Consider the following 91,030-nt stretch of genomic DNA (forward strand, 5'->3'; position numbering starts at 1 on the left):
GCCCTCCCCACACCCCACCGGCCCCCCTTTTTCAACAATTGGGGGGGAGACCCCCCTGGACCATCGTCAATGGCGTGGGTTCCAAGGGCCCCCAAATCTTCAAGGAGGGGGCCCTTGGCATGGGGGTCGGGGGGAACAGCGTTCCCCCCGAATCTCAGGCGCCCAGCACCGGCGCGCAGACCATCCTGTCTCCCAGCCGCCCCACCACCGCCGCCACCCCATAGACCGCCGCCAGTCGCTCCGCCGTCACCATCGCCGCCGGCTCCCCCGGCCCCTCCAGCCCGCCGCCATGCAGCAGCGCCACCCGGTCCGCCACCAGGAAGGCATGGTCCGGATGATGCGTCGTCATCAGCACCGCGTGCCCCTCCGCCGCCAGGCGCCGCGCTTCCCGCAGCAGCAGCGCCTGGTTCCCGAAATCGAGGCTCGCCGCCGGCTCATCCATCACCACCACGGCCGCTTCCTGCGCCAGCGCGCGGGCGATCAGCACCTTCTGCCGCTCGCCGCCCGAAAGCTCCGTCACGCGCCGCTCGGCGAATCCTTCCATGCCCAGCCGCGCCAGCGCCGCCCGTGCCGCGTCGAAATCCTTCGCGCCGGGTTGGGCGAAGAAGGGCAGATGCGCCGCGCGCCCCATCGCGACGACATCCAGCACCCGATAGGCGAAGCCCCCCGGCGCCGCCTGCGGCACATAGGCCAGCCTGCGCGCCACCGCCTGCCGCGCCATCCCGCGCAGATCCTCGCCCGACACCGTCACCCGCCCCGCCAGCGGCGGGATCAGGCCCAGCAGCGTGCGCAGCAGCGTGGTCTTGCCCCCGCCATTCGGCCCCAGCAGCACCGTCACGGTGCCCGCTTCCAGCGCGAAGCCGATGCCGGAAGCCACCACCCGCCTGCCATGCCCGATGGACAGCCCCTCGCATGCCAGCAGGCTCATGCCGCCCGCCTGCGCGCGAGGAGGTACAGGAACAGCGGCGTGCCCAGCGCGGCGGTCAGGATGCCGAGCGGCACCTCCGTCCGCGCCGCCCCGCGCGCCAGCGTATCGACGCCGAGCAGGAAGGCCGCGCCGAGTGCCATGGACAACGGGATCAGCCGCGCCGTCTCCGGCCCGCCCAGCAGCCGCGCGGCATGCGGCACCACCAGCCCGATCCACCCCACCGCCCCGGCCAGCGCGGTGACGGCGGCGGTCGCCAGCGTCGCCCCCGCGATGGCCGCCGCGCGCAGCCTGGCCGTCGGCACGCCCAGCGCCCGTGCCTCATCCTCCCCGAGTGTGAGCAGGTTGATCCGCCAGCGCAGCAGCACCAGCACCAGCAGCCCGAGCAGGGCAGGGGGCGCCGCCGCCATCAGGTCCCCCGCATTCACGCCGGACAGCGTCCCCAGCAGCCAGAAGGTGATGGCCGGCAACTGGTTGTAGGGATCGGCAAAGACCTTCAGGAGGGAGATGACGGCCCCCACGAGCGCCCCCAGCGCCACCCCCGCCAGCACCAGCACCAGCAGCGGATCGCCGCCCTCATCCCTGACGGCCCGCGCCAGCGCCCCCACCCCCGCCACCGCGGCGATCCCCCCCGCGAAGGCCGCCCCCTGCACCCCCGCGATCGGCAGCCCGAGGAAGATGCCCGCCACGGCGCCAAGCGAGGCCCCAGCCGAAACCCCCAGCAGATCCGGCGAGGCGAGCGGGTTGCGGAACATCGCCTGGAACGCCGCCCCCGCCCCCGCCAGCGCCGCGCCGACCAGCATGGCGGACAGCACGCGCGGCCCGCGGATGTTCCAGAACACCGCCGCCGCGGCGGGATTCACGGCATCGCCCCGCCCCGTCACCAGCAGCCAGAACTCCGTGGCCGAGATCGGGAAGCGCCCCACGGACAGCGCGCCGAGCACGGCGGCGACCAGGGTGGCCAGCGCCACGCCCCAGGCAAGACCGGCTCTCACGCCGGGCGCCCATCACCCCCACCCCAACCCTCCCCCGCAAGCGCGGGGGAGGGGGCAACGGCGCGCCCGGACTCCCTCCCCCGCGCTTGCGGGGGAGGGTCGGGGTGGGGGTCTGCCGCCCACCACAACCCGTCCAGCCATCCCCTCATCCCCGCCCCATCGCCGGCGCCAGCAACCCCTTCAGCAGCGCCCGGTCGGGGTCCCGGTGGTAGAACAGCCGGTGGAATTCGGCGACGTGATCCTCCAGCCCATCAGTGGGGGCCAGGCCGAACAGGATGGGCAGCCAGACGAGACCCAGCAGCCGATTCACCGCGGGCGGGAAATCCACCCAGCCGAAGGGCGTGTTCGGCACCTGCACCAGCCGCCCCTGCCGCACGGCCCGCAGGCTCCGCCACAGCGGGTCCTGCCGCGCCATGGCGATGAAGGCGGGGTCGAGGGACATCACGTAGTCCGGGTCCCAGGCCAGCACCTGCTCGACACTCACCTGCGCCAGGCCCCGCGCGCCGGGCGGGCCGACCGCGACATTCTCCGCCCCCGCGAATTCGATGATCTCGGCATTGATGGACCCGCGCAGCGCGGTCTCCTGCCCGCGCGGCCCGCGGGCATAGAACACGCGCGGCCGGCCCCGCTGCGCCAGCAGCGCGCTGGCGTCGCGCGCCTCCGCGATGATCTGGCTGGCGGCCGCGGCGCGGCGCGCGGCATCGGGGCGGCGGTCCAGCATCACGCCCAGCAGCTCATAGGTCTCGGGGATCTTCGCCAGCGACCCGTCCAGCAGCAGCGTGGGCAGGCCGGTCTGCGCCTGCACGCGTTCCGCCAGCTGCACGAAGACCGGCGCCACCGATCCGTAGTCCAGCACCAGGTCGGGCCTGGCGGCCAGCACGGCTTCCAGATTGGCCGTGTTGTCCCGGCCGGTCAGGCGGCCCACTTCGGGCAGCGCCGCCGCGGTGGGGTCCATGAAGGCGGCCTCATGCGGCCGGGGCGGCCGCGCCGGCCATCCCGCCAGCAGCTCCGGCGCCAGCGTGTAGAGCAGGATCGCCGCCGGCGGCCCCGCCGGGAAGACGCGCGTGATGCGCCCCGGCACGGTCACGCGCCGCCCCGTCGCATCCGCCACCTCCCGCGCCGCCACGGGGGGCGCGGCCAGCAGGAAGGGCGCGGCGAGGAGGGGGCGGCGGCGGATCATCAGGGAAGCGGCTCCCGCGGCTGGGTCGGCGCCTCGAACCCCAGCCGCGCCAGAACCGCCTGCCCGGCGGGGGACAGGATGAACAGGCCAAGCCGGGAGGCCGCCGGCCCATCACCTAGCACGGCCAGGCCGTAATCCGCAGCGACGGACAACGCCTCCGGCAGCGCGACGATCCGCCCGCCCGGCACCTGGCGCACCGCGATGGCGGCGTTGGTGCAGTAGGTCAGGAAGATGTCGGCGCGGCCTTCCGCCACATGCCAGGCATAGCCATCGATCCCGGCCGGCGGCGCGGCGCTGGCCGCACCTCCCGTCAGGGTCAGCGCCTTTGCCTCCAGCGCCGCTTGCGCGCCGGGCCGCAGCGCCTCCGCCCGCGCGAAGGCAGCGAAGGCGTAGTCGCCGGCGGGATCGGCGCGCGGCGTGGAGGTGCCGAGCTTCACGGCGGGGTCGAGCATCCGGTCCAGCAGCGTCTCGCTCTCCACATCCACGCCGCGCCCGACCAGCGCGCAAAGCCGGTTGCGCGCGAACAGCACCACGTCCCGCCCACGGGCCCGCGCCAGCGCCAGCGGATGCGTCATGTTGGCCGCGGCGAAGACATCCGTGGCCTCGCCCCCCGCGATCCTCTCCCGCAGCAGGCCCGACGGCCCGAAGCTGGTGCGCACCGTGCCGCCACCGGCGGCCTGGAAGGCGGTGGCCACCTCCGTCAGCGCCGCGCGCAACGAACCCGCCGCGTGCAGCCGCACCTCCTGCGCCTGCGCCGTGCCGCCCATCAGGAAAAGCGCCGCCAACAGCCAGCGCATCTCAAGCGCCCCCCTCATGCCCCGGGCCGGTTGGCGTTGGGGAAGAACAGCTGCTCCCCGTTGATCTTGTAGCCCGCGATCGCTTCCTGCCCGGCCGGCGAGACCAGCCAGTCGATGAAGCGCTGCCCGGCTTCCGCCTTCACATGCGCGTGCCGCTGCGGGTTCACCAGCATGACGCCATACTGGTTGAACAGCCGCTCATCGCCCTCCGTCACGATCCGCAGATCCTGGCGGTTCCGGAAGGCGAGCCAGGTGCCGCGATCGGCCAGGATATAGGCGTTCTGCGCGGCCGCCGTGTTCAGCGCCGGCCCCATCCCCTGGCCCACTTCCCGGTACCAGGCACCGCGGCCGGTCGCGACATCGATCCCCGCCTGCTGCCACAGGCGCAATTCCGCCGCATGGGTGCCGCTGCGGTCGCCGCGGCTGATGAAGGGTGCCCGCGCCGCCGCGATGCGCCGCAGCGCCTCCACACTGTCGCGCAGCCCGTTCACCCGCGCGGGGTCGCCGGCCGGCCCGATGATGACGAAGTCGTTGAACATCACCGGGCGGCGCGGCCCTCCATGGCCTTCCGCCACGAAGCGTTCCTCCGCGTCCCGGTCATGCACGAAGACGACATCCGCATCGCCCCGCCGCCCCACATCCAGCGCCTGGCCGGTGCCGAGTGCCACCACCCGCACGCCGATCCCCGTGGCCTGGGTGAAGATCGGCAGGATGTGGCCGAACAGGCCGGATTGCTCGGTCGATGTCGTGGACGACACCGTGATGGACTGCGTCTGCGCGGCCACCGTCACCGGCAGCGCGGCGGCGAGCGTGAGGCCGAGGCCGAGGAACAACCGTCGAAACATGCGTCTTCTCCCTTGCTTCACCACAGCAGGTCGCCGCGCAGGAAGGCCGCGGCCTCCCCGGTCGGCGGCCGCTCGAAGAACTCCGTCGCCGACGCGGCCGCATTCACCCGGCCCGCCACCAGCAGCACCACCTCCTCCGCCAGGCGCCGGGCCTGGCCGAGGTCATGCGTCGTCATCACGACCTTCGTCCCCTGTTCGGCGATGGCGGCGATGATCGCCTCCACCTGGCGAGTCGCCGCGGGGTCGAGGCTCGCGGTCGGCTCGTCCAGGAACAGCACCTCCGGCCCCATCGCCCAGGCCCGCGCCAGCGCCAGCCGCTGCTGTTCCCCGCCGGAGAGTTTCCGCGCCGGCCGCGCCGCCAACCCCGCCAGGCCCACGCGTTCCAGCGCCGCCATCGCCCGCGCGCGATCGAGCCCCGCGAGCTTCAGGGGATATTCCGCATTGGCCAGCACCGATCGCCGCAGCATCACCGGCCGCTGGAACACCATCGCCTGCCGCTTCCGCGCATCCCCCGCCGCCCAGCGCACCACCCCCGCGCCCGGCGCCAGCAGCCCGTGCAGCAGCCGCAGCAGCACGGATTTCCCCGCGCCATTCGGCCCCACCACCAGCGTCGGCCCGCCCGCCCGCAGTTCCAGGTCGATGCCGCGGATGATCTCCACGCCGCCGGCCGAAAAGCGCAGCCCTTCCGCCACCATCGGCAGGATCATGCGCCGCGCCTCGCCGCCAGGTCGCGCAGCCCCTGCGCCAGCGCGTTCACCCCCAGCACGATCGCCATCAGCACCACGCCGAGCGCCAGCGCCAGCGGCAGGTCGCCCTTCGAGGTCTCGAGCGCGATGGCGGTGGTCATCACCCGCGTGAAACCCTCGATATTGCCGCCCACCACCATGACGGCGCCGACCTCGGCACTCGCCCGGCCGAAGCCCGCCAGCAGCACGGTCAGCAGCAGGAAGCGGCCGTCCCACAGCAGCGTCGGCACCGCGCGCCAACTGCCCGCGCCGAAGCTGCGCAGCTGCTCGGCGTATTCGTCCCACATCGATTCCAGCACCTGCCGGCTCAGCGCCGCCAGGATCGGCGCGATCAGCACGGCCTGGGCGATCACCATGGCCGTCGGCGTGAACAGCAGGCCGAGCGACCCGAAGGGCCCGCTGCGCGACAAGGCCAGGTAGATCAGCAGCCCCGCCACCACCGGCGGCAGCCCCATCAGCGCGTTCAGCGCCACCACCAGCCCCTGCCGCCCCGGGAAGCGCGCCACTGCCAGCAGCGCCCCCAGCGGCAGCCCCACCAGCGCCGCGATCGCGACCGCGGTCAGGGAGACGCGCAGCGACAGCCCGACGATCCGCGCCAGCCCGTCATCGCCCGACAGGATCAGCCCGAGGGCGAGCGAGAAGGCGGAGCCGATATCCTGCATGACGGGGAGTTAAGGCCGGCATCTGGCGGCGTCCATCGCTGGACGCTACGATAGCGCAACACCACCTGCCGCTATCTGCCGGAATCTGCCAATGCCGAGCCCGCCCGAGATCATGACCCTCAAGGAAGCCGCCGCCTGGCTGCGCCTGTCGGAACGCGCGCTCTACGACCTCGCCCGCCAGCGCCGCCTTCCCGCGGCGCAGATCGGCGGCAAATGGCTGTTCCCCCGTACCGCGCTGGGCCTCTGGCTGGGTCGCCAGGCGGAGGCGCCGGACCACCGCATCACCCCGCCCCCCATCCTGGCCGGCAGCCATGACCCGCTGCTGGACTGGGCCGTCCGCCAATCCGGCTGCGGCCTGGCGCAGCGGGCGGGCGGGAGCCTCGACGGGCTGATGGCGTTGGCGCGGCATGAGGCCTGCGCCGCCGCCGTGCATGTCCCGGACCCCGATACCGGTGGCTTCAACGAAACCGCGACCCGTGCCGAGGTCCCGGGCGATTCCGTCGTCGGCCTCGTCTGGGCCTGGCGCGAACAGGGCCTCATCCTGCCCCCCGGCAACCCCGGCGGCCTCACCACCATCGCCGACCTCGCCGGCCCCGGCATCACCGTCGCCGGCCGCCAGGCCCGCGCCGGCAGCCATTTGCTGCTGGTCCACCTGCTGAGCGAGGCGGGGCTGCGCCTCGATGCCCTGACATTCCTCCCCGCCCCCTCCGCGACCGAGGACGAGGTCGCCGCCGCGGTGGCGGAAGGCCGCGCCGCCGCCGGCTTCGGCATCCGGGCGGAGGCGCTGCTCCGCGGCCTGCATTTCATCCCCCTGGTGCGGGAACGCGTCGACCTGGTCGCCCGTCCACGGGACTGGTTCGACCCGCCGCTCCAGCGGCTGATGGATTTCGCCCGCGGCGCGGCCTTCCGGGACCGCGCCGCGCGCCTCGGCGGCTATGAGGTGGAGGCCACCGGCAGCGTCGGCTTCGCGCTGTAGCGGCGCGCGCGCCGGGCTCGGTCCCGCCGCGCCGCGCGACATCGCGCGCGCGTCACAGCCAAGCGGGCTTGCGGCCCGCGGCGGGCGGTGCGTAACCTTCACGCCGCAACCAGGCAGGCCGGGTTCACCGGCCGCATCAGGGCAGGAGGAACGTATGGACCAGGGGTTCACCCGGCGCGACATGCTGCGCGCCGGTGCCGGCGCCGCCATAGTCGCCGGCGGCACGACACTCACCGCACCCGCGGTGCACGCGCAGGCGACGACGACGCTGCGCTGTGGCTTCTGGGACCATTGGGTCCCGGCCGGCAACGGCATCATGCGCGAGCTTTGCGCGGAATGGGGCCGCAACAACCGCGTCGACGTGCAGGTGGATTTCATCACCTCCGTCGGCAACCAGAACCTGCTGACCATCGCCGCCCAGGCCCAGGCCCGCAGCGGCCATGACATCCTGAGCTTCCCGACCTGGGAGCCATCGGCCCATGCGCGGCTGCTGGAACCCGTGGACGACATCGTCGGCCGCCTGATCGCCAAATACGGCCCCATCAACCCGACGGCCGAATACCTGGCCAAGCGCGAGGGCGCCTGGCGCGCCATCCCCGCTGTCTCGGGCTCCCAGCACAAGCCGTCGCTGGCGCGCTTCGACCTGCTGCAGCAGCATGCCGGCCTCGATGTCCGCGCCATGTATCCGGCGGAGGACCGCGTGGGCCCCGGCGTGGACCAGTGGAACTGGGCCACCTTCCTGACGGCGGCCGAGAAATGCGCCGCCGCCGGCGTCCATTTCGGCCTGCCGATGGGCAGCTTCACCGATGCGGTGGACTGGGTCGGCGCCTTCTTCCGCAGCCACAACGCCAAGTTCATCGATGAGAACGGCCAGGTCACGGTGCGCCGCGACCCCGGCGTGCGCGCGGGCCTCGAATACCTGGTGCGCCTGGCGCGCTTCCTGCCGAACGATGTCTGGGCCTGGGACGATGCCAGCAACAACCGCGCGCTGATCAGCGGGCGTTCCGCGCTGATCTTCAACCCGCCCTCCACCTGGGCGGTGGCGAAGCGCGACGCGCCGGCGGTGGCGGAGAAGTGCTGGACCTTCCCGATGCCGGCGGGCCCGGCGGGCCGCTTCACGCCCTACCTGCCGTATTTCTGGGGCATCTGGTCCTTCAGCCGGAACAAGGGCCCGGCCAAGGGCCTGCTGGAATTCCTGTCCGACCGCACCAGCGCGGACCGGCAGACCACCACCAGCAGCGGCTACGACATCCCGCCCTTCGGCACCATGTCCAACTTCGACATCTGGCGCACCGAAGGCCCGCCCACCGGCGTGGTCTACAACTACCCGCTGAAGCCCCACCACCAGGCGCAGCAGAGCATCGCCTTCGCCCCGGCCCCGGCGGAGATCGCCGTCCAGGCCTACAACCAGGCGATCAACACCAAGCTCGTCGCCCGCGTGGCGCAGGGCGGTGAGACGATCGACCAGGCGCTGACCTGGGCGGAGCGCGAGTTGCGCAACTTCGCGCGCGGCTGACGCCGGCAGGGCAGGGGCGGGGGCCGCAGGGCACCCCGCCCTTTGCATATCCACCGCGGGACAGGGGATCATCGGCATGTCGGCCAGCGGCACGACCATGAGGGCAGGGCGCACGGAGGGTGTCACCTCCCTCCAGCGCTTCACGCGACGGCGTTCGACCATCGCCTTCCTGATGACGCTGCCGCTGATCGCGGTCATCGGCGGCCTTGTCGTCTATCCCGCGGGCTATGCGATGTACCTCTCCACCCTGAACCGGCGCATGACCGAGTTCATCGGGCTGGAGCAGTTCGCCATCCTGCTGGATACCGACACCTTCTGGATGGTGATCGCGCAGTCCTGCATCTTCGCCGTCTCCGCCGTCTTCCTGAAGGCGGCGATCGGCTTCTGGCTGGCCCATATGCTGCACGACATCCCCAGCAAGGGTCAGCGCAAATGGCGCGGCATGCTGCTGGTGCCCTGGGTCATCCCGCCGGCGCTCTCCACGCTGGGCTGGTGGTGGATGTTCGACCCCAGCTATTCCTCCATCAACTACCTGCTGAACGTCTTCGCCGTGCCGTCGGTGCCGTGGCTGGGGGAGCCCTGGTGGGCGCGCACCTCCGTCATCATCGTCAATGTCTGGTACGGCGCGCCCTTCTTCATGATCATGTACCTGGCCGCGCTGAAATCCGTGCCGGAACAGCTGTATGAGGCCGCCGCCATCGATGGCGCGACGGGTTTCCAGCGCCTGCGCTACGTGACCCTGCCGATGATGCGCAACATCATCAGCATCACCATCCTCTTCAGCCTCATCGTCACCTTCGCGAATTACGACATCGTCCGGGTGCTCACGAATGGCGGGCCGCGGGACCTGACGCATGTCTTCGCCACCTACGCCTTCCAGGTCGGCATCCTGTCCGGCAACGTGCCGCGCGGCGCCGCCGTCTCCCTCTTCATGTTCCCGCTGCTGGCGATCTTCGCCTATTTCGTGCTGCGCGGCGTGACGCGCCGGAACAAGGATGAATCGTGAGATGACCACATCCGGTGCCACGCGCGATCTTCCCGGCATCTACGCCAAGGCCGGCAGCCTGTCCTCGGAGCGCCGCTGGGCGCTCTGGGTCGCCTACATCTCCCTCATCTTCGCCGCCATCATCTTCCTGGCGCCACCCGTCTACATGTTCATCACCAGCCTGAAGACGAGTGCGGAGGTCGCCAACCTGCAGGGCAATCCCTGGCTGGTCCGCAACCCGACGCTGGAGAACTACACGGCGATCCTCACCAATCCGACCTTCCTGATGTTCTTCTGGAACAGCGCGAAGATCACGGTGATGGTGGTGGCGATCACCATGGTGATCTCCACCCTCGCCGCCTTCGCACTCGCCCGGATGCGCTTCTGGGGCAGCCAGGCGCTCGCCACCGGCGTGTTCCTCACCTACCTGATCCCGGAGACGCTGCTCTTCATCCCGCTCTACCAGATCGTCGGCGGATTGGGGCTGCTCAACTCCTCCTGGGGCCTGGTGGTGGTGTACCCGACGCTCACCGTGCCCTTCTGCACCTGGATCATGATCGGCTACTTCGCCTCCATCCCGAAGGAACTGGACGAGGCCGCGCTGATCGATGGCGCAAGCTGGTCGCAGATGCTGCTGAAGATCTTCATCCCCGTGGCGATGCCCGGCATCATCGCGGCGACCATCTTCGCCTTCACCGTCAGCTGGGCCGCCTTCGTCTATCCGACCGCCTTCGTGACCACGCCGGATGAGATGCCACTCACCATCGGCGTCGTCTCCCAGCTCGTGCGGGCGGATACCTTCGCCTGGGGGCAGATCATGGCGGGCGCGCTGCTGGCGGCGCTGCCGCCGGTGATCGTCTATGCGTTCCTGATGGATTACTACATCGCCGGCCTCACCGCCGGCGCGACAAAGGGTTGACGCCGTCCGATCGCCGTAGCGCCGCATGGCGCGAAGGCGTGAATCGGCCGGCTCTGAAAGAGGACTTACGATGGCACAGGTTTCCATCCGCAAGGTCGTGAAGGCCTATGACGGCGGCGTGCAGGCGGTGAAGGGCATCGACCTGGAGATCGCCGACCATGAATTCGTCGTCCTCGTCGGCCCGTCGGGCTGCGGCAAATCCACCACGCTGCGCATGATCGCGGGGCTGGAGGAGATCACGGGCGGCGAGATCGCCATCGGCGGCACCGTCGTCAACGACATCCCGCCCCGCGACCGCGACATCGCCATGGTGTTCCAGAACTACGCGCTGTACCCGCACATGTCGGTCTACGAGAACATGGCCTTCGGCCTGACGCTCCGTAAATTCCCGAAGGAGGAGATCGCGAAGCGCGTCAACAACGCCGCCCGCATCCTCGACATCACGCCGCTGCTGGACCGCAAGCCGAAGGCGCTGTCGGGCGGCCAGCGCCAGCGCGTCGCCATGGGCCGCGCCATCGTGCGCGACCCGAAGGTCTTCCTGTTCGACGAACCGCTCTCCAACCTCGACGCCAAGCTGCGCGTGCAGATGCGGACCGAGATCAAGAAGGTCCACCAGACCGTCAAGACCACCACCGTCTACGTCACCCATGACCAGGTGGAGGCGATGACGCTGGCGGATCGCGTCGTCGTCATGAACCACGGCATCATCGAACAGGTCGGGCCCCCGCAGGAGCTGTATCACCACCCGAAGACGCGCTTCGTCGCCGGCTTCATCGGCAGCCCCGCGATGAACTTCATCCCCGCGCGGGTGGAGAACGCATCGGGCGCGCTCCGCGTGACGCTCCCCAACGGCATCACCGTCCCCGTCCCGGAATCCCGCACCGCCCGCTACCAGGGCGCCGCCGGCCGCGACATGCTGTTCGGCATCCGCCCCGAACACCTGACCGAGGTGAAGAACCTCGACCGCGACAACATCGCCGTCTTCGAACTGACGCCCGAGGTGATCGAGCCCATGGGCATGGAGACCCTGGTGCATCTCTGGCTGCAAGGCGCCGAGGTCTGCTGCCGCATCGACCCCACGACGCCGGCGGAGCCCGGCCGCCCCATGCAATTCGCCGTGGACCTCAACCACATGCACCTGATCGATCCCGAATCCGGGAAGGTGCTGTAGGGGCGGATCCTACGCCACCTGGTCCACCGCCACGCCATCCGCGGTGATGGTGAAGCGCATCAAATCCTCGCCGAAGACCAGGGGCCCATCATAGGCGGTGCGCGTCTCCACCTCGATCGCCTCCAGCGTCACGGGCGGCACACCGGGCGCCGCGATCTGCACGATGTGGGTGTAGGCGGCGAGCCTTGGCCGCGTGGCGGCGAAGATCGCGCCGGCTTCCGCCGGTGATGTGTGATGGTCCGCGATCGCCTGCTGCACCGGCCGCCCGGCCAGCGCGGCGGGCAGGGCGCAGACCTCATGCACCAGCAGGTCCACCCCCGCACCGTGCAGGCGCACATTCGGATGCGGCTTCGTGTCGCCGGACAGCAGCACGGACCGCCCTTCATGGTCGATCCTGAAGCCGACGGCGGGCCGGATATGCTGGCCGTGATCGACCTCGAAGGCCGTGACGCGCACGCCCGATTCCTCGAACACCACGCCGCCCGAGGCGGGAAAATCGATCGCCGCGATCCGCGTCGCCTCCTCCGGCACCGCCTCATCCGCCATGCGGATGCGGATGTCGTCGGCGAAGGCTTCCCGCAGATGGTGCGCCATGCGCGCCGTGCCGGGCGGGCCGAACAGGCGCAGCGCGCGGCGCCGCCCGCCCCAGGCCGGCGGGATGTAGGAACTCATCCACACATCGGCCAACCCGTTCACATGGTCGGAGTGGAAATGCGTGAGGAACACCGCGGCCACGCGGCCCAGCGGCACGCCGCATTGCGCCAGGCGGATCGGGCAGCCCCGCCCCGCATCGAACAGCAGGTCGAGCCCGCCCGCCTGCACCAGCGTCGCCGGGCCGAAGCGGCGCGGATTGGGGTTGGGCGTGCCGGAACCCAGCAGCGTCACGACCAGGCGGCCGTCACCGGTATTCATGGACATGTCCTGTCAATCGGGCTTGATGCCGGCCTGGGCGATGATGGCGGCGTAGCGGGCCGTATCCTCCCGCAGCAGCGCCCCCAGCGCCGCGCTGTCCAGCGGCGCGGGTTCCTGGCTGATCCGGCCGAGGCCCTCCGCCGCTTCCGGCGTGGCGAGCCAGCCCCGCACCTCCGCATCCAGCCGGTCCACGATCTCCCCCGGCGTCGCGGCCGGCGCGAAAAGCCCGAACCACACGCTGCCATCCAGCGCCGGCAGCCCGACTTCCGGCAGCGCGGGCACATCCGGCAGGAAGCGCGACCGGGTGGCGGCGATCGCGGCCAGCGCCCGCAACTGCCCGCCCGCCAGTGCCGCTCCGAACACCGTCAAATCCGCCAGCGCCAGGGAGACGCGGCCCGCGATCAGGTCGCCCATGGCGGCGGGAAAGGCCCGGTAGGGGACGTGGAGAAGATCGATGCCCGCCGCCCGCCGCAGCTGCTCCGTGGTGATATGCCCGACCGTGCCGTTCCCGTTGGTCGCATAGGTCAGCGGCTCCCGCGCCGTCCGTGCCAGCGCCAGCAGCGAAGGCAGGTCCCGCGCCGGGGAGGCGGCGGGCACGAAGAGGAAGAAGGGCAGCCGCGCGATGCGCGCCACCGGCCTGAAGTCGCGCAGCGGCGCATAGCTCAGCCGGTCGCCGAACAGCGCGGGGTTGATCGCCATCACGGAATTGGAGGCCAGCAGCAGCGTATGCCCATCCGGCGCCGACCGCGCCGCTGCCTCCGCCGCCACGGCACCGCTGGCGCCCGGCCGGTTTTCCACGATGAAGGGCTGGCCGAAGGCCTGGCTCAACTGCGGCAGTAACAGCCGGATCGCGACATCCGGCGCGCCGCCGGCCGCGAAGGGCGCCAGGATGCGCACGGGGCGCTGCGGCCAGGCCGTGACGCCCTGGGCGTGCAGGGCCGGCACGCCGGCGAGGCTGGCCGCCGCCGCACCCAGCGCGCCGCGCCGTGTCAGCTTCCCGATGGTTCCGTTCATGATGGAGCCTCCCCCCTTGCTTGCAACGATGGCGTTCGTGACGCCGCCTGCGCCCTTCGGCGTCAGGCCTTCCCTCACCTGGGCATCCGGCAAGGCCCTTCCAATGCCGGGCCGGAATGAAGGCTCAGGCGCTCCAGGCCGCCATCGTCGCCCGCGCGCATTCATGCATCACGGTCAGCGCCCGCTGCGTCGCGGCGGCGCCGATGACGAAGGGGTTGGCGGCGCCTGGCCGCATCCGCCCCAGCTTCTCCACCGCCTCGTCATAGACATTGTGGTTGGAGAGGAAGACCTCGACATTCTGCCGCGCCGCGATCTCCCGCGCGCGGGCCGTCGCGTCGATGTAGCCCTGCAGGCGCGGGATGCGGTCGGCCCGCGCACCGAAGTTGAAGGCGGTGCCGCCCCACATCATGGCGCGATGCGTCCGCCCGCCCTGGCGCACATCGAACAGCAGCGTCACGGTGCCCATGGTGTGCCCGGGCGTGATCATCACCTCCAGCGCCGTGTCGCCCAGCCGGATCATGTCGCCGTCCCGCACGGCAAGGTCGCGCCGCGGCGGGCGGCCCCAATCCGGCCGGTCGAACTCCAGGCCGGTTTCCATCATCGTCCAATCCGCCTCGCTGCACACCACGCGGCTGCCGTAGCGGCGCACGAAGTGCCCCGCGCCGCCGTAATGGTCGCCATGCCCGTGGCTGACCACCAGCGTGCGGATCTGCGCGGGGTCCAGGCCCAGCTGCCGCATGCCCGCATCGGGGATGCGCTCGGCATCGGCATCATTGTCCATGGCATCCACCAGGATGATCCCGTCCGAGGTCGTGATCGCCCAGGCGGTCACCCAGCGGCTGCCGACGAAAGCCAGATTGTCGAAGGCCCGGCCCGGCGGAGGCGTCGCCATCGCGCGCAACTCGGCGGGCGAGGCACTGCGCAGCCCCGGTGTCGGCGCCGCCACCTCCCCCAGCCGGAGATAGGCCCGCAGATCATCGCCCGCCGCGGCCCGGGCAGCCGCCAGGTGCTGCTGCACCAGCGGGGATTGCGCCGCGGCCGGGTTCGGCGCCAGCGCCATCGCCGCGCAGCAGGCACAGCCCAGCGCCAGCAACTGCCGCCGTCCGGCGCGGAAGGCTTCCTCGCCCACTGCCTCGGCACGCAGGGGGGGGCGGGCACGCGGCTTGAAGAATGGCATCGGGCGCTTCTCCTCCGGCGGGCCCGTCTTCGTGGTCCGGGCGCGCCCAACAGCATCATGCAGCATTTAAAAAGTCAATCATCTGACCTATTGACTGAAGACGCCTTCGCCACCGCGCCCCGGGCTGGACGGTCCCCCGCGCCGCGTGCAGGTTTCCCCCACAACGAGGAAACCGCAGCCATGGCCGACTACATCCACATCCCCGCCGAGAAGGTGGAGCATTTCGTCACCCGCATCTTCGCCGCCGCCGGCTGCGACCAGGCGGAGGCGCATCGCATCTCCACCCATCTCCTCGATGCCAACCTCGCAGGCCATGACAGCCACGGCGTCGCCCGCGTGCCGCGCTATGTCGAATGGCTCCAGGCCGGCTTCGTGCTCAAGGGCCAGTCCGTCCAGACCATCACCGATGGCGGCAGTTTCCTGCTGCTCGATGGCCTCTTCGGCTTCGGCCAGACCGTCGCCCCCCAGGCCGTCCGCATGGGGATCGAGCGTGCGCAACAGCACGGCATCGCCGTCGTCGGCCTGCGCAACGCCGGCCATATCGGCCGCGTCGGCGCCTATTCCGAAATGGCGATCGAGGCCGGCCTCCTCTCCGTCCACTTCGTCAACGTCGCGGGCTCCGTCCTCGTCGCCCCCTTCGGCGGGACGGAGCGCCGCTTCTCCACCGCCCCCATCAGCATCGGCGTCCCCCTGCCGGGCCGCCCCCTCATCCTCGACTTCGCCACCTCCCTGGTCGCGGAGGGCAAGGTCCTCGTCGCCTCCAACGGCGGCAAGGCGCTGCCCGCCGATGCCCTGATCGAGCCCGACGGCACCCTCTCCGGCGACCCCCACACCCTCTATGGCCACTACGACACCATCGGCCCCCGCAACCCCTCCAACGGAAGCGGCGCCATCCGCGCCTTCGGGGAACACAAGGGCAGCGGCCTCGCCTTCATGTGCGAGATGCTGGCCGGCGCGCTGACCGGCGGCGGCACCTCCGGCCCCGTCTCCGCCCGCGGCCGCATCGCCAACGGCATGCTGTCCTTCTACATCTCCCCGAAACACTTCGGCACCCAGGCCGAGTTCGAGGAAGCCGGCCGCGCCTATGTGGACTGGGTCGTCTCCACCACCCCCGCGGAGGCCGGCAGCCCCGTCCTCGCCCCCGGCGACAAGGAAGCCACCACCAAGGCCGACCGCCTGGCCAATGGCGTCCCCCTCCAGCCCGACACCTGGGACAGCATCCTCGACACCGCCCGCCGCCTCGGCATCAACGATCCCGCCTGACGCACGCCCCGGGGTCCATGGCATAAGCCCGCCATGGACCCGATGACCCGCCTGCTCATCCGCCTCGCCGAATGGTTCCGCAACCCGCCATCCCCGGCGCGGATCAAGCTCATCCTCGCCGTCGTGGCGCTTTGCCTGATCCTTGTCGGCATCGAGAAATTCGTGGGCTGGCCGGAATGGGCGACGGCGCAGCGCGTGCCGATCCACCGCTGACCCTTGCGCGCGCCACGCACCCGCGCGACCTTTCCCGTAACAACACGGGAGGATCCATCACCATGCTCCGCCGCACCCTGCTCGGCCTGGCGCTGACGGCAACCATGACAGCCCCCTGGGCCACCCCCGCGCTCGCCTATCCCGACCGCACCATCACGCTGGCGGTCGGCTTCGCCCCCGGCGGCTCCACCGACGTCACCTCCCGCCTCCTGGCCGACCGCCTGGGCCCGGCGCTGGGCCCCAACGGCCGCGTGGTGGTGGAGAACCGCCCCGGCGCCGCCGGCCTCATCGCCTCCGACTGGCTGCGCCGCCAGACGCCGGATGGCCATATGCTGATGCTGGTGGAGGCCTCCTCCCACGCCCTCGCCCCCAATGCCGTGCAGGGCGGCACGCGCTACGACCCGATCGGCGACTTCACGCACATCGCCGTCGTCGGCACCGGCCCGATGATCGTCGTCGCACCCCCCAGCTTCCAGGCCCGCACCCCGCAGGAGGCCATCGCCCGCCTCCGCGAAGGGGGCGAGGCCCTGCCCTTCGCCTCCTCCGGCGTCGCCTCCATGCCGCATCTGTCGGCGGAGATGGTGGCCAGCGTGATGAACATGGGCGGCCGCTTCCCCCACATTCCCTACCGCTCCGGCGGCCTCATGGTCGAAAGCATCGCGCGCGGGGAGACCCAATGGGGCGTCGCCGTCCTCGCCTCCGCCGCCGGCCAGGTGAGGGACGGGCGCGTCCGCGGCATCGCCGTCACGGGCCTCGAACGCTTCCCCTCCTTCCCCGATATCCCCACCCTCGCCGAATCCGCGCTGCCCGGCTTCGACCTGGAGAACTGGTTCGCCGTCATCGGTCCCAAGGGCATGCCGCCCGCCGTGGTCGAGTCCCTGAACCGCGCCATCCGCGCCTCTATCGCCGAACCGCAGCTCCGCGAACGCCTCCTCATCGCCGGGGTGAACCCCTGGTCCCGCCCCAACGCGCCGTCCGATGCCGAGGCCTTCTTCCGCGCCGAACTCGCCAAATTCGCCCAGGTCGTGCAGCGGACCGGCGTGAAGCTGGAGCCATGACAGCCGACGTCATCGTCATCGGCGGCGGCTCCGCCGGCTGCGTCGTCGCCGCCCGCCTCTCGGAGGATTCCTCATGTCGGGTCCTCCTGCTGGAGGCAGGCCCGCCCGACAAGGATCCGTGGATCAGCCTCCCCGCCGGCTACGCCAAGCTCTACGGCAGCGGGAAATACGACCCGCGCTTCATGACCGAACCCGAGCCCCAGCTCGGCAACCGCCAGATCCACTGGCCCCGCGGCCGGGTCCTCGGCGGTTCCGGCTCCGTCAACGGCCTGGTCTTCCTGCGTGGCAGCCCGCACGATTATGACCGCTGGTCCCAGGCCGGCGCCCGCGGCTGGAGCTACGAGGACGTCGCCCCCTTCTTCCGCCGCATGGAAAGCTGGGCCGGCCCGCCCAGCGATTCCCGCGGCAGCGACGGCCCCATCCAGGTCGGCGAGCCCCGCCGCCTGGCCGAGGCCCCCCGCGCCTTCATCGAAAGCTGCATCGCCGCCGGCCTGCCCCGCCACACCGACGTCAACAACGGCGGCAGCATCGAAGGCGCCGGCCCCATCCAGCTCAACGTCGATGGCCGCTGGCGATCCTCCTCCGCCCGCACCTACCTCCGCCCCGCCATGTCCCGCCCCAATCTGGAAGTCCGCACCGGCATCCAGGCCCACCGCCTGGTCTTCGAGCAGGGCAGGGCGGTCGCGGTGGAGACCGCGCAAGGCACCTTTCGCGCCGCCCGATCCATCGTCGTCTCGGCGGGCGCGATCGAGACCCCGAAGCTCCTCATGCTCTCCGGCATCGGGGACGGCGCCGCGCTGCAGGCGATGGGCATCCCCGTCGTCGCCCACAGCCCCGATGTCGGCCGCAACCTGCAGGACCATTTGATCGCGAAGTTCATCTTCCGCACCAGGCCCTGCGGCACCCTGAACGAGATCCTGCAAAGCAATTTGAAAAAGGCCGCCATGGGCCTGGACTGGCTGCTGCGCCAATCCGGCCCGCTGTCCATCGGCGCCGGGGAGGCCACGGCCTTCGCCCGCATCACCCCCGGCGCCGAGGAAGCCGAGGCCCAGCTCCTCTTCGTCAACTTCTCGACCTTCGACTACTCGAAGGGCCTGCACGCCCAGCCCGGCGTGATGCTGAACTACGGCCCCTGCCGCCCCGACAGCCGCGGCACCCTGACCCTCCGCAGCCCCGACCCCGCCGACCACCCGGTGATCCACGCCAACTACCTGGACCACCCCAATGACTGGCGCGTGATGCTCGGCGCCGCCGCCCTCTGCCGGAAGATTTCGTCTGTCGGCCCGCTGCGCGATCTGATCGAGGAGGAGTTGCGCCCCGGCCCCGCCGCCACCACCGACGAAGCCTACGCCGAGAGCATCCGCGCCACCGCCAGCACCGTCTTCCACCCCTGCGGCACCGCCCGCATGGGCAGCGACGACCGCGCCGTGCTGGACCCGGAACTGCGCGTGCGGGGCGTGGACGGACTGCGCGTGGCGGATGCGAGCGCCTTCCCGCTAATCCCCTCGCCCAACATCCAGCCGGCGGCGCTGATGGTGGGGGAACGGTGCGCGGCGTTTCTCAAATCGGCGGCGTAACCCATCCCCTTACCGATCAGCGATGAGCTACGAAACGGCAGTGCCTCCCTCCCCCGCGCTTACGGGGGAGGGTTGGGGTGGGGGATTGCGCAGCCGCGCTATCGACCAACGCGCATCGGTGAAGGCTCCGCCTTCCCCGAACCCCATCCGCCAGGCCCGTGACGGGCCTGGACCGTCGTCAAGTCACGGTATCTGTGTTGTTAGCCAAATACCCATCGCAGTTCGCAAAAGAATGCACGCAGCGTCGTGCATCTCGCGTCGCTGGAGTTTGTATAAACCGCGGTGGAGGCCCTCGTTTCGTATCGCCCATGTTAAACGCGCGTCTCGTGCAATCCATTCTGCCTGTGATGAAGGGGGGTGTGTCAGAATGACGTTCACCTTGTCTTGAAAAGATGCCGTTGGCGGGAATGCGTACTGCATGAATGCGGTATCAATCGGCCTGCAAGAGGGTTTTGTCCAACAACCTTTCAGCTTGGGGTGTAGCGTATTGCCGCCCGTCCAATTGGGTCCCAACGCTTCATTGCAAACGTGCTCGACCCAAGCCGCAAGGCTAGACACGTGGACAGCAACGCCGACCTCAGCATCGGTATCAGCCCTGCGGCCGAAGCCTTCGATGGCGGACACCGACATGTGCGCTGCAAACAAGCCGCCGGCCTCAAGCCAGTCAAGAAACTGAACTGTGTGAGAGTCGGTGAATACAGGTAGGCATTGCGCTGGGAACTGAAGAAAGTCAGGTGCGAGGCCGCTTACCCAGACGTGTAACTCTGATCGCACGCGATCACGCCAGACCGGAAAGTAGCGTTTCACCAGGTCTTGGCCGTCGTCCATACGCTTCAGGGTGTCATCCAATGTGTGGCCTAAAGAAATATTCAGCTCGATCGCTTCGCGCATAAGTAGAGCGTACGCGCGAGCAACTTTGTGGTGTCCGCTTTCATCTTTCCACCGCGCGCGCCAGCCGAGCCAACTTGCTGCTGCAAGCAGTGCGTCCGCATCAACTGCATAGCGCCGTAAGGCTTCTTTCGCTACCTCCTCTTCGGCAAAAATCAATGCGGTGCGGTCAGCGCCACGGATAATGAATTCACCATTCTGATCCTTGCCGCGGCCTAGGCCCTGGAACAAGCCGAGATCTGGATTAGCTTTTTTTGCTAGTACGAGAGCCCGCTGTCTGTATGCTGCGTTCCACGATAAAGCCTCAAGTGCCGCCAAATGTTTGTCGAAACCTGATAAATTCGCGTCATTCCCCCATTCGTCTTTCCCATCGACGAGACTTGGCCATTTATTTTTGAGTTCCTGGCGTCGTAGTCCCCCCAAAGTTCGAGGGCCCGCTAACGCCAGTTCCACCAGCGCTAGGGCTTGCCATTGTCTGAAAAGCGGAATGCAATTTTGGTGATCGTATGTAATGTTTTCGGCATCTTTTCTTTTGATCGGTGCGGGGGCGTATATGTCTGGGCACCATGGTGCCTGAGATGGAATTTCAATAAAATTCTCTATGCCGTCTTTGGGGTCGTCTAGTGGGTGAAGGGAATCGGCTGGCGTGCTCTCCCAGCTCCATGCAGATTTGGCGTAGTGAAATTTGCCAAGCGTTGCCAGATCGCTGCTAACTGAAGCATTAGTGGGTGTGCCTCGAGGGCTGTTCCTGTCGTGTCGATCCCAGAGTGACTGGAGAAGGTTCGTAGGGACCCGCCAGCGTAACATGGGTATGATCGCGCCATGGCCCTCGATCAAATCGATCCAGTTCCGCCATTCGTCTTTGTAAGGCAGCAGGCGTTTAAGCTCGGGAAGGAGTTGGGCGGCTTCGTGAATGAGTCGCGCAGGTCCTATGAAGCGACCCTGGGCTAAAGATTCATCGATCGTTAGAAAATGTACAACCATTTGGCCTCCGACGGCATCTGTTGTGGATCACGCTTAAGAATAGGCGCGCGTCATTTTTCCGTTGAGTTCATCGGGATTATCTTGAGGCTTTTTGTGCCATTTATTTTGATTGCTGTGGCGGCTTATGCATAATGTTATCATATCGCAATAAAAACAACAATGCTTCTCTATCCGGCTGCCAGAAACAGGACCATTGTTGATTCGTCGATCGTGAGAGACGGCCCAAGCCAATGACCCCCACCACCTTCCCCATCGTCCTCTCCCTATCCCTCTGCCATCTCCTCAACGACATGATGCAGTCGCTCATGCCGGCCCTCTATCCCATCCTGAAGACCAACTACGCGCTGGATTTCGGCCAGATCGGCCTCATCACCCTGGCCTTCCAGTGCACCGCCTCCCTCCTGCAGCCCCTGATCGGCGCATGGAGTGACCGGCGCCCGATGCCCTATTCCCTGCCTATCGGCATGGGCTCCACGCTCATCGGGTTGCTCGTCCTCTCCCAGGCCGCCAGCTACCCCATCATCCTGCTCGCCGCGGCGATGATCGGCATGGGATCGGCGGTCTTCCATCCGGAGGCGTCGCGCGTCGCGCGCCTCGCTTCCGGTGGCCGCTATGGCCTGGCGCAGTCGCTCTTCCAGGTCGGCGGCAATTGCGGCTCCGCCATCGGCCCCTTGCTCGCCGCCTTCATCATCGCGCCGAGGGGCCAGGGCGCCATCATCTGGTTCTCCGCCGCGGCGCTGCTTGGCATGGTGCTCCTCACCGTCGTGGGGCGGTGGTACGCCGCGCGCCTCGGCCAGCGCGCGAAGAAGGCTGCCGCGGCCAGCACCGCGCAGCCGCTCTCCCGCAACCGGGTGATCTTCGCCTTCGGGGTGCTGGTGGTGCTGCTGTTCTCGAAGACGATCTATTCGGGCAGCCTGACCAGCTACTACACCTTCTACCTGATCCAGCATTTCGGCACTTCGGTGCAGGAAGCGCAGGTTTACCTCTTCATATTCCTCTGCTCGATCGTCTGCGGCACGGTCGCCGGCGGCGCGGTGGGGGATCGCTTCGGCCGCATCCCCGTCATCTGGTTTTCGGTGCTGGGCGTGCTGCCCTTCACCCTGGCGCTGCCGCATGTCGGCCTGACGGCGACGGTGGTGCTCACCATCATCATCGGCATCATCGCCTCTTCCGCCTTCTCCGCGATCCTGGTCTATGCGCAGGAACTGCTGCCCGGCCGCGTCGGCCTGGTCTCGGGCATGTTCTTCGGTTTCTCCTTCGGCCTGGGGGGCCTTGGCGCCGCGGCGCTGGGCGAACTCGCCGACCGCATCGGGATCGAGGCCGTCTACGCCCTGGTCGCCTGGCTGCCCGCGCTCGGCATCATGACGGCCCTGCTCCCCCGCCGCCGCCCCATTTCCCTGGACCCGGCGCCCCGCCCCGCGGTATAGGAACATATGCCTCGCGCCACCGAGCCCGAGGCCGCTCCTTGAACCCGCGAATCAGGCCGCCCTTTTGTCCAAAAGCGCCCCGCTGAATCGGTGCTAAAGGTGCTAATTCGGCTAAAAGCCCTAAAAAATCCGCCTGTAACCCCTTGATCCCGCGCGCAACCCATTGTTCCCGCAGGCCGCGCGTCCAGGGCCCTCTCAAATCTAAACGCCCTCAACCCGCTAAATCGTTGTGTATCAACCCCTTAAAGACGGTCCAGGGGCGCCACGCCCCTGGTGGGTGGGGCAGGGACCGGTTGATGGCACCGGCGGGTCGGTGCCGCGGTGCTTTTCCGGCCCCGGTGCGTTGCCGGCCTTGCCGATGCAACCAGCATCGGCGGCGCCCGGCGCCTTCCGGGACCGAAAAATCCCTCGCGGCCCCTCAGCCGCCGGCACCCTCAACCGGTCCCCGGGGAGGGCACCGCCCTCCCCATGCACTACGCCCCCACGAACTCCCCCCCCCGCATCAGCGGTTCCACGCTGCCCGTCTTCGTCACCCCATCGATGTCGATCTCGCCGCTCCCGATCATCCAGTCGATATGGATCAGCGACGCGTTCGCCCCCCGCTTCGCCAACTCGTCCATGGGCACGCCGGCGCTGTCCCGCAGGCAGGTCGTGTAGGCCTGGCCGAGGGCGATGTGGCTGGCCGCGTTCTCGTCGAACAGCGTGTTGCGGAACAGCAGGCCCGAGGCACTGATGGGGGAGGAATGCGGCACCAGCGCCACTTCGCCGAGCCGCGCCGCCCCTTCATCCGTCTCCAGCACGCGTCGCAGCACGTCTTCGCCGCGGGAGGCATGGGCTTCGACGATCCGCCCTTCCTCGAACCGCACCTGGATGTCGTCGATCAGCGTGCCCTGATAGGCCAGGGGCTTGGTGGATCGCACCGTGCCGCTCACGCGCAGCTTGTGTGGCGTGGTGAAGACTTCCTCGGTCGGGATGTTGGGGTTGCAGATGATCCCGTTCTTCGCGGGTTCCGCGCCGCCGGCCCACAGGTGCCCGTCCGCCAGCCCGATCACCAGGTCCGTGCCCGGACCGCGATAGCGCAGCTCGGCGTAGTCTTTCCCGTTCAGGAACTTCGTCCGTGCATGCAGCGTCGCGTTATGCGCGGCCCAGCCCGCGACGGGGTCCGCCTGGTCCACCCGGCAGGCCATGAAGATCGCGTCCCACAGCCGCGCCACCGCCTCGGATTCGGGCACGCCCGGGAAGACCTCCCGCGCCCAGCCCGGCGTCGCGGCGGGCACCAGGTTCCAGTTGATGGCGAAGCTGGTGATGAGTTCCAGCGCCGGGCGATAGGCGATGCTCCGCGCGCGGTTGGCGCGGGCCACCTTGGCCGGGTCCTGCCCCGCCAGCAGGGTCGGGTCCTCCCCGACAACCGCGAGGCGCGCCGCACCGCCGCGGAAGGCCGCGGCCATGCCCTCGAACAGCCATCCCGGCGCGGTGTCGAAGGCGTCGTCGTTGGCGTGGCGGTAGCGGGCCAGCGCCACCTCGTCATCGCCGATCAGCGGCGTCACCAGGGTCGCGCCCGCCTGGTAGGCATGGGCGGCGATGCGCCGCACCAGCGGCAGCGCCTCCACCGGCGCCGTCATCACCACTTCCTGCCCGGGTTGCAGGTTCAGCCCGACGCGCACGGCCAGCGCCGCCAGCTTGTCGAGCTTCTGGTCGAACATCGTGGGCACCGCGGCGTCGTCAGGCATGGGAATCGGTTCCGATCGAGCTTCGAATGGTGGGCTCCGGCGTGCGCGTCAGCCGCCGGATCACGGCGACGACCTCCGGCTGGTCCCAGGCGGCTTCGCCCACCAGGCGCCCGACCTCAAGCCCCCGCCGGTCGAGGATGAGGGTCGTCGGCAGCACCCGCACCTCCAGCGCCCGTCCCGTCGCACCGCGGGGGTCGAGCCAGATGCCGAGGCGCCGGAGCCCCGTGCGCTGGTAGAAGGGCTCCACCTGCGCCCGCCCGCCGCGGTCGTTCGACAGGGCCAGCACCTCGATCCCGTCGCGGGCGACCATGCCATGCAGCCGGTCCAGCGCCGGCATCTCCGCCACGCAGGGCGGGCACCAGGTGGCCCAGAAGTTGACGACCAACGCCTTGCCGCGAAACGCGGAAAAATCGGTGACGCGGCCCTCGGCGTCCGTGAAGGTCAGCCCCTCCGGCAGCGGGCGGCCCTCCGGCGTCTCCCGCAGGCGGGACAGGCCATGGTCCGCGCCCGCGACCGGTGTTAGGGAGGGTCCAGCCCCCGCTTGGCGGCCCAGCCCTGCCGCGAGTAGGGTCGGCACCCCGGCCAGGATGGCCCGGCGGCCCCGCACAAACCTCTGCACTGAAAGACCTCCTCCGTGACCGAACCGCGCGCCAGCAATGATCTCTGGGGTGGCCGCTACGCCGAGGGCCCCTCCGCCATCATGCGGGAGATCAATGCCAGCATCGGCTTCGACCGCAAGATGTGGCGCCAGGACATTTCGGGCAGCCTCGCCCACGCCAAGATGCTCGCCCATGTAGGGATCATCAGCGCGGAAGACGAGGCCGCGATCCGCGCCGGCCTGGCCGGGATCGCGCAGGAGATCGAGGAAGGCCGCTTTCCCTTCAGCGAGGCCCTCGAAGACATCCATATGAACATCGAGGCCCGGCTGACGGAACGGATCGGGGAGGCCGGCAAGCGCCTCCACACCGGCCGCAGCCGGAACGACCAGGTGGCGCTCGATGTCCGCCTCTGGGTCCGCGACGCCATCGATGGGCTGGACGCCCAGATCGCCGCCGTGATGCGGGAGATGGTGGCAAGGGCCGCCGAACATGCCGCGACCGTGATGCCCGGCTTCACCCACCTCCAGCCCGCCCAGCCCACCACCTTCGGCCACCATCTGCTGGCCTATGTGGAGATGCTGTCCCGGGACCGCGGCCGGCTGGCGGATTGCCGCCGGCGCCTGAACGAAAGCCCCCTCGGCGCCGCGGCCCTTTGCGGCACCGGCTTCCCGATCGACCGGCACATGACGGCCGCCGAACTCGGCTTCGATGGCCCGACGCGCAACAGCCTGGACAGCGTGGCCAGCCGCGACTTCGCCGCCGAATTCCTCTTCGCCTGCGCCATGTGCGCCACGCATCTGTCTCGCCTGGCCGAGGAGATCGTGATCTGGACCAACCCCTATTTCGGCTTCATCAAGCTGTCGGACGCCTTCACCACCGGCAGCTCCATCATGCCGCAGAAGCGCAACCCGGATGCGGCGGAGCTCGTTCGCGGCAAGACCGGGCGCGTCATCGGGTCGCTCGTCGGCCTGCTGACCGTGATGAAGGGCCTCGCGCTGACCTATTTCAAGGACATGCAGGAAGACAAGGAAGGCATCTTCGACGCGGCGGAGAGCCTGACGCTCGGCCTGGCCGCCATCGGCGGGATGGTGCGGGACATGAAGCCGCAGGTCGAACGCCTGGCCGATGCCGCCGGCGCCGGCTTCTCCACCGCTACGGACCTGGCGGATTGGCTGGTGCGCGAACTCCGCTTCCCCTTCCGGGATGCCCACCATGTCACGGGCCGGCTGGTCGCGCTGGCGGAAGGGAAGGGCGTGGACCTCGCCGGCCTGACGCTGGCGGAGATGCAGTCGGTGGAGCCGCGCATCCATGACGGCGTCTTCGGCGTTCTGACGGTGCAGGCCTCCGTCGCGTCCCGCACCAGCTTTGGCGGCACGGCGCCGGCGAATGTCGCCCGCATGGCGGCGGAATGGCAGGAGAGACTGGGATGAGGCGTTTCGCCGGCTGCCTTGCGGTCCTGCTGCTGGCCCTGTCGCTCGGGGCCTGCGGCCGGGCCGGGTCCATCCGCCCGCCCGGCCCCGCCGACCAGGTGACGCACCCCCGCGGCTATCCGAGCCGGTGATTTGGCGTTACTAAGTAACTCTCCATGTCATCGAACAACACATTGCCGGGTGCCGGGCCCGGTGCCGGATCGGACCTCGCCGCGAGGCGGGGCTACCACCACGGCAACCTGAAGGAATCGCTGCTGGAAGCCGCGCGTCGCCTGGTGGCGGAGCGCGGGCCGAACGGCTTCACTTTGGCGGAGGCCGCGCGCCTGGCGGGCGTCTCCCCCTCCGCGCCCTATCGCCACTTCAAGGATAAGGAAGCGCTGCTGTCGGAACTGGCGCAGCGCGGCTACGCCGAATTCGGCGCCCGGATGCGGGAAGCCGGGCAGCAGGGCGGGCTGGCCGCCATGGGCCCCACCTACCTCCGCTTCGCGCGGGAAGAACCGGGCTATTACAGCGCGATGTTCGCCTGGCGCCTGCCGAAGGAAGGGGAGATGGACACCAACAACAGCTTCACCGCCCTGGTCTCCGCCATCGCCCGCGCCGTGCCGGAAGGGGCGGGCAGGGACTATTCGCGCCTCCTCGGCCTCCAGGTCTGGGCGATGTCCCACGGGGTGGCGGGGCTGGAGCGCGCGGGCTGGCCGCCGCCGTCATCGGGGGTGCCGACGCCGGAGAAGGTGCTCGGCATGGCGGTCGAGGCCCTGATCCGCCCGCGCTGACGCGCCGCTGCCGCTTGGCGGAATGGCCGGCGGACCCAATAATCAGGGCATGGCCGCCCTCCCCGCATCCGCCCCCACAGGCGAAGACCCGACTTTTGCCGAATTGCTGGCCTTGCGCCCGCATCTCACCATGGACCCCGTCGCGGGGCTGATGATGGATGGCGTGCCGCTCGCCGCCATCGCCCGCGCCCATGGCACCCCCAGCTGGGTCTATTCCGCCGGCACGTTGCGCCGCCGCCTGGGTCTTCTCCAGGGCGCGCTGGATGAAGCCCGCGCCAACGCGCAGGTGCATTTCGCGGTCAAGGCGAACCCCAATTTGGCCGTGCTTCGCACCCTGGCGGAGGCCGGGGCCGGCGCCGATGTGGTGAGCGAGGGCGAACTGCGCCTAGCCCGCGCCGCAGGCATCCCCGCCGACCACATCGTCTTCTCCGGCGTCGGCAAGACACTCGCGGAAATCCGCTATGCCCTGGCGGAGGGCATCCAGCAGATCAACGCCGAATCGGCGGAGGAGGTGGAGATGATCTCCGCCATCGCCACCGCCATGGGCGTGGAAGCGCCCGTCGCCCTGCGCGTGAACCCCGACGTGGACGCCAAGACCCACGCCAAGATCACGACGGGCAAGTCGGAGAACAAGTTCGGCATCGCGATCGGCGACGCCCCCGCCCTCTATGCCCGCATGGTCGCGCTGCCCGGCATCCGGCCCGTGGGCGTCGCCGTGCATATCGGCAGCCAGATCACCGCGGGCGTCTCCGCCTACCGCATCGCCTATGGCCACCTGGCCGACCTGGTTCGGTCGCTGCGCGCCCAGGGCCTGCCGGTGGAGCGGGTGGATTGCGGCGGCGGCCTTGGCATCCCCTATCGGGACGAACCGCCGCCCGCGCCCGCGGCGCTGGCCGGCGCCATCGCCTCCACCCTCGGCAATCTCGGCGTGGAACTGATGGTGGAGCCCGGCCGCTGGATCTGCGGCCCCGCCGGCGTGCTGCTGGCCTCGGTCATCCTCCAGAAGACGGGGGCGGAGCGGCGCTTCGTCGTGGTCGATGCCGCGATGAACGATCTGGTGCGCCCGGCCATGTACGATGCCTGGCACGGCATCGTGCCGGTCTCCCCCGCCGACTACGTCGCCGCCATCGCGCCCTGCGACGTGGTGGGCCCGATCTGCGAGACCGGCGACACCTTCACCAGAAATCGTGGCCTTCCGAGCCTGGATCCGGGTAGCCTTGTCGCGTTCCTGGATGCGGGGGCCTACGGCGCTTCGATGAGCAGCACCTACAACAGCCGGCCCCTGGCGGCCGAGATTCTGGTGGATGGCGATCGCTTCGCCGTGGTGCGCGAACGCCAGACGCAGGAAGCCCTGCTGGCGGGCCAGAAGCTGCCCTCCTGGATGACAGGCGGGCTGGCGTGACGGGGCGGGACCCGCTCGCCACGCTCCCCCGTCGCCGCGCTTTGGCGCGGCTGGCCCTGGCCTGGGAAAGGCTCTGGCCCGCGCTCTGGCCGCCGCTCGGCGTGCTGGGGCTGTTCGTCACGCTCTCGCTGCTCGGCCTGCCGCTGCTGCTGCCGAACTGGGCGCGGCCCATCCTGGCCGGCGCCTTCGCCCTCGCGCTCGCCTACGCCGCCTGGCGCGGCTTCCGGGGCTGGGCGCTGCCGGCGGAGGAGGAGGCGGATCGCCGCCTCGAACGCGCCTCCGGGCTGCCGCACCGGCCGCTGGCCGCCCTGGCCGACAAGCCCGCGGGGGGGGACGCGCTCTCCCTCGCGGTCTGGGAAGCCCATCGCAAGCGCGCGAGCGCCTCCATCCGCGCGCTGCGGGTCGGCATCCCCCGCCCTGGCCTTGCGGCGCGCGACCCGATCGCGCTGCGCTGCGGCCTTGGCCTGGCGCTGCTCGCCTCCCTCTTCATCGCGGGGCCGGAAGCGCCGGAGAGGCTGCGCCGCGCCGTGGTGCCAGGCTTTGCCGTCTCCGCCGCGCCGCCCGCGCTGCGGGTGGAGGCCTGGGTCACGCCGCCCGCCTATACCGGCGCCGCGCCGCTGTTCCTGGACCCCGCCGGTGGGCCCGTGACGGTGCCGCAGGGCAGCCGGTTGCAGGTCGCGCTGTCCGGCGGCAGCGGCGGCGCGCCGGAACTGCAGCTCGGCACCGATTCCACGCCCTTCCGCGCCCTCGATGGCCGGTCCTGGGGCGCGGAGGCGCAGCTCGACCACGGCGCCCGCCTGGTGATCCGGCGGGAGGGGTTCGAGGTCGCGGGCTGGACCCTGACCGTGCAGGCGGACCAGCCCCCCACCGCCAGCTTCGCCGAAGCCCCCGCCCGCGCCGCCCGGGGCCTGGCGCTACGCCTGTCCTGGCGTACGGATGATGATTGGGGCGTGGCGTCTCTGAACACCGAGATCCGCCTGAAGCCCCGCCCCCAGGCCGCGCCCCATGTGATCGAGATCGGCCTTCCCGGCGGCCAGCCCCGCAGCGCCCGCGGCATCGCCGGCCCCGACCTTTCCGCCCATCCCTGGGCGGGGCTCGATGTCGATGTCGTGCTGGTCGCCCGCGACGGCGCCGGCCAGGAGGGGCGGTCAGAGGTCGCGACGCTGACCCTGCCGGAGCGCAGCTTCACCCACCCCGTCGCCCAGGCGCTGATCGCGCTGCGCAAGTCGCTGAGCCTCGACCCCAGCAAGCGCGTGGAGGCCCGGCAGGAGCTGGACCGCATCGCCGCCGCGCCGGAAGCCTTCGAGCACGACACCACCACCTACCTCGCCATCCGCAGCGCCCGCCACCGCCTGGTGCGGGACCGCCGCCCCGATGCGGTGGGGGAGGCGCAGGAGATCATGTGGGAAACCGCGCTGGCGCTGGAGGAAGGCCGCGCGGAACGCACCGCCCGCGCGCTGGAACAGGCCCGCGCCGCGCTGCGGGAGGCGCTGGAACAGGCCACCCGCGAACAGCAGGAAAACCGGGAACAGAATCCCGAGCAGCGGGCGGAGACGGAACGCCGCATCCAGGAACTCCGCGACGCCATCCGCCGCCACCTGGAGGCGCTGGCGGAACGCCTCCAGCGGGAGAATGCGGAGGCGATGCCCTTCGACCCGCAGAACCGCATGATGGACCGCCGCGAGCTCGACCGCCGCATGGAACGGATGCGGGAAGCGAACCGGGAGAACCGCCCCCAGGACGCGCAGCGCGAATTGGCGGAGCTCGAGGAACAGCTCCGCGCGCTGGAGGAAGGCCGCACGCCGCGCAATGAGGCCGAGCAGCGCCAGCGCCAGCAGCGCGAACGCGGCCAGCAGCAGATGGGCGTGGTGCAGGACATGGTCCGCCGCCAGACGGAAATGATGGATAGCGGCCACCGCCGCGCCGAATCCGACACCCAGCGGCGGGAGGCCGAGCGCCGCGCCCAGCAGCTGCAGAACCGCGCCCCCTGGTCCCGCCCCAACCCCCAGCAGGAACAGCAGGCCCAGCAGCAGCGCGCCGAGGCCGATGAGGCCGCCCGCGCCGAGGCCAACCGGGAAGCCCGCACCCAGCGCGCCCTGCGCCGGGCCCTTGGCGAGGTGATGCAGCAATTCGGCGACCTGACCGGAGAGGTGCCGGCCCCGCTCGGCCGCGCCGACCAGGCGATGCGCGACGCGCAGGAAGCCCTCACCGAGGGCCGCGACGCCCGCACGCCCCAGCAGACCGCCATCCGCGAACTCCAGGAAGGCAGCCGCCAGATGGCGCAGCAGATGCAGCGCCAGTTCGGCCAGGGCCAGGAAGGGGAGGAGGAAGGCGAAGGCGAGGGCGAGATGATGGGCGAAGGGCAGGGCGAGGGTCAGGGCCAGGACCAGGCGCAGGACCAGGGCCCGGGCCGCGATCCCCTCGGCCGGCGCACCCGCGAAGCCCCCGGCGCCCAGGACAATGGCAGCGACACCCGCGTGCCGGATGAGGCCGAGCTGCTGCGCACCCGCCGCATCCAGGAGGAGCTCCGCAAGCGCGGCGCCGAACGCGGCCGGCCGCAGGAGGAGCTGGACTACATCGACCGCCTGCTGAAGCGCTTCTGATGCGCGTCGTCTGCGTCGCGCGCGACGGAACCCACCGCTTCAGCAAGCAGCCCGTCCCCGCCATCACGCTGCTGGGGGGCCTCGGCGTGGAAGGCGATGCCCATGCGGGCGTCACGGTGAAGCACCGCTCCCGCGTCGCGCGGGACCCGACGGTGCCCAACCTCCGCCAGCTTCACCTCATCCACGCCGAACTCTTCGACGAACTGGCCGAGGCCGGGTTCAGCGTCGCCCCTGCCGAGATGGGGGAGAACGTCACCACGCGGGGGATCGACCTGCTGGCCCTGCCGACCGGCGCGCGGCTTCGCCTCGGCCCGACGGCGCTGGTGGAGGTGACGGGCCTGCGTAACCCCTGCCACCAGATCGATGCCTTCCAGCCCGGCCTGATGAAGGCGGTGCTCGGCCGCGCCGCGGATGGGTCGCTGATCCGCAAATCCGGCGTGATGGCGGTGGTGCTGGAAGGCGGGATCGTGGCGCCGGGCGATGCCGTCACGGTCGAATGGCAACCGGCGGTGTTCCACCCTCTCGCACCCGTGTAGCCCGCCGGGCCGAAGCGGCCCGGTTCCATCGCAGCCGTGATCGCCCGCGCCCTCCCTTCATGGCAGGGCGCCGCGCAGGATGCAGCCTCGGTGGATGCCCCTCCCGGCCCCCGCCGCGGGAGTGGTGCATGAGCGACGTGCGTGACGACCCCGAGAGCGGGGAGGAGGATCCCCCCCGCATCTCCACCGGCAGCGCGGGGCTGGACGATATCCTGGGCGGCGGCTTCGACCCCGATCGCCTCTACCTCGTCGAGGGTCGCCCCGGCGCGGGCAAGACGACGCTCGCGCTGCAATTCCTGCTGGAAGGCGCGCGGCTGGGGGAGGCGACGCTCTACATCTCCCTCTCGGAGACGGAACGCGAATTGCGCCTGGTCGCCAAGCGCCATGGCTGGTCGCTGCGCGGCATCACGGTCTTCGAACTGGTGCCGCCGGAAGCCAGCCTCGACCCCGATCGCGAACTCACGGTCTTCCACCCCGCGGAGGTCGAACTCGGCGAGACGACGCGCCTGATCTTCGAGAGGGTGGCAGCGATCAACCCGAAGCGCGTGGTCTTCGACAGCCTGTCGGAACTGCGGCTGCTGGCGCAGAATTCGCTGCGCTACCGCCGGCAGATCCTGGCGGTGAAGCATTTCTTCGCGTCGCGCGCCTGCACCGTGCTGATGCTGGATGATCTGTCGTCGCAGCGGGACGATCTGCAACTGCATTCCATCGCGCATGGCGTCGTCATGCTGGACCAGGCGGCGGTGGATTACGGGGGCGACCGCAGGCGGCTGCGCGTGGTGAAGATGCGCGGCATCCCCTTCCGCGGCGGCTTCCACGACTTCACCATCCGCCGGGGCGGGCTGGCGATCCACCCGCGCCTGGTGGCGGCAGAACACCACGCCACCTTCAGCAGCGAAGCCACGCCATCCGGCGTTCCTGTGCTGGACCGGATGCTGGGGGGCGGGCTGGAACGCGGCACCAACGCGCTGCTGCTGGGCGCCGCGGGGGTGGGGAAATCCTCCCTCGCCATCGTCTATGCCGTGTCGGCGGCGCTGCGCGGCGAACGCGCGGTGTTCTACGCCTTCGATGAGGGCGCGGGCACCATCATGGCACGCGCCAGCGCGCTCGGCCTGCCGCTGCGCGCCTGCGTGGACCAGGGGCTGGTGCGCATCCAGCAGATCGACCCGGCGGAACTGGCACCCGGCGAATTCGCCAGCCTGGTGCGCCAGGCGGTGGAGGTGGAGCACGCGCGCATCATCGTGATCGACAGCCTGAACGGCTACCTCAGCGCCATGCCGGATGAGCGCTTCCTGATCCTGCAGATGCATGAATTGCTGACCTACCTCGCGCAGCTCGGCGTGCTGACGATCCTGGTGCTGGCGCAGCACGGGCTGGTCGGGCCCATGCACAGCCCGGTGGACCTCAGCTACCTCGCGGATTCGGTGCTGCTGCTGCGCTATTTCGAACACCAGGGTTCGGTGCGCCGCGCCCTGTCGGTCGTGAAGAAGCGCAGCAGCGCGCATGAGACCTCGATCCGCGAATTCCGCCTGGGCGCGCGGGGCATCAGCATCGGCCCGCCGCTGCGCGATTTCAGCGGCGTCTTCACCGGCGTGCCCACCTATGTCGGCACCGCGGAGCCGCTGCTGCGCGACGATGACCCCGGGCTCTGACGCCCGTCCCTGGACGGTGCTGGTGCTCGCACCCACGGGGCGGGACGGCGCGGCATCGGCGGAGCTGTTCCGCCGCGCCGGGCTGCGCGCGCGCGAATGCGCCGACCTGCCCGGCCTGGTGCTGGGGCTGGAGGAAGGGGCGGATGCCGCCTTCGTGGCGGAGGAAGCGCTGTTCAACGCGCCCACGGATGCGCTCGTCGCCTGGGTGCGCCGCCAGCCGCCCTGGTCCGACCTGCCCTTCGTGGTGCTGACCAGCCACCGGGAAGGGCCCGCTGTCGTCGCCGGCCGCGCCCGGCTGGTGGCGGCGCTGCGCAACGTGTCGCTGCTGGAACGCCCTGTGCAGGCCATCACGCTGACCAGCACCATCCAGGCCGCGCTGCGCGCCCGCCGGCGCCAATATGAGCTGCGCGCCCATTTGGCCGAACAGGCCCGCGCCGCCCGCGAACTGGAAGGCCTGATCGCCGCCCGGACGCGGGAGCTGGAACAGGCGAATGCCGCGCTCCGCCACCAGATCGCGGAACGCGAACGCATCGCGGAATCGCTGCGCCACGCCCAGAAGATCGAGGCGATGGGCCAGCTGACCGGCGGCGTCGCGCATGACTTCAACAACCTGCTGATGGTCATCACCGGCGGGCTCGACATGCTGGACCGCCAGGCGGACCCGAACCGCCGGCGCCTGCTGATGGATGGCATGCGCCAGGCCGCGATGCGCGGCGCGGGGCTGACGCGCCAGCTCCTCGCCTTCTCCCGCCGCCAGGCGCTGCAGCCGGAGCCCGTGGATCTGCGGCGCCATATCGGCGGCATGCGGGAATTGCTGGACCGCAGCCTGCGCGGCGACGTGCATGTCGCGCTCGATTTCCCGCCCAGCCTCTGGCCCGTGGAGATCGACCCGGGGGAGCTGGAGCTGTCGATCCTCAATTTGTCGGTCAATGCGCGGGACGCCATGCCCGCCGGCGGCACCATCACCATCCGGGCGGAGAATGTGGCGGGGCTGGAGGAGCCGGAACTGCGCGGCGACGTGGTGAAGCTGTCCGTCATCGACAGCGGAACGGGCATGGCGCCGGAGGTGGTGGCGCGGGTCTTCGAGCCGTTCTTCACCACCAAGGACATCGGCAAGGGATCGGGTCTCGGCCTCGCGCAGGTCTATGGCTTCGCGCGGCAATCCGGCGGCACGGTCAGGATCGAGACGGCGCTGGGCCAGGGTTCCGCCATCGCGCTGCTGCTGCCGCGGTCGCATCGCCAGCCCGCCGAGGATGACACCGCCGCGGCGGTGGAAGTGCCGGCCGGGGGCCTCGCGGGGCATGTCCTGCTGGTGGAGGATGATGACGAGGTCGCGGCCCTGGTGCAGGAGATGCTGTCACAGATCGGCTTCACCGTGACCCGCGCCGCCAGCGCCGCCGCGGCGCTGGGCGCGCTGGCGGATCACCGCCCGGTGGACCTCGTGTTCAGCGACGTGATGATGCCCGGCGGGATGAATGGCGTGGAACTGGCGCGGGAGGTACGCCGCCGCCGCCCCCGATTGCCGGTGCTGCTGACCACCGCCTATGCCGCCGCCGCCAAGCGGGATGCGGAGACGGAAGGCATCGCGCTGCTGCCCAAGCCCTACCGGATCGAGGCCCTGGCCGCCGCGACGCGGGCGGTGCTGGGGGAGGAAGGCGGCCGGCGGGCGGCGGTGGGGGGGTAGGGATGCTCAGTGGCGCGCCTGGCGCAGCAGGGCGCCGGCCAGCATCTCCCCCAGGCAGCTTTCGCCCAGCGCGGCACCCGGCGTGGGGCCCTGGCGGCCCCAGGCCTCCATGATGGCGTAGCGGCGGAACACCGGTACCGCCATGCCGCGGACGGCGGTGCCCAGCGCCTCCACATAGCGGCGATAGGTGGGCTCCTGCGGTGATCCGGCGTGGTAGGCCAGGTCCACCAGCACCAGGTCCGATTGCTGGGCCGCCACCCATTCCGCCACCCGGCGGATGGTCAGGCCGAATTTCGCGGGGTCCGTCATGGCCAGGGCATCGGCCATGCCGGTGCGCCAGACCACCAGCGCCGGCTCCGTCTCCGTCGTCGCGCGGCGCACGCGTTCCGCCGCGTCCTTGGCCAGCATCCCGGCGGTGGGGATGATCTGCACCCGCACTTCCCGCCCCGGCAGGCGGTGCTGCAGGGCCTGGGACAGGCTGAGGGCGAAGGGGCCCTCCAGGCTTCCGGCCCGGGCGCCGCCCAGCCCGACCAGCAGGATGTCGACCGGCCCGGATGCGGCCAGCGCCCCGGCCAGCCGCGGCAGCCCGGCGCCGAGATCGGCTTCCGGCACCGGCCCGGGGCAGCCCCCGGCGCGAGCCGGGGCGGGCGCCGCCAGCAGCGCGAGGAGCAGGAGGGACAGCAGCAGCTTCATCGTCACGTCCCTTCCGTTGCCGCGCGGGCCGTGGTTGCACGGGCCGGCACTGTGTTGGCAGCCGGGGTGTTGGCAGCCGGGCGGCCGCGCCCCCGGTCCATCCAGGCCAGGGTCGCCGCCAGCCCGAGCTGGATGGCCAGGCCGCCCAGCACCAGCACCAGTTCGAGCGCGACCCCCGCCTCCAGCATGAAGCGCGCGACCTGCGCGCCGATCGCGAGCACGGAGCCCGCGCAGAACACGGGCAGCGCATGCCGGCCGAGCATGACCAGCACGCCCCGCCGGTCGAGCATGGCCAGCGCCTCCGCCACCGGCAGCCGCGCCAGGACCAGCGCCAGCGCCAAGGCGTGCAGCAGGCGGGGCAGGGTCAGCCAGGTCTTGTCGAGCCCGTAGAGGAACCAGGGCAGCGGCAGCGTCGGCCAGACCAGCGTCTCGTCCAGGCTGAGGAGGAGACAGGCCAGCAGATAGGCGATGGCCGCGCCCAGCAGCGCGTTGGACCGAGGCACCACGGGCAGGCCGCGCGCCATGCGGGTGCCGATCACCAGGCCGATGACGAACAGGAACTGCCAGGCCAGCGGGTTGAAGAACCAGCCATCCTCGTTCGGGTAGTGCGGCAGGTTCAGGTTCCAGTGGTTGGCCACGGCCCAGACCAGGGCGGATGCCGCCAGCAGCGCCCGCGGCCGCGCCGCCGCCAGCGGCAGCAGCGCCGGCAGCAGCAGCAGGAACACCACATACATCGGCAGGATGTTGAGGTAGCCGGGCTGGTGGCCCAGCAGCACCACACCCACCAGTGCCGCCGCCGTATCATCGAAGACGGGGCCGAGGTTGATCCAGCCCAGCAGCCGGGGGTCGCCCTGGGTGCCGGCGGCATGGGCGACGATGGCGCAGGCCAGCAGCACGGTCAGGAGATGCGCGGCATAGAGGTCGAAGGCCCGGCGCCATGCCCGGGCCGACACCTCCGCCACCCCGCCCGATTCCAGGCGCTTCAGGAAAACCAGCCCGGCGGCGATCCCGGCCAGCAGCACGAAGCCTTCCGCCGCGTCCGAGAAGCCGTAGGCCGCCGTGGTGAAGGCAGCCAGCGGGTTGTCCGGGATGTGGTTGACGAAGATCATCACCAGGGCGAGGCCCCGGAACAGGTCGATCCGCCACTCGCGCTGCATGCTTCCACCTGCTGGCCGTTCTGGGAGAGCCGGTTCGAAGAGCTGGTTCGGGGGGAGGCGCTTCGTCGCCGCCGCAGTAGATGGATGATTGGTAATGTGAATTCAAGAAGGGCCGCCCGGCGGCCACCCACGAAAAAAGGGGGAGCCTTTCGGCCCCCCCTCTTCCGATCTTCGCGGCGAGCCGCGATCAGCCGGTCTGCTGGATCGCCGACAGGCGCCAGGCCTCGCCGGCGAAGCGGACGAAGGTCCAGAGCTCGGTCGAGGTGCTGCGGTTCGTGGGGTGGCCCTCCACCACCGAGCCATCCGCCGCGCGGGTGACGTCGATGAGGGAGAAACGCATCGCGACCGTCGCATAGTGCTGGCCGTTCTCTTCCCAGGCCTCGCTCAGGTCGCCGGCTTCCAGGCGCACGTCGCTAGTGGTGTTGGTCCAGCCACGGGCGCGGAGGTCAGACAGATCCTGCGCGAAGTAGTTCGTCATCTCCGGGGTGGAGAGACGGCGGAGCGCTTCCAGGTCCTGGCGGGACCAGGCGGCGTTCACATCGACCAGCGTCTGGCCAAAGGTCTCGAAATCCGCCGGCACGACCTGGATCGGCTTGGTGGCGACGGCTGCGGCGGCACCGCCGGCCATCGCCCCCATGCCCATGCCGCCCATCGCGCCACCCATCGGAGGGCGGCCGTCATTGCCGCCATTCATGTCGCGGGCATAGCCGGCCGGGCCGGCGGCCACGGCCGGGCGGCGCGCGCCGCGGATCAGGCGCATCACCAGGAAGACCAGGCCACCGATCAGCGCGACCTGCAGCAGCAGGCCGAGGATGCTGGCGAAGCCCGCCATGCCGCCGAACAGGCCGGAGCCGGAGAGCAGGCCGAACAGGCCGGCGCCGAGCAACCCGCCCATCAGCCCCGCCATCATCGGGTTGCGGCTGAGGAAGCTGCCCTGCGCGGCGGCGGGCACACCCGGGCGCGCGGCGCTGGTGGCCGGCGCGGTCGCGGGCGCCTGCTGGGTGCGCTGCATCTGCTGCGCGCCACCGGGCGCGGTCTGGGTGGTCGGCGGCGCCACCTGGGTGCGGCTGCCCCGGCTGCCGGAGGAGGTATTGCCGCCAGGCTTCGCCTCGGCCAGGGCCGGGCCGAGGGCAAGGGCCACCACGGCGAGGGCGGTCATGACACGTGCGGTGCGTCGCATGGGGGGGTCGTATCCTCCGGTCTGGGTTTCCGAACGGTAATATAGGGACGATCCTGCCGAATTGCGAATGCCCCTTTTCTCGCGAGTTGTCGCGCGCCACCCTGTCGGCCTCGTAAGGAAGGGGATCCTCGATGGCGCGACGGACATGGATGCTGGGGGTGGCGGCCGCCGCCCTGCTCTCGGGGCAGCCTCTTGGGCAGGCCCTGGCCCAGACGGCGACGACCCCGCAGGCGCGGGTCTTCCGCATGGCCACCAGCGTGGACGCCGCGACGCTCGACCCCCACGCCACCAATGCGCTCTTCACCTTCCTGGTGGTCCACCAGGTCTATGAGGGCCTGACCCACCGGGGCGACGACCTCAAGGTCCAGCCCGGCCTGGCATCCCGCTGGGAACAGGTGGAGCCCAATCGCTGGCGCTTCCACCTGCGGGACGGCGTGCGCTTCGCGGGCGGCGAGGCCTTCGAATCGGATGACGTCGTCTTCAGCATCCAGCGCTCGCTCGCACCCACCTCCAACTACGGCATCTTCGTCGATACGGTGGCGGAGGCCGTGGCGGTGGACCGCCTCACGGTCGATATCGTGACCCGCGTCCCCGACCCCGTCATCCCCGACAAGATGACCCGCGTGATGATGATGGACCGCGGCTGGGCGGAGGCGAACCGCGCCACCGTGCCGCAGAATTTCGCGCAGCGGGAGGAGACCTTCACCGTCCGCAACGCCAACGGCACCGGCCCCTTCGTCATCCGGTCGCGGGAGGCCGAGCAGCGCACGGTGATGGTCCGCAACCCCAATTGGTGGGGCGCCGCCGCCGGGGTCGCGCCGCGCGGCAACGTCACGGAATACCACCACATCACCCTGACTTCCGATTCCACCCGCATGGCCGCGCTGCTGTCGGGGGAGGTCGACATGGTGCATGTCGTCCCCGTGCAGGACGTGGCCCGCATCCAGCGCGACCCGCGCCTGCGGATCCTGGAGGGGCAGGAGAACCGGACCGTCTGGCTCGGCCTGCGGCAGGATGTGGATGAACTGGCCGGCAGCGATGTGCGCGGCCGAAACCCCTTCAAGGACCTTCGCGTCCGCCAGGCCATCGCCCATGCGCTCGACCTCGATGCGATGCGCCGTACCACGCTGCGCGGCCAGGGCGTGCCGACGGGCAGCATGTGGACGCAGTTCGTCAATGGCTGGTCGCAGGAAGGCGACCGCCGCACGCCCTACGACCCCGCGCGGTCCCGCGCCTTGTTGGCGGAGGCGGGCTACCCGAACGGCTTCTCCGTGCCCTTCGAATGTCCCACCGGCACCTATGACGAGGCCTGTCAGGCCGTGGCCGGCATGCTGGCCCGCGTGGGCATCCGCGCGCAGCTGACCATCCAGCCCAATGCGGTGTTCAGCCAGCGCATCAGGCGGCAGGAGCCGATGATGTTCGCCCTGTCCTGGGGCGTGCCGACCTTCGATGCCAGCTACACGCTGCGCGCCATCATGGCGTCCCGCAGCGTGGGCGGCGCCGCCACCTGGAATGCCGGCGGCTACAGCAATGCGGAGTTCGACGCGCTGCTGCCGCGCATCGACGGGGAGGGCAATCCGGAAGCCCGCCGCGCCCTGATCCGCCAGGCCCATGCCATCCATAATGCGGATCTCGGCCACATCCCGATGTATCACATGATGATCCCCTGGGCGCATCGCGCGGGCGTCGCGATCACGCATCGCGCCGACAACCAGGTGCAGGTGCGGGAAATCCGGGTGGATTGATTGAAGACGGTCCAGGGGGGTCTCCCCCCTGGCGGATGGGGTCCGGGGAAGGCAGCGCCTTCCCCGAATTCACCCCGCGCAAGGCGCTCGCGCCTATCCCCCCGCCCCGAACAGCAGCGTCACCCGTTCCGGCAGCCCCATCCCATCCCATCGCGCCGCCGTGTCGCGCGGCAGCCTGCGCCCGACGCGCGCCTGCTGTGCCGGCGTGAGTTCGGACCAGAAGCGTGTCACCCAGGGCTGTTGCCGCAGCAGGGCCTGGGTGCGCAGCGCGGGATCGGGCGCGTGTGCCGGTTCGGCTTCCGGTTCAGGGAACCAGGGCGCGGCTGGGCCGGGATCGGGTGCCTGGATGGCGATGGGCGCCGGGTCAGGAACGGGCACCGTCACCGAGTCTGGCGCCGGTGCCGGCCGGAAGCGCTCCGGCTCGAACACCCGGTCCAGCAGGTCGATCTGCCGCAGCCGCGCATCGATGCCCTGCGCCGCCTCGCAGGCCGGCAGCAGCGCCAGGATCACCAGGGGCCATCGTCGCATGCCCCCGCAACGGCCACGCACCCGAACGGATGCGCGGCGTAGCGCAGGCGTGACTACGCGCCGGCCAGGGTCAGCCCCTCGATCCGCAGCGTCGGCGCATCCGTGCCCCGGCGGAACACCAGGTCATTCGCCGCGGTCAAATTGAGGAAAATGTCCTTCAGATTGCCCGCGATGGTGATCTCGCTCACCGCCTCCGCCAGCGCGCCGTCGCGGATCATGAAGCCGGCGGCGCCGCGGCTGTAGTCGCCCGTCACGCCATTCACGCCCATGCCGATGAGGTCGGTGACGTAGAGCCCTTCCTTGATGTCGGCCATCAGCGCCTGGGGCGTCAGCGTGCCCGCCTCCAGCCACAGGTTGCTCGCCGCCGGCCCCGGCGGCCCGCCCGTGCCGCGGCTGGCATGCCCGGTGGAGGCCATGCCGAGCTGCCGCGCGCTGCGCCAATCCAGGATGAAGGTGGTCAGCACCCCGTCCTCGACGATCGATCGCGGCGTGCCCGCCATGCCTTCCCCGTCGAAGGGCCGGGACCGCAGCCCGCGCCGCCGCAGAGGGTCGTCCTTCACCGTCAGCCCCTTCGCCAGCACCTGCGTGCCGACGCGCCCGGCCAGGAAACTCGTCCCCCGCGCCACGGAGGCCCCGTTGATGGCCCCCAGCAGGTGCCCGAGGATGGAGGACGACACGCGCGGATCGAACACCACGGGGATGCGCGCCGTCTTCGCCCGCACCGGGTTCAGCCTGGCCAGCGCGCGTTCCGCCGCCCTGCGCCCGATGGCGACCGGATCATCCAGGTCTTCCAGGTGCACGACCGAGGAAAAATCGTAGTCCCGCTCCATCCCCGTGCCGCTGCCGACCAGCGCGGTGCAGGAGATGCCGTGGGAGGATCGCGAATAGGCCGCGGCGAAGCCCGCGCTGGTGGCCAGCGCCACCCGCACCCGGCCCCAGGATGCATCGGCCCCCTCGCTGTTCGTCACGCCGGGGACGGCCAGCGCCGTCTCCTCCGCCGCCGCCGCGCGGGCGATCAACTCCTCCGCCGTCGGCTCGCTGGGATCATCGAGGTTGAGCGGCCCGGCATCGCGCGGCGCGTCGAAATGGTCCGCCAGGCCGCCGAAGGGATCCTCCGGCACAACCCGCGCCATCGCGACGGCCCGTTCCGCCAGCGCCGCGAAGCCTTTCGGGTCCGCCACGGTGGTGGAGACGATCGCCTGCCGCTTGCCGACGAAGACGCGCAGGCCGAGGTCGAAGCCCTCCGACCGTTCCAGCTGTTCGATCTTGCCGAGACGGCGAGACACGGAAAGCGAGGCGTTCTGTACATGCAGCGCATCCGCGCTGTCCGCACCCGCCCGCTTTGCCGCGGCAACTAGGTCCGCCAGGACGTCGAGATTGTTCATGCGGCAAGCCTTTGCGCGATCTCCGCCAGCCCCGGCACCTTGGTCGCCGGGCCGAGTGCCGTCAGCGTCGGCGCCGCGCGGAACATGCGCGCGGCCGCTTCCTGCACCTGCGCGACGGTGACGCCGGCGATGCGCGCCTTCGTCTCCTCCACCGGGATGATGCGGCCATGCACCTGCAGCTGCCGCGCCAGCTGTTCGCAGCGGCTGCCCGTGGATTCCAGCGACATCAGGAGCGATGCGCGAAGCTGCGCCTTGGCGCGGTTCAGCTCATCCTCCGTCACGTCGGTCTGCACCTTCAGCAGCTCCGACAGCGTCACCGGCACCAGCTCCTCCGCCTGGTCCTCGCCCGTGCCCGCATAGACCGCGAACAGCCCGTGGTCCTGGAAGGGGGAGGCGAAGGAGTAGATGGAATAGACGAGGCCCCGCTTCTCCCGGATCTCCTGGAACAGGCGGGACGACATGCCGCCGCCCAGCAGGGTGGAGAGAAGCTGCGTCGCCGTGTGCAGCGGATCGGTGGAGGAGACGCTGGGGAAGCCCAGCACCAGATGCACCTGGTCGAGGTCCCGTTCCTCCCGGAACTCGCCGCCGGTGTAGCGGGAAGGCTCCATCGCCGCCTCGGCGGCCGTCGGCAGGTCCGCGAAATGCGTCTGCACGAGGTCCAGCAGCGCCTCATGCTCCAGCGCGCCGGCGGCGGCCACCACCATGCGGCTCGGCCCGTAGTGCCGGCGCATATAGCCGGTCAGGGCATCGCGCGTCATGGCGGAGACCGTCTCCTCCGACCCCAGCACCGGCCGCCCCATCGCCTGCTCGGCATAGGCGGTGGACTGGAAATGGTCGAAGACGATGTCGTCCGGCGTGTCGTTCGCCTGGCCGATCTCCTGCAGAATCACGCCGCGCTCGCGCTCCAGCTCCTCCGGCACGAAGCTGGAATGGGTCAGGATGTCGCCGATGATGTCGGCGGCCAGGCCCACATCCTCCTTCAGCACCTTGGCGTAGTAGGCGGTGTTCTCGCGCGACGTGTAGGCGTTCAGGTGCCCGCCGACATTTTCCATGTCCCGCGCGATGGCGGCGGCGTCGCGCCGCGTCGTGCCCTTGAAGGCCATGTGCTCCAGGAAGTGGGAGACACCGTTCTCCGCCGCCGCCTCATGCCGCGTGCCGGCATTCACATAGGCGCCGAAGGAGACCGTCTCGACGCGCGGCATCCTCTCCGACACCACCGTCAGGCCGTTCGGCAGGCGGGTCAGGCGGATGGCGTCGTTCTGGGAATCGGGCATGGGTCTTGTTGTCCTTGCGCCCCCGGGGGCGCCGTGAGGCGTTGGTTCGGGGCCGCCCTCAGGCGGTGTTGCGCCGGATATGGGCCCGCACGAAGGATTCCACCTGGCCAAGATCATTCGGCAGGCGCGTGAAACGCTCCGGCCGGTCATAAAGGTCCGCCAGCCGCGGCGGCAGCGGCGCCTCCACCCCCGTCGCCTGGCGCACCGCATCCGGGAATTTCGCGGGATGCGCGGTGGCGGCGACAATGACGGGAATGGCGGGATCGCTGGGCGGAACGTGCATGGCGGCGGCGATGCCGATCGCGGTGTGCGGGTCGGCCAGGTAGCCCTGGGCGTTCAGCCGCGTGATCTCCGCCAGCGTCCCGGGATCGTCCAGCGCGAAGCCACGAAACACCTGGCAGGCGCTTTTCCAGGCCGCGTCGGGGATCGGCATCCTGCCCTCCGCCCGGAAGCGGCGCATCGCCTCCGCCGTTGCCTTCGCGTCGCGGCCCAGCATCTCGAACAGCAGGCGCTCGAAATTGGAGCTGACCTGGATGTCCATGGACGGGGAGTGCGACGGCTCGACCGCGCGGGCCGACATGTCGTTGCCCGTGATCCAGCGCACCAGGATGTCGTTGCGGTTGGACCCCACGATCAACTGCGAGATCGGCAGCCCCATCCGCCGCGCCGCCCAGGCCGCCAGCACATTGCCGAAATTGCCCGTCGGCACCGCGAAGGCCACTTCCCGGTCCGGCGCGCCGAGCGCCAGGGCGGAGGCGACGTAGTACGGGATCTGCAGCGCGATCCGCGCCCAGTTGATGGAATTCACCGCGGAAAGCCGGACCTCGCCGCGGAAATCCGCATCGGCGAACATCGCCTTCACCAGATCCTGGCAATCGTCGAAGGACCCGTCCACCGCGATATTGGCGACGTTGTCGGCCATCACCGTCGTCATCTGCCGGCGCTGCACGGCACTCGTCCGGCCCTCGGGGTGCAGGATGACGATGTCGATGGCGCTGCGATCCCGGCAGGCCTCGATGGCCGCGGACCCGGTATCGCCGGAGGTCGCGCCGACGATCGTCACACGCTCCCCCCGCCTGGTCAGCACATGGTCGAAGAGCGGGCCGAGGGCCTGCATCGCCATGTCCTTGAAGGCGAGCGTCGGGCCGTGGAACAACTCCAGCGCAAAGGTCCGGTGGTCGATCTGCACCAGCGGCGCGACGGCGGGGGTGGAGAAGCTGGCATAGGCCTTCTCCAGCATCGGCCGCAGCGTCGCCTCATCCGGCTGGCCGCCGGTGAACAGCGACAGGATGCGGGCTGCCAGCTGGGGGTAGGACAGGCCACGCAACGCGCGCCATTCGGCGCTGGTCAGCACCGGCCAGGTTTCGGGGACGAAAAGCCCGCCATCCTCGGCCAGGCCGGCCAGGAGCACGCCTTCGAAATCGCGGGGCGGCGCATCGCCGCGGGTGGAGATGTAGCGCATGGGCCGCAACCTAGTGCGGCAGGGGGCTGCGGGCGAGGGGAGGCGCCGGGGATTCCGGGGAAGGCGCTGCCTTCCCCGGGCCCCATCCGCCAGGGCCGAACCGGCCCTGGACCGTCATCAGATTGGAATCGCTCGGGAAACCGGGCGGAACCGCCCCGATGCGCGCGCTGCCAGCCGCTTGCCGGCGGCGGCGCGGGTGCGGCAGAACTGACCGCGCTTCAGCGCCACCGCGCCAGCCAGCGACGCCAACGCGGCCAGGGCGGGGCCATCGGATCCCCGGGATCGCAATCCTCGCGATGCTGGGTCCGCGCATGGTGGGCGGCCGCCCGCGCGGCCAGGCGGGCGCCCAGGCCGGGCGGTGCCGGCGCCCAATCCGCGGCGCGCGGCACCAGAACACAAGCCGCTGGCCGGCCGAACCCCGCCGCCACATCATCCGCCCAGCGGGGATAGCGACCTGCTTCCAGGAAACGCAGCGTCTCCGCCAGGTCCCGCACCCGACCGGACCGCGCGATCCAGCGGATGTCGAGCCCGGCCTGGTCCAGGAAGCGGAACAGGGCCAGCATCTCGTTGAACAGCCAGGTGTCGTAGTTCACGGCCTCATCCAGATGGATCGCCGTGCCGGGGCCGATCAGCGGCGCCAGCGCGACAAGGCCCTGATGGGCGGACAGGTAGATGTCGCAATCCAGGTTCAGCAGCGCGACAGGCGATGTGGCGCCGGCGGCGAAGGGCGGGAGCGTCTGGTCGAAGAAACCGGCATGGAAGGTGCAATTGCCCGGCAGGGTCGGCGGCGAGGCAACGGCGAAATCCTGCTGCCAGTCCGGCCGCCCATCCTCCGGAAAGCCGGTCAGGCTGTCGAAGCCATGGAAGTGCCGCCAGGGTTGGCGGCGGGCCGATCGGCGCAGGCTGCGACCGCGCCAGACCCCGAGTTCGACGCCAACCCCCGCCCGCGGTGCCGCGTCCAGCGCCGCATCGAGGCACCCGTACCGCCCGCGCCGCAGCGGCGCGGCGGCAAGAAGGGGCAGGCTGGCCATGAGGAAGGCTGCGTAGCGCTCCTCATCCCGCTCGGCACGCGCACCATCCAATCCGGCAGCCCCCAGCCCATCGTCATGATCAAGGACGATGAGCACCGCCGGTGGCGTCTCCGCGCCGGGTCCCGAAACCCCTCAATCAGCGCGGTGGTAACGTGGTTCGATCCTGGGGCGCAATGGGTGACGGTGTGATCACGCCGTCCCTGGCAGGACTTTGCGGGCATCCGAATTGGGTGTTATTTCCCATTTCCGCAGCGGGGCGGCACGGTATCGGTGGTTCGCCGAGTTGGATGGAAGTCTTCGTGACAAGCTGGAAGCGCCGAATCGCCAACGCGATCGAACGGGTATCGGGTGCCTTGGTCATTCCGCCGCACGAGGTGCATCTGGGCCCCGAGCGGATGCACCTGCGCCGGTTCTTCAAGCATTTTGGTGTCGACTGCGTCTTCGATATCGGCGCCAACGCCGGGCAGTATGCCGGGATGCTGCGAGAGGCGGTCGGCTATCGCGGCCCGATCATCTCCTATGAGCCGATTCCAGAGTTGGCCGCTCAACTGCGACAACGCGCCGCCGCGGATCCGGGCTGGCACGTGGAGGCGCTGGCGCTCGATCGGGAGGCCGGGCCGGCCTTGTTCAACGTGATGGCGGATTCGCAGTTCAGCAGCCTGCGCCAGCCTTCCGGCGACCAGCCCGAGATCTTTCGCGCCGACAATCATGTGGCCAGGCAGGTCCCGGTGCTGCGGACGACGCTGGCTCGGGAGTTGGCCCGGTGGCAGGACCGGCTGCACTTCAGGCGACCGTTCTTGAAGATGGACACCCAGGGGAACGACCTGGCGGTGGTTGAGGGTGCCGGAGACGCCTTGCAGTCCTTCGTAGGCCTGCAGAGCGAACTGGCCATTCGCCGGCTTTATGAGGGTGCTGCAGGCTATGCCGATACGATCGCCGGCTACGAGGCCCGTGGCTTCGAGCTCAGCGCGCTCGTGCCGAACAACGCCGGGCATTTCCCGCTACTGGTCGAGATCGACTGCCTGATGTACCGCCGGGATGCCGCACAATTGGGATGACACCCGGCCGGTGCCGCAGGGCGCGCGGAGCGTCCATGCCGCGCCACGCCCGACATGCAACGGCTGTGGACGCTGGAAGAGTGTGACGCCGGGTCGGTCAGGCTGCCTCATCCAGAATGTCGCCCCGATGCCCGACCGCGAGCAGGTCCGACGTGAAGGGGTGCTGGATGCGGTTGCGGTGCTCCTCGGCCCGATTGGCAAACCCAGGCGTCCTGTCCCCGGAAGTGCCTGCAACCCGCGTTCCGGCTTCGCGGACGTCGCAAGCCGCCGTTGCATTTCTCGCCGGGCACCGTTCGTCATCCGCGCCGCGATTCTGGCGTGAGCAGCCCCGCTCGCGCCCGGTTTTGCATCCGTACAGTCCATCCAGGCCCCGGGGCCAAGGCGCATGCCGTGGCCCGCGGCGAGATGTCAGTTGCCGCCGCCCCCAGAACCCCCGAGCAACGGTGCGACATGCGCCAAATCGGCCCAGGCACTCAGCGGCATTCGGGGAACACCCTCACGCCGTCCAGGCCACCATCGTCGCCCGCGCGCATTCATGCATCACCGTCAGCGCCCGCTGCGTCGTCGCAGTCCCGTTGACGAACAGATTCTCCCCCCCGCCCCGCATCCGATCCAGCTTGTTGATCGCCTGGTCGAAATGGCTGTGGTTGGACAGGAAGACGTCGATATTCCGCTGCCCCGCCACGTCCCGCGCCCGCGCCGTGCCGTCGATGTAGCTTTGCAGCCGGGGGATGCGGTCGGGCTGCCGGCCGAAATTGAAGGAGGTCCCGCCCCACAGCATCGCCCGGTGCGTGGACGCGCCCTGCTTCAGGTCGAAGATCAGGCTGATGGTGCCCCGCGTGTGCCCCGGCGTGGACAACACATCCACCACCGTATCCCCCAGCCTGACCTGGCTGCCGTCCTGCACGGAAATGTCGCGCCGCGGCGGGCGGCCGAGTTCCGGGCGGTCGAACTCCAGCCGGCCGGATTCCATCATCTGCCAGTCCACCTCGCTCGCCACCACGCGGGTGCCGTAGCGGCGGCTGAAATGGCCGCAGCCGCCGTAATGGTCGGCATGGCCATGCGTCACGATCACCAGCTTCACCTGGGCGGGGTCTAGGCCCACCCGCCGCAGCCCGCCATCGATGTCCCGCTCCGCCATGGCGTCATTGTCCATGCCGTCGATCAGGATGATGCCGTCGCTGGTCAGCAGCGCCCAGGCGGAGACCCAGTGATTGCCGAGGAAGACGAGGTTGTCGAAGGCCCGCGCCGGCGGGGGCGTCGGCATGGCGCGCAGATCATTGGGGGAGGGCAGGCGCAGACCCGGGGTGGGGGCCGCTTCCTCGCCGAGGCGCAGCAGGTGCCGTAGGTCCTCCCCCGCCGCCTGGCGCGCTGCCTCCAGGTGCCGCTGCACCCCGGCGGATTGGGCCACGGCCTCGCTGATCGGCAGGCCGGAGGCGACGCAGCAGGCGCAGCCCATGGCGAGCAGCTGCCGGCGGCTCGGTGTCACGGCCTCGGCCCGGAACGCCCCGGCGGGGCGCTTCCTGAAGATGGACATGGTGGTTCCTCCGTCCCTTGCCGCCATGCTGCGCCCGCCCGGCGCGGCCTGCCAACGACAAAACGCCTCCCCTCGTGACGCGGCCGGACCTTCCCAAGGACCGCCCTTCTGCCCTACCCATCGGGGAAACCAACAGGCCGGGAACGACGATGGACGAGGTCGAGTGCGTGGTGGTGGGCGCGGGCGTGGTCGGCATCGCCGTCGCGCGCGCCCTGGCGCTGCAGGGGCGGGAAGTCCTGGTGCTGGATGCGGCCGAGGGCATCGGCACCGAGACATCGTCCCGCAACAGTGAGGTCATCCACGCCGGCATCTACTACAAGGCCGGCAGCCTGATGGCGAAGACCTGTGTCGCCGGCAAGAAGAAGCTCTATGCCTATTGCGCCGAACGCGGCGTGCCCCACAGCAATTGCGGCAAGCTGATCGTCGCCACCAGTCAGGCCGAGGCCGAGCAGCTGGAGGGCATCCGCCAGCGCGCCGCGGTGAATGGCGTGAACGACCTTCGCCTCATCTCGGGCACCGAGGCACGGACGATCGAGCCGATGCTGACCTGCACCGCGGCCCTCGTCTCCCACACCACTGGCATCGTGGACAGCCACGCCTTCATGCTGGCGATGCAGGGGGATGTGGAGCATGCCGGCGGCATGTTCGTCTTCCATGCGCCGGTGGAGGGTGTGACCGTCACCAATTCAGGCTTCGCGCTCCAGGTGGGCGGGGCGGAGCCGATGCAGCTGCATACGCGGATGCTGGTGAATGCCGCGGGGCTGCATGCGCCGGCGCTGGGGCGGAAGATCGCGGGCCTGCCGCCGGAACACGTGCCGCCGGCCTATTTCGCCAAGGGCAACTACTTCACCCTGGCGATGAAATCCCCCTTCAGCCGGCTGATCTATCCCGTGCCGGTGCCGGGGGGGTTGGGGACGCACCTCACCATCGACCTCGGCGGCCAGGCGCGGTTCGGGCCGGATGTCGAGTGGATCGACAGTATCGAGTACAGCGTCGATCCGAAGCGCGGCGACAGCTTCTACGAATCCATCCGCCGCTGGTGGCCGGAGCTGCCGGATGGCGTGCTGGCGCCGGGCTATTGCGGCATCCGTCCCAAGACCGTGCCGAAGGGTGCGCCCGGCCAGGATTTCGTCGTGCAGGGCCCGTCGGTTCACGGCGTCCCTGGCCTGGTCAACATGTTCGGCATCGAGAGCCCCGGCCTGACGGCCTCGATGGCCCTGGCTGACGAGGTCTTGCTGGCGTTCGGCTAGACTCGAAAAGCCCTCTCCCCTTGCAGGGGAGAGGGTTGGGTGAGGGGAGATCCCTTACACCGTGAAGGGCACGCCGATCTCCGGCACCAGCACCTTCGCCTTCGCGCCCTGCATCGCACTGACGAAGGCGTCCGGCGTCGCCGCCAGCATCCCGAAGGTGCCGAAGTGGCAGGGGATGGCCGTCGTCACGCTCGGCAGGAAGCGGTTCACCGCCAGCGCGCCGCGCTTGCCGTCCATGGTGAAGCGGTCGCCGACCGGCACAAAGGCGACGGAGGGCTTATGCAGTTCGTCGATCAGCGCCATGTCGGAGAACACGTCCGTGTCGCCCATGTGGTAGATCGTGGGCTCGCCCGCGATCTTCGGTGTCACCACCAGGCCGCCCGGCAGGCCGAGGTCCTGCGTCACCCCATTCTCGTCCATGACGGCGGAGGAGTGGAAGGCGATGGTCATGGTGGTCGTGAACTCACCCTGGTCGGTCGTGCCGCCGGTGTTCATCGGGTCCATGGCCTTGAGGCCCTTGCGGGCCAGGAACATGCAGATCTCGAAATTCGCGACCACGGCCGCGCCGGTGCGTTCATGGATGGCGAGCGCGTCGCCGACATGGTCGCTGTGCCCATGGGTGATCAGGACATGCGTGGCGCCGGCGGCGGCCGCGACGGGGTCGCCCTTGAAGACCGGGTTGCCGGTCAGGAAGGGGTCGATCATCACGACCGACTTGCCGAATTCAAGGCGATAGGCCGAATGGCCGAACCAGGTGACCTTCATCTGTCTTCTCTCCCGAAGCGTATGGCGCCTGTCTAGCAAAGGCGTGGGGCGGGCGCAGCCCGGGTCAGCTCCTCGGGCGCAGCCCGGGTTCAGCCTTTCGGCGACAGCACCTTCCATATCCCGCTGGCCGCCAGCACGGGCTTGCCGCCCTGGGTCAGCATCCCGCGGATGAAGACGATGCTGCGCGTCTGCCGCGTGATGTCGCCGCGCACCTCCACGAACAGGTCCATGCTGCCGGGCGCGAGGTAGTGGAGGTCGAGCTGGATGGTCGCGATCGGCACGCGCCCCACCGCCTCCCGCACCGTGCGGCCCAGCGAATGGTCCATGTAGGTCGCCAGGATGCCGCCATGGATCACGCCGCGGCCGTTGTTCAGCGCCGCGTTGGGCTGGAAGCCCAGCGAGAAGCCAGTGGTGTCCGGCCGTAGCCACATCGGGCGGAGGAATTCGGGCAGGCCCCAGGCCTCGGTCTGCTCCCAGCCTTCGGTCGCGGGGTCGAAGCTCATGCCGTCGGGGTCTCGTCCTGTGTCGCGCGCACCATGTCGCGGTGGCGCGCCGAAGGCCAGGGGAGGGGTCTCAGCGGCGCCCGGCGCGGGTGGTGCCGGCCCCCCGGGGCGGCCGGGCGGCGGGCTGGCGTGGGACCTTGCCAGGGGCCTTGGACGCGGGCCTGGCCTGCGCCATGGCGAGCACCAGCGTCGCCATCTCCTCTGCCAGCGCCTCCACCGAAAGGCGCCCCTGCGGCCGGTACCAGACATAGGCCCAGCCCACCATGCCGCCGATGGCGAGGGCCGCGAGCCGCGGATCGGCGATCCGGAACTCCCCGGTCGTGGTGCCTTCGGTCAGCAACCCGGCCAGCTTGCGGTCGAAGTCGCGCCGCATCTGGCTGATGCGCTCATAGTCGCGCGGCAGCAGGTTCTTCTCCTCCCGCGTGAAGATGGCGATGTATTTCTGGCTGTGCAGCACGGCGGTGACGAAGCGCCGGCCGAGTGCGCCCAGCTTCTCCGTCGGCGTCGCGCCCACCATCGCCAGGGCGCCTTCCATGGCCTGCAGGGCGGCCGCGACGCCACGGGCGCAGATCTCCGCCAGCAATTCGCTCTTCGCGCTGAAATGCGCGTAGATGAAGGGCTTCGTGACGCCGAGGCGCTCCGCCACGGCGTCCAGCGTCGTGTTCTCATAGCCCCGTTCGTAGAAGAGCTCGACGGCGGCGGTGAGGATGCGCTCGCGCTTCAGCGCGGCGACCTCATCCCTGATGCCCATGGCGGGCGCGGGGGTGGATGTCGACATGAGGGGGAGGGGCAGCCTTCGTGCAGTCGAGTCTCGCCATCGTCTGTATAGACCATACAGGTTGAAGGCCAGCGCGAAGCCCGGCTTGCGCAAGGCCTTGATTGCGTTTCACAGGCTGTTCCGCGCAGCATGACGCGGTCTTCCACCCATGCCGGGACAAGCCGATGCAAAGCCTCACGCGCCGCCTGGTCCTGCCCGCCATCCCCGCGCTGCTGGCGCCCACGCTGCTGGGTCCGGCGGCGCTGGCCCAGCCGGCCTTCCCGGCCCGACCCGTGCGCCTGGTGTCCGGCTTCGCGCCGGGCGGTGCCACGGATGTCCTGGCGCGCAGCATGGCGGACCGGCTGACGGGGCTGTGGCGGCAATCCGTGGTGGTGGAGAACCGGCCCGGCGCCGGCGGCAACATCGCCGCTGAATACGTCGCCCGCGCCGCACCCGATGGCCATGTGCTGCTGCTCGGCACCTCCGCGCAGGTGCAGGCGGCGGGGCTGTTCGCGCGCCTGCCCTACCACCCGCTGCGGGACTTCACGCCGCTGCTGCTGATGGCGGGCTACCCGGTGGCGCTTGTGGTGCATCCCGGCCTGCCGGTGCGCACGCTGGCCGACTTCGTTGCCCTGGCCCGCGCACGGCCCGGGGAGGTGACGCTCGCTTCCTCCGGCATCGGCAACACGCCGCACCTGGCGGCGCTGCTGCTGGCGCAGATGGCGGGGGTGGAGTTCACCGTGGTGCAATACACCGGCGCCGCGCTCGGCCAGGCGGCAGTGCTGAACGGGGAGGTGAATGGCGCCTTCCAATCCATGCTGCTGGCCAAGCCCGCGGTGGAATCGGGGCGGGAACGCGCGCTGGGCACCACCGGGGCCGCGCGCTGGCCGGAGATGGCCGATGTGCCGACCATCGCCGAACAGGGCTATCCGGGCTTCGAGGCCGGCAGCTGGTTTGGCATCCAGGGCCCGCCCGGCATGGCGCCCGGCCTGGTGGCGCGGCTGCATGGCGACCTGGCCACGGCCTTCGCCGACCCGGCGCTGCGGACGCGCCTGGCATCCGCCGGCTTCGGCCTGCGGGAAGCAGGCCCTGCCGCCTTCGCCGTGGTGATGGAGGAGGAATTCACGCGCTGGGCGCGGGTGCTGCGCGAAGCCGGAATCCGGCCGGATTGACGATCGCGCGCTGTCATGCGCGGGCGGAGAGCACGGATTGGAAGCGGCGGTTCCAGGGCATCTGGCGCAGCAGTTGCACGACGCCGACCTGGCCCGTGAGGCCGCCGAAGACGAGGAAGGCGCCGGCCGCCACCACCACCAGGTGGAACCAGGGTGAGACGAAGAAGCCCAGCGCCTCGGTCGCCACCAGCAGGCTGCCGACGGCGATCTGCCCCTGCCGCGCCAGGTCGATCGGCCTGCCCTCCGCCTCCACCACCGGAAGCCCGGCGGCGCGCCAGCCATCCACCCCGCCTTCGACGATGCAGACATGGCAGCCCGGCACACGCGCCAGCAGCCGGGCGCCATTGACCTCGGTCCGCGCACCCGTGCGGCAATGGAAGATCACGGTGGTACCCGGTGTCACCGCCAGCGCCACCTGGTCCAGCCGCGACAGCGGCAGGTTGCGGGCCCCGGGGATGCGCAGCAGCGCATGTTCGTCCGACTCCCTCACATCGACGAGGACAGCGCCCTCGTCATGCATCAGGCGGGCGGCTTCGGACGGAACGATGATGCGCGGCATGGACATCCAACCCCGGATCGTCGCGACGGTAGCGTTGCGGCCCCTGTCTGTCTCATGATCGACGTCAGGTCCAGCATAAACACGATTTCCGAGATTCTTTCCGACCGCGGACGCGTCCAGTCGATCAGAATATGGGATGCAATCTCTCCTTTCGGCATCGGTCACGATAATGAAGAGAGTGCCCCGCGCCCCTCCCGGCGTGGCGCGGGGCTGCGCCTCAACCGCAGCGCACCGACATCCCGCCATCCACAACCAGTTCCGTGCCCGTGATGAAGCGCGCCTCATCGGAGGCGAGGAACAGCACGGCATTCGCGGTGTCACGGCCATCGCCGGCAAATCCCAGGGGAATTCGCGCGATGCGGGATTTGAGCAGCGCCTCCACATCGCCGCCGGCGCGCTGGCCGGCCAGGCGCGTTTCCACCATCGGCGTGTGCATCTGGCCCGGCACCACGGTGTTCACGCGGATGCCCTTCGTCGCGTACTGGATCGCGACGACCTTCGACATCTGGATGACACCGGCCTTGGATGCCGCATAGGCGACCTGCGCCGCGCCCGTCCAGCGGATGCCGCTGGTGGAGGCCAGGTTGACGATGGCGCCGCCGCCCTGGTCCACCATCACCGGCAGAACATGCTTGCAGCCCAGGAAAACGCTTTTCAGATTGTGGTCGATCTGCGCGTCCCAGACTTCCTCCGCCATCTCCACCGGCCCGCCGGCGGCCGATCCGCCGACATTGTTGACCAGCACATCGATCCTTTTGTGTTCCGCCACGATATCGCGGATGATGGCAGCGACGGAATCGTTCTCGGTCACGTTGCCGGTGAGGGGGATGAAGCGGCCGCCCGCTTCCGCCGCCTTCGCCGCCGTCTCCTCCATCGCCGCAGCGTTGCGGTCCACGCCGATGACGGTCGCACCTTCCCGCGCGAAGCCCACCGCGATGGCCCGCCCATTGCCCCAGCCCGGCCCCACCGATCCCGCGCCGGTCACGAGCACGACCTTCCCGGCGAATCTCTGAGTCATTCGTCTGTTCCTCAATCGAGCACGATGTTCGCGGCCTGCGCCACGCGCCGCCAGCGTGCGATCTCCGCCCGCTGGAAGGCGCCATAGGCCGCGGGCGCATTGGCCACCACGGTGTAGCCGCCCGCTTCCAGCGTGGCGGCGTTGGCGGGATCCTTCAGCACGGCGGCGATCTCCGCGCTGATCGTCTCCAGCAGCGCCGGCGGAATCCCCGCCGGGCCCATCACCGCCTGCCAGGAGGAGACGTTGAAATCAGCCAGCCCGGCCTCCGCTGCCGTCGGTACCTCCGGCAGCAGGGGGCTGCGTTCGGCGGCGGTGACGAGCAGCGCGCGCAGCCTGCCTTCGCGGACGGGTCCGATGATGCTGCCGAGCCCCTGGAAGCTGACCTGCACCGTGCCCGCCAGCTGGTCCATCACCGCCGTGGCGCCACCGCGGGAGGGGACATGCGTCGCCTCCGTCCCCGTCAGCTGCGTGAACAATTCCATCGTCAGGTGAGGCGAGGATCCGATGCCGCTGGTGGCATGGAACACCTGGCCGGGCCGCGCCTTCATCCAGGCGACGAGTTCCGGCAAATTGCGCACCGGCGCGACCGTGGGGTTCACCACCAGCACGTTCGGCGTCGTCACCGCCAGCGTGACGGGCGCGAAATCCACCACGGGATCGTAGCCGGGATTGCGGTACAGCACGGCATTCAGCGCGAAGGCACCGATGGAGCCCACCATCAGCGTGTGCCCGTCCGGCGCTGCGCGCATCAGCAGCCGCGCCGCGAGCTGCCCATTGGCGCCAGGCCGGTTCTCCACCACCACCGGCTGGCCGCGCCGTTCCGACAGCCTGGTGTTGATCGCCCGCGCCGCGATGTCGGAGGCGCCGCCCGGCGCGAAGGGCACCAGCAGCGTCACGGGCCTGGTCGGCCAGGTGCCCTGTGCCAGCGATGGCGTGGCCATCAGCCCCGCGACCAGCCCCATGCCCTGCCGGCGGGTGATCCCTGCCATGCGCTTCCTCCTGCTTCTTCTGGCGCGCAGGGTTACGGCGCTTCGGCCCCCCCGGCAACCGCTTGCCAGAAGCGCCGCGCGCTCTACCCTTCGCGGCCAAGAAATCCCCGAGGAAGCGCATGAGCCGCAACACCCAGCACTACATCCCCGTGCGCGCCGACTGGCTGGCCCTGGGACGAGAGGAGGCGCTGGACCCCGCGCAGCCCATCGTCGATCCGCATCATCACCTCTGGGATCGGCCGGGCTGGCGCTACCTGCTGGATGACATCCTGGCCGATATCCGCAGCGGGCACGATGTGCGCGCCACCGTGATGGTCCAGGCCCGCGCCATGCATCGCGCCGAGGGACCGGAGGCGATGAAGCCCGTGGGCGAGACGGAATTCGCCAATGGCGTCGCCGCCATGTGCGCCAGCGGCATCTATGGCGATGTGCGCGTCTGCGCCGGGATCGTCGGCTTCGCGGACCTCACGCTGGGCGATGCCGTGCGCCCGGTGCTGGATGCGCATGTCGCCGCGGGCGGCGGGCGCTTCCGCGGCATCCGCCACATCGCCACCTGGGACCCCGACCCCGCTTTGCTCAACCCCGCCTACACCCCGGCGGAGGACATGATGGCGTCGGACGCCTTCCGCGCGGGTTTCGCGCAACTCGCCGCGCTGGGCCTCGGCTTCGATGCCTGGATCTACTTTCATCAGATTCCGCGCCTTGCGGCCCTGGCACGGGCGTTTCCGCAGGTGCCGATCGTGCTGGACCATTGCGGCGGCATCCTCGGCATCGGGCGGTATGAGGGCCGGCGCGATGCTGTGCATGCGGAATGGCTCGGCCATATGCGGGACCTCGCCACCTGTCCGAATGTGATGGTGAAGCTCGGCGGTCTTGGCATGCGCCTGCCCGGCTTCGGCTTCGAGGATGGGCCGAGGCCGCCGGACAGCGCGACGCTCGCTAGCGCCTGGAAGCCCTGGATGGAGCCGGTGATCGAGCTGTTCGGCACCGGCCGCTGCATGTTCGAGAGCAACTTCCCCGTTGACAAGGGCAGCTACGGCTATGGCGAGGGCTGGAACGCCTTCAAGCGCCTGGCCGCTGACGCCAGCACGGCAGAGAAGGCCGACCTGTTCTGGCGCAGCGCGACGAATTTCTACCGGCTGCCAGGTGTCGCCTAGGCTTCTCCCTCCCCCGCGCTTGCGGGGGAGGGTCGGGGTGGGGGTTTGCGCGCCCTACCAGACCGGTCTCAATCCCAGCCCCGGCCCAGTCGGCACATCGATGAAACCGTCGCGGACGTCGAGCGCATTGCCATAGGGCGGTGCGGCGAGGTCCGCGAAGTAGATCTCGATCGGCTCGGCATCAGGCACCGCCGCCAGCAGATGCAGCGTCGCCAGCAGCCCCGGGCCGAAATAGGGGGAATGCGGCACCACCGCGATGCCGGCATCCCGCGCCATGGCGGCGACATCGCGCAAGGCGGAGACGCCGCCATGCTTGGTCACGCTGGGCTGCGCGACATCGACGGCGCCGGCCGCAATAAACCGCGTGAAGTCGTGAGCGTTGGCCAGGTTCTCCCCCGCGGAGATGGAATGCCCTTCGGCGCGCAGAGTCGCCATCGCGCCGAAATCCTCGGGCGGCCAGGTCGGCTCCTCCACCCATCGGACATTCATCCCCGCCACCGCCCGGCAGAAGGCGCGTGCGTCATCCAGCCCGTCCCAGGCGCAGTTGATGTCGAGCATCAGGGGAATGTCCTCCGGCGCCGCCGCCCGCGCGGCGCGGATGCCGTCCAGCGCGACCTCATGCAGCTTGATGGCGCGATAGCCGCGCCGCACCGCTTCCGTGACGTTGTGCGCGACGGCCTCGGGATCGTCATAGCGCAGCAGGCTCGCATAGGCGGCCACGCGCGCGCGCTTCGCATCCCCCAGCAGCGCGTGCAGCGGCCTGCCTGCGCGCTGCGCGGCGATGTCCCACAGCGCGATGTCGATGGCGGAGATCGCGAAGCTGACGGGCCCGTTGCGCCCGAAATTGTGGAAGCGCCGTTCCAGCATCCGCCTCAGCGCCGGGATGTCCGATGAGGCCTGGCCGATGCAGGCGGGCGCCACCAGGCGGTCCAGCGCGTCGCGCGTGGTGTCCACCAGGGTGAAGCCGAAACCCTCCCCGAAGCCCACCAGCCCGTCCGCCGTCTCCACGCGCACCAGCAGCGTGTCCATGCTGCGCAGCTTCAGGTTGCCGCCCTGGCTGGCCGCGCCGGCGCCATAGGTGAAGGCACTGCGGTGCACGCGGCTTTGCACGGATGCGATGGTCATGGCGTTCCCCCTTATCGGGCCCCCCTTATCGGGACCGCATCCTGGCATCCATCGCGGCCTGCGTCTCCCGGTCCGTCTCTGCCAGCAGCGCCTTGACCCGTTCCGCCAGCACCGCGGCGGCGACGGGCAGGGCGCGTTCCCGCCGCGCCAGCAGCGCCAGGCGCCCGGCCTTCACCTGCGGGTCCACCACCGGCACGAAGACCAGCTCCCCCGTCGCGATTTCCGCGCGGATGCCGATGGGCGAGCGCATCGCGAGCGCGAGCCCCGCCCGCACCAGGGCCGCGACGGCGCCGGGCGAATTGGTCTCCGCCACCTCCGTCCGCTGTGCCCAGCGGCGCACCAGCCCATGCGCATCCGGCTGCGCGCCGATACCGTGCTTCAGCATCACCACCGGCTCCGTCGCCAGGTCGCTCAGCCGCAAGGTCGCGCGCTGCGCCAGCGGGTGTTCCGGGCGCATCACCGCGCCGATCGGCACCGCGGCCTCACCCAGCACCGTCACATCGGGGTGGCGCTGCGGGTGCATCGCCAGGCCCAGGTCGCATTGCCCCTCAGCCACCGCCTGCACCACATCGGGGCCCGTCATCACGTCGATCCCGAAGCTGACGCGCGGGAACTCCTGGTGGAAGGCTGCCAGCAGCGGCGGCAGCACGTCGCGGATGATGCCGTCCTCGCTCGCCAGGCCCACGCGCCCGCGCCGCAAGCCGCGGAGGTCATCCAGTTCCGACAGCGCGCGGTCCAGCAGCGCGTCGATCTCCCGCGCATGGCGGTACAGCACCTCTCCCGCGCCGGTCAGGCGCACGCCATCGGCCATGCGTTCGAACAGCTTGCATTGAAGCTGGTCCTCCAGCTTCAGGATCTGGCGATTGATGGCCGAGGGCGCGACGCGCAGCGCCTCCGCCGCCTGGCGCATCGACCCGCAGCGCACCGTCTCCCGGAAGTAGCGGAGCGCGATGAGATGGACATGCATGAAGCTCGACACGATCGCCCCCACGCCGGAGCCGCCAGCCTATGGCATTGCGGGGGAGACGGCGATGCGCGTCACGCGATGGCGGGCTGGGGGAGTGCGCGTTTCAGCAGCGGCTTCACCGCCTGCTGGATCAGCGCCATGGACCGGCGCACGGCATCGGTCCGGAGCCCCGGCACCTGCACCATGAGATCGAGGCGATCCACGCCGGTTTCCGCGACATAGTCGTTCAGCAGCGCCGCCACTTCCTCCGGCGATCCGATCAGGAAGTTCACGCCGAGGCCACGTTCCTCCAACGTGCGCGGATCCGCCGCCAGCAGGCCCTTGGCGATGGCCTCCGAATGGTAGCCCTTGCCGCCCATCTGGCCGAGATAGAGGGAAAGCGCCTCATCCGCGTCGCGCATCGCCTCCGCATGGGTTTCCGCCACGAAGACCAGCCGCACGCCGCGCACCAGGCCGGTGCCGCCGGCCGCGCGATAGGCCTGCACGATCGCGGCCTGGATCGGCGGCAGTTCCGCCTGCCCAACCACCAGGTTGATGCCGGCATCGGCGATATGCGCCAGCGTCGCCTGGTCCCGCGCCGCGGCCCAGATGCGGGCGGCGAGGTCCGGCGCCGGGGCAGGGGAGATCGGCGCGCCCTCCGCCGTGCCGGAGAGGTACGACACGATGTCGCTCAGCAGCGAACGGAACAGCGCGGCCTTCACCGCCCGCGCCGGATCGCCGGGCTTCACATCGGGGGTGGAGCCGAGGCCGACGCCGAATTCTGCGCGCCCGCCGCTCAGCAGGTCAAGCAGGCTCATCTCCTCCGCCGTCCGCTGCGGCGGCGTGGTGGAGAGGATGCGCACCCCGGTGCCGAGCGCGATGCGCGTGGTCTTCGCGGCCAGATGCGCGAGGAACATCTCGGAGGCCGGGATGCGGCCATAGAAGCGCGCGCCGGGGCGGACATTGTGGTGTTCCCCGATCCAGACGCTGTCGAAGCCGAGTTCCTCGGCCAGCAGCGTCTCCTCGATCGCGGTCGCGATGGCTTCCGCATCGCTGGTCGCGTGCGCAGCCCACATCTGGTTCATGATGCCGAGCGCGTTGCTCTTCAGCATGGCTATGGTGTCCCTGTGCTGGTGGCGGGCCGGTCGCGCCGCCACGGCATCGCCAGCCGTTCCGCGAGGCAGACCAGGCCATAGACGCAAAGGCTGGCGGCGGTGCAGAGCAGCACGGCGCACCAGACCTCCGTCATCCGGTATTGCGAACTGGCGAAGACGATGACGTAGCCAAGCCCGGTGGTGGAGGCGACCCATTCCGCGACGACGGAGGCGACGAAGCAGCCGCAGGCGGAAAGCCGCAGCGCGTTGAAGACGAAGGGCAGGGCTGCTGGCAGCCGCACCATCAGCAGCCGCTGCGTCCAATCCGCCGACAAGGTGTGCAGCAGTTCCGCCACCTGGTCATCCGCGCTGGCCAGGCCGCGCATGGCGTTCACCAGCATGGGGAAGAAGACGAGGAAGGAGGCGATGAACAGCTTCGGCTCCACGCCGTTGCCGAGCCACAGCAGCAGCGCCGGCGCGACGGCCACGATCGGCACCGCCTGCGCCATCATCGCCAGCGGCAGCGCCGTGAGGCGCGCGAGGCGGATATGCACGAACACCACCGCCAGCGCGAAGCCCAGCGTATTGCCTAGCACGAAGCCACCGAGCGCGGCCATCGAGGTCCAGCCGAGATGCGTGAACAGCCTTGGCGCGGCGGAGATGAAGGTGGCCGCGACGTCGCTCGGCGCCGGCAGGATGAGCGGTGAGACGAAGCCCGCACGCGTCACGGTCTCCCACACCGCCAGGATCGCCAGGAACAGCAGCGTGGCCGGCCCCATCTGCCGCAGCACGCGCGCCAGGCCATCGAGGCCGGGCAGGCAGATCGCGGGCAGCGTCGGCGCATCGACGGAAAGGTCGGACGGCATCAGGCCATTCCCTCCCCGCGCGCGGTCCAGCGTGCCAGCAGCCGCTCCGCCAGCATCACGCAGCCCAGCGTCACCAAGGTAAGGCCCGAGGCGACGATGATGGCGGACCACATCATGGCGAGTTTGAAGTATTCGCCAGAGATGACGATGAGGTAGCCGAGCCCCGCACTCGCCCCCACCCATTCGCCGGTGATGGCGACGATGAAGGCGATGGAGGCGCCGATCTTGAGCGAGGTGAAGAGGTAGGGCAGCGCTGCCGGCAACTCCACGATCAGCAGCCGCTGGAAGCGGTCCGCGGACAGGGAGTGGAGCAGTTCATGATACTCGACATCCGCCGATTCCAGCCCGCGCACCATGGTGATCAGGGTCGGGAAATAGACGGCGATGGAGACGACGGTGACGATGGGCACCAGCCCGCGGTCGAGCATGAGAACCAGGATCGGCGTGATCGCCACCATCGGCATTCCCCGCGTCACCAGCGCCAGCGGCATCACGCAGCGCTTGAAGGCGGGGAACCAGCCCATCAGCACCGCCACCACCACGCCCACGCTGTTGCCGATGGCGAAGCCGAGCAGCGCCTCCGTCGCGGTCAGCTTGCCGTGGCGCCATAGCGGTTCGTTGTTGGTCATGATCTCCGCCAGCACGGCGGCGGGTTTCGGCAGGAGATAGGCGGCGATCACCCCCGTCTCCGTCAGCACGCCCCAGGCCAGCAGCAGCGCCGCCAGGCCGAGCGCCGGCGGCACCACCCGTTCAACCCCGCGCCACGCCATGGCGCCGCCATCGGCCATGCTGAGGGACATCAGATCCTCGGCATCCCGGCGCGTTCCAGGATCTCGGTCGAGAGCATGGCATCCGTATCGATCACCGTGCTGGTCACGCCGGACAGCTGCAGGTTGGTCGCGGTCTCCCGGTAGATGGCGGGGTCCACCCACATCAGGCCCCGCTCCGCCGTCAGCGCGCTGCGCATATGGTTCGCCTGCCCGCGCGCGAGGAAGACCTGCTGGTCGAGGTCGAGGCCATCGATGAACTTCTGGTCGATGATCCACTTCGCCGCGGCCGCGGGGTCCTTGAAGTATTCCTGCCAGGCCTTCGCCTCGGCGCGGAGGTAGCGGACCAGCACGTCCCGCTTCGCGGGATCGGCGAAGGCGCGTTGCTGCGTGAAGTAGGAATTGGTCTGCGCATTCATCCCGTATTGCGCCAGCGGCATCAGGTTCACCGGCACGCCCGCCATCTCGATGCTTCGCGGTTCGTTGAAGGCGAAGGTGGTAATCATGGCGTGGACGCGGCCGGAGATGATGGTCGCGACGTCGGTGCGCCCGATCGGCGTCACCGTCACCTGGTCCGGCCGCAGCCCATTCTTGCGCATGAAGAGCTCGAAGAAAGTCTGGGCGGGAATCTTCACGGCGATGGGCCGCCCCGGCAGCTGTGACGGGTTCGTCAACCCGCTGTCGCGCCGGGCCGTCATGCAGACGGGGCTGCGCTGGTACTGCGCGGCGAAGATCCTGAACTTCTCCCCCCGCCCGGCGCCGGCGATGATCTGTTCCGGCCCGACGATGCCGATATCCGCGCGACCCGCCGCCACCATCTGCACCTGGTCCACCCCGGTGCTGGCGGGCACGGCGTTCACCGTCAGGCCCTCCGCCGCGAAGAACCCCGCGCGGACGGCATAGAGGGGGCCGAACATCTCCACATTCGGCGCATAGCCGAGTGCCACCGTCAGCCTGGCCGGCGACTGGGCGGAGGCGATGCGGAAGGATGGCAGGGCCAGCGTGGCGGACCCCGCCAGCAGCAGGCGGCGATTGAGGCGGATCATCGGCTGCATCTCCTCAGGCATAGGCGGGTTCGGGGGCGGGCTGGCGCTTCACGCCGGGGTCGCCATGCAGGGCGTGGCGCAACTCCGCCTCATGCGCGGCGAAGGCCGGGTCGTCGCGCATCGCCGCGCTGCGGTGGTGGCCGAAGCCGATATCGAGGCGATGCACGATCCGCCCCGGCCGCGGCGACATCACCGCCACCATGTCGGACAGGATGATCGCCTCCGAGATCGAATGCGTCACCAGCAGCAGGGTGGCGGATGTCTCCTCCAGGATGCGCAGCAGCTCGAAGTTCAGCGTGGCGCGCGTCAGCTCATCCAGCGCGCCGAAGGGCTCGTCCATCAGCAGGAAGCGCGGCCGCAAGGTCAGCGCGCGGGCGATGGCGGCGCGCTGGCGCATCCCGCCGGAGAGTTCATGCGGATAGGCGCGTTCGAAGCCCCGCAGCCCCACCAGCTCGATCGCCTCCTCTGCGCGCCGGCGGCGCTCCGCCTTGTCGGCGCGTGCCACTTCGAGGCCGAGTTCCACATTCTCCAGCATCCGCCGCCAGGGCAGCAGCACGGATTGCTGGGAGACAAGCGCGAAGCTGCGCGTGGCGCGCGCTTCCGCCGGTGTCATCCCGCCGAGCGTCGCGCTGCCGCCGCTGGGCTGCACGATATCGGCCAGGATGCGCAGCAGCGTGGATTTCCCGCAACCGGAAGCGCCGATCAGCGATGCCCATCCGCCTTCGGGAATGGTCAGCGAACAGGCGGAAAGCGCCTGCGTCACCTCCCGCCCCCGGCGATAGGTTATGGAGAGGTCGCGGATCTCGATGCCACCGCGCGGCGGCGCATCCTGCAGTCTCGCCAAGCATCGCCTCCCCAGGCCCGCGCGTGTCGGGCCGTCCAGTCGTTGCGATCGGGGTGGCTGGCGTGATGGGTGGCGGTTCGCCTCTCGCGGCGTCCGCTTTCCCGTTCCTCGATGGTAAGGCTTTCATGCGGGCTGCGGCGCGGTCAAGCGCCCGATGGGCGACGGTGCGTTGCCCATCCGGCAACGCCGGCCCCTCGCCAGACGCGTCCCGCGGTGCCTAGACTGGCCGCGGGACAAGGGGGGGACAGCGCCATGCGGATCGCGCGACTGCGCAGCTTCATGAGCCGCGACGGCGACCGGCCGCGCGTGATCGTGGCACTCGACACGCAATGCGGCATCATCGGCTGGGGCGAGTGCTACAATCACGGGCCCGACCGCGCCTTGCCGCCGCTGCTCGATTATCTCACGGACATGATCATCGGCGAGGATCCGCGGCGCGTCGAATACCTCACGCTCAAGCTGGTGCAGCAGGCGCGCTTCCCGCCAGGCGCGCTCGGCCTGGCGGCTATCGCCGCCATCGACCAGTGCCTGTGGGACATTGCCGCCAAGGCACTCGGCGTGCCCGTCTACCAGATCCTAGGCGGCGCCATGCGGGATCGCGTACGGGTCTACCAGGGCATCTACACCGCGCCCGATCCCGCCATCGCCCGCGACCGCGTGCAGGAGTTGAACGACCGCTTCGGTCTCACGGCCTTCAAGCTCAGCCCCTATCGCGTCGACATGCACGCGCATCGTTGGGGAGAGGTTGTGCGGGAAGCCGGCGACTACTTCCGCCGGCTGCGAGAGGTCGCGCCGGGCCATTTCGACTTCGCCTTCGACGCCCACGCCAAGATCTTCGAGCCCTGGCAGGCCGTGCAACTCGGCAACGCGCTGGCGCCCTACGACCCCCTGTTCTTCGAGGAGCCGATCAGGCCGGAGCATTTCCCGGCCTGGGGCGAGTTGAAGTCTCGCCTGAACTGCCCGCTCGCCACCGGTGAATCCCTCTACAGCCGCTACGAATTCCTGGCGCTGCTGAACGCGCGGGGCGTGGACATCATCCAGCCCGATGTCTGCGTCGTCGGTGGCGTGGGGGAAATGCGGCGCATCTGGACGCTGGCGGAGGCGCATTACGTCTCGCTGGCGCCGCACAACCCGATGGGCCCGCTGGCGACGGCGGTGAACCTCCACCTCTGCCTGGCCGCGCCCAACTTCAAGATCCTGGAATACCGCTTGCCGCCCGGCATCGACACCCTGCGCAAGGATGGCGACACCGGCAGCTATGTCGTCGATCCCTACCTGCCGGAGGATGGTCACGTGTTGCCCCGCCCGGACCGCCCCGGCTGGGGCGTGGAGGTGGATGAGGAGTACCTGGCGACCGACCGCTATGTGCGGTGGGAGCGGAAGATGCCGCGAAAGCCCGATGGGTCGTGGGGCTACCCGTAGAGGGTTGCGAAGACGAAACCTCGCCGTCATCGAACGTGCTTGAAGGCGCGCGTGGCGCATGCAAGCCTCGCCGCATCCGGGGCAACACCGGGCGGAGGAGGCTGCGGCCATGAAGGATCACGGGGTGGGGCGTCGTGCCCTGTTGCAGGGGGCGGCCGGCATGGCCGTGGCGATGCCCGCGGGCGCGGCGCTGGCCCAGGCGGCGGCGATGGAGGCACCGGATGTCGCGGCGGCCGTGCAGCAGGGGCGCCTGCCGCCCCTCGCGCAGCGCGTCGGCAGCGCGCCGATGGTGGTGACGCCCAACGAGCCGAATGTGCGCTACGGCGGAACGCTGCGCCGCGGCCTGCGCGGCGGGTCCGACCATAACGGCATCCTGCGCCTGATCGGCAACCAGGGCCTGACGCGCTGGAACATGGAATTCACCGATGTGCTGCCTTGCGTCGCGCAGCGCTGGGAAGTCTCCGCGGATTCGAAGGAGTTCATCTTCCACCTGCGGCCTGGCATGCGCTGGTCCGATGGCGCGCCCTTCACGGCGGATGACATCCTTTTCGCCATCAACGACTGCATCCTGAACACGGAACTCTACCGGTCCCCGCCCACGATGTGGGTGATCGATGGCCAGCCTGTGAAGTGCGAGAAGATCAGCGATACGGCGGTGAAGTTCACCTTCGCCGGTCCCTACGGCCTGTTCCTGCAGCAGATGGCCACGCCGCTCGGCCAGCATCCCACGCTGTTCGCGAAGCACTATTGCGGCCGCTTCCACCCGAAATACAACGCGGAGCTCGCGGCGACGCTGCGCCAGGCGAATGTGTCGGACTGGGCGCAACTGTTCCGCCAGCGCTGCGGCGACATCGAGATTCCCTCGCGCTGGGGCAATGCGGAAAAGCCGACGCTCGATCCCTGGGTGGTGGAGGAACCCTACCAGGGCGGTGCCACGCGTGTGACGATGCGGCGCAACCCCTTCTTCTGGCAGGTGGACACTAGCGGCCGCCAGCTGCCCTACATCGATCGCCTGAATTTCCAGGTCTACCAGGACGTGGAGAGCCTGATGCTGGACGTGATCGGCGGGCGGCTCGACCTTCAGGAACGCCACATCGACGTGCTGGCGAACAAGCCTGTGGTCGCGCAGAACATGCAGCGCGGCAACTACCGCATGTTCGACACGATCAATGCCGGCTCCACCAGCATGATGATCTACCCCAACATCACCCACAAGGATCCGAAGATCCGGGAGATGCTGGGCAACAAGGAATTCCGCCAGGCACTGTCGCTGGGCATCAACCGCCCGGAAATCGTGGACATCGTCTATCTCGGCCAGTCCGAGCCCTGGCAGACCGGCCCGCGGCCCACGCATCCCTGGTACCATGAGAAGCTGGCGCGGCAGTTCACCGAACACAACACGCGCGAAGCCAACCGCATCCTGGATCGCATCGGCTACAATCGCCGCGACGGCCAGCGTTTCCGCCTGCGTCCCGATGGCCAGCGCGTCTTCTTCGCGATCGATGTCATCACCGCGCTCTACCCCGACAACAATGACGCGTTGGAACTCATCAAGCGCCATTGGGTGGAGATCGGGATCGATGTGAAGATCAACACCATCGACCGATCTCTCTACTACACGCGCGGCGACAACAACGACCACGACATCGCGGTGTGGCCCGGGCCGGGTGGGCTGGAGCCGATGCTGGACCCCCGCGACTTCTTCGCCATGCACACGCAGGGCACCCGCTATGCCGTGCCCTGGGCCATGTGGTACGCCAGCGGCGGCCGGGACGGGCAGGAACCGCCGGAGCACCAGAAGGAACGCATGCGCCTGTATGACCAGGCGCGTTCCACCGCGGATACGCGGCGCCAGGGCGAGTTGATGAAGCGCGTCTTCGACATCTGCGCCGAGCAGTTCGAATGCATCGGCGTCAACCTGGCGCCGAACCTGTTCGGCGTGGCGCAGAACCGGCTGCGCGGCGTGCCGGGTTCCATGCCCTATAGCTGGTCCTGGCCACATCCGGGGCCGTCCCTGCCGCAGCAATTCTTCTTCACCTCGTAAGGGAAGGGGGCGGGGCCGGCGCGCAGCCGGCCCCGCATCATCCGCATGCTGGCCTATATCCTCCGCCGCCTGGTCTGGATGGTGCCGTCCCTCGTGGCGGTCAGCTTCCTGGCGTTCTTCCTGATCCAACTGCCGCCGGGCGACTACGTCACGACCTATGTCGCGACGCTGGCCGCCTCGAACGAGATCGTGGACCAGCGCACGGCGCAGGAATTGCGCGAACGCTTCGGGCTGGAACAGCCTTTCATCGTGCAGTACTGGAAATGGATCACCGGCATCCTGCTGCGCGGCGATTTCGGCCTGTCCTTCGAATGGCAGCAGCCCGTCTCCGGCCTCATCTGGGAACGCATGGGGCTGACGCTGCTGCTGACGTCATCGACGCTGGCGATGACCTGGGCGATCGCGCTGCCCATCGGCGTGCTCTCCGCCGTGCGGCAATACAGCTTCGTGGACTACTTCTTCACCTTCATCGCCTTCCTCGGCCTGGCAATACCGGGCTTCCTGCTGGCGCTGGTGCTGATGTACGTCGCCGTCGTGCATTTCGGGCAGGATGTCGGCGGATTGTTCAGTGAGGAATACCAGACCGCGCCCTGGTCCTTCGCGAAGTTCGTCGATCTGCTCATGCATCTCTGGGTGCCCGTGGTGATCCTGGCGGTGAACGGCACGGCGGGCCTGGTGCGCGTGATGCGCGCCAATATGCTGGATGAGCTGCACCGCCCCTATGTGACGACCGCGCGCGCCAAGGGACTTTCCGAGATTCGCCTGCTCATCAAGTATCCCGTGCGGCTGGCGATCAATCCGCTGATCTCCACCATCGGCTGGATGCTGCCGCAGCTGATCTCCGGCGCCACCATCGTGGCCGTGGTCATGTCGCTGCCTATCGCCGGCCCGCTGCTGCTGCAGGCGCTGCTGAGTCAGGATATGTACCTGGCCGGCGCCTTCCTGCTGCTGATGTGCACGCTGACCCTGGTGGGCATGCTGCTGTCGGACATCCTGCTGGCGCTGGTCGATCCGCGCATCCGGTACGACTGAGATGAACGTCATCCAGCCCGCCGCGCTGCCCGAGGAACGGGCCATCGACCGCACCGCGGCGGCTTCACAGTGGAAGCTGATGTGGTGGAATTTCCGCCGCCACCGGCTGGCCATGGCCGGCGGGATCATCGTCCTGCTGCTGTACGTCGTCGCGCTGGTGCCGGATTTCCTGGCGACCACTGACCCCGGCAAGCAGAATGCCCGCGCGGTCTTCCACCCGCCCCAGATGATCCAGTTGATCGAGACGACGGAGAATGGCTGGCGCATCCGCCCGCATGTCCAGGCCATGCGGCTGACGCGGGATCGCGTGACGCTGGCGCCGACCTTCACGCCCGATCCCAACCGCAAGATCTATCTCGGCTTCTTCGTCGAGGGCTACGAATACGAACTGCTCGGCCTGTTCACGACCAGCATCCACCTCTTCGGGCCGGAGAACCCGCGCGACAGTGTCTTCCTGTTCGGCGCGGATCGACTGGGGCGCGATGTCTACAGCCGGATGATGAAGGCGGCGCAGACCTCGCTGTTCATCGGCCTGATCGGCGTGTTCCTGTCGCTGGTCATCGGCCTGATCCTCGGCGGTATCTCCGGCTATTACGGTGGGCGGATCGATTTCGTCATCCAGCGCGTGATCGAATTCGTGCTGTCGCTGCCGACCATACCGATCTGGCTGGCGCTGGGTGCCGCGCTGCCTCAGGGCTGGCCGCCGGAACGCATCTACCTCTGCATCACCATCATCCTGTCGCTGGTGGGCTGGGCACAGCTGGCGCGCGTGGTGCGCGGGCGCTTCCTTTCGCTACGGACAGAGGATTTCGTCACCGCCGCGCGGCTCGATGGCGCGTCGGAGAAGCGGATCATCTTCCGCCACATGCTGCCCTCCTTCGCCTCCCACATCATCGCCTCCATCACCCTCGCAATTCCCGCGATGATCCTGGCGGAGACGGCGCTCTCCTTCCTCGGCCTGGGCCTGCAGCCACCCGTCATCTCCTGGGGCGTACTGCTGCGGGAGGCGCAGAACATCCGCTCCATCGCGACGGCGCCCTGGCTCTTCGCACCCGGCGGCGCGGTGGTGATCGCGGTGCTGGCCTTGAACTTCCTCGGCGATGGATTGCGCGACGCGGCGGACCCCTATCAGAAATGACCGAAACCGCCCCCGTGGTCGAGGTCCGCGACCTCCACGTCTCCTTCCCCACCCGCACCGGCCTGGTGCGCGCGGTGGACGGCGTTTCCTTCTCCCTCGCCAAGGGCCTCACTACCTGTGTCGTCGGCGAAAGCGGCTCCGGCAAGTCCGTCACGGCGCGCGCCATCCTGCAGATCGTCGATCCGCCGGGCCGCATCACCGGCGGGCAGATCCTGTTCCACCGCAAGGATGGATCGACCCTCGACCTCGCCGCCATGGACCCGCGCGGCCGCGCGATCCGCGATCTTCGCGGCGACGAGATCGCGATGATCTTCCAGGAGCCGATGTCCTCCCTCTCCCCCGTCCACAAGGTGGGGGACCAGGTTGGGGAGGCGGTTCGCCTGCATCTCGGCCTGTCCCGCAAGCAGGCGCGCGAACGAGCGATCGAATTGCTGGCGTCGGTCGAGATTCCCGACCCACATCGCGCGGTGGACCGCTACACCTTCGAATTCTCCGGCGGCATGCGTCAGCGCGTGATGATCGCGATGGCGCTGGCCTGCGATCCGGCCGTGCTGATCGCGGATGAACCGACCACGGCGCTGGACGTGACCACGCAGGCGGAGATCCTGGACCTCATCGGCCGCCTGCAGCAGCAGCGCGGCATGACGGTGATGTTCATCACGCACGACATGGGCGTGGTGGCGGAGATCGCGCATGATGTCGTCGTGATGGAGCGCGGGCGCGTGCGCGAAAGCGGGCCGGTGCGCAGCCTCTTCGCCTCGCCGCGGGATGCCTATACGCGCATGCTGCTGGGCAATGTCACCAAGCTCGAACGCCCTTCCGACATCCGCCTGAAGCGCGTGGAACCGGCGGTGCTGCCGCCGCCCATCCTGCGGATCGAGAACCTCTCGATGATCTTCCCCATCGTGAAGGGCGTGATGCGGAAGAAGGTAGGCGAGGTGCGCGCCGTCGATGGCGTAACGCTGGAGGTGAGGCCCGGGGAGACGCTGGGCGTCGTCGGTGAAAGCGGCTCCGGCAAGACCTCACTCGGCCGCTGCATCCTGCGCGTCACGGACCCGACAGGCGGTGCCATCCACTATCGGCGTGAGGACGGGACGGAGATCGACCTGGCGAAGGCCGAGGGCGAGACGCTGCGCGCCGCGCGGCGGGAAATCCGCATGGTCTTCCAGGACCCCTTCGCCAGCCTGAACCCCCGCATGACGGTGGCGCAGATTGTCGGCGAACCGCTGCTGGTCAACGGCCTCGCGCGTGGCGGAGAACTCCGCGATCGCGTCTCCGCCCTGCTGGAACGCGTGGGCATCGAGCCCGGCTGGGCGGAACGCTACCCCCACGCCTTCTCCGGCGGCCAGCGCCAGCGCATCTGCATCGCCCGCGCCCTCGCCCTCAAGCCCCGCGTGATCGTGGCGGATGAGGCGACGGCGGCGCTCGACGTCTCGCTACGCGCGCGGATGCTGGATCTGCTGCTGGACCTGCAGGATGAACTCAACCTCGCCTATGTCTTCATCAGCCACGATATCAGCGTCATCCGCTACATGTGCGACCGCGTGGCGGTGATGCATCGGGGCAAGGTGGTGGAGACGGGGGAGGCCGCCCAGGTCTGCGACAACCCGACGCACGCCTATACCAAGGCGCTGCTGTCGGCCGTGCCGCGGCCGGACCCGGAGGCGCGGCGCATCCACCTCCGCCACCGCTACGTCGCGGCGGCGGAGTAGAGCTCAGGCCCGCGCCGTCAGCGCCGGCAGCTTCGCCCGCCGCGCCACCGCCAGGCGTTCCAGCCCCAGATAGACGGCAGGGGTGGTGTACAGCGTCAGAAGCTGGGACAGGATCAGCCCGCCGATGATGGTGATGCCGAGTGGCTGGCGAAGCTCCGCGCCCGGTCCCGTCGCGAAGGCCAGCGGCAGCGCGCCGAACAGCGCGGCCAGCGTCGTCATCAGGATGGGGCGGAAGCGTTCGCGGCAGGCTTCCAGGATCGCGACCATGCCGCCCTCGCCACCCTCCCGCTCATGCTCCAGCGCGAAATCCACCATCATGATCGCGTTCTTCTTCACGATGCCCATCAGCAGGATCACGCCGATCAACGCGATGATGGTGAAGGGCGTGTTCGTCGCCAGCAGGGCCAGCAGCGCACCTACGCCGGCCGTCGGCAGGGTGGAGATGATGGTCAGCGGGTGGATCAGGCTTTCGTAGAGCACGCCGAGAACGATGTAGATCGCGACCAGCGCGGCCAGGATCAGCAGGGGCAGGCCGCTCTGGAAATTCTGGAAGGCGCGGGCATTGCCGGCGAATTCGCCGCGGATGGAGCCGGGCATCTGGATGTCCAGCACCGCGCGTTCCACCAGCGCCGCCGCCTGGCCGAGTGTCGCGCCCTCGCCGAGGTTGAAGCTGATGGTGGCGGCCGGGAAGAGCCCCTGATGGGTGATGGACCGCGGCGCCACCGTGCGTTCCAGTCGTACCAGCGACCCCAGCGGCACCGGCCCTGCGGCACCCGGCACGAAGATGCGGGCCAGGCTGTCCGGGCTTTCCGTCAGCACCGGATCGACTTCCAGGATGACGCGATACTGGTTGCGCGCGCGGTAGATGGTGGAGACCTGGCGCTGCGCGAAGGCGTTGTTCAGCGCGCCGCCGAGCGCGGAGACGGAAACGCCGAGCCGCGCCGCCGCATCGCGATCGATGACGAGGCGGGAGACGAGCCCCGTGCGCTGCTGGTCGGAGGACACATCCGCGACCTGCGGCACGGTGCGCAATTGCTGCACCAGCCGCTCGCTCCAGATGCCCAGTTCCTCGAGGTCCGGCGTCAGCAGCACATACTGGTAGGACCCGCTGGTCGATCGCCCGCCGATGTTGATGTCCTGTACGGGCCGCATGAAGGTCTGCAAACCGACGATGCGCGCGAGTGGTGCGCGCAGCCGCGCGATCACGCCATCCGCATTCAGCCCGCCGCGGTCCTCCTTCGGCTTCAGCGCCACCTGGATGCGGATGTTGCTGGAACTGCCGAAGAAGCCGCCGCCGCCGACGGAGGCGGATGCGCTTTCCACCGCCGGATCGGCGCGCAGCACTTCCATCAACCGCTGCTGGTAGACCACCATCTGCTGGAAGGAGGTATCCGGCTGCGCCTGCGCCGATCCCTGCAACAGGTTCGAATCCTGCGTCGGGATGAAGCCCTTGGGCACGACGGTGTAGAGCCACACCGTCAGCACGACCAGGCCGATGTTGAACAGCCAGGTCAGCACCCGGAAGCGCAGCACCACCACCAGGCTTCGCATGTAGCCGCGGATGATCCAGTCCAGCGTCGCCTCGATGGCGCGGCCGATCCGCCCTTCCGGCTTCGGCTCCGCGCGCGCCAGGTGGGCAGCCATCATCGGCGTGACGGTCAGCGACACGATGGCGGAGATGGCGACGGCGATGGACAAGGTCGCCGCGAATTCGCGGAACATGCGGCCGACGATCCCGCCCAGGAACAGCAGCGGGATGAAGACCGCGATCAGCGACAGGCTCATCGACACCACGGTGAAGCCGATCTGGCGTGCGCCCTCGATCGCCGCCCGCATCGGGCGCATGCCGCGTTCCTTCATCCGCGCCATGTTCTCGATCATCACGATGGCATCGTCCACGACGAAGCCGACGGAGATGGTGAGTGCCATGAGGGAGAGGTTGTTCAGCGAATACCCTACCATCCACATCACGCCGAGCGTGCCGAGCAGCGATAGCGGTACCGCGATGCCGGCGGCGAACAGGGCGGATGGCTTGCGCAGGAAGACCGCCACCACCAGCACCACCAGGACGATGCTGATGATCAGCGTGTGCTGCACTTCCGCGACGGAAGCGCGGATGGTCTCCGACCGGTCGCGCATGATCGTCACGTCGACGCCGGCCGGCATCCAGCGCTTCAGGTCGGGCAGCAGCGCGCGGATGCCGTCCACCACCTCCAGCACATTGGCGTCGGCCTGCTTGAAGATGGTGAGGATGACGGCGGGCTGGCCGTTGAAGGAACCGGATTGCCGGCGGTCCCGCGCACCCTGCTCGACGCGCGCGATGGAATCCAGCCGCACCATCGCGCCATTCGCCTGGCGCACGATGATGGCGCCGAATTCCGCGGCTTCCTGCAAGCGGTCGTTCACGCTGATGGCGGCGGATTGGTAGGGACCTTCCAGCATCCCCGTTGCCTGGGTCACGTTCGCCGTCGTGATGGCGGTGCGGATCTGGTCCAGCGAGACACCCGCCGCCGTCGCGGCCGCGGGATCGACGGCGACGCGGATCGCTGGCTGCTCGGCGCCCGCGATGTTCACCTGAGCCGTGCCATCCACCTGCGACAGGCGCGGCACCACCACGCTGTCCGCCGCGTCATACAACTGGCCTGGCGTCAGCGTGCTCGATGTCAGGGCCAGGATCAGCACCGGCGCGTCGCCGGGATTCAGCTTGCGGAACGTGGGCGTGTTCGTCAGGCCGGATGGCAGATCCGACATCGCCGCGTTGATCGCCGCCTGCACGTCCCGCGCGGCGGAGGCGATGGGCCGGCTGAGGTCGAACTGCACGATGACGGTCGCGCTGCCGAGGCTGGAGGTGGAGGTCAGCTCCGTCACGCCGGGGATCTCGCCCAGCCTTCGCTCCAGCGGCGCGGCGACCGAGGACGCCATGATGGCGGGATCGGCGCCGGGCTGGCTGGCGCTGACGGCGATGGTCGGGAAATCCACCCGCGGCAGCGGCGCGACGGGCAGGCTGAAATAGGCCACGAGCCCTGCCAGCGCGAGGCCGATGGCCATCAGCGTCGTGCCGATGGGCCGCGCGATGAAGGGGGCGGAGATCGACACGCGCTATTCCGCCGCCGCCGACGCCGCACCCCGGAAGCGCCGCCCGACCCAGGCGCGCAGATCCTCCAGCGCCAGGTAGATGACGGGCGTGGTGTAGAGCGTGATGACCTGGCTCAGCAGCAGCCCGCCGATGACGGAAACGCCGAGTGGCAGCCGCAACTCCGACCCCGCGCCATGGCCCAGCACCAGCGGCACTGCGCCGAGCAGCGCCGCCATCGTCGTCATCATGATGGGCCGGAACCGCAGCAGGCAGGCTTCCCGGATCGCGTCACGGGGCGACATGCCGTGGTCCCGCTGCGCCTCCAGCGCGAAGTCGATCATCATGATCGCGTTCTTCTTCACGATGCCCATCAGCAGCACGATGCCGATCAGCCCGAGCACCGACAGGTCCAGCCCGACCATCATCAGCCCCAGCAGCGCGCCGATGCCGGCGGAGGGCAGGGTGGAGAGGATGGTGATGGGGTGTACGACGCTTTCGTAGAGCACGCCGAGCACGATGTAGATGACGATGACGGCGGCCAGGATCAGCCAGCCCTGGCCGGCCAGCGAACGGTCGAATTCCGCCGCATCGCCGCCGAAGCTGCCCTGCATCGTATCCGGCATGCCCATCCTCGCCTGCATCCCGCGGATGGCGGTGACGGCCTGGCCGAGCGAGGCGCCGTGGGCCAGGTTGAAGCTGAAGGTCACGGCCGGGAACTGGTCCTGCCGCGTGATGGTCAGCGGCCCGCTGCCGCGCGTGATGGTCGCGATTTCCGCCAGCGGGACCTGCGCGGCGATGCCGTTCGTCACGGTCCCCGGCACGCGCAGCATGCCGATGGCGGCGGGGTCGTTCATCTGGCGGGGATCGGCTTCCAGCACCACGCGATACTGGTTCGCCTGGCCGTAGATGGTGGAGATCTGCCGCTGGCCCAGCGCGTCATACAGCGCGTCATCCACCGCCTGCATGGTGACACCGAGGCGCGCGGCGCGGGCGCGGTCCACCTGCACCTGGATGCGCAGCCCATCGTCGCGCTGGTCGGACGCCACGTCCCGCAGTTGCGGCAGACCGCGCAAACCCTCCAGCAGCCTTGGCGCCCAGGCGCGCAGCTCGTCCGCCGCCGTGTCGGTCAGCGTGTACTGGTATTGCGTGCTGGATGGCCGCGTGCCGATCTGGATGTCCTGCACGGGCTGGAGATAGGCGACCACGCCGGGGATCATGGCGATCTGCGGCGACAGCCGCGCGATCACGGCGGAGACATCGTCGCTGCGTTCCGCCCGCGGCCGCAGCACCGCCACCACGCGGCCGGTATTCTGCGCCGCATTCACCGTGCCCGCGCCGGCGACGGAAGCGACGGAGACGATCTCCGGGTCCCGCGCCACCACCTCCGCCACCTCCCGCTGCAACGCCGTCATGCGGGCGAAGGAGACATCCTGCGGGGCCTCCGTCGTGATGGTGATGATCCCGGTATCCTGCAGCGGCAGGAACCCCTTCGGCATCACGATGTAGAGCCACACCGTCCCGCCCAGCGTCGCGACGGCGACCGCCAGCATCAGCCCCTCTCGCGCCAGGGCCCAGTCCAGCGTGCGGGCATAGAGGCGGCGGAGCCATTCGAAGCCAGCCTCGAAGGCGCGGTTGACGATGCCGGGCTTCTCCTCCGCCTGCGGCCGCAGCAGCAGGCCGCACATCATCGGCGTCAGCGTCAGCGACACGATCATGGAGACGATGACGGAGATGGTCAGCACGATGGCGAATTCGCGGAACAGCCGCCCCACCACCCCATCCATGAACAGCAGCGGGATGAACACCGCCACCAGCGACACGGTGAGGGAGACGATGGTGAAGCCGATCTGCTTCGCGCCCTCGAACGCCGCATCCAGCGGCTTCTTGCCGCCCTCGATCAGTCGGACGATGTTCTCGATCATGACGATCGCATCATCCACCACGAAGCCCGTCGCGATGGTCAGCGCCATGAGGGAGAGGTTGTCGAGGGAATAGCCGCACAGCGCCATCACCCCGAAGGTGCCGATGATGGAAAGCGGCAGCGCCACGCCCGGCACCAGCGTCGCCCGGCCGCTGCGCAGGAACAGGTAGATCACCGCGACCACCAGCACGACTGACAGCACCAGCGTGAACTGCACCTCCTCCACCGAGGCGCGGATGGTTTCCGTGCGGTCGGAGACGATGGAAAGCTGTACGCCGGCGGGCAGGGCGCGTTCCAGATTGGCCAGCTGCGTGCGCACCAGTTCCACGGTGCGGACGATGTTGGCGCCGGGCTGGCGCTGCACGTCGATCAGCACGGCGCGCTGGCCGTTGTACCAGGCGGCCGTCAGCGTGTTCTCCAGATCCTCCACCGCCGCGCCCACGTCGCGCAGCCGCACCGGTGCTTCGTCCCGCCAGGCGATGATGAGGTCGTTGAAGGCGGCGGGTGTCGAGATCTGGTCATTCGCCATGATGGCGGAGGCCTGCTGCGGCCCGTCGATCGATCCCTTCGGCCCCGCCACATTGGCGGCGGCGACTGCAGTGCGCACCGTGGACAGGCCGATGCCATAGGCGGCCAGCCGCTGCGGATCGACCTGCAACCGCACCGCGGGCCGCATGTTGCCCTGCACCGCCACGCGCCCCACGCCCGTCACCTGCGAGAGCCGTTGCGCCAGCAGCGTGTCCACCACGTCGGACAGCCGCGCGGTCGGCAAGGTCTCCGACGTCAGGGCCAGCGTCATGATCGGCGGGTCCGCCGGGTTCACCTTCTGGTAGGTCGGCGGATAGGGAAGGTTGGAGGGCAGCGTGCCGCGCGCCGCGTTGATGGCGGATTGCACATCCTGCGCGGCATCGTCGATGTCCCGCCCCAGATTGAATTGCAGGGTGATGCGGGACACCGATGGCCCGCTGACGGACACCATTTCCGCCAGCCCCGCGATCTGCGCCAATTGCCGTTCCAGCGACGCCGTCACCAGCACCGCCACCGTATCGGGCGAGGCACCGGGCAATTGCGTCGTCACCTGGATGGTCGGGAAATCGACCTCCGGCAGGGATGACACGGGCAGGCGCAGATAGCCGTAGGCGCCGGCCAGCAGCACTGCCACCGCCAGCAGGAAGGTCGCGATGGGCCTCGCGATGAAGGGGGCGGAGATGTTCATGCGCGTGCCCCGTCAGGGCCGCGCGGGTGCTGTGGCAGGCGGGGGCGCGGGGGCCTCTGCCGGCGTGGGCGCTGGCGGCCGGCGGCGCGCCTGCGGTACGGAAGGCGGCGGCCGCACGGGTTCCGCCACCTGTACCAGGCTGCCATTCACCAACCGCAGCGCGCCCGATGTCACCGCCCGTTCGCCGACGCGCATCCCCGCCAGCACCACTGCCTGGCTGCCCGCGATGGTGCCGAGCGTGATGTTCCGCTGCTCCACGGTGTTGTCGTCCCGCACCACGAAGGCGTAGGGCCCCTGCGGCCCGCGCTGCACGGCCACCAGCGGCAGCACCGTCACGCCCCGCAGCACCGCCACCTGGATGCGCGTGTTCACGAAGGCCCCGGGCCAGAGGCGCTGGTCCTCATTCGGGAAGGTCGCCTTGACGCGGATGGTGCCCGTTGTCTGGTCCACCTGGTTGTCGATGGTGACGACCTGCCCGATCGGGTTCGGCGGCGCGGGCGTGCCATCCAGCCGCGGCGGCGCATTCTCCGCCAGCCGAGCCTCCACCGGCACCGGCCCGGCCGCCAGCGCCTGCATCACCTGCGGCAGGGTCTGCTGCGGCAGGGTGAAGTTCACCGTGATGGGCCGCAACTGCGTCACCACCACGATACCCGACGTGGTGCTGCTGGAGACGAGGTTGCCGAGGTCCACCTGCCGCAGGCCGACGCGGCCCTCGATCGGCGACCGGATCGTGGCGAAATCCAGCTGCGTGCGGGCGCTGTCGATGGTGGCCTGGTCGAACTGCACCTGCGCTTCCAGCTGCGCCACCTGGGCGCGCTGCGTATCGACAATCTGCTGGGACGTGCCGTTGCTGCGCAGCAATTGCTGGTAGCGCGTCAGGTCCAGCCGCGCATTGGCCAGCTGCGCCTCCCGCTGCGCCTTGGTGGCGATGGCCTGGTCGAGGCTGGCCTGGAGGCTGCGCGGATCGATGCGCAGCAGCACATCCCCCGCCTTGACCTCCTGCCCCTCCCGGAACGCGATTTCCGTGATGCGGCCGGATACCTGCGGCACGACGGTGATGGTGTTGTAGGCCTGCACGGTGCCCAGCGCGTCGAGCAGGATGGGCAGGTCCTCCACCGTCGCGGCGGCGGCGGTCACGGGAATGGCCGGCGCCGGCCCGCCTGCGCGGCGGACGCCGGGCTGGCCGGGCGGCGGTGGCGCCTGCACCGCCGGCGCGAAGGGCGGCAGGCCCGCCTGCCAGGCGTAGAAGGCCCCCCCGCCGATCGCGACCAGCCCCGCCAGCAGCCAGGGCCAGCGGCGCCGGCGGGGGGCGACCGGTGTGGCGAGCTTCGTTTCCGCGGGCTGGGGCGGGGTCTTCGGGACTTCGTTCATCGGCTTGGGCTGCCTCCGGCGGCTGGGCCGCCCCATCCAGATGGCGTGGCCGCCACATCCTCAACAGTCCAGCCGCCGCCGAGGGCGGTGAACAGTGCGGCAGCGGCTTGCAGGCGGCTGGCCTGCGCCTGGGCCAGCGCGGTGCGGGCGGAGAACAGGCTGGTCTGCACGTTCAGCACCGTCAGCAGATCGACCGTGCCGGCGCGCAGCTGCGCCTCCGCGATGTCATAGGCGCGCTGCGCGGCATCGACGCGCACGCGTTGCAGTTCGACAAGCTCCGTCGCCCAGCGCAACGCGGAAAGGCTGGCCTCCGTATCCTCCAGCGCCGCCAGGATCGCCCGCTGGTAATTGGCCAGCAATTCCTCTCGCCTGGCGCGGAACTGGTCCACCTGGGCGCGCAGCGCGCCGCCATCGAAGATCGGTGCGGTCAGCCCGGCCGCCAGGCTATACAGGGTCGATCCCGGCCGCAGCAGCAGGTCCAGCGCCGTGGCGCTGACGCCGCCGCGCCCGGTCAGCGCGATGGTCGGGAACAGCGCGGCCCGCGCCGCGGCCAGGTTGGCGTTGGCGGTGAGCAGGTTCGCCTCCGCCAGCTGCACATCGGGGCGGCGGGCGAGGACTTCGGAGGGCAGACCCGCCGGCACCGACGGCACGCTGATGGCGCCGATGCGCAGCCCGTCCACCACCATCTCCCCCGGTATGGTCCCGGTCAGCGTGCCCAGCGCCAGCGCGTTCTGCTCCGCGGATTGCTGCAGCGGCGGGATGGCGGCGCGCTGCTGCGCCACCACCGTCTCCTGCTGCGCCACATCGAGCCCCGTGGCCGTGCCGGCGGCGATGCGGCTGCGCAGGATGCCGAGGTTGCGGGTCGCGACCTCCAGGTTGCCGCGCTGGATCTCCAGCTGTTCCCGCGCGCCGACCACGCTGAACAGCGCCGTGGCAACGGCCGATTGGGTGGACAGGGCCGTGACGCCGACGGCGTAGCGCGCCGCCTGGGCGCTGGACCGCGCGGCTTCCAGCGCCGCCTGGTTGCGACCCCAGAAATCGACCTCGTAGCTGGCGGAAAGCGTGGCACCGACGCTGTTGGTGGCGCGGCCGGGGGTGCCGGGGTTGCGGTTGCCGGATCGGGACCGCCCGCCCGACAAATCCCCGTCCAGCGCCGGCAGCAGGGAGGCGCCGCTGATCCGCACCTGCGCATCCGCCTGCCGTACCCTTGCATTCGCGGCCGCGAGGTCGAGGTTGCCGGCCATGGCGGCGCGCATCAGCGCATCCAGCGGCGGCGCGCCGAATGCCTGCCACCAGGCCGCACCCGGCCATTGCATCGGCACCGGTGCCGCTTCGGTTGGCGCGCCGCGGCTGAACAGCACGGGCAGGCGCAGGCCGGAGGAAGCGGGCTCGATCCGCGGCGCACAGCCGGCGGTCACGGCCAAGGCGGGCACGGCCAGGGCGGCCAAAGCGAGGCGGCGGCTGGTGGGGGGCGGGGGGGCTGTCATCTCGCCCCCAGGATACGCGTTCTGGCGGCCGGGGGCAGGCAGCATGGGAAGGATCGGCATCCCCCCTGGTGTCGCGCGCCCATCCCCCCGGCGCCAGCTTCCTTTGGCAACGAAGCGTTGCGGCGTGGTATCGGCGCCGGGTTCCCGGCTGGTGCCTCACAGCATCGCGACGCGCCCCGTCGGCAGGTCGTCGATCCCGCCTGTCACCTTCGGCGAACCCGCCGCGACAAATGCCGAGAGGATGGGGCTGGCGGTTTCCAGCCGGCACGCGGCGTGCCGCATTGCTGTTTCTGGCGCCGCCACAGATGGTTGACATCTACAACCATTCCGCCCGACCATCGCCCCAATGGGGCCGATGAGCCCGGAGGAAACGCCCATGACCGTCACCCGCCGCATCGCCCTTCTGGGCGCCGGGGCAGCCCTTGCCACGCCGCTGGCCAGCCCCGCGCTGGCCCAGGCCGGCTTCCCCAACCGCACCATCCGCCTGATCGTGCCCTGGGCGCCGGGGGGCACGACCGACGTGGTCTTCCGCGTGCTGGCCACGGCGGCCACGCGCGAACTCGGCCAGAATGTGGTGGTGGAGAACCGCGGCGGCGCCGGTGGCGTGCTGGGCGCGCAGTTCCTGGCCTCCACCCAGGCGAGGCCCGATGGCTACACGCTGTCGCAATCCCACATGGGCACGATCCGCCAGCCCTTCATGCGGCGCAGCCTGTCCTACGACCCCGTCAACGACATCACCTACATCATCCGCCTGTCCGGCTACATGTTCGGCATGGTGGTGAAGGCCAGCAGCCCCTGGCGGGACTGGGCCAGCTTCGCCGCCCATGCCCGCGCCAATCCGGACCGCCTGACGCATGGCAGTTCCGGCGTGGGGTCGGATGGCCACGTCTTCTCCCACATCGTCTTCGACAGCGCGGGCATGAAGTTGCAGCACGTGCCTTTCCGCGGCATCGCGGATGCGCTGACCGCGCTGCATGCCGGGCAGATCGATTGCGTCGGCGACGGTTCCGGCTGGGCGCCGGGTGTGGAAAGCGGTGATTTCCGCCTGCTGAATGTCTGGACGGAGGAACGGTCCCCCCGCTTCCCGGCGGCGCCGACGCTGAAGGAGCTCGGCATGAACATGGCCTTCACCGCGCCCTTCGGCGTCTCGGGCCCCAAGGGCATGGACCCCGGCATCGTCCGCGTGCTGCACGACGCCTTCCACAAGGCGCTGATGGACCCGGCGCATCTGGAGATCATGCGCCGCTACGACCTGCCCATGGGCTACATGAACACTGCCGACTACACCGCCTTCATCCGCGGGGAGGCGCAGAAGGAACGCGACCTGGTCGCCCGGCTGGGCCTCGTCGTCGAATAGGGTGGGGGAGGGGGCGCCGGCCCCCTCTCTTCAAGCCCCGACCCTGAGGAGGAAATCGGCGCAGCGCTCGCCGATCATCACCGCGGCCGCGTTGGTGTTGCCGCTGACCAGCGTCGGCATGACGGAGGCATCGGCCACCCGCAGCCGCGGCACGCCATGGACCCGCAGCTGCGGGTCCACCACCGCCATCCCGTCGCGCCCCATGCGGCAGGTGCCGACGGGGTGGAAGACGGTCTTGGCCACCGTCCGCGCATGGTCCGCCAGCACGTCATCCGATACGTCCTCGGCGGCGGAGGGCAGGATCTCCCGCTCGATGATCCGGGCAAGCGAGGGCGCCCGCAGGATGCGCCGCGACAGCTTCACGCCGCGCACCAGCGTGGCGATGTCCTCCTCCGTCCCCAGCGCATTTGTCCGCAGCACCACGGGGTCCTGCACCGAGGCGCTGCGCAGCCGCACCGTGCCGCGCGATGTCGGCCGCAGGATGCAGGGGTTGATGGTGATGCCGTGGCCGGGCGGCGCGGGGCGGTGCACATCCCCCACCAGCGTCGGCGTCAGGTGGATCTGCACATCGGGCCGCCCGGCGCCGCCGGTATCCACGAAGGCCCCGGCCTCCACGATGTTGGATGACAGCAGCCCGGACCGGGTCAGGATGTATTCCAGCCCGTGCCGGATGGACCGCCAGCCGCGATCATGCCCCAGCAGGCTCACGGCTTCCCGCGTCTGGCCATAGACGGGGGCGGAGATGTGGTCCTGGTAGTTCTCCCCCACCCCCGGCAGGTCCCGCCGCAGATCGATGCCGTGCTCCGCCAGATGCGCCGCCGGCCCGATGCCTGACAACTGCAGCACCTTGGGCGACCCGATCCCCCCGGCGCAGAGGATCACTTCCTCCCGCGCCGCGGCCTGGTGCGTGCCGCCATCGGGGGTACGGAAGCGCACGCCGGTAGCGGCCCCGTTCTCGACCGTGATCGCCTCGATCGTCGCTTCCGTGCGGATCGTCAAATTCGGCCGGCCCCGCACGCTGGCGAGGTAGGTGGCCGCCGTGCTGCCGCGCCGCCCTTCCATCGTCGTCGTCTGGAAGAAGCCGGCCCCTTCCTGCCTGGCCCCGTTGAAGTCATCGGTGTAGGGCACGCCCGCTTCCTGGGCCGCGCGGATGAAGGCGTAGCTCAGGGGATGGCGATGCCTGGTGTCGGAGACGCGGAGCATCCCCTCCGTCCCGTGCCAGGGGCCGGCCAGGCGCTGGTTCGCCTCCGCGCGCCGGAACACCGGCAGCACATCCTCCCACCCCCAGCCCTCCGCACCCTGCTCGGCCCAGTGGTCGTAATCCTCGTGCTGGCCGCGGATGTAGATCATGGCATTAACGGAGGACCCGCCGCCGAGCGTGCGGCCCTGCGGCACATGCATCGGCCTTCCCTTCAGCCCCGGCTCATCCTCCGACCGGTACATCCAGGTGCGGTGGGACCCGATGACGCGGACGAAGGTGCCGGGGATGTGGATGAAGGGGTGGTTGTCCGGCTTGCCCGCTTCCAGCAGCAGCACGCCCTTGCCGGCAGCCACCAGGCGCTGGGTGATGACGCAGCCGGCGGAGCCGCCGCCGATGACGATGTAGTCATAGCCCTGCACGGACCGGTTCCCCCTCGATGCCGCGGGGTGGCCGCGGCCTTTCGGGAAGGCTAGCCGTGATCGTTGACAGAGACAACCAATCCGGCGGGGTCTCAGGGGGGGTGCCGGTGCGTTTCGCCCGGCCGGGGCGTGCCGCGATCCCATCCGTCACAGCGGGTCGCGGGCGCATCCCAGGTCTCGTCGGCCCTCAGGGCCAGGCTCCCCGAGAGTCCGCGGCTCATGCACGCAGCAATTCGCGCGCCGTGTCGAAGTGGCGGTGCTGCAGCGCTGCCTCAAGCGCGCTGCGCCGCGCCTGTTCCGGGCTTTCGCTGGAGAGTGCCTCCAGACGGGCGAGAAGGGCCTCCGCCAAATCCCGCTGGCCTGACTCATGCGCGCGCAACACCACCCTGGCGAGCGCGCTCTCGTCAGGCGGGTCCCCGGCGGCGATCACCGCATCGGCCAGGGTCAGCGCCTGACCCAGGGGCACGGCATCCAGCGCCGCGTTGAGCGTCACCGGGGCCAGGCCTTCCAGGAGATCGGCAATGGACTCGACGCCGTTCTCCAGCAGTGTCGCAGCAATGTCGTGACGGCCGCGCTGGAACGCGATCGAGAGCAATTCGCGCATCATGACATGCCGCTCTTTCCGGATGTCGGACTGCGCCGGCGTGTGTTGCAATCCGAGCAGCGCGACGTAGGGCTCAAAAATCTGGCGATAATCGTAGCGGCGCGCAGCCTGCCGCGCGGCCTTCTCACCTGCCAGCCGCCGCTGCGGGTCGGCCAGCACTTCGGCGATCAGCGCAGGCCAGCGAGCGAGGTCATCCTCCTGCAGGATGCAGGCGGCCGGCAACGGGTCCAAGCCGCGGAACGCAACGGCGGTACCCAGCACCATCTTGCCCGCGCTCATGGCTTCGATTGTCTTGACGGAACTGCCAGTGCCGGTGGCCAGTGGTATCACCACCAGGGCCGCCGACTGGTACAGCACTGCCAGCGCTGCTTCGTCCACTCGCCCCAATGCCGTGACATTGCCGCTTCGGCCGACCGGGGCACAGTCACCCACCACCACGAAACCCGTATCCGGGCAGTCATTGGCGATGCCGCGCAGACGCTCCACCGCGACGCTGTTCGGCCGGTAGCGACTGCCGACAAACAGGCAGAACGGGCCTGGCGGAAGCTCAAGGGCGTAGAGGTCCCTCAGCAGCGTGCGAGGATCGGGTCCGAAGGTTTCGGAAAGCCGATCATGATCGATCGGATTCGGAACAACGATGCTTGGGACGCCGCGCGCGGCATACCATGCGCGGTCGGATTCCGAGACTGTGACGGCAAAGTCGCCGCTGCGCATGCCCGCGACCTCAAGCCGCGCAGTCAGCTTGTCCAGCATCCGGCTGCCGCTAGCCTGCTGCGAAAGCACGTCATGGCTCGAGACGATGAGGGGCTTGCCCTCCGTCCGGCAGATCGGCGCGATGATTGATGCCCAGAAAGGATACTCGACGATGACAACATCCGCCCACCGAACCACATCCGCGGCATGGGACTTGAAATGCGGATCGAGCCTGCGATCGACAAAGAACCAAAGCATGCTTTCCTGGCCATCGGCCCGCGGCGTGACCAGGCGCAACAGCCGGCGCACCACGTGTTGGCGAATGCGGGGCCTCACGGCTTCCACGCCAACCCGGGGGCGTCGCAGCGGCAACTGGGGGAGCGAGTGCGGGCGTGGCCGTGAATCGCTTGCCGAGCCCAGCAGCCGGCGCAGCATGACGAAGGGCATCGCCATCGCCATCCTGCACAGCTGCGAAAGACCGGGGCGCTGCAGCGCCCAGCTTCCATCCTGGACGACGCGAACCTCCGCGCGCTCTGCCAGTTTCTCCACCAGCAGGTTGCAGCGCAGGGAAGCGCCAGACTGGCGTTCCAGGAAATTTCCCCAGGGATAGAAGACGGCGACGCGGCGCGCTGCGCGTCCCGCCCCGCCCGCATGATCCGGGCCGCTTTGGATCTGGGCGATGAGCGCCGCTGGATTGTGTCGTCCGATCACACAGCGGCGCCCGGCCTCGGCCTTCGTTGCCAGCAGCGCGCGGTCCCGTCGGATTCGACGGATCGCTTCCACAATCGCGACGGGGCTGTGATCGTCGATCAGGACGCCGCCGCCGTATTGCGACAGCTCCTCGCTCATCCATGTGCCGGAGGTCGCAACGACGATCTTGCCCGCCGCCATGCTCTCCAGGCAAACGCCGGAGGTGCGGGCGCGATAGATGCCGCGCCAGTACGGCACCAGGACCACATCGGCATCCAGCAGCGTCTGTGTGTAATCCTCGGGCGAGAGCGCATTGCGCAGCAGCGTCACCAGCGGCGGGCACACGGGAACGAAACTGTCGATGGCCGCCTGCACATCTGGCGCGGCGTCATGCGCCTGAAGCCGGAATTCCATGCCGTCCATTTCGCCTGCGGCGTCGAGCAGGCGGATGGCTGAAAGGATTTCGCAGAAGCCTTTCTCGTCCCGCGCATTGCCAAGACTCACAAGGCGGAGTGGTGCGTCCGCTGGGCGCGATGGACGGGCTTCATGCCCGCTGACCGTATGAGGAATCGGCATCACCTCGATGGGCAGGGTGGTGAGCGCACCGAGTTCGGCCGAGAGGCGGGCACTGTCCGAAGCAAGCCTGACGCGTCGGCCCGTGGCTGCTGCTTGTTCGAGCTTGCGGAAGGCACGAGCGGAAAGCGCGTTGTCATACCAGGCCGGCTGGTAGCGAAGCAGCAGTATCACTTCCAGCGTCCCGCCTGCCTCCTGGCTGGCGACGAAATCCGCGAACGCGTTCAGCTGATTGCGAAAGATCATGGGCGCGAACAGTACCGATCCGGCCGGCGCGGCGACGTGGCTGAGCCCGGCTCGCAAGTCGATCAGGAATTCCCGGTTCGTCATGGCGATATCGAACGCCGCGCGGAACCTGGCCGGCACATGGCTCGCCATGGGGTGGCTGCTCCACATGTCGCGGCGGAAGCAGCGCTGCGTCGCCAGCCTGTCCGCGACCGCGTCGGTGGCATCGCGGTTCGCCAGTGTCACCGCGCGGTAACCGGCCTCGGTCGCCCCGCGTGCCACCGCTTCGTCGTAGGAGAAGTGGTGGCCGGCAAAATCCTTCAGCGATGGGTCGATGATGAGGAATACGGGCTGCTTCGAGGAACGGGATTCATTCACCCCGTCGACAGCGGGGTGAATGTGCGACCCGACATGCACGGTGGAATTCTCCCATTCACGTATCGGGATTGATGACTGGCGATCGAGATCGACAAACGGATCGTGCGAAGCCGTTGGCGCGGTTGGGTCGGAGCGGCGACCTTGTGCCGATGAGCCTCGAGCCGGCGTCGAACGGGCGCCTGCTCACCACAGCGCCCGGCCAAGCCGCGCGGCACCGGTTTGATCAGGCGATCCGAGCGATGAAATACCGCACGACCCGCCAGCCACCCGGCGCACTTTTGAGGAGTTTAGTGTCCCGCTCTGAACTGACCCGGAATGGGCGAGGCGCCGCAGCAGAACGGGGATCGAGGCGGCCTGGGGAGGGGTTCGTGCGGCAGCGATCGTCGCCCCGGAACGCCTGGCCAGGCGGGGCGCGGATGAACGGCGAAGCCACCCTGTCAGGCGGCCTTGCGGGTGATCGCGGCGTGGATGGAGGTCGCGCAGCGGCCCGTCGGATGATGATGCACGGCGTGCTGCGCCAGTGCCGGGACGAGGAGCGCGGGGTCGCGGGGCGTGGGGCGGTCCTGGCGGGTGGCTCGTGTCACCTGCGGGTCAGGCGGTCGGCCCGCGCGCGGGGACGATCCGTAACCGTCGCCTGCGCATCACGGCGATTGTGGCCTGCGGGTTGATGCCGTTCAGGATGGCGGTGCGGATCAGCGTGGTGGCGATCGCCCGATTGTCTTCGCCGCCCTCGCTGCCCGCGAAGAGCGCAGCCTTCCTGGTCACGGCCACCGGGCGGATTTCCCGCTCCGCAATGTTGGTATCCAGTTCGAGCCGGCCGTCCATGGTCCGTCCCAGACCTCGCTCGAGGGTCGGCAGCGGCGTGTCGTCCGCGACGACCCTGGCGTTGCCGGCGATGTGGTCAAGGATAAGCCCGTGCAGCGGCCGCAGCCACCAGCAGGACTTGGCAACCCAATCGCACAGCGTCGAGCGGTCCAGGTTGATGCCCTGGCGCGCGAGGATCGCCGCCTGACGATACTGGGCCATGGCGAAGGCCCAGTTCGCCGTGCTCTTTGGCCAGCGCTTCGCGCGAGCCATGGCCTGACCGTGTCGTTGAACGGACCGGTCGCACACGGAAATTCCGACACTCCCTGGCCGCTTGCGGCCACGTGAACAGAGCGGGCCGCGCAAGCTCCGCGTTGGCGCCACACCGCGATCACTGACGGATAGCCGCCTGGGCATGGCATGCCCAGGCCCGGCACCCCTGGTTCAGGCCTGGGCGGCCTTCTCCACGCTGATGGCGCGCTCGATGTCCGTCCCGATGAAGCCGATCGCCTCGGCCTGGCGCACGCCGGGCAAGGCGGCCACGTCGTACAATTCGTCGATGGTGTGCTCGAAGCGCAGCCAATGGGCTGTCTCACCGGTGATGGTGTCCACCACCAGCAGGCCGCAGCGTGCCGCCGAGTCCTTGGCTTGCAGCAGGCCCTCCAGCGGCAGTCCTTCGAAGGTGTGGTTGCGGCGCGGCCGGGACAGCCCGACCACCACCCAGCGGCCGACGAAGGCCATGCCGCGCGCATAGCCCGGGCAGAAGGCCACCGGCGTGAAGCGCCCATCGCCGGGATCGACAACACCCAATTCGCCCCGGCCCGAATTCAGCACCCACAGCCGGCCCCCATGCAGGCGTGGCGAGTGCGGCATGGACAGGCCCGACGCCACAACCTCGCCGCTGGTGACGTCCAGCACCACGCCGCCATCGACACGGCGTTCGCGCCAGCCATCGGCGACATCGCTGCGGCTGATCGCTGTGACGTAGGCAGGCCGGGTTCCGTCCATGGCAAGGCCGTTCAGGTGGCAACGATCCTCGGGGGCCAGGGCGCTGATGAAGGGCGGCCGCCAGAGCGGGCGGAAGCTCGCCGTATCGCTGAGGGTGGCGAGGCAGCTGAAGGCGGTGTTGACGAAGATCGGCCCGGGCGCGGCCATACCGGCCATCTGCCCGATGCCGATGTCGTGGATGTCGAGGCGGCCGGTGACGCGAGCCTCGCGCGGGATGAAGCGGCGGTCGGCGCCGTGGGCAGTGGCCATGCCGGGTGGCACGTCGTTGCGGAAGCGCCAGAGCATGGCCTTGCCGCTGGCCCAGAGCGTGTCGCCATCGGTCCACAGACCCTGGCACTGCTCCAGGAGTCGTTCATGGGCACGCAGCGTGCCGTCGGGGCGCAGCCCGAGGAAGATCAGCCGGCCGGCCTGATAGGTCGTCAGCGCGAGGCTGGCGCGGTTCTCCGCCAGCCATCCGGCCAGTCCCGGGGAGGCGATCAGGGTCTGGCCGGGCGGGGCAGGTTCGGCGGCTTCGTTCGTGGTCATGCCTGTGTCTCTCGTTTGGCGGGCTGGCGGAATCCCGCGGCGGGCCGCGATGTTAAAGTCTGCTGCCCGGTGCTGGGCGCAAGGAGGCGATACAAAGACAAAAGAACACAAATATGCACGAATTAATCGAAGATGCGATTAATTGATGAAAATAAATTTAATGTATATTATTATGCTAGTATAGAAGACTGTTGTGATGTTTTAAATAAAATCCCGAACCGCGCCAAAATAATCTAACCAGTCTGCTATGACCAACTGATATTTGGCGGAGTGCCGAACTTGACGACCCAGGCGACGATGACCGACTTCGTCTTCGATGTGTCCTTCGCCCGGAACGGGCTGAGCACCACGCCGCAGTTGCTGGACGCATCGGTGGCCTTGACGGCGCCCAACAGCAGCTTCGTCGGGGGCGGGCTGACGGTCTCGGGCCTGTTGGCGGAGGACCGCATCTCGGTCCAGCATGAAGGCGACGCGGCTGGGCAGATCGGCTTTGCCGGCGGCACCGTCAGCTATGGCGGCACGGCCATCGGCACTGCATCAGGCGGCAGCGGCGCCGCCTTCACCGTTGTGTTTAGCGCCGCAGTGACGGCCGCCGCCGTCGAGGCGCTGATCGAGCACCTGACCTACGCCAATGTCAGCAGCACGCCCACCGCCAAGCGCAGCCTGACGATCGACGTCACCGACAGCGCAGGCGATCATGTCTTGGCCGTGCCACAGAGGCCGGTCTTTACCCCGCTGACCGGGAGCAATGATCCGGTCGGCAGCCTCAATCCCTACCAAGGCCGTGGAAGTCTCTCAAGCGCGCCAAGCCTCGTGGACCTGGACGGCGACGGCGACCTTGACCTCGTCTCGGGGCGATACGATGGCACTCTGCGGGCCTGGCAGAACACAGGGAGCAGCGCTGCACCGAGCTTCACGGCGCTGACCGGCGCAGCCAATCCCTTCTATGGCATCGACGTCGGATACGTCAGCGCGCCGACCTTCGTGGATCTGGACGGCGACGGCCTGCTCGACCTCGTCGCGGGCAACCGGGTTGGAACGTTGCTGGCATGGCGAAACGCCGGCACCAGCGCTGCGCCGAGCTTCACCGCCCTGACCGGCAGCGCCAATCCCTTCAATGGCATTGATGTGTCCTTTGCCAGCGGGCCGGCCTTTACGGACCTGAGCGGGGACGGCTTGCTCGACCTCGTCCTGGGCCATCAAGATGGCACATTGCTGGCGTGGCGGAACACCGGCACCAGCACTGCGCCAGTCTTCACGGCGCTGACCGGTACAGCCAACCCCTTCGATGGCATCGACGTCGGAACCTTAAGCGCGCCGGCCTTCGTGGATCTGGATGGCGACGGCCTACTCGATCTCGTCTCGGGCGAATACGATGGTGCGCTGCTGGCGTGGCGGAACACCGGCACCAGCGCTACGCCGAACTTCACGGCCATGACGGGCAGCGCCAATCCCTTCACTGGCATCGGCAGCGAGATTGGGACGCCCATCGAGATAGGGTCGGCAAGGAGGCCGGCCTTTGGGGATCTGAATGGCGACGGCCGACCTGACCTCGTCACGGGCGGATTCGAAGGCGAGCTGCGGGCGTGGCGGAATACCGCCCCACCTCCAGGCGCTCCCGTCACCGTGACGGTGAACACCCCTCCGAGCGTCAACTCCGGCGACTCCGCATACCTCGCCGAGAACTTCACCGGCACCGTATACTGGGCATCGGCCTGGGACGTTGACAGAAACCCGGTCAGCTGGACGCTCGGCGGCCAGGATGCGGCCCTGTTCAGCATCAATAGCGCAACCGGCGAAGTCAGCTTCCTCGCCACGCCGGATTACGAGGCCCCGCAGGACGCTGGTGCCGACAACATCTACGACATCAGTGTCATTGCCGCGGATGGCTTTGACAGCGGCAGCGCCGAGGTCGCCATCACCGTCACCAATGTGCTGGAACGCCCGACCTTGGGCGGCGTCAGTTCCGGCGTGACCTTCGCCGAGAATACGGTGAACGCCACGCCGCAGTTGCTCGACGCCTCGGTCACCTTGTCCGCGCCCGACAGCAGCTTGGGCGGTGGCGGGCTGACGGTCTCGGGCCTGTTGGCGGAGGACCGCATCTCGGTCCTGCATCAGGGCGACGCGGCTGGGCAGATCGGCTTTGCCAGCGGCATCATCAGCTTCGGCGGCACGGCCATCGGCGCCGCGACGGGCGGCAGCGGCGGCACCTTCACCGTGGTGTTCAACCAAGCGGCGACGGCCCCCGCGGTGCAGGCGCTGATCCAGCACCTGACCTATGCCAATGTCAGCGACACACCCACCGCCACGCGCAGCCTCAAGATCGACGTCACCGATAGCGCGGGCGTTCATCTCGGACTGCCCGGGACCGAGCCTTTCACGGCCCTGCCCGGGAGCAGCAATCCCTTCAATGGCATCGACGTCGGATCGTACAGCTCGCCAGCCTTCGTCGATCTGGACAGCGACGGCGATCTCGACCTCGTTTCGGGCAATTACGATGGCTATCTGCTGGCCTGGGAGAACATCGGGACCAGCGCAGCGCCGAGCTTCACGGAGCTGACTGGCACCGACAATCCCTTCGATGGGCTTTATGTAGACAGCTACCGCAGCGCGCTGGTCTTCGTGGATCTCGATGGCGACGGCGATCTCGACCTCGTCTCGGGCAACTACTACGGCAATCTGCTGGCTTGGGAGAATGCCGGGACCAGCCAGGCGCCGAGCTTCACGGCGCTGACCGGCACCAGCAATCCCTTCGACGGTATGGACGTGGGAAGCCGCAGCACGCCGGCCGTCGTGGATCTGGACGGCGACGGCGACCTCGACCTCGTCTCGGGCGAATACTATGGCACGCTACTGGCCTGGGAGAACACCGGGACCAGCGCTGCGCCAAGCTTCACGGCACTGACCAGCGGCGACAATCCCTTCGATGGCATCGACGTTGGATACGCCAGCACGCCGGCCTTCGTGGATCTGGATGGCGACGGCGATCTCGACCTCGTCTCGGGCGTGAGCGGCGGCACCTTCCTGGCGTGGCGCAACACCGGCAGTGGCTATACCGCGCTGACCGGCAACGCCAATCCCTTCAACGGCACCGGCGTCGGATCCTACAGCTCCTACAGCACGCCGAGCTTCGTGGATTTGGACGGCGACGGCCAGCTCGACCTCGTGGCGGGCGGAAGCAATGGCACGCTGCTGGCGTGGCGGAACACGCCCGCTGGTGCCTCCATCACCGTGAGTGTCACGGCGGAGGCGGAGGGTCAGAACAATGCGCCCGCCATCACATCCGGCACCACCGCATCCTTCGCCGAGAACGCCATCGGCACGGTGTACCAGGCAACCGCCACGGACGCGGAGAGCGACCCGCTCACCTGGTCGCTGGGTGGCGCGGATGCCAACCGGTTCGACATCAGCACCACGGGCGCGGTGAGCTTCAAGGCGTCGCCGAACTTCGAGATCCCCACCGATGCGGGCGGGGACAACGTCTACAACATCACGGTCACGGCCAATGACGGGACGCTGGACAGCACGGCAAAGGCCGTCGCCATCACGGTGACGAATGTGGTCGAGCAAGCCACGCTCACCGGCGT

At 69.6% G+C, this 91,030-nt stretch carries 76 protein-coding genes; 31 read left to right on the top strand and 45 right to left on the bottom strand.

Translation table 11 applies throughout. The features are described from left to right. Nucleotides 1-154: 154 nt before the first annotated feature. From ACTIE5_RS14590 to ACTIE5_RS14620, 7 genes are all read right to left on the bottom strand, one after another. Complete coding sequence (locus tag ACTIE5_RS14590; protein ID WP_439550426.1) at nucleotides 155-928, bottom strand: ABC transporter ATP-binding protein; 774 nt, start codon at nucleotides 926-928, stop codon at nucleotides 155-157. Beyond that, entirely contained in the window at nucleotides 925-1,920 is a 996-nt protein-coding gene (locus ACTIE5_RS14595) for a FecCD family ABC transporter permease (RefSeq protein ID WP_439550427.1), read from the bottom strand. Before ACTIE5_RS14595 ends, ACTIE5_RS14590 begins: the two co-directional genes overlap by 4 nt. A 145-nt stretch (nucleotides 1,921-2,065) precedes the next feature. Further along, the gene (locus tag ACTIE5_RS14600; RefSeq protein WP_439550428.1) at nucleotides 2,066-3,100 is read right to left on the bottom strand and encodes an ABC transporter substrate-binding protein; all 1,035 of its coding nucleotides are present in this window, start codon (nucleotides 3,098-3,100) and stop codon (nucleotides 2,066-2,068) included. Then, the gene (locus ACTIE5_RS14605; protein ID WP_439550429.1) at nucleotides 3,100-3,897 is read right to left on the bottom strand and encodes a molybdate ABC transporter substrate-binding protein; all 798 of its coding nucleotides are present in this window, start codon (nucleotides 3,895-3,897) and stop codon (nucleotides 3,100-3,102) included. The genes ACTIE5_RS14600 and ACTIE5_RS14605 overlap by 1 nt, the downstream gene beginning before the upstream one ends. Before the next feature lie 14 nt (nucleotides 3,898-3,911). Continuing rightward, nucleotides 3,912-4,742, bottom strand: a complete 831-nt coding sequence (locus tag ACTIE5_RS14610) for a substrate-binding domain-containing protein (RefSeq protein WP_439550430.1) — start codon at nucleotides 4,740-4,742, stop codon at nucleotides 3,912-3,914. A 17-nt stretch (nucleotides 4,743-4,759) separates the two neighbouring features. Beyond that, nucleotides 4,760-5,449 carry an ATP-binding cassette domain-containing protein gene (locus ACTIE5_RS14615; RefSeq protein WP_439550431.1) on the bottom strand — a complete coding sequence of 230 codons (690 nt, stop codon included), beginning with the start codon at nucleotides 5,447-5,449 and terminating at the stop codon, nucleotides 4,760-4,762. Beyond that, nucleotides 5,446-6,150: an ABC transporter permease gene (locus ACTIE5_RS14620; RefSeq protein ID WP_439550432.1), complete on the bottom strand. Its 705-nt coding sequence runs from the start codon at nucleotides 6,148-6,150 to the stop codon at nucleotides 5,446-5,448. Before ACTIE5_RS14620 ends, ACTIE5_RS14615 begins: the two co-directional genes overlap by 4 nt. A gap of 91 nt (nucleotides 6,151-6,241) precedes the next feature. Between ACTIE5_RS14620 and ACTIE5_RS14625 the strand changes: the two genes are divergently transcribed. From ACTIE5_RS14625 to ACTIE5_RS14645, 5 genes are all read left to right on the top strand, one after another. Then, nucleotides 6,242-7,126, top strand: a complete 885-nt coding sequence (locus ACTIE5_RS14625) for a substrate-binding domain-containing protein (protein ID WP_439550433.1) — start codon at nucleotides 6,242-6,244, stop codon at nucleotides 7,124-7,126. Nucleotides 7,127-7,280: 154 nt separating this feature from the next. Continuing rightward, a complete protein-coding gene (locus ACTIE5_RS14630) occupies nucleotides 7,281-8,642 on the top strand; it encodes an ABC transporter substrate-binding protein (protein ID WP_439550434.1) in 1,362 nt (453 codons plus the stop codon). 76 nt (nucleotides 8,643-8,718) lie between these two features. After that, a complete protein-coding gene (locus ACTIE5_RS14635; RefSeq protein ID WP_439550435.1) occupies nucleotides 8,719-9,648 on the top strand; it encodes a carbohydrate ABC transporter permease in 930 nt (309 codons plus the stop codon). A gap of 1 nt (nucleotide 9,649) precedes the next feature. Beyond that, a complete protein-coding gene (locus tag ACTIE5_RS14640; RefSeq protein ID WP_439550436.1) occupies nucleotides 9,650-10,546 on the top strand; it encodes a carbohydrate ABC transporter permease in 897 nt (298 codons plus the stop codon). A 70-nt stretch (nucleotides 10,547-10,616) separates the two neighbouring features. After that, the gene (locus ACTIE5_RS14645; RefSeq protein ID WP_439550437.1) at nucleotides 10,617-11,717 is read left to right on the top strand and encodes an ABC transporter ATP-binding protein; all 1,101 of its coding nucleotides are present in this window, start codon (nucleotides 10,617-10,619) and stop codon (nucleotides 11,715-11,717) included. 9 nt (nucleotides 11,718-11,726) lie between these two features. Here ACTIE5_RS14645 and ACTIE5_RS14650 read toward each other — a convergent pair whose 3' ends face one another. From ACTIE5_RS14650 to ACTIE5_RS14660, 3 genes are all read right to left on the bottom strand, one after another. Further along, on the bottom strand, nucleotides 11,727-12,629 hold the full coding sequence (locus ACTIE5_RS14650) for an MBL fold metallo-hydrolase (protein WP_439550438.1): 903 nt from the start codon (nucleotides 12,627-12,629) through the stop codon (nucleotides 11,727-11,729). Between the two features lie 12 nt (nucleotides 12,630-12,641). Next, nucleotides 12,642-13,643 carry a Bug family tripartite tricarboxylate transporter substrate binding protein gene (locus ACTIE5_RS14655; protein WP_439550439.1) on the bottom strand — a complete coding sequence of 334 codons (1,002 nt, stop codon included), beginning with the start codon at nucleotides 13,641-13,643 and terminating at the stop codon, nucleotides 12,642-12,644. A gap of 124 nt (nucleotides 13,644-13,767) precedes the next feature. Beyond that, nucleotides 13,768-14,820, bottom strand: coding sequence for an MBL fold metallo-hydrolase (locus ACTIE5_RS14660; RefSeq protein WP_439550440.1), 1,053 nt, complete (start codon nucleotides 14,818-14,820; stop codon nucleotides 13,768-13,770). A gap of 180 nt (nucleotides 14,821-15,000) precedes the next feature. On the opposite strand from ACTIE5_RS14660, the gene ACTIE5_RS14665 reads away from it, so the two are divergent. The 4 genes from ACTIE5_RS14665 to ACTIE5_RS14680 all read left to right on the top strand — a co-directional run bounded on the left by ACTIE5_RS14665 (nucleotide 15,001) and on the right by ACTIE5_RS14680 (nucleotide 18,931). Continuing rightward, nucleotides 15,001-16,083, top strand: a complete 1,083-nt coding sequence (locus tag ACTIE5_RS14665) for a malate/lactate/ureidoglycolate dehydrogenase (RefSeq protein WP_439550441.1) — start codon at nucleotides 15,001-15,003, stop codon at nucleotides 16,081-16,083. 33 nt (nucleotides 16,084-16,116) lie between these two features. Continuing rightward, the gene (locus ACTIE5_RS14670) at nucleotides 16,117-16,296 is read left to right on the top strand and encodes a hypothetical protein (protein WP_439550442.1); all 180 of its coding nucleotides are present in this window, start codon (nucleotides 16,117-16,119) and stop codon (nucleotides 16,294-16,296) included. A gap of 62 nt (nucleotides 16,297-16,358) precedes the next feature. Then, nucleotides 16,359-17,354 (top strand): Bug family tripartite tricarboxylate transporter substrate binding protein, encoded by a 996-nt coding sequence (locus tag ACTIE5_RS14675; protein ID WP_439550443.1) that lies wholly within the window; start codon nucleotides 16,359-16,361, stop codon nucleotides 17,352-17,354. Further along, nucleotides 17,351-18,931: a GMC family oxidoreductase gene (locus ACTIE5_RS14680; protein ID WP_439550444.1), complete on the top strand. Its 1,581-nt coding sequence runs from the start codon at nucleotides 17,351-17,353 to the stop codon at nucleotides 18,929-18,931. Before ACTIE5_RS14675 ends, ACTIE5_RS14680 begins: the two co-directional genes overlap by 4 nt. A 183-nt stretch (nucleotides 18,932-19,114) precedes the next feature. Here the strand turns inward: ACTIE5_RS14680 and ACTIE5_RS14685 are convergent, their stop codons facing one another. After that, entirely contained in the window at nucleotides 19,115-20,803 is a 1,689-nt protein-coding gene (locus tag ACTIE5_RS14685) for a hypothetical protein (protein WP_439550445.1), read from the bottom strand. A gap of 230 nt (nucleotides 20,804-21,033) precedes the next feature. On the opposite strand from ACTIE5_RS14685, the gene ACTIE5_RS14690 reads away from it, so the two are divergent. Then, nucleotides 21,034-22,230 (top strand): MFS transporter, encoded by a 1,197-nt coding sequence (locus ACTIE5_RS14690; protein ID WP_439550446.1) that lies wholly within the window; start codon nucleotides 21,034-21,036, stop codon nucleotides 22,228-22,230. 473 nt (nucleotides 22,231-22,703) lie between these two features. Here the strand turns inward: ACTIE5_RS14690 and ACTIE5_RS14695 are convergent, their stop codons facing one another. Together ACTIE5_RS14695 and ACTIE5_RS14700 are read right to left on the bottom strand one after the other, a co-directional pair. Continuing rightward, nucleotides 22,704-23,960 (bottom strand): aminopeptidase, encoded by a 1,257-nt coding sequence (locus tag ACTIE5_RS14695; RefSeq protein ID WP_439550447.1) that lies wholly within the window; start codon nucleotides 23,958-23,960, stop codon nucleotides 22,704-22,706. Continuing rightward, nucleotides 23,953-24,579, bottom strand: coding sequence for a TlpA family protein disulfide reductase (locus ACTIE5_RS14700; RefSeq protein ID WP_439550448.1), 627 nt, complete (start codon nucleotides 24,577-24,579; stop codon nucleotides 23,953-23,955). The genes ACTIE5_RS14695 and ACTIE5_RS14700 overlap by 8 nt, the downstream gene beginning before the upstream one ends. 15 nt (nucleotides 24,580-24,594) lie before the next feature. Here ACTIE5_RS14700 and argH point away from each other — a divergent pair, with 15 nt between their 5' ends. From argH to ACTIE5_RS14740, 8 genes are all read left to right on the top strand, one after another. After that, nucleotides 24,595-25,989, top strand: coding sequence for an argininosuccinate lyase (gene argH, locus ACTIE5_RS14705; RefSeq protein ID WP_439550449.1), 1,395 nt, complete (start codon nucleotides 24,595-24,597; stop codon nucleotides 25,987-25,989). Continuing rightward, on the top strand, nucleotides 25,986-26,120 hold the full coding sequence (locus tag ACTIE5_RS14710; RefSeq protein WP_439550450.1) for an LPS translocon maturation chaperone LptM: 135 nt from the start codon (nucleotides 25,986-25,988) through the stop codon (nucleotides 26,118-26,120). The genes argH and ACTIE5_RS14710 overlap by 4 nt, the downstream gene beginning before the upstream one ends. Nucleotides 26,121-26,144: 24 nt before the next feature. Next, nucleotides 26,145-26,762 (top strand): TetR/AcrR family transcriptional regulator, encoded by a 618-nt coding sequence (locus ACTIE5_RS14715; RefSeq protein ID WP_439550451.1) that lies wholly within the window; start codon nucleotides 26,145-26,147, stop codon nucleotides 26,760-26,762. A 49-nt stretch (nucleotides 26,763-26,811) separates the two neighbouring features. Next, the gene (lysA, locus tag ACTIE5_RS14720) at nucleotides 26,812-28,164 is read left to right on the top strand and encodes a diaminopimelate decarboxylase (RefSeq protein ID WP_439550452.1); all 1,353 of its coding nucleotides are present in this window, start codon (nucleotides 26,812-26,814) and stop codon (nucleotides 28,162-28,164) included. Beyond that, nucleotides 28,161-30,767 carry a TIGR02302 family protein gene (locus tag ACTIE5_RS14725; protein ID WP_439550453.1) on the top strand — a complete coding sequence of 869 codons (2,607 nt, stop codon included), beginning with the start codon at nucleotides 28,161-28,163 and terminating at the stop codon, nucleotides 30,765-30,767. Before lysA ends, ACTIE5_RS14725 begins: the two co-directional genes overlap by 4 nt. Then, entirely contained in the window at nucleotides 30,767-31,303 is a 537-nt protein-coding gene (locus ACTIE5_RS14730; protein ID WP_439550454.1) for an MOSC domain-containing protein, read from the top strand. The genes ACTIE5_RS14725 and ACTIE5_RS14730 overlap by 1 nt, the downstream gene beginning before the upstream one ends. Before the next feature lie 128 nt (nucleotides 31,304-31,431). After that, nucleotides 31,432-32,955 carry an ATPase domain-containing protein gene (locus tag ACTIE5_RS14735; protein WP_439550455.1) on the top strand — a complete coding sequence of 508 codons (1,524 nt, stop codon included), beginning with the start codon at nucleotides 31,432-31,434 and terminating at the stop codon, nucleotides 32,953-32,955. Continuing rightward, nucleotides 32,939-34,639: a response regulator gene (locus ACTIE5_RS14740; RefSeq protein WP_439550456.1), complete on the top strand. Its 1,701-nt coding sequence runs from the start codon at nucleotides 32,939-32,941 to the stop codon at nucleotides 34,637-34,639. Before ACTIE5_RS14735 ends, ACTIE5_RS14740 begins: the two co-directional genes overlap by 17 nt. A 6-nt stretch (nucleotides 34,640-34,645) precedes the next feature. Here the strand turns inward: ACTIE5_RS14740 and ACTIE5_RS14745 are convergent, their stop codons facing one another. The 3 genes from ACTIE5_RS14745 to ACTIE5_RS14755 form a co-directional block, all read right to left on the bottom strand. Next, nucleotides 34,646-35,332, bottom strand: coding sequence for a hypothetical protein (locus ACTIE5_RS14745; protein WP_439550501.1), 687 nt, complete (start codon nucleotides 35,330-35,332; stop codon nucleotides 34,646-34,648). Between the two features lie 2 nt (nucleotides 35,333-35,334). Next, nucleotides 35,335-36,489, bottom strand: a complete 1,155-nt coding sequence (locus tag ACTIE5_RS14750) for an OpgC family protein (RefSeq protein WP_439550457.1) — start codon at nucleotides 36,487-36,489, stop codon at nucleotides 35,335-35,337. 187 nt (nucleotides 36,490-36,676) lie between these two features. Further along, entirely contained in the window at nucleotides 36,677-37,669 is a 993-nt protein-coding gene (locus ACTIE5_RS14755; RefSeq protein ID WP_439550458.1) for a Tim44 domain-containing protein, read from the bottom strand. A 131-nt stretch (nucleotides 37,670-37,800) separates the two neighbouring features. Between ACTIE5_RS14755 and ACTIE5_RS14760 the strand changes: the two genes are divergently transcribed. Next, on the top strand, nucleotides 37,801-39,414 hold the full coding sequence (locus ACTIE5_RS14760) for an ABC transporter substrate-binding protein (RefSeq protein WP_439550459.1): 1,614 nt from the start codon (nucleotides 37,801-37,803) through the stop codon (nucleotides 39,412-39,414). Nucleotides 39,415-39,507: 93 nt separating this feature from the next. Here the strand turns inward: ACTIE5_RS14760 and ACTIE5_RS14765 are convergent, their stop codons facing one another. The 5 genes from ACTIE5_RS14765 to ACTIE5_RS14785 form a co-directional block, all read right to left on the bottom strand. Further along, the gene (locus ACTIE5_RS14765) at nucleotides 39,508-39,942 is read right to left on the bottom strand and encodes a hypothetical protein (protein WP_439550460.1); all 435 of its coding nucleotides are present in this window, start codon (nucleotides 39,940-39,942) and stop codon (nucleotides 39,508-39,510) included. A 53-nt stretch (nucleotides 39,943-39,995) separates the two neighbouring features. Beyond that, nucleotides 39,996-41,327, bottom strand: a complete 1,332-nt coding sequence (locus ACTIE5_RS14770; RefSeq protein WP_439550461.1) for a TldD/PmbA family protein — start codon at nucleotides 41,325-41,327, stop codon at nucleotides 39,996-39,998. Continuing rightward, a complete protein-coding gene (locus ACTIE5_RS14775; RefSeq protein WP_439550462.1) occupies nucleotides 41,324-42,601 on the bottom strand; it encodes a M16 family metallopeptidase in 1,278 nt (425 codons plus the stop codon). Before ACTIE5_RS14775 ends, ACTIE5_RS14770 begins: the two co-directional genes overlap by 4 nt. Before the next feature lie 58 nt (nucleotides 42,602-42,659). Then, nucleotides 42,660-44,063 (bottom strand): threonine synthase, encoded by a 1,404-nt coding sequence (gene thrC / locus ACTIE5_RS14780; protein ID WP_439550463.1) that lies wholly within the window; start codon nucleotides 44,061-44,063, stop codon nucleotides 42,660-42,662. A gap of 218 nt (nucleotides 44,064-44,281) precedes the next feature. Continuing rightward, nucleotides 44,282-45,190 carry a class I SAM-dependent methyltransferase gene (locus ACTIE5_RS14785; protein WP_439550464.1) on the bottom strand — a complete coding sequence of 303 codons (909 nt, stop codon included), beginning with the start codon at nucleotides 45,188-45,190 and terminating at the stop codon, nucleotides 44,282-44,284. A 191-nt stretch (nucleotides 45,191-45,381) separates the two neighbouring features. Between ACTIE5_RS14785 and ACTIE5_RS14790 the strand changes: the two genes are divergently transcribed. Together ACTIE5_RS14790 and ACTIE5_RS14795 are read left to right on the top strand one after the other, a co-directional pair. Beyond that, nucleotides 45,382-46,152 (top strand): FkbM family methyltransferase, encoded by a 771-nt coding sequence (locus tag ACTIE5_RS14790; RefSeq protein ID WP_439550465.1) that lies wholly within the window; start codon nucleotides 45,382-45,384, stop codon nucleotides 46,150-46,152. 127 nt (nucleotides 46,153-46,279) lie between these two features. Beyond that, complete coding sequence (locus ACTIE5_RS14795) at nucleotides 46,280-46,474, top strand: hypothetical protein (RefSeq protein ID WP_439550466.1); 195 nt, start codon at nucleotides 46,280-46,282, stop codon at nucleotides 46,472-46,474. A 174-nt stretch (nucleotides 46,475-46,648) separates the two neighbouring features. Here ACTIE5_RS14795 and ACTIE5_RS14800 read toward each other — a convergent pair whose 3' ends face one another. Continuing rightward, nucleotides 46,649-47,689, bottom strand: coding sequence for an MBL fold metallo-hydrolase (locus ACTIE5_RS14800; RefSeq protein WP_439550467.1), 1,041 nt, complete (start codon nucleotides 47,687-47,689; stop codon nucleotides 46,649-46,651). Between the two features lie 149 nt (nucleotides 47,690-47,838). Between ACTIE5_RS14800 and ACTIE5_RS14805 the strand changes: the two genes are divergently transcribed. Continuing rightward, on the top strand, nucleotides 47,839-48,939 hold the full coding sequence (locus tag ACTIE5_RS14805) for an NAD(P)/FAD-dependent oxidoreductase (RefSeq protein ID WP_439550468.1): 1,101 nt from the start codon (nucleotides 47,839-47,841) through the stop codon (nucleotides 48,937-48,939). Nucleotides 48,940-48,993: 54 nt separating this feature from the next. On the opposite strand, the gene ACTIE5_RS14810 is transcribed toward ACTIE5_RS14805, so the two are convergent. The 3 genes from ACTIE5_RS14810 to ACTIE5_RS14820 form a co-directional block, all read right to left on the bottom strand. Beyond that, a complete protein-coding gene (locus tag ACTIE5_RS14810) occupies nucleotides 48,994-49,704 on the bottom strand; it encodes a metal-dependent hydrolase (RefSeq protein WP_439550469.1) in 711 nt (236 codons plus the stop codon). 89 nt (nucleotides 49,705-49,793) lie between these two features. Next, nucleotides 49,794-50,207 (bottom strand): PaaI family thioesterase, encoded by a 414-nt coding sequence (locus ACTIE5_RS14815; RefSeq protein WP_439550470.1) that lies wholly within the window; start codon nucleotides 50,205-50,207, stop codon nucleotides 49,794-49,796. A gap of 70 nt (nucleotides 50,208-50,277) precedes the next feature. Beyond that, entirely contained in the window at nucleotides 50,278-50,985 is a 708-nt protein-coding gene (locus ACTIE5_RS14820; RefSeq protein WP_439550471.1) for a TetR/AcrR family transcriptional regulator, read from the bottom strand. Nucleotides 50,986-51,149: 164 nt separating this feature from the next. Here ACTIE5_RS14820 and ACTIE5_RS14825 point away from each other — a divergent pair, with 164 nt between their 5' ends. After that, on the top strand, nucleotides 51,150-52,136 hold the full coding sequence (locus tag ACTIE5_RS14825) for a Bug family tripartite tricarboxylate transporter substrate binding protein (RefSeq protein ID WP_439550472.1): 987 nt from the start codon (nucleotides 51,150-51,152) through the stop codon (nucleotides 52,134-52,136). A 13-nt stretch (nucleotides 52,137-52,149) separates the two neighbouring features. On the opposite strand, the gene ACTIE5_RS14830 is transcribed toward ACTIE5_RS14825, so the two are convergent. The 3 genes from ACTIE5_RS14830 to ACTIE5_RS14840 all read right to left on the bottom strand — a co-directional run bounded on the left by ACTIE5_RS14830 (nucleotide 52,150) and on the right by ACTIE5_RS14840 (nucleotide 54,702). Continuing rightward, entirely contained in the window at nucleotides 52,150-52,695 is a 546-nt protein-coding gene (locus ACTIE5_RS14830) for a rhodanese-like domain-containing protein (protein ID WP_439550473.1), read from the bottom strand. Between the two features lie 217 nt (nucleotides 52,696-52,912). Further along, entirely contained in the window at nucleotides 52,913-53,713 is an 801-nt protein-coding gene (locus ACTIE5_RS14835; protein ID WP_439550474.1) for an SDR family NAD(P)-dependent oxidoreductase, read from the bottom strand. A gap of 11 nt (nucleotides 53,714-53,724) precedes the next feature. Then, nucleotides 53,725-54,702 (bottom strand): Bug family tripartite tricarboxylate transporter substrate binding protein, encoded by a 978-nt coding sequence (locus ACTIE5_RS14840; RefSeq protein WP_439550475.1) that lies wholly within the window; start codon nucleotides 54,700-54,702, stop codon nucleotides 53,725-53,727. 119 nt (nucleotides 54,703-54,821) lie between these two features. On the opposite strand from ACTIE5_RS14840, the gene ACTIE5_RS14845 reads away from it, so the two are divergent. After that, the gene (locus ACTIE5_RS14845) at nucleotides 54,822-55,859 is read left to right on the top strand and encodes an amidohydrolase family protein (RefSeq protein WP_439550476.1); all 1,038 of its coding nucleotides are present in this window, start codon (nucleotides 54,822-54,824) and stop codon (nucleotides 55,857-55,859) included. Between the two features lie 54 nt (nucleotides 55,860-55,913). On the opposite strand, the gene ACTIE5_RS14850 is transcribed toward ACTIE5_RS14845, so the two are convergent. The 7 genes from ACTIE5_RS14850 to ACTIE5_RS14880 are packed head-to-tail and all read right to left on the bottom strand — an operon-like array spanning nucleotide 55,914 to nucleotide 62,547. Next, nucleotides 55,914-56,984, bottom strand: coding sequence for a mandelate racemase/muconate lactonizing enzyme family protein (locus tag ACTIE5_RS14850; protein ID WP_439550477.1), 1,071 nt, complete (start codon nucleotides 56,982-56,984; stop codon nucleotides 55,914-55,916). A gap of 25 nt (nucleotides 56,985-57,009) precedes the next feature. Beyond that, entirely contained in the window at nucleotides 57,010-57,963 is a 954-nt protein-coding gene (locus tag ACTIE5_RS14855) for a LysR family transcriptional regulator (RefSeq protein WP_439550478.1), read from the bottom strand. A gap of 59 nt (nucleotides 57,964-58,022) precedes the next feature. Then, the gene (locus ACTIE5_RS14860) at nucleotides 58,023-59,042 is read right to left on the bottom strand and encodes an LLM class flavin-dependent oxidoreductase (RefSeq protein WP_439550479.1); all 1,020 of its coding nucleotides are present in this window, start codon (nucleotides 59,040-59,042) and stop codon (nucleotides 58,023-58,025) included. 2 nt (nucleotides 59,043-59,044) lie between these two features. Next, nucleotides 59,045-59,890 carry an ABC transporter permease gene (locus ACTIE5_RS14865; RefSeq protein ID WP_439550480.1) on the bottom strand — a complete coding sequence of 282 codons (846 nt, stop codon included), beginning with the start codon at nucleotides 59,888-59,890 and terminating at the stop codon, nucleotides 59,045-59,047. After that, nucleotides 59,890-60,690: an ABC transporter permease gene (locus tag ACTIE5_RS14870; protein ID WP_439550481.1), complete on the bottom strand. Its 801-nt coding sequence runs from the start codon at nucleotides 60,688-60,690 to the stop codon at nucleotides 59,890-59,892. The genes ACTIE5_RS14865 and ACTIE5_RS14870 overlap by 1 nt, the downstream gene beginning before the upstream one ends. Next, nucleotides 60,690-61,703 (bottom strand): ABC transporter substrate-binding protein, encoded by a 1,014-nt coding sequence (locus ACTIE5_RS14875; RefSeq protein ID WP_439550482.1) that lies wholly within the window; start codon nucleotides 61,701-61,703, stop codon nucleotides 60,690-60,692. Before ACTIE5_RS14875 ends, ACTIE5_RS14870 begins: the two co-directional genes overlap by 1 nt. A 13-nt stretch (nucleotides 61,704-61,716) precedes the next feature. After that, nucleotides 61,717-62,547 (bottom strand): ABC transporter ATP-binding protein, encoded by an 831-nt coding sequence (locus ACTIE5_RS14880; RefSeq protein WP_439550483.1) that lies wholly within the window; start codon nucleotides 62,545-62,547, stop codon nucleotides 61,717-61,719. Between the two features lie 252 nt (nucleotides 62,548-62,799). Between ACTIE5_RS14880 and ACTIE5_RS14885 the strand changes: the two genes are divergently transcribed. The 5 genes from ACTIE5_RS14885 to ACTIE5_RS14905 all read left to right on the top strand — a co-directional run bounded on the left by ACTIE5_RS14885 (nucleotide 62,800) and on the right by ACTIE5_RS14905 (nucleotide 69,895). Further along, nucleotides 62,800-63,969 carry a mandelate racemase/muconate lactonizing enzyme family protein gene (locus ACTIE5_RS14885; RefSeq protein WP_439550484.1) on the top strand — a complete coding sequence of 390 codons (1,170 nt, stop codon included), beginning with the start codon at nucleotides 62,800-62,802 and terminating at the stop codon, nucleotides 63,967-63,969. A gap of 109 nt (nucleotides 63,970-64,078) precedes the next feature. Continuing rightward, nucleotides 64,079-66,013 carry an ABC transporter substrate-binding protein gene (locus ACTIE5_RS14890; protein WP_439550485.1) on the top strand — a complete coding sequence of 645 codons (1,935 nt, stop codon included), beginning with the start codon at nucleotides 64,079-64,081 and terminating at the stop codon, nucleotides 66,011-66,013. Nucleotides 66,014-66,058: 45 nt separating this feature from the next. Continuing rightward, nucleotides 66,059-67,045, top strand: a complete 987-nt coding sequence (locus ACTIE5_RS14895; protein WP_439550486.1) for an ABC transporter permease — start codon at nucleotides 66,059-66,061, stop codon at nucleotides 67,043-67,045. Between the two features lies 1 nt (nucleotide 67,046). Then, nucleotides 67,047-68,183 carry an ABC transporter permease gene (locus tag ACTIE5_RS14900; RefSeq protein ID WP_439550487.1) on the top strand — a complete coding sequence of 379 codons (1,137 nt, stop codon included), beginning with the start codon at nucleotides 67,047-67,049 and terminating at the stop codon, nucleotides 68,181-68,183. Beyond that, complete coding sequence (locus ACTIE5_RS14905) at nucleotides 68,180-69,895, top strand: ABC transporter ATP-binding protein (RefSeq protein ID WP_439550488.1); 1,716 nt, start codon at nucleotides 68,180-68,182, stop codon at nucleotides 69,893-69,895. The genes ACTIE5_RS14900 and ACTIE5_RS14905 overlap by 4 nt, the downstream gene beginning before the upstream one ends. A 3-nt stretch (nucleotides 69,896-69,898) precedes the next feature. Here ACTIE5_RS14905 and ACTIE5_RS14910 read toward each other — a convergent pair whose 3' ends face one another. The 5 genes from ACTIE5_RS14910 to ACTIE5_RS14930 form a co-directional block, all read right to left on the bottom strand. Then, nucleotides 69,899-72,991 carry an efflux RND transporter permease subunit gene (locus ACTIE5_RS14910; protein WP_439550489.1) on the bottom strand — a complete coding sequence of 1,031 codons (3,093 nt, stop codon included), beginning with the start codon at nucleotides 72,989-72,991 and terminating at the stop codon, nucleotides 69,899-69,901. Nucleotides 72,992-72,994: 3 nt separating this feature from the next. Beyond that, nucleotides 72,995-76,108: an efflux RND transporter permease subunit gene (locus ACTIE5_RS14915; RefSeq protein ID WP_439550490.1), complete on the bottom strand. Its 3,114-nt coding sequence runs from the start codon at nucleotides 76,106-76,108 to the stop codon at nucleotides 72,995-72,997. 12 nt (nucleotides 76,109-76,120) lie between these two features. Beyond that, complete coding sequence (locus ACTIE5_RS14920) at nucleotides 76,121-77,479, bottom strand: efflux RND transporter periplasmic adaptor subunit (protein ID WP_439550491.1); 1,359 nt, start codon at nucleotides 77,477-77,479, stop codon at nucleotides 76,121-76,123. Further along, nucleotides 77,476-78,966, bottom strand: coding sequence for an efflux transporter outer membrane subunit (locus tag ACTIE5_RS14925; RefSeq protein ID WP_439550492.1), 1,491 nt, complete (start codon nucleotides 78,964-78,966; stop codon nucleotides 77,476-77,478). The genes ACTIE5_RS14920 and ACTIE5_RS14925 overlap by 4 nt, the downstream gene beginning before the upstream one ends. 156 nt (nucleotides 78,967-79,122) lie before the next feature. Further along, a complete protein-coding gene (locus ACTIE5_RS14930; protein ID WP_439550493.1) occupies nucleotides 79,123-79,248 on the bottom strand; it encodes a hypothetical protein in 126 nt (41 codons plus the stop codon). A 94-nt stretch (nucleotides 79,249-79,342) separates the two neighbouring features. Here ACTIE5_RS14930 and ACTIE5_RS14935 point away from each other — a divergent pair, with 94 nt between their 5' ends. After that, complete coding sequence (locus ACTIE5_RS14935) at nucleotides 79,343-80,323, top strand: tripartite tricarboxylate transporter substrate binding protein (RefSeq protein ID WP_439550494.1); 981 nt, start codon at nucleotides 79,343-79,345, stop codon at nucleotides 80,321-80,323. A gap of 30 nt (nucleotides 80,324-80,353) precedes the next feature. Here the strand turns inward: ACTIE5_RS14935 and ACTIE5_RS14940 are convergent, their stop codons facing one another. The 5 genes from ACTIE5_RS14940 to ACTIE5_RS14960 all read right to left on the bottom strand — a co-directional run bounded on the left by ACTIE5_RS14940 (nucleotide 80,354) and on the right by ACTIE5_RS14960 (nucleotide 87,443). Next, nucleotides 80,354-81,943, bottom strand: coding sequence for a GMC family oxidoreductase (locus ACTIE5_RS14940; RefSeq protein WP_439550495.1), 1,590 nt, complete (start codon nucleotides 81,941-81,943; stop codon nucleotides 80,354-80,356). A gap of 217 nt (nucleotides 81,944-82,160) precedes the next feature. Further along, nucleotides 82,161-85,145, bottom strand: a complete 2,985-nt coding sequence (locus tag ACTIE5_RS14945) for a glycosyltransferase (RefSeq protein WP_439550496.1) — start codon at nucleotides 85,143-85,145, stop codon at nucleotides 82,161-82,163. Nucleotides 85,146-85,543: 398 nt separating this feature from the next. Beyond that, nucleotides 85,544-85,690, bottom strand: coding sequence for a hypothetical protein (locus ACTIE5_RS14950; protein WP_439550497.1), 147 nt, complete (start codon nucleotides 85,688-85,690; stop codon nucleotides 85,544-85,546). A 7-nt stretch (nucleotides 85,691-85,697) separates the two neighbouring features. Next, nucleotides 85,698-86,183: an IS66 family transposase gene (locus ACTIE5_RS14955; protein WP_439550498.1), complete on the bottom strand. Its 486-nt coding sequence runs from the start codon at nucleotides 86,181-86,183 to the stop codon at nucleotides 85,698-85,700. A 171-nt stretch (nucleotides 86,184-86,354) separates the two neighbouring features. Further along, nucleotides 86,355-87,443: a TIGR03032 family protein gene (locus ACTIE5_RS14960; protein WP_439550499.1), complete on the bottom strand. Its 1,089-nt coding sequence runs from the start codon at nucleotides 87,441-87,443 to the stop codon at nucleotides 86,355-86,357. A 297-nt stretch (nucleotides 87,444-87,740) separates the two neighbouring features. Here ACTIE5_RS14960 and ACTIE5_RS14965 point away from each other — a divergent pair. Next, the coding region (locus ACTIE5_RS14965; protein WP_439550500.1) for an FG-GAP-like repeat-containing protein at nucleotides 87,741-91,030 on the top strand (3,290 nt) is incomplete at its 3' end.

This window comes from Falsiroseomonas sp. (genome assembly GCF_051859025.1).
Classification (GTDB): domain Bacteria; phylum Pseudomonadota; class Alphaproteobacteria; order Acetobacterales; family Acetobacteraceae; genus Falsiroseomonas.

Coding starts and splice junctions, on each gene's coding strand:
- ACTIE5_RS14815 (WP_439550470.1), bottom strand. CDS start 50,207: ATGAGCTTCGACCCCGCGACCGAAGGCTGGGAGCAGACCGAGGCCTGG.
- ACTIE5_RS14710 (WP_439550450.1), top strand. CDS start 25,986: ATGAGGCGTTTCGCCGGCTGCCTTGCGGTCCTGCTGCTGGCCCTGTCG.
- ACTIE5_RS14685 (WP_439550445.1), bottom strand. CDS start 20,803: ATGGTTGTACATTTTCTAACGATCGATGAATCTTTAGCCCAGGGTCGC.
- ACTIE5_RS14755 (WP_439550458.1), bottom strand. CDS start 37,669: ATGCGACGCACCGCACGTGTCATGACCGCCCTCGCCGTGGTGGCCCTT.
- ACTIE5_RS14870 (WP_439550481.1), bottom strand. CDS start 60,690: ATGTCCCTCAGCATGGCCGATGGCGGCGCCATGGCGTGGCGCGGGGTT.
- ACTIE5_RS14845 (WP_439550476.1), top strand. CDS start 54,822: ATGAGCCGCAACACCCAGCACTACATCCCCGTGCGCGCCGACTGGCTG.
- ACTIE5_RS14770 (WP_439550461.1), bottom strand. CDS start 41,327: ATGAACAATCTCGACGTCCTGGCGGACCTAGTTGCCGCGGCAAAGCGG.
- ACTIE5_RS14955 (WP_439550498.1), bottom strand. CDS start 86,183: ATGGCTCGCGCGAAGCGCTGGCCAAAGAGCACGGCGAACTGGGCCTTC.
- ACTIE5_RS14800 (WP_439550467.1), bottom strand. CDS start 47,689: ATGTCCATCTTCAGGAAGCGCCCCGCCGGGGCGTTCCGGGCCGAGGCC.
- ACTIE5_RS14905 (WP_439550488.1), top strand. CDS start 68,180: ATGACCGAAACCGCCCCCGTGGTCGAGGTCCGCGACCTCCACGTCTCC.
- ACTIE5_RS14630 (WP_439550434.1), top strand. CDS start 7,281: ATGGACCAGGGGTTCACCCGGCGCGACATGCTGCGCGCCGGTGCCGGC.
- ACTIE5_RS14645 (WP_439550437.1), top strand. CDS start 10,617: ATGGCACAGGTTTCCATCCGCAAGGTCGTGAAGGCCTATGACGGCGGC.
- ACTIE5_RS14590 (WP_439550426.1), bottom strand. CDS start 928: ATGAGCCTGCTGGCATGCGAGGGGCTGTCCATCGGGCATGGCAGGCGG.
- ACTIE5_RS14850 (WP_439550477.1), bottom strand. CDS start 56,984: ATGACCATCGCATCCGTGCAAAGCCGCGTGCACCGCAGTGCCTTCACC.
- ACTIE5_RS14810 (WP_439550469.1), bottom strand. CDS start 49,704: ATGAAGGTCACCTGGTTCGGCCATTCGGCCTATCGCCTTGAATTCGGC.
- ACTIE5_RS14650 (WP_439550438.1), bottom strand. CDS start 12,629: ATGAATACCGGTGACGGCCGCCTGGTCGTGACGCTGCTGGGTTCCGGC.
- ACTIE5_RS14745 (WP_439550501.1), bottom strand. CDS start 35,332: ATGAAGCTGCTGCTGTCCCTCCTGCTCCTCGCGCTGCTGGCGGCGCCC.
- ACTIE5_RS14635 (WP_439550435.1), top strand. CDS start 8,719: ATGTCGGCCAGCGGCACGACCATGAGGGCAGGGCGCACGGAGGGTGTC.
- ACTIE5_RS14600 (WP_439550428.1), bottom strand. CDS start 3,100: ATGATCCGCCGCCGCCCCCTCCTCGCCGCGCCCTTCCTGCTGGCCGCG.
- ACTIE5_RS14610 (WP_439550430.1), bottom strand. CDS start 4,742: ATGTTTCGACGGTTGTTCCTCGGCCTCGGCCTCACGCTCGCCGCCGCG.
- ACTIE5_RS14860 (WP_439550479.1), bottom strand. CDS start 59,042: ATGCTGAAGAGCAACGCGCTCGGCATCATGAACCAGATGTGGGCTGCG.
- thrC (WP_439550463.1), bottom strand. CDS start 44,063: ATGCGCTACATCTCCACCCGCGGCGATGCGCCGCCCCGCGATTTCGAA.
- ACTIE5_RS14670 (WP_439550442.1), top strand. CDS start 16,117: ATGGACCCGATGACCCGCCTGCTCATCCGCCTCGCCGAATGGTTCCGC.
- ACTIE5_RS14625 (WP_439550433.1), top strand. CDS start 6,242: ATGCCGAGCCCGCCCGAGATCATGACCCTCAAGGAAGCCGCCGCCTGG.
- ACTIE5_RS14760 (WP_439550459.1), top strand. CDS start 37,801: ATGGCGCGACGGACATGGATGCTGGGGGTGGCGGCCGCCGCCCTGCTC.
- ACTIE5_RS14840 (WP_439550475.1), bottom strand. CDS start 54,702: ATGGCAGGGATCACCCGCCGGCAGGGCATGGGGCTGGTCGCGGGGCTG.
- ACTIE5_RS14605 (WP_439550429.1), bottom strand. CDS start 3,897: ATGCGCTGGCTGTTGGCGGCGCTTTTCCTGATGGGCGGCACGGCGCAG.
- ACTIE5_RS14715 (WP_439550451.1), top strand. CDS start 26,145: ATGTCATCGAACAACACATTGCCGGGTGCCGGGCCCGGTGCCGGATCG.
- ACTIE5_RS14890 (WP_439550485.1), top strand. CDS start 64,079: ATGAAGGATCACGGGGTGGGGCGTCGTGCCCTGTTGCAGGGGGCGGCC.
- ACTIE5_RS14835 (WP_439550474.1), bottom strand. CDS start 53,713: ATGACTCAGAGATTCGCCGGGAAGGTCGTGCTCGTGACCGGCGCGGGA.
- ACTIE5_RS14665 (WP_439550441.1), top strand. CDS start 15,001: ATGGCCGACTACATCCACATCCCCGCCGAGAAGGTGGAGCATTTCGTC.
- ACTIE5_RS14865 (WP_439550480.1), bottom strand. CDS start 59,890: ATGCCGTCCGACCTTTCCGTCGATGCGCCGACGCTGCCCGCGATCTGC.
- ACTIE5_RS14640 (WP_439550436.1), top strand. CDS start 9,650: ATGACCACATCCGGTGCCACGCGCGATCTTCCCGGCATCTACGCCAAG.
- ACTIE5_RS14960 (WP_439550499.1), bottom strand. CDS start 87,443: ATGACCACGAACGAAGCCGCCGAACCTGCCCCGCCCGGCCAGACCCTG.
- ACTIE5_RS14875 (WP_439550482.1), bottom strand. CDS start 61,703: ATGATCCGCCTCAATCGCCGCCTGCTGCTGGCGGGGTCCGCCACGCTG.
- lysA (WP_439550452.1), top strand. CDS start 26,812: ATGGCCGCCCTCCCCGCATCCGCCCCCACAGGCGAAGACCCGACTTTT.
- ACTIE5_RS14690 (WP_439550446.1), top strand. CDS start 21,034: ATGACCCCCACCACCTTCCCCATCGTCCTCTCCCTATCCCTCTGCCAT.
- ACTIE5_RS14885 (WP_439550484.1), top strand. CDS start 62,800: ATGCGGATCGCGCGACTGCGCAGCTTCATGAGCCGCGACGGCGACCGG.
- ACTIE5_RS14920 (WP_439550491.1), bottom strand. CDS start 77,479: ATGAACGAAGTCCCGAAGACCCCGCCCCAGCCCGCGGAAACGAAGCTC.
- ACTIE5_RS14680 (WP_439550444.1), top strand. CDS start 17,351: ATGACAGCCGACGTCATCGTCATCGGCGGCGGCTCCGCCGGCTGCGTC.
- ACTIE5_RS14825 (WP_439550472.1), top strand. CDS start 51,150: ATGCAAAGCCTCACGCGCCGCCTGGTCCTGCCCGCCATCCCCGCGCTG.
- ACTIE5_RS14730 (WP_439550454.1), top strand. CDS start 30,767: ATGCGCGTCGTCTGCGTCGCGCGCGACGGAACCCACCGCTTCAGCAAG.
- ACTIE5_RS14775 (WP_439550462.1), bottom strand. CDS start 42,601: ATGCCCGATTCCCAGAACGACGCCATCCGCCTGACCCGCCTGCCGAAC.
- ACTIE5_RS14765 (WP_439550460.1), bottom strand. CDS start 39,942: ATGCGACGATGGCCCCTGGTGATCCTGGCGCTGCTGCCGGCCTGCGAG.
- ACTIE5_RS14915 (WP_439550490.1), bottom strand. CDS start 76,108: ATGAACATCTCCGCCCCCTTCATCGCGAGGCCCATCGCGACCTTCCTG.
- ACTIE5_RS14820 (WP_439550471.1), bottom strand. CDS start 50,985: ATGTCGACATCCACCCCCGCGCCCGCCATGGGCATCAGGGATGAGGTC.
- ACTIE5_RS14655 (WP_439550439.1), bottom strand. CDS start 13,643: ATGAACGGAACCATCGGGAAGCTGACACGGCGCGGCGCGCTGGGTGCG.
- ACTIE5_RS14790 (WP_439550465.1), top strand. CDS start 45,382: ATGGAAGTCTTCGTGACAAGCTGGAAGCGCCGAATCGCCAACGCGATC.
- ACTIE5_RS14615 (WP_439550431.1), bottom strand. CDS start 5,449: ATGATCCTGCCGATGGTGGCGGAAGGGCTGCGCTTTTCGGCCGGCGGC.
- ACTIE5_RS14895 (WP_439550486.1), top strand. CDS start 66,059: ATGCTGGCCTATATCCTCCGCCGCCTGGTCTGGATGGTGCCGTCCCTC.
- ACTIE5_RS14675 (WP_439550443.1), top strand. CDS start 16,359: ATGCTCCGCCGCACCCTGCTCGGCCTGGCGCTGACGGCAACCATGACA.
- ACTIE5_RS14935 (WP_439550494.1), top strand. CDS start 79,343: ATGACCGTCACCCGCCGCATCGCCCTTCTGGGCGCCGGGGCAGCCCTT.
- ACTIE5_RS14795 (WP_439550466.1), top strand. CDS start 46,280: ATGCCCGACCGCGAGCAGGTCCGACGTGAAGGGGTGCTGGATGCGGTT.
- ACTIE5_RS14750 (WP_439550457.1), bottom strand. CDS start 36,489: ATGCAGCGCGAGTGGCGGATCGACCTGTTCCGGGGCCTCGCCCTGGTG.
- ACTIE5_RS14740 (WP_439550456.1), top strand. CDS start 32,939: ATGACCCCGGGCTCTGACGCCCGTCCCTGGACGGTGCTGGTGCTCGCA.
- ACTIE5_RS14925 (WP_439550492.1), bottom strand. CDS start 78,966: ATGACAGCCCCCCCGCCCCCCACCAGCCGCCGCCTCGCTTTGGCCGCC.
- ACTIE5_RS14930 (WP_439550493.1), bottom strand. CDS start 79,248: ATGCGGCACGCCGCGTGCCGGCTGGAAACCGCCAGCCCCATCCTCTCG.
- ACTIE5_RS14620 (WP_439550432.1), bottom strand. CDS start 6,150: ATGCAGGATATCGGCTCCGCCTTCTCGCTCGCCCTCGGGCTGATCCTG.
- ACTIE5_RS14660 (WP_439550440.1), bottom strand. CDS start 14,820: ATGCCATTCTTCAAGCCGCGTGCCCGCCCCCCCCTGCGTGCCGAGGCA.
- ACTIE5_RS14805 (WP_439550468.1), top strand. CDS start 47,839: ATGGACGAGGTCGAGTGCGTGGTGGTGGGCGCGGGCGTGGTCGGCATC.
- ACTIE5_RS14900 (WP_439550487.1), top strand. CDS start 67,047: ATGAACGTCATCCAGCCCGCCGCGCTGCCCGAGGAACGGGCCATCGAC.
- ACTIE5_RS14735 (WP_439550455.1), top strand. CDS start 31,432: ATGAGCGACGTGCGTGACGACCCCGAGAGCGGGGAGGAGGATCCCCCC.
- ACTIE5_RS14695 (WP_439550447.1), bottom strand. CDS start 23,960: ATGCCTGACGACGCCGCGGTGCCCACGATGTTCGACCAGAAGCTCGAC.
- ACTIE5_RS14830 (WP_439550473.1), bottom strand. CDS start 52,695: ATGCCGCGCATCATCGTTCCGTCCGAAGCCGCCCGCCTGATGCATGAC.